The 114,298-nt window shown below is 62.3% G+C and carries 102 protein-coding genes and 3 tRNA genes (1 of these 105 cut by a window edge); 62 read left to right on the top strand and 43 right to left on the bottom strand.

From position 1 onward, the window contains the following. The 6 genes from GTP44_RS13520 to GTP44_RS27195 all read left to right on the top strand — a co-directional run. Positions 1-579 carry the final stretch of an adenylosuccinate synthase gene (locus tag GTP44_RS13520; RefSeq protein ID WP_161019852.1) on the top strand. Its footprint begins 732 nt before the window's first position, so 579 of the gene's 1,311 nt are visible here — the last part of the coding sequence; its start codon lies off the left edge, out of view; the stop codon is at positions 577-579. Positions 580-591: 12 nt separating this feature from the next. After that, positions 592-1,137: a phosphoribosyltransferase gene (locus GTP44_RS13515; RefSeq protein ID WP_160992675.1), complete on the top strand. Its 546-nt coding sequence runs from the start codon at positions 592-594 to the stop codon at positions 1,135-1,137. 55 nt (positions 1,138-1,192) lie between these two features. Beyond that, a complete protein-coding gene (locus GTP44_RS13510) occupies positions 1,193-1,789 on the top strand; it encodes a MarC family protein (RefSeq protein ID WP_161019851.1) in 597 nt (198 codons plus the stop codon). A gap of 79 nt (positions 1,790-1,868) precedes the next feature. Then, entirely contained in the window at positions 1,869-2,156 is a 288-nt protein-coding gene (locus tag GTP44_RS13505) for an autorepressor SdpR family transcription factor (RefSeq protein ID WP_160992677.1), read from the top strand. Further along, positions 2,153-2,788 (top strand): SdpI family protein, encoded by a 636-nt coding sequence (locus GTP44_RS27200; protein ID WP_202424074.1) that lies wholly within the window; start codon positions 2,153-2,155, stop codon positions 2,786-2,788. The genes GTP44_RS13505 and GTP44_RS27200 overlap by 4 nt, the downstream gene beginning before the upstream one ends. 12 nt (positions 2,789-2,800) lie before the next feature. Continuing rightward, a complete protein-coding gene (locus GTP44_RS27195) occupies positions 2,801-3,742 on the top strand; it encodes an alpha/beta hydrolase (protein WP_202424073.1) in 942 nt (313 codons plus the stop codon). Between the two features lie 7 nt (positions 3,743-3,749). On the opposite strand, the gene uvrB is transcribed toward GTP44_RS27195, so the two are convergent. Beyond that, positions 3,750-5,822 carry an excinuclease ABC subunit UvrB gene (uvrB, locus tag GTP44_RS13495; protein ID WP_161019850.1) on the bottom strand — a complete coding sequence of 691 codons (2,073 nt, stop codon included), beginning with the start codon at positions 5,820-5,822 and terminating at the stop codon, positions 3,750-3,752. A gap of 115 nt (positions 5,823-5,937) precedes the next feature. Here uvrB and GTP44_RS13490 point away from each other — a divergent pair, with 115 nt between their 5' ends. Beyond that, the gene (locus GTP44_RS13490; RefSeq protein ID WP_202424072.1) at positions 5,938-7,134 is read left to right on the top strand and encodes an amino acid aminotransferase; all 1,197 of its coding nucleotides are present in this window, start codon (positions 5,938-5,940) and stop codon (positions 7,132-7,134) included. Between the two features lie 116 nt (positions 7,135-7,250). Beyond that, a tRNA-Asn gene (locus GTP44_RS13485) sits at positions 7,251-7,326 on the top strand. Between the two features lie 49 nt (positions 7,327-7,375). Here the strand turns inward: GTP44_RS13485 and GTP44_RS13480 are convergent. From GTP44_RS13480 to GTP44_RS13470, 3 genes are all read right to left on the bottom strand, one after another. Beyond that, positions 7,376-9,145 carry a right-handed parallel beta-helix repeat-containing protein gene (locus GTP44_RS13480; RefSeq protein ID WP_161019849.1) on the bottom strand — a complete coding sequence of 590 codons (1,770 nt, stop codon included), beginning with the start codon at positions 9,143-9,145 and terminating at the stop codon, positions 7,376-7,378. After that, positions 9,142-9,666 (bottom strand): hypothetical protein, encoded by a 525-nt coding sequence (locus GTP44_RS13475; protein ID WP_161019848.1) that lies wholly within the window; start codon positions 9,664-9,666, stop codon positions 9,142-9,144. Before GTP44_RS13475 ends, GTP44_RS13480 begins: the two co-directional genes overlap by 4 nt. 157 nt (positions 9,667-9,823) lie before the next feature. Then, the gene (locus GTP44_RS13470; RefSeq protein ID WP_161019847.1) at positions 9,824-11,776 is read right to left on the bottom strand and encodes a bifunctional diguanylate cyclase/phosphodiesterase; all 1,953 of its coding nucleotides are present in this window, start codon (positions 11,774-11,776) and stop codon (positions 9,824-9,826) included. 374 nt (positions 11,777-12,150) lie between these two features. Here GTP44_RS13470 and GTP44_RS13465 point away from each other — a divergent pair, with 374 nt between their 5' ends. From GTP44_RS13465 to GTP44_RS13455, 3 genes are all read left to right on the top strand, one after another. Next, the gene (locus GTP44_RS13465) at positions 12,151-12,645 is read left to right on the top strand and encodes a hypothetical protein (RefSeq protein WP_161019846.1); all 495 of its coding nucleotides are present in this window, start codon (positions 12,151-12,153) and stop codon (positions 12,643-12,645) included. A gap of 101 nt (positions 12,646-12,746) precedes the next feature. Beyond that, complete coding sequence (locus tag GTP44_RS13460) at positions 12,747-14,252, top strand: O-antigen ligase family protein (protein WP_161019845.1); 1,506 nt, start codon at positions 12,747-12,749, stop codon at positions 14,250-14,252. Between the two features lies 1 nt (position 14,253). Further along, a complete protein-coding gene (locus tag GTP44_RS13455; protein WP_161019844.1) occupies positions 14,254-14,955 on the top strand; it encodes a transglutaminase-like cysteine peptidase in 702 nt (233 codons plus the stop codon). 10 nt (positions 14,956-14,965) lie between these two features. On the opposite strand, the gene GTP44_RS13450 is transcribed toward GTP44_RS13455, so the two are convergent. Next, complete coding sequence (locus GTP44_RS13450) at positions 14,966-16,111, bottom strand: glycosyltransferase family 4 protein (RefSeq protein ID WP_161019843.1); 1,146 nt, start codon at positions 16,109-16,111, stop codon at positions 14,966-14,968. Positions 16,112-16,247: 136 nt separating this feature from the next. Between GTP44_RS13450 and GTP44_RS13445 the strand changes: the two genes are divergently transcribed. Genes GTP44_RS13445 through GTP44_RS13430 form a run of 4 tightly spaced genes read left to right on the top strand, consistent with a single transcriptional unit; the run spans position 16,248 to position 20,542 of the window. Beyond that, positions 16,248-17,429 (top strand): DegT/DnrJ/EryC1/StrS family aminotransferase, encoded by a 1,182-nt coding sequence (locus GTP44_RS13445; protein WP_161019842.1) that lies wholly within the window; start codon positions 16,248-16,250, stop codon positions 17,427-17,429. Then, positions 17,429-18,724, top strand: a complete 1,296-nt coding sequence (locus GTP44_RS13440; RefSeq protein ID WP_161019841.1) for a protoporphyrinogen/coproporphyrinogen oxidase — start codon at positions 17,429-17,431, stop codon at positions 18,722-18,724. Before GTP44_RS13445 ends, GTP44_RS13440 begins: the two co-directional genes overlap by 1 nt. Beyond that, complete coding sequence (locus tag GTP44_RS13435) at positions 18,717-19,640, top strand: NAD-dependent epimerase/dehydratase family protein (protein WP_161019840.1); 924 nt, start codon at positions 18,717-18,719, stop codon at positions 19,638-19,640. The genes GTP44_RS13440 and GTP44_RS13435 overlap by 8 nt, the downstream gene beginning before the upstream one ends. Continuing rightward, positions 19,637-20,542, top strand: a complete 906-nt coding sequence (locus GTP44_RS13430) for a glycosyltransferase family 4 protein (RefSeq protein WP_161019839.1) — start codon at positions 19,637-19,639, stop codon at positions 20,540-20,542. The genes GTP44_RS13435 and GTP44_RS13430 overlap by 4 nt, the downstream gene beginning before the upstream one ends. 29 nt (positions 20,543-20,571) lie before the next feature. Here GTP44_RS13430 and GTP44_RS13425 read toward each other — a convergent pair whose 3' ends face one another. From GTP44_RS13425 to GTP44_RS13355, 15 genes are all read right to left on the bottom strand, one after another. Beyond that, positions 20,572-21,996 carry a hypothetical protein gene (locus tag GTP44_RS13425; RefSeq protein ID WP_161019838.1) on the bottom strand — a complete coding sequence of 475 codons (1,425 nt, stop codon included), beginning with the start codon at positions 21,994-21,996 and terminating at the stop codon, positions 20,572-20,574. A gap of 12 nt (positions 21,997-22,008) precedes the next feature. Beyond that, entirely contained in the window at positions 22,009-22,614 is a 606-nt protein-coding gene (locus GTP44_RS13420) for a phosphatase PAP2 family protein (protein WP_161019837.1), read from the bottom strand. Between the two features lie 16 nt (positions 22,615-22,630). Continuing rightward, a complete protein-coding gene (locus tag GTP44_RS13415) occupies positions 22,631-23,809 on the bottom strand; it encodes a DegT/DnrJ/EryC1/StrS family aminotransferase (protein ID WP_161019836.1) in 1,179 nt (392 codons plus the stop codon). Positions 23,810-23,822: 13 nt separating this feature from the next. Then, positions 23,823-24,476 carry an acetyltransferase gene (locus GTP44_RS13410; protein WP_202424071.1) on the bottom strand — a complete coding sequence of 218 codons (654 nt, stop codon included), beginning with the start codon at positions 24,474-24,476 and terminating at the stop codon, positions 23,823-23,825. Further along, positions 24,473-25,063 (bottom strand): sugar transferase, encoded by a 591-nt coding sequence (locus GTP44_RS13405; protein ID WP_161019835.1) that lies wholly within the window; start codon positions 25,061-25,063, stop codon positions 24,473-24,475. The genes GTP44_RS13410 and GTP44_RS13405 overlap by 4 nt, the downstream gene beginning before the upstream one ends. Continuing rightward, entirely contained in the window at positions 25,060-26,190 is a 1,131-nt protein-coding gene (locus GTP44_RS13400; RefSeq protein ID WP_161019834.1) for a glycosyltransferase family 4 protein, read from the bottom strand. Before GTP44_RS13400 ends, GTP44_RS13405 begins: the two co-directional genes overlap by 4 nt. Before the next feature lie 25 nt (positions 26,191-26,215). Further along, on the bottom strand, positions 26,216-28,189 hold the full coding sequence (gene asnB, locus GTP44_RS13395; protein ID WP_161019833.1) for an asparagine synthase (glutamine-hydrolyzing): 1,974 nt from the start codon (positions 28,187-28,189) through the stop codon (positions 26,216-26,218). A 101-nt stretch (positions 28,190-28,290) separates the two neighbouring features. Continuing rightward, positions 28,291-30,258: an asparagine synthase (glutamine-hydrolyzing) gene (asnB, locus tag GTP44_RS13390; protein WP_161019832.1), complete on the bottom strand. Its 1,968-nt coding sequence runs from the start codon at positions 30,256-30,258 to the stop codon at positions 28,291-28,293. 71 nt (positions 30,259-30,329) lie between these two features. Next, complete coding sequence (locus GTP44_RS13385; RefSeq protein ID WP_229256908.1) at positions 30,330-31,499, bottom strand: glycosyltransferase family 4 protein; 1,170 nt, start codon at positions 31,497-31,499, stop codon at positions 30,330-30,332. A 50-nt stretch (positions 31,500-31,549) separates the two neighbouring features. Beyond that, complete coding sequence (locus GTP44_RS13380) at positions 31,550-32,665, bottom strand: glycosyltransferase family 4 protein (RefSeq protein ID WP_161019831.1); 1,116 nt, start codon at positions 32,663-32,665, stop codon at positions 31,550-31,552. 50 nt (positions 32,666-32,715) lie between these two features. After that, on the bottom strand, positions 32,716-33,687 hold the full coding sequence (locus GTP44_RS13375) for a hypothetical protein (RefSeq protein WP_161019830.1): 972 nt from the start codon (positions 33,685-33,687) through the stop codon (positions 32,716-32,718). Between the two features lie 63 nt (positions 33,688-33,750). After that, a complete protein-coding gene (locus tag GTP44_RS13370; protein ID WP_161019829.1) occupies positions 33,751-35,274 on the bottom strand; it encodes a lipopolysaccharide biosynthesis protein in 1,524 nt (507 codons plus the stop codon). 22 nt (positions 35,275-35,296) lie between these two features. Beyond that, positions 35,297-36,331: an NAD-dependent epimerase/dehydratase family protein gene (locus tag GTP44_RS13365; protein ID WP_161019828.1), complete on the bottom strand. Its 1,035-nt coding sequence runs from the start codon at positions 36,329-36,331 to the stop codon at positions 35,297-35,299. Positions 36,332-36,339: 8 nt separating this feature from the next. Next, positions 36,340-37,620, bottom strand: coding sequence for a Vi polysaccharide biosynthesis UDP-N-acetylglucosamine C-6 dehydrogenase TviB (gene tviB / locus GTP44_RS13360; RefSeq protein ID WP_161019827.1), 1,281 nt, complete (start codon positions 37,618-37,620; stop codon positions 36,340-36,342). 79 nt (positions 37,621-37,699) lie between these two features. Further along, positions 37,700-39,517, bottom strand: a complete 1,818-nt coding sequence (locus tag GTP44_RS13355) for a polysaccharide biosynthesis protein (RefSeq protein WP_229256907.1) — start codon at positions 39,515-39,517, stop codon at positions 37,700-37,702. A 499-nt stretch (positions 39,518-40,016) separates the two neighbouring features. Here GTP44_RS13355 and GTP44_RS13350 point away from each other — a divergent pair, with 499 nt between their 5' ends. The 7 genes from GTP44_RS13350 (at position 40,017) to GTP44_RS13320 (ending at position 46,935) form a co-directional block, all read left to right on the top strand. Further along, a complete protein-coding gene (locus GTP44_RS13350; protein WP_161019826.1) occupies positions 40,017-41,363 on the top strand; it encodes an outer membrane beta-barrel protein in 1,347 nt (448 codons plus the stop codon). A 103-nt stretch (positions 41,364-41,466) separates the two neighbouring features. Then, positions 41,467-42,039 carry a polysaccharide biosynthesis/export family protein gene (locus tag GTP44_RS13345; protein ID WP_202424070.1) on the top strand — a complete coding sequence of 191 codons (573 nt, stop codon included), beginning with the start codon at positions 41,467-41,469 and terminating at the stop codon, positions 42,037-42,039. Between the two features lie 60 nt (positions 42,040-42,099). Then, positions 42,100-44,370 carry a GumC family protein gene (locus GTP44_RS13340; RefSeq protein ID WP_161019824.1) on the top strand — a complete coding sequence of 757 codons (2,271 nt, stop codon included), beginning with the start codon at positions 42,100-42,102 and terminating at the stop codon, positions 44,368-44,370. A 47-nt stretch (positions 44,371-44,417) separates the two neighbouring features. Further along, positions 44,418-45,155 carry a tyrosine-protein phosphatase gene (locus GTP44_RS13335; RefSeq protein ID WP_161019823.1) on the top strand — a complete coding sequence of 246 codons (738 nt, stop codon included), beginning with the start codon at positions 44,418-44,420 and terminating at the stop codon, positions 45,153-45,155. Continuing rightward, positions 45,152-45,799: a hypothetical protein gene (locus tag GTP44_RS13330; protein ID WP_161019822.1), complete on the top strand. Its 648-nt coding sequence runs from the start codon at positions 45,152-45,154 to the stop codon at positions 45,797-45,799. The genes GTP44_RS13335 and GTP44_RS13330 overlap by 4 nt, the downstream gene beginning before the upstream one ends. Before the next feature lie 81 nt (positions 45,800-45,880). Beyond that, positions 45,881-45,956: transfer RNA gene (locus tag GTP44_RS13325), tRNA-Asn, on the top strand. Between the two features lie 178 nt (positions 45,957-46,134). Further along, positions 46,135-46,935, top strand: coding sequence for a bestrophin-like domain (locus GTP44_RS13320; protein ID WP_161019821.1), 801 nt, complete (start codon positions 46,135-46,137; stop codon positions 46,933-46,935). Between the two features lie 32 nt (positions 46,936-46,967). Here the strand turns inward: GTP44_RS13320 and GTP44_RS13315 are convergent, their stop codons facing one another. Beyond that, a complete protein-coding gene (locus GTP44_RS13315) occupies positions 46,968-47,522 on the bottom strand; it encodes a flavodoxin family protein (RefSeq protein ID WP_160991525.1) in 555 nt (184 codons plus the stop codon). Positions 47,523-47,823: 301 nt separating this feature from the next. On the opposite strand from GTP44_RS13315, the gene GTP44_RS13310 reads away from it, so the two are divergent. From GTP44_RS13310 to GTP44_RS13300, 3 genes are all read left to right on the top strand, one after another. Beyond that, positions 47,824-48,522 (top strand): DUF3334 family protein, encoded by a 699-nt coding sequence (locus GTP44_RS13310; RefSeq protein WP_161019820.1) that lies wholly within the window; start codon positions 47,824-47,826, stop codon positions 48,520-48,522. A 411-nt stretch (positions 48,523-48,933) separates the two neighbouring features. Next, positions 48,934-51,132, top strand: coding sequence for a TonB-dependent receptor (locus tag GTP44_RS13305; RefSeq protein ID WP_161019819.1), 2,199 nt, complete (start codon positions 48,934-48,936; stop codon positions 51,130-51,132). Positions 51,133-51,191: 59 nt separating this feature from the next. After that, positions 51,192-51,267: transfer RNA gene (locus tag GTP44_RS13300), tRNA-Asn, on the top strand. Between the two features lie 74 nt (positions 51,268-51,341). Here GTP44_RS13300 and GTP44_RS13295 read toward each other — a convergent pair. After that, positions 51,342-51,671, bottom strand: coding sequence for a DUF2322 family protein (locus GTP44_RS13295; RefSeq protein WP_161019818.1), 330 nt, complete (start codon positions 51,669-51,671; stop codon positions 51,342-51,344). 195 nt (positions 51,672-51,866) lie between these two features. Here GTP44_RS13295 and GTP44_RS13290 point away from each other — a divergent pair, with 195 nt between their 5' ends. Continuing rightward, positions 51,867-53,267, top strand: a complete 1,401-nt coding sequence (locus tag GTP44_RS13290) for a hypothetical protein (protein WP_161019817.1) — start codon at positions 51,867-51,869, stop codon at positions 53,265-53,267. Between the two features lie 52 nt (positions 53,268-53,319). On the opposite strand, the gene GTP44_RS13285 is transcribed toward GTP44_RS13290, so the two are convergent. From GTP44_RS13285 to GTP44_RS13275, 3 genes are all read right to left on the bottom strand, one after another. Next, complete coding sequence (locus GTP44_RS13285; protein ID WP_160991520.1) at positions 53,320-54,516, bottom strand: cysteine dioxygenase; 1,197 nt, start codon at positions 54,514-54,516, stop codon at positions 53,320-53,322. Positions 54,517-54,675: 159 nt separating this feature from the next. Next, positions 54,676-55,689 carry a glycoside hydrolase family 43 protein gene (locus tag GTP44_RS13280; RefSeq protein ID WP_161019816.1) on the bottom strand — a complete coding sequence of 338 codons (1,014 nt, stop codon included), beginning with the start codon at positions 55,687-55,689 and terminating at the stop codon, positions 54,676-54,678. Positions 55,690-55,706: 17 nt separating this feature from the next. After that, positions 55,707-57,191 (bottom strand): MFS transporter, encoded by a 1,485-nt coding sequence (locus GTP44_RS13275; RefSeq protein ID WP_160991518.1) that lies wholly within the window; start codon positions 57,189-57,191, stop codon positions 55,707-55,709. Between the two features lie 205 nt (positions 57,192-57,396). Here GTP44_RS13275 and GTP44_RS13270 point away from each other — a divergent pair, with 205 nt between their 5' ends. Next, complete coding sequence (locus GTP44_RS13270) at positions 57,397-58,101, top strand: glutathione S-transferase N-terminal domain-containing protein (RefSeq protein ID WP_161019815.1); 705 nt, start codon at positions 57,397-57,399, stop codon at positions 58,099-58,101. A 3-nt stretch (positions 58,102-58,104) separates the two neighbouring features. On the opposite strand, the gene GTP44_RS13265 is transcribed toward GTP44_RS13270, so the two are convergent. Next, complete coding sequence (locus tag GTP44_RS13265; protein WP_161019814.1) at positions 58,105-58,839, bottom strand: hypothetical protein; 735 nt, start codon at positions 58,837-58,839, stop codon at positions 58,105-58,107. Positions 58,840-58,941: 102 nt separating this feature from the next. Between GTP44_RS13265 and GTP44_RS13260 the strand changes: the two genes are divergently transcribed. From GTP44_RS13260 to GTP44_RS13245, 4 genes are all read left to right on the top strand, one after another. Next, the gene (locus GTP44_RS13260; RefSeq protein WP_161019813.1) at positions 58,942-59,781 is read left to right on the top strand and encodes a M15 family metallopeptidase; all 840 of its coding nucleotides are present in this window, start codon (positions 58,942-58,944) and stop codon (positions 59,779-59,781) included. A 99-nt stretch (positions 59,782-59,880) separates the two neighbouring features. Continuing rightward, on the top strand, positions 59,881-63,582 hold the full coding sequence (gene tssM, locus GTP44_RS13255; protein ID WP_229256906.1) for a type VI secretion system membrane subunit TssM: 3,702 nt from the start codon (positions 59,881-59,883) through the stop codon (positions 63,580-63,582). Beyond that, positions 63,579-64,538, top strand: a complete 960-nt coding sequence (gene tagF / locus GTP44_RS13250; RefSeq protein ID WP_161019812.1) for a type VI secretion system-associated protein TagF — start codon at positions 63,579-63,581, stop codon at positions 64,536-64,538. Before tssM ends, tagF begins: the two co-directional genes overlap by 4 nt. 13 nt (positions 64,539-64,551) lie before the next feature. After that, positions 64,552-65,307, top strand: a complete 756-nt coding sequence (locus GTP44_RS13245) for an OmpA family protein (RefSeq protein WP_161019811.1) — start codon at positions 64,552-64,554, stop codon at positions 65,305-65,307. Here the strand turns inward: GTP44_RS13245 and icmH are convergent, their stop codons facing one another. Both icmH and tssK read right to left on the bottom strand, forming a co-directional pair. Further along, positions 65,308-66,090, bottom strand: coding sequence for a type IVB secretion system protein IcmH/DotU (icmH, locus tag GTP44_RS13240; protein WP_161019810.1), 783 nt, complete (start codon positions 66,088-66,090; stop codon positions 65,308-65,310). It lies immediately after the preceding gene. Beyond that, a complete protein-coding gene (gene tssK, locus GTP44_RS13235) occupies positions 66,087-67,433 on the bottom strand; it encodes a type VI secretion system baseplate subunit TssK (RefSeq protein WP_161019809.1) in 1,347 nt (448 codons plus the stop codon). The genes icmH and tssK overlap by 4 nt, the downstream gene beginning before the upstream one ends. A 189-nt stretch (positions 67,434-67,622) precedes the next feature. Between tssK and tssC the strand changes: the two genes are divergently transcribed. From tssC to GTP44_RS13200, 7 genes are all read left to right on the top strand, one after another. Beyond that, positions 67,623-69,098, top strand: coding sequence for a type VI secretion system contractile sheath large subunit (gene tssC, locus GTP44_RS13230; RefSeq protein WP_229256905.1), 1,476 nt, complete (start codon positions 67,623-67,625; stop codon positions 69,096-69,098). A 28-nt stretch (positions 69,099-69,126) separates the two neighbouring features. Then, positions 69,127-69,618 carry an Hcp family type VI secretion system effector gene (locus GTP44_RS13225; protein WP_161019808.1) on the top strand — a complete coding sequence of 164 codons (492 nt, stop codon included), beginning with the start codon at positions 69,127-69,129 and terminating at the stop codon, positions 69,616-69,618. 92 nt (positions 69,619-69,710) lie between these two features. Then, a complete protein-coding gene (gene tssE, locus GTP44_RS13220) occupies positions 69,711-70,172 on the top strand; it encodes a type VI secretion system baseplate subunit TssE (protein ID WP_161019807.1) in 462 nt (153 codons plus the stop codon). Further along, on the top strand, positions 70,169-72,745 hold the full coding sequence (gene tssH, locus GTP44_RS13215; RefSeq protein ID WP_161019806.1) for a type VI secretion system ATPase TssH: 2,577 nt from the start codon (positions 70,169-70,171) through the stop codon (positions 72,743-72,745). Before tssE ends, tssH begins: the two co-directional genes overlap by 4 nt. A gap of 8 nt (positions 72,746-72,753) precedes the next feature. Continuing rightward, entirely contained in the window at positions 72,754-73,614 is an 861-nt protein-coding gene (gene tssA, locus GTP44_RS13210; protein ID WP_161019805.1) for a type VI secretion system protein TssA, read from the top strand. A 102-nt stretch (positions 73,615-73,716) separates the two neighbouring features. Next, the gene (locus tag GTP44_RS13205) at positions 73,717-75,447 is read left to right on the top strand and encodes a methyl-accepting chemotaxis protein (RefSeq protein ID WP_161019804.1); all 1,731 of its coding nucleotides are present in this window, start codon (positions 73,717-73,719) and stop codon (positions 75,445-75,447) included. A 21-nt stretch (positions 75,448-75,468) separates the two neighbouring features. Beyond that, positions 75,469-76,098, top strand: coding sequence for a tRNA-uridine aminocarboxypropyltransferase (locus GTP44_RS13200; RefSeq protein WP_161019803.1), 630 nt, complete (start codon positions 75,469-75,471; stop codon positions 76,096-76,098). Here the strand turns inward: GTP44_RS13200 and GTP44_RS13195 are convergent. The 3 genes from GTP44_RS13195 to GTP44_RS13185 are packed head-to-tail and all read right to left on the bottom strand — an operon-like array spanning position 76,082 to position 81,365. Beyond that, positions 76,082-78,937, bottom strand: coding sequence for an Hsp70 family protein (locus tag GTP44_RS13195; RefSeq protein WP_161019802.1), 2,856 nt, complete (start codon positions 78,935-78,937; stop codon positions 76,082-76,084). The two genes, GTP44_RS13200 and GTP44_RS13195, sit on opposite strands and share 17 nt — an antisense overlap. 2 nt (positions 78,938-78,939) lie before the next feature. Beyond that, entirely contained in the window at positions 78,940-80,787 is a 1,848-nt protein-coding gene (locus GTP44_RS13190) for an Hsp70 family protein (protein WP_161019801.1), read from the bottom strand. After that, positions 80,784-81,365, bottom strand: coding sequence for a DUF2760 domain-containing protein (locus GTP44_RS13185; RefSeq protein WP_161019800.1), 582 nt, complete (start codon positions 81,363-81,365; stop codon positions 80,784-80,786). The genes GTP44_RS13190 and GTP44_RS13185 overlap by 4 nt, the downstream gene beginning before the upstream one ends. 173 nt (positions 81,366-81,538) lie before the next feature. Here GTP44_RS13185 and GTP44_RS13180 point away from each other — a divergent pair, with 173 nt between their 5' ends. Continuing rightward, a complete protein-coding gene (locus GTP44_RS13180; protein ID WP_161019799.1) occupies positions 81,539-82,696 on the top strand; it encodes a PA0069 family radical SAM protein in 1,158 nt (385 codons plus the stop codon). On the opposite strand, the gene GTP44_RS13175 is transcribed toward GTP44_RS13180, so the two are convergent. Then, positions 82,688-83,257, bottom strand: a complete 570-nt coding sequence (locus GTP44_RS13175; protein ID WP_161019798.1) for a gamma-glutamylcyclotransferase — start codon at positions 83,255-83,257, stop codon at positions 82,688-82,690. The genes GTP44_RS13180 and GTP44_RS13175 overlap by 9 nt on opposite strands. A gap of 46 nt (positions 83,258-83,303) precedes the next feature. Further along, the gene (locus tag GTP44_RS13170) at positions 83,304-84,218 is read right to left on the bottom strand and encodes a LysR family transcriptional regulator (RefSeq protein WP_161019797.1); all 915 of its coding nucleotides are present in this window, start codon (positions 84,216-84,218) and stop codon (positions 83,304-83,306) included. 87 nt (positions 84,219-84,305) lie between these two features. Between GTP44_RS13170 and GTP44_RS13165 the strand changes: the two genes are divergently transcribed. From GTP44_RS13165 to maiA, 3 genes are read left to right on the top strand one after another with little or no spacing between them, the layout of a single operon-like run. Further along, the gene (locus tag GTP44_RS13165) at positions 84,306-84,836 is read left to right on the top strand and encodes a VOC family protein (protein ID WP_161019796.1); all 531 of its coding nucleotides are present in this window, start codon (positions 84,306-84,308) and stop codon (positions 84,834-84,836) included. Further along, entirely contained in the window at positions 84,833-85,855 is a 1,023-nt protein-coding gene (locus GTP44_RS13160; protein WP_161019795.1) for a fumarylacetoacetate hydrolase family protein, read from the top strand. Before GTP44_RS13165 ends, GTP44_RS13160 begins: the two co-directional genes overlap by 4 nt. Continuing rightward, positions 85,855-86,499, top strand: coding sequence for a maleylacetoacetate isomerase (maiA, locus tag GTP44_RS13155; RefSeq protein WP_161019794.1), 645 nt, complete (start codon positions 85,855-85,857; stop codon positions 86,497-86,499). The genes GTP44_RS13160 and maiA overlap by 1 nt, the downstream gene beginning before the upstream one ends. On the opposite strand, the gene GTP44_RS13150 is transcribed toward maiA, so the two are convergent. From GTP44_RS13150 to GTP44_RS13130, 5 genes are all read right to left on the bottom strand, one after another. Further along, positions 86,500-87,549 carry a S41 family peptidase gene (locus GTP44_RS13150; RefSeq protein ID WP_161019793.1) on the bottom strand — a complete coding sequence of 350 codons (1,050 nt, stop codon included), beginning with the start codon at positions 87,547-87,549 and terminating at the stop codon, positions 86,500-86,502. It abuts the gene before it with no gap. Between the two features lie 205 nt (positions 87,550-87,754). After that, positions 87,755-89,812 carry a TonB-dependent receptor gene (locus tag GTP44_RS13145; protein ID WP_161019792.1) on the bottom strand — a complete coding sequence of 686 codons (2,058 nt, stop codon included), beginning with the start codon at positions 89,810-89,812 and terminating at the stop codon, positions 87,755-87,757. Positions 89,813-89,831: 19 nt separating this feature from the next. Continuing rightward, entirely contained in the window at positions 89,832-91,670 is a 1,839-nt protein-coding gene (locus GTP44_RS13140; protein WP_161019791.1) for an IucA/IucC family protein, read from the bottom strand. Continuing rightward, on the bottom strand, positions 91,667-92,896 hold the full coding sequence (locus GTP44_RS13135; RefSeq protein WP_161019790.1) for an MFS transporter: 1,230 nt from the start codon (positions 92,894-92,896) through the stop codon (positions 91,667-91,669). The genes GTP44_RS13140 and GTP44_RS13135 overlap by 4 nt, the downstream gene beginning before the upstream one ends. After that, the gene (locus GTP44_RS13130; RefSeq protein ID WP_161019789.1) at positions 92,893-94,677 is read right to left on the bottom strand and encodes an IucA/IucC family protein; all 1,785 of its coding nucleotides are present in this window, start codon (positions 94,675-94,677) and stop codon (positions 92,893-92,895) included. Before GTP44_RS13130 ends, GTP44_RS13135 begins: the two co-directional genes overlap by 4 nt. A gap of 192 nt (positions 94,678-94,869) precedes the next feature. Between GTP44_RS13130 and GTP44_RS13125 the strand changes: the two genes are divergently transcribed. From GTP44_RS13125 to GTP44_RS13070, 12 genes are all read left to right on the top strand, one after another. Continuing rightward, positions 94,870-95,646 (top strand): uracil-DNA glycosylase family protein, encoded by a 777-nt coding sequence (locus GTP44_RS13125; RefSeq protein WP_161019788.1) that lies wholly within the window; start codon positions 94,870-94,872, stop codon positions 95,644-95,646. A 139-nt stretch (positions 95,647-95,785) separates the two neighbouring features. Further along, positions 95,786-96,265 (top strand): Fe-S cluster assembly transcriptional regulator IscR, encoded by a 480-nt coding sequence (gene iscR / locus GTP44_RS13120; RefSeq protein WP_160991490.1) that lies wholly within the window; start codon positions 95,786-95,788, stop codon positions 96,263-96,265. Between the two features lie 19 nt (positions 96,266-96,284). Beyond that, a complete protein-coding gene (locus GTP44_RS13115; protein ID WP_161019787.1) occupies positions 96,285-97,541 on the top strand; it encodes an IscS subfamily cysteine desulfurase in 1,257 nt (418 codons plus the stop codon). A gap of 24 nt (positions 97,542-97,565) precedes the next feature. Beyond that, on the top strand, positions 97,566-97,958 hold the full coding sequence (iscU, locus tag GTP44_RS13110) for a Fe-S cluster assembly scaffold IscU (protein WP_072780731.1): 393 nt from the start codon (positions 97,566-97,568) through the stop codon (positions 97,956-97,958). A gap of 45 nt (positions 97,959-98,003) precedes the next feature. Further along, complete coding sequence (gene iscA / locus GTP44_RS13105) at positions 98,004-98,327, top strand: iron-sulfur cluster assembly protein IscA (RefSeq protein WP_090176915.1); 324 nt, start codon at positions 98,004-98,006, stop codon at positions 98,325-98,327. 5 nt (positions 98,328-98,332) lie between these two features. Further along, the gene (hscB, locus tag GTP44_RS13100) at positions 98,333-98,848 is read left to right on the top strand and encodes a Fe-S protein assembly co-chaperone HscB (protein ID WP_160991488.1); all 516 of its coding nucleotides are present in this window, start codon (positions 98,333-98,335) and stop codon (positions 98,846-98,848) included. 60 nt (positions 98,849-98,908) lie between these two features. Further along, entirely contained in the window at positions 98,909-100,789 is a 1,881-nt protein-coding gene (gene hscA, locus GTP44_RS13095) for a Fe-S protein assembly chaperone HscA (protein ID WP_161019786.1), read from the top strand. Between the two features lie 21 nt (positions 100,790-100,810). After that, positions 100,811-101,152: an ISC system 2Fe-2S type ferredoxin gene (gene fdx, locus GTP44_RS13090; RefSeq protein WP_160991486.1), complete on the top strand. Its 342-nt coding sequence runs from the start codon at positions 100,811-100,813 to the stop codon at positions 101,150-101,152. Between the two features lies 1 nt (position 101,153). Continuing rightward, complete coding sequence (gene iscX / locus GTP44_RS13085) at positions 101,154-101,348, top strand: Fe-S cluster assembly protein IscX (protein ID WP_160991485.1); 195 nt, start codon at positions 101,154-101,156, stop codon at positions 101,346-101,348. Beyond that, positions 101,335-102,225, top strand: coding sequence for a methyltransferase (locus tag GTP44_RS13080; RefSeq protein ID WP_161019785.1), 891 nt, complete (start codon positions 101,335-101,337; stop codon positions 102,223-102,225). Before iscX ends, GTP44_RS13080 begins: the two co-directional genes overlap by 14 nt. Beyond that, positions 102,225-103,235 carry a low-specificity L-threonine aldolase gene (gene ltaE / locus GTP44_RS13075; RefSeq protein WP_161019784.1) on the top strand — a complete coding sequence of 337 codons (1,011 nt, stop codon included), beginning with the start codon at positions 102,225-102,227 and terminating at the stop codon, positions 103,233-103,235. The genes GTP44_RS13080 and ltaE overlap by 1 nt, the downstream gene beginning before the upstream one ends. Further along, positions 103,228-103,899, top strand: coding sequence for an RNA pseudouridine synthase (locus GTP44_RS13070; RefSeq protein ID WP_160991482.1), 672 nt, complete (start codon positions 103,228-103,230; stop codon positions 103,897-103,899). The genes ltaE and GTP44_RS13070 overlap by 8 nt, the downstream gene beginning before the upstream one ends. Here the strand turns inward: GTP44_RS13070 and GTP44_RS13065 are convergent. The 4 genes from GTP44_RS13065 to GTP44_RS13050 are packed head-to-tail and all read right to left on the bottom strand — an operon-like array spanning position 103,896 to position 106,080. After that, positions 103,896-104,420, bottom strand: a complete 525-nt coding sequence (locus GTP44_RS13065; RefSeq protein ID WP_160991481.1) for an RDD family protein — start codon at positions 104,418-104,420, stop codon at positions 103,896-103,898. The two genes, GTP44_RS13070 and GTP44_RS13065, sit on opposite strands and share 4 nt — an antisense overlap. Continuing rightward, a complete protein-coding gene (locus GTP44_RS13060; protein ID WP_161019783.1) occupies positions 104,410-105,105 on the bottom strand; it encodes a DUF3106 domain-containing protein in 696 nt (231 codons plus the stop codon). The genes GTP44_RS13065 and GTP44_RS13060 overlap by 11 nt, the downstream gene beginning before the upstream one ends. A 4-nt stretch (positions 105,106-105,109) precedes the next feature. Further along, on the bottom strand, positions 105,110-105,514 hold the full coding sequence (locus GTP44_RS13055) for a DUF3619 family protein (RefSeq protein ID WP_161019782.1): 405 nt from the start codon (positions 105,512-105,514) through the stop codon (positions 105,110-105,112). Next, positions 105,511-106,080, bottom strand: coding sequence for an RNA polymerase sigma factor (locus tag GTP44_RS13050; RefSeq protein ID WP_160991478.1), 570 nt, complete (start codon positions 106,078-106,080; stop codon positions 105,511-105,513). Before GTP44_RS13050 ends, GTP44_RS13055 begins: the two co-directional genes overlap by 4 nt. A 457-nt stretch (positions 106,081-106,537) precedes the next feature. On the opposite strand from GTP44_RS13050, the gene GTP44_RS13045 reads away from it, so the two are divergent. The 8 genes from GTP44_RS13045 to GTP44_RS13010 all read left to right on the top strand — a co-directional run bounded on the left by GTP44_RS13045 (position 106,538) and on the right by GTP44_RS13010 (position 113,007). Beyond that, entirely contained in the window at positions 106,538-108,280 is a 1,743-nt protein-coding gene (locus GTP44_RS13045) for an acetolactate synthase 3 catalytic subunit (protein ID WP_160991477.1), read from the top strand. A 1-nt stretch (position 108,281) separates the two neighbouring features. Continuing rightward, positions 108,282-108,773, top strand: a complete 492-nt coding sequence (ilvN, locus tag GTP44_RS13040) for an acetolactate synthase small subunit (protein WP_090176958.1) — start codon at positions 108,282-108,284, stop codon at positions 108,771-108,773. Between the two features lie 42 nt (positions 108,774-108,815). Next, entirely contained in the window at positions 108,816-109,832 is a 1,017-nt protein-coding gene (gene ilvC, locus GTP44_RS13035; protein ID WP_160991476.1) for a ketol-acid reductoisomerase, read from the top strand. A 281-nt stretch (positions 109,833-110,113) separates the two neighbouring features. After that, positions 110,114-110,470, top strand: a complete 357-nt coding sequence (locus GTP44_RS13030; protein ID WP_161019781.1) for a transposase domain-containing protein — start codon at positions 110,114-110,116, stop codon at positions 110,468-110,470. 527 nt (positions 110,471-110,997) lie between these two features. Continuing rightward, complete coding sequence (locus tag GTP44_RS13025; protein ID WP_161019780.1) at positions 110,998-111,852, top strand: GNAT family protein; 855 nt, start codon at positions 110,998-111,000, stop codon at positions 111,850-111,852. A 116-nt stretch (positions 111,853-111,968) separates the two neighbouring features. Continuing rightward, complete coding sequence (locus tag GTP44_RS13020; RefSeq protein WP_161019779.1) at positions 111,969-112,262, top strand: DUF6388 family protein; 294 nt, start codon at positions 111,969-111,971, stop codon at positions 112,260-112,262. A gap of 92 nt (positions 112,263-112,354) precedes the next feature. Continuing rightward, on the top strand, positions 112,355-112,672 hold the full coding sequence (locus GTP44_RS13015) for a hypothetical protein (RefSeq protein ID WP_161019778.1): 318 nt from the start codon (positions 112,355-112,357) through the stop codon (positions 112,670-112,672). Positions 112,673-112,704: 32 nt separating this feature from the next. Continuing rightward, positions 112,705-113,007: a hypothetical protein gene (locus tag GTP44_RS13010; protein ID WP_229256904.1), complete on the top strand. Its 303-nt coding sequence runs from the start codon at positions 112,705-112,707 to the stop codon at positions 113,005-113,007. Between the two features lie 251 nt (positions 113,008-113,258). Here the strand turns inward: GTP44_RS13010 and GTP44_RS13005 are convergent. After that, the coding region (locus tag GTP44_RS13005) for an IS256 family transposase (protein WP_161019777.1) at positions 113,259-114,298 on the bottom strand (1,040 nt) is incomplete at its 5' end.

The following is a 114,298-nucleotide window of genomic DNA, read 5'->3' as shown; positions in this document are numbered from 1 at the left end:
TCGTCGAACTGCGTGGCCGGCAATGCCGCCGCCGGCGCCGGCGTTGGTCCGAGCATGCTGCACTACGTCATGGGTATCACCAAGGCCTACACCACCCGTGTCGGTTCGGGCCCGTTCCCTTCGGAACTGCCAACCGACGCCGGCGTGGGTCACCACCTGGCGCAAGTGGGCCACGAGTTCGGCACCGTGACCGGCCGTGCCCGTCGCTGCGGCTGGTTCGACGCCGCGCTGCTGCGCCGCTCGGTGCAGATCAACGGCGTGACCGGCATGTGCATCACCAAGCTGGACGTGCTGGACGGCCTGGAAACGCTGAAGCTGTGCACCGGCTACACCATCGACGGCGAAGCCGTGGACATCTTCCCGTCGGGCGCCGAGGAAGCCGCGCGTTGCGTGCCGGTGTACGAGGAAATGCCGGGTTGGACCGACACCACCGTCGGCGCCAAGTCGATGGACGCGCTGCCGGTCGCGGCCCGCAACTACATCAAGCGTATCGAAGAGTTGGTCGGCGTGCCGGTTGACATGGTATCGACCGGTCCGGATCGTGAAGAGACGATCGTGCTGCGTCACCCGTTCGCGTAATCGAGGAATATTATGACTACCCCACAATCGAACGACAAACACCTCTGGGTCTCCTGGGACGAGTATCATCGCCTGATCGAGCGCCTGGCGCTCAAGGTGCATGAATCGGGCTGGAAGTTTGACATGGTGCTGTGCCTGGCGCGCGGCGGCGTGCGTCCTGGCGACGTGTTCTCGCGCATCTTCGACGTGCCGCTGGCGATCCTGTCGACCAGCTCCTACCGCGCCGAGAAGGGCACCGTGCAGGGTGACCTGGATATCGCCAAATACATGACGATGACCAAGGGCCCGCTGAGCGGCAAGATTCTGCTGCTGGACGACCTGGCCGATTCCGGCGTGACGCTGATGAAGGTGGTGGACCACCTGAAACAGAACTTCGCCGGCGTGACCGAAGTGAAGACTGCGGTCATCTGGACCAAGGGCAGCTCGGCCTTCAAGCCGGACTACCAGATGGAAGAACTGCCGCACAACCCATGGATACACCAGCCGTTTGAAGACTACGACGCGCTGCGTCCGCATCAACTGGCGGCATGGATCAAGAAAGGCGAAACGGCTGCGTAAGCCGTTCGGGCAAGGGAGCTTCGGCTCCCTTTTGCGTTAACCCGGATCGATACTCATGACCCAAGACTTTTTTCAGACTTTTATTCTGCTGGTGCTGGTGACCGACCCGTTCGGCAACGTGCCGCTGTTCGCCAGCGTCCTCAATCCGGTGCCGGTGGCGCGCCGGCCGCGCATCGTAATCCGCGAATGCGGCATCGCCTTCGTGCTGCTGCTGATCTTCATGTTCTTCGGTCGCCACTTCCTCAGCGCGCTGCACCTGTCGGAAGTGGCGCTGCGCATCGGCGGCGCCGTGATTCTGCTGCTGATTTCGATCCGCATGATCTTCCCGCATCCGGACGGCGTGCTCGGTCGCACCGACGGCGCCGAGCCGTTCATCGTGCCGCTGGCGATACCGGCGCTGGCGGGACCGTCGGCGCTGGCCACGGTGCTGCTGTTCTCCAGCGACAGCACCGGCGAGGTGCTGGTGCACGTGGCGGCGTTGGCGGCGGTGGCGGCGGTGTGGCTGGCGGTGTTTCTCAGCGCCGAGAGGTTGCAGAAGGTGCTCGGCCCGCAGGTGATGACCGCCTTCGAGCGCCTGATGGGCCTGATCCTGACGGCAATGTCGATTGAGATGCTGTTGGGCGGTATCCGCGAGTTCGTCAAGTCGCTGTAACCCTGGCCAAAGGCAGGCGCTTGACGCCTGCTTTTTTTGCGCCTATATTTAGATAATTATCTAATTAGATGGTTTCCTAATGAGTGCGACCAACAGCGCTTTCAAAGCCATCGCCGATCCGGCGCGGCGCGAGATCCTGCGCCTGCTGCGCGGAGGCGAGATGACAGCCGGCGAATTGGCGGAGCGCTTCGATATGAGCAAGCCGACCATGTCGCATCACTTCTCGGTGCTGGCGGAAGCGGACCTGATCACGCGCCGGCGCGAAGGGCAGACCATCTGGTATGGGCTCAACACCACCGTGTTGCAAGACGTGCTGGCGTGGATGATGGACCTGGCCGGCCCGGATACTCAAGCGAGGAAAAAATGAAGAAGCCGCACATCGTCTTTTGTCTGCTGATGATCGCCGCCGTCTGCGCGGCCACCGCCTACTACTGGCCATTGCTGCCGGACGTGGTGCCGGTACACTGGAACGCCGCCGGCAAGGCCAATGGCTACGGTCCGCGCGCCAGCTATTGGGCGCTCGGTCCGGGCATGATGTTGCTGATCATGGTGGCCTGCTGGATGTCGCCCTACCTGTCGCCGCGCCGTTACGAGGTGGATTCGTTTGCCCGCACCTATTCCTACGTCGGCACCGTGGTTGTGGCCACCATGGGCTACATCTATGCGCTGGTGCTGACGGAAGCGGTGCATGGCGGCGTGCCGATTGACCGCGCGCTGCCGGCCGGCATAGCGGTGCTGCTGATCCTGATCGGCAACCCAATGGGCAAGGTGCGGCGCAACTTCTTCCTTGGCATCCGCACGCCGTGGACGCTGGCCAGCGAAGCGGTCTGGTACGGCACCCATCGCATGGCGGCCAAGCTGATGGTCGCCAGCGGCCTGCTGATGCTGCTGGCAATCTGGCTGCATGCCTCGCACTGGGTGGTGCTGTCGCTGATGCTGGCCTGGGCGCCGCTGGCCACCGGCTACTCGCTGTTGCTGTACAAACGTCTTCCTCACTGACTGGAGAAAAGTATGCGCTTCAAATTCATGTTGTCGCTGTTGATGGTGTCCTTGTCTGCCGCAGCGGCGCAACGCCCGGTATCGCTGGAGGTCGGTGGCGGCACTCTTTACGGCACCGAACTGACGCCCGACGGTGTGCAGGGCAAAGTGCCGGTGGTGCTGCTGCATGCTGGCTCCGGCCCCACCGACCGCGATGGCAACAACACCATGCTGCCCGGTCCTAACGACTCCCTCAAGCTGCTGGCCGAAGGTCTGGCCAAGCACGGCATCGCCTCGATCCGCTACGACAAGCGCGCCATCGGCGCCAGCGCGTTGCCGGTGTGGAAGGAAGAGAATCTGCGTCTCGACGACTACATTGGCGACGCCGCCGCATGGCTGAAAAAACTGCGCACCGATGCGCGCTTCTCGCGCGTCGTCATGGCCGGCCACAGTGAAGGCGCGCTGATCGCCTCCGAAGCCTGCGCGCAGGGCAGGGCGGATGCCTGCGTGCTGATTTCCGGCAGCGGCCGGCCACTGGACGAACTGCTGCGCGAACAACTGGCCGGCAAACTGCCGCCGCCACTGATGGCCGAAAGCGACCGCATACTGGAAGACCTCAAGCAAGGCAAGACCAGCGACAAAGTCCCGCCGCCATTGATGTCGCTGTATCGTCCGGACGTACAGCCCTATCTGATCTCGACGCTGCTGCACGATCCGCGCAAAGCCATCGCCGCGCTGAAGATGCCGGTGCTGATCGTGCAAGGCACGAAAGACATCCAGGTGCCGGAGGCGGACGCTAGGGCGCTGTCGGCCGCCGCGCCGAAGGCCAGGCTGGTGATGGTCGAGGGCATGAACCACGTGCTGAAAATCGTCGGCGACGATCAGGCCTTGCAGCAGAAATCCTACTTCACACCCGATCTGCCGGTGGCGCCGCAACTGATCGATGCCGTGAGCGGTTTCGTCAAGGCGCCGTAAGCCTGAATCAGGCGATGTTGTCGGCGCCCGGCGCGCCGAACAACTGCTGCTTGAGATGATGCAGCTGGTCGCGCACTTGCGCGGCCTTCTCGAACTCCAGATTCTTGGCGTGATCCAGCATGGCTTTTTCGAGGCGCTTGATCTCCTTGCTGATCTGCTTCTCGCTCATCGACTCGTACTTGGCCGTCTCCTGCGCCACCGCCAGCTCTTCCTTCGCGCCCTTCTCGCTGTAGACGCCGTCGATCATGTCCTTGATGATCTTCTTCACGCCGCGCGGCACGATGCCGTTGGCTTCATTGAAGGCGATCTGCTTGGCGCGGCGTCGCTCGGTTTCGCCGATGGCGCGCTCCATCGAATCGGTCATGCGGTCGGCGTACAGCAGCGCCACGCCGTTGAGGTTACGCGCGGCGCGGCCGATGGTCTGAATCAGCGAACGCTCGGAACGCAGGAAGCCTTCCTTGTCGGCGTCGAGAATCGCCACCAGCGATACCTCCGGCAAGTCCAGCCCCTCGCGCAGCAGGTTAATCCCCACCAGCACATCGAAGGTGCCGATGCGCAGATCGCGCAGCAGCTCCACGCGTTCCACGGTTTCGATATCGCTGTGCAGATAGCGCACCTTGATGCCGTGATCGGCCAGGTACTCGGTCAACTGCTCGGACATGCGCTTGGTCAGCGTGGTCACCAGCACGCGCTCGTTCTTGGCGACGCGGTTGGTGATCTCGGACATCAGGTCGTCCACCTGCGACAGGGCGGGGCGCACGATCACCAGCGGGTCCACCAGGCCGGTCGGACGCACCACCTGTTCCACCACCTGATCCGCATGCGTTTTCTCGTATTCGGCCGGGGTGGCGGAGACGAAGATCGTCTGCCGCATTTTTCGCTCGAATTCCTCGAACTTCAGCGGGCGGTTGTCCAGCGCCGACGGCAGGCGGAAACCGTAATCCACCAGATTGGTCTTGCGCGAACGGTCGCCGTTGTACATGGCGCTCAACTGGCCGACCAGAACGTGCGACTCGTCGAGGAACATCAGCGCGTCCTTCGGCAGATAGTCGACCAGTGTTGGCGGCGGTTCGCCCGGCTTGGCGCCGCTGAGGTGACGCGAGTAGTTTTCGATGCCTTTGGTGAAGCCGATTTCCGCCATCATCTCCAGATCGAAACGGGTGCGCTGTTCCAGCCGCTGCTCTTCAATCAGCTTGTTCTCCTTGCGGAAGAACTCCAGTCGCTCGCGCAGCTCGGCCTTGATGGTCTCGACCGCGCGTAGCACGGTGGAGCGCGGCGTTACATAGTGCGAACCCGGATAGACGGTGAAGCGCGGGATCTTTTGCTTGACGCGGCCGGTCAGCGGATCGAACAGCTGGATCGATTCCAGCTCGTCGTCCCACAGTTCCAGGCGCACCGCCAGGTCCGCATTCTCGGCCGGGAAAATGTCCAGCGTATCGCCGCGCACGCGGAAGGTGCCGCGGCCGAAGTCCACTTCGTTGCGCGTGTACTGCATCTGGATCAAGCGCGCGATGATGTCGCGCTGCGCCACGCGGTCCTTCTGGCGCAAGGTCAGAATCATCTGGTGGTACTCGTTCGGATTACCGATACCGTAGATGGCCGACACCGTCGCCACGATCACCACATCGCGCCGCTCCATCAGCGACTTGGTGCACGACAGGCGCATCTGCTCGATGTGCTCATTGATGGACGAATCCTTTTCAATGAACAGGTCGCGCTGCGGCACGTAGGCTTCCGGCTGGTAGTAATCGTAGTAGGAGACGAAGTACTCGACCGCGTTCTCCGGGAAGAATTCACGGAACTCCGAATACAGCTGCGCCGCCAGCGTTTTGTTCGGCGCGAACACAATCGCTGGGCGGCCCTTGCGCGCGATGACGTTGGCCATCGTGTAGGTTTTGCCGGAGCCGGTCACACCCAACAGCGTCTGGTAAAACAGGCCGTCGTCGATGCCTTCGCACAGCTGGTCGATCGCGGCCGGCTGGTCGCCGGCGGGCGGGAAGGGCTGGTGCAATTTAAACGGCGAATCGGCGAACGTCACCACCGTTGCCTTGGGATTCTCTGCTACAGGTAAATCAGCCATCTTGCTCAGACCTTTGTTAGAATAATGGCCTGCCAGCGGCCTGAAGTCGTTATTTTAAAGGGCGCTGTCTATACATCTCTGCTGCGAACCGCTTCCAATCGAATCCAATCTTATCATGACGAATCCTAGCTTGTTCAGCGCCATCGACATGGCACCACGCGACCCTATCCTGGGTATTACCGAAGCCTTCAACGCCGACCAGAACCCACAGAAAATCAATCTGGGTGTCGGCGTTTATTATGACGACAACGGTAAAGTGCCGCTGCTATCGTGCGTACAGAAAGCGGAAGAAATCCTGATCGCGGCGCCGGCGCCACGCACCTACCTGCCGATCGAAGGCCTGGCGGCCTACGACAAGGCGGTGCAGGAGCTGGTATTTGGCGCCGACAGCGCGGTAATTCAAGAGAAGCGCGCGGTCACCGTGCAAGCCATCGGCGGCACCGGCGCACTGAAAATCGGCGCCGACTTCCTGAAGCGTTTCGCGCCGGACGCCGAGGTCTACATCAGCGACCCTAGCTGGGAAAACCACCGCGCGCTGTTTGAGAGCGCCGGCTTCAAAGTCAACAACTACGCCTATTTCGATTCGGCCACCCATGGTGTCAACTTCGCCGGCATGATCGCCGACATCAAGGCCATGCCGCGCGGCTCCATCGTGCTGCTGCACGCCTGCTGCCATAACCCGACCGGCGCCGACCTGACCTCGGCGCAATGGACCGAAGTAATCGCCGCCATCACCGCCGGCGGCCTGGTGCCGTTCCTGGACATGGCTTACCAGGGCTTTGGCGCCGGCATCGCCGAAGACGGCGCCGTGGTGCGCCGCTTCGCCGAAGCCGGCGGCCCGCTGCTGGTGTCGAACTCGTTCTCCAAATCGTTCTCGCTGTATGGCGAGCGCGTGGGCGCCTTGAGCGTCGTTGCCGCCTCGGGCGAAGAAGCGGCGCGCCTGATGTCGCAACTGAAGCGCGTGGTGCGCACCAACTACTCCAACCCACCGGTGCACGGCGGCAAAGTGGTGGCGACCGTGCTGACCACGCCAGAGCTGCGTCAGCTGTGGGAAGAGGAGCTGGCCGGCATGCGCGTGCGCATTAAGGAAATGCGTGAGGCGTTCGTGGTCAAGCTGGCCGTCAAAGGCCATGACTTCGCGTTTGTGCGCGACCAGATCGGCATGTTCTCGTACTCGGGCCTGAACAAGGCGCAAGTGGAGCAGCTGCGTTCGCAGTCGATCTACGCGGTGGACACCGGCCGCATCTGCGTTGCCGCGCTGAACTCGCGCAATATCGATATCGTTATTGACGCCATCGCCAAAGTGCTCTAAAATCTTGTTTCTTCGCGCTGCGCTGCAAGTGCAAAACGAAGGACTGGCAACATGAAATACCGCAGTAAATCGCATCTTGCTGATGCGAAAGAAACAGTATAAAATGTTGCCTCTAATCCCTGATAGCTCAGTCGGTAGAGCGACGGACTGTTAATCCGCAGGTCCCTGGTTCGAGTCCAGGTCGGGGAGCCAGAATATAGAAAAAGCCACGTTGAAAAACGTGGCTTTTTTGTTTGCTTTATCAAGCGGCGCTAGTGGTGTATTCCCCGCTGCACTCAATCTCAAACGCGCCCGCCGGGATCGTGATTTGATTGAACTGGCCGGTGCCGCTGGCATAGATGCGCAATGTTCCCTGTACGCCGTTAAGCGATGCCGCTGGTGTCAACCGCGCGGTAACTCCACCTGATGTTACGAGTCCGTTCACGCCTGCTGGGCAAAGGGTCATTGATCCGGCGGGGCCAACCGATGCGGCGGGAAGCGGCAGGCTGACTTGAATAAGGCCTGTGCCGGTGTGGCCTGCGGCAACGGCAAGACGGATCTTGAAAAACACCCGTTTCCCCAGTCGGTAAAATAAACCGGTCTGCTGGTTGTAAGTGCCTGCGCCAACGGTGGATGCGCCGCCAACCACAGGGGCGTAAGTGGTAACGATGGAATCTGACTCTTCCGCCTGAAACCAGTTTCCCAGCCCATTTAAACGGTTGCGATAGAAGGAGTTGGTGGCAGGGGTGAAAGTATGTGCTGCTTCCTTGACGATGCCGACCAGCGTTTTTCCGGTGGGGGTTTCGATTATGGTGTCTTCGATATCGACGAAAGAAGATGCTCCTGCATCAAAGTCGATGGCGTAAGAGCCGGCATTGCCTGTACCGCAATCGCTAAACAGGCACTTGCTGATCTTTACATAACTAGCGTTGCAAATTGTTAGGCCGATAGCATTGACCGTTCCAACCCTTATAAATTCAGTGTTCAGAAACTTGATGTCCCGTACTACGTTTGTAGTGCCGCCGTAGCCGACGAGTGCCAAGGATTTCATGTTGACAAAGGTGTTGCCGTCGAAGGTTATCCGTTTGCCGTCCGCCATGATAAATGGGCAGTTTCCATCCCTTACGTTGTTGCGGATGAAGCGATAATCATTTTCAACACTGCTTGCTGTCGGTACGCGGTTGGTATTAAAACTGGCAAAACTGCCGGTCCCCGCATAGCCTGAAGAAACGCAATCTACCACTGTAATATTTTGTGGCGGAGCAGTGACAGTGGCTGGAATTTGAACTGAGACTTCCCCGACGCCGCCGCCATTGTTTATAAACGAACATTTCTGAATTTGTACGTTCTTGATAATGGCAAAGGGGCTGGAGGGGTTGGGCTCCATGTCAATTGGTCCCGGCATGTTGGGTGCAGTGCAGTTGGTAAAGACGCACCCGTCAACCAGTCCGCCGTTGATGTCGATGAAGCTGATGCCGTTTCGGTTCTGGCGGTTGATGCCATCGAAGCGACAGCGGACGAAGGAGACGTTTTCGTTGTGACGTTCTACGCCGGCGGAATCTCCCGATCCGATGTAGGCACCATCCCCGCGGAATCCCTTGAACAGAACGTCCTCGAACAGCACGTTGGAGACACCGCTCAGGGCGACCAGATGTTGGTGTTCCGAGAAACCGTCAACATCACAGGTCGCCAGCAACTGCACCCGGCTCATTTTGAGATTGGCGATATTGTTGGCCACCGATGCCGAGCCGCTGTCGCAGGATATCAGAAGCGACGCAGCGGTCGGCATCTTGAGGATGGTGGCGTCGCCGTCGCCGAAAATCTCGGTATTGCTGGGCCAGTTGACGTTGTTCAGCACATAGGTGCCGGCGGGGACATAAATGCGCCGGCTTGCGGCGATCGCGCGGGCGAACATAGCGCTGGCGTCGGGTTCGCCGTTGCCAGCGTATTGCAGAATGTTGGCGTAACTGGACGAGCGCGCAAACACCAAGCCCGCCTTGGTCGCTTCCGCGACGAATGCTCCGTATCTCATGCTGGGCTCCAGTCGCTCTCCGAAACCAGCAGGCCGTTGGTGTCATAACCGTAGGTCTTGGTACGGGCGGTACCAAACAGTGTCCATGTGTCGGTTGTCAGGCGGCCGCTGGTGTAGCCGTAAGTGTGCGATCCCGCGCCGACGATGGTGGCGGTCAGCAACGACAAGCGGGACAGCAGGCTGCCCGGTGCGCTATACCAGGCGGCGCTGGCGTCGGCTTGCTCACCGACGGCCACCGAGCGCGTCAGTTCACTGGCCGCAGTCGCCACCAGAACGGCGCTCACGCTGCCCGCGCTCGCGGCGACAGTATTGATCAGGCGGAAATTCGAGTAGCCGGCGGGATTCCATTTCCAACTGCCAGCCGCCGTCACGCTGGTGGCGGGGGCGCTGGTGGCGCCGGGACCGTCCGCCAACAACGCGACCGCGTCCCAGGTGCTACCGCCATCGCGCGACGCCTGCGCCAGCAGGGTGAACGTGGCGCCGGCGCTTGACGGCGTTACTTTGATGCCGACGGTGGGCAAGGGCCCGACCGCCAGATCGAGAGTTGCATTGAGCGTGCCTAGCAGATTGGATGATGCTGTTACGTTGGGATCACTGACTTCCAGACTTATGCTGCCTCCATTCATAATCCATGCGGGTTATTCATTTGACGCCGGGTCTGGACTTCTCCCTCCGGTATCAGGGTAGCGGCGTGGGCGCGCCGAAGTAGTAGCCTTGGCCGTAGGTCACATGATCGACCTGCAGCATGTTGACCACCGCCTCGCTCTCAATGTTCTGCGCCGTGACCGGTACGTCCAGCGAAGCGGCCAAGCGGATGATGGAGCGCAGGTGCTCGCGGCTGCTGGCGCTGTCGGCCGCCTCGCGCACCAGATTGCCGTTGAGCTTGATGAAGTCGGGCGTCAGCACGCGCACCGCTTTCAGTGCTTCCGGATCGAGGCCGAAATGGTCGACCCCGAACTTGGCGCCGTACTTCCTGACTAGCGCCGCGCAACTGGTACAGGCATCCAGGTCGCGCGAATAACCGAACTCGCTGACTTCGAACGACAGGCGGCGCGCCTCGGCGCCGATGGAGCGCAGCAGCGTTTCCAGCCAACTGCGGAATTCGCCGCTGGCCATCGACTGCGCCGTCACGTTCAGGCTGACGCTGACGTCGGCGGCGATGCTGCCCACGCGCATCGCGGCCAGCGCTTGCGAGATGACCGCCTGGTCGATATTCGGCATCAGCTGGTGGCGCAAGGCCATCGGCATGAACATGGCCGCCGTGATCGGGCTGCTTTGCGCGTCGATCAGGCGGCTGGTGACTTCCTGTTGCACCACCACGCCGTCGCGCAACGTCACGACCGGCTGCAGCAACAGGCCAACCCGGTTATGTGCCAGCGCCTCCTCGATGATGGTGCGCCACGAGTGCGAACCGGCCGAGGTGATTTCCTGTTCGTCGGTCTTGACGAAGGCCAGACCATTGCGGCGCGCCTGGCGTGCCCTTTCCACCGCCAGGTCGGCGCGTGCCAGCACGTGGTGGCCGGTCTCGCCGGCGCGGAACAGCGTGCAGCCGACGTTGAAGCTGACCGTCTCCGCGCCCTTGCTGTCGGCAATGCTCTGGATGACCCGCGTCTGCAGCGCACCGGTGACGGCGATCTGCAAGTCCTCGTCGGCGTCCAGGAACAGGAAGGTGAACGACGTGCCGCCGCTGCGGCTGAGGATGGCAGCATAGTCGCCCATGACTTCCTGCGCGCTGCGTGCCACGCTACTCAGCAGCTGGTTGCCCTGGCCGTAGCCGAACTCGTTGTTGAACGCCTTGATTTGGTCCAGTTCCAGTGTGATCAGCAGGCCGTGCTGGAACTCGGTGGCGTCGTCCAGCAATTGATTGAAGCGCAGGTCGAAGCTGCGCCTGTTGTCCAGTCCGGTGACGCTGTCGACATAGGCTTCGCGACGATAGGTTTCGGCGCGCGCCGCCTCGGCGTTCATGGCTTCGGAGATGCGGCGTGACATGAAGTTCATCGCGCGCACCACGCGATTCAACTCGCGCGCCTTGGGTTGGACACCGATCTGCACGAAGCGCTTGCTGCTGATTTCCAGTGTGGCGTCCTCAATGTGCTTCAGCGGCTTCAAAATCATCCGCAGCAACGCCTCGGTCAACACCAGCGCCACTAGAAACGCCAACAGCATCCAGCCGCAAATAGCCAGTACTGAATGCCACAGGTGGGTATATGCAATGCTCGGCTGGCTGAGCACCAGCGCCTTGCCCAGCTGGCGCCAGCCGCTGGTGATGAACGCTTCGCCCGGCTGAACCGAGATCGGCAGCAGATCGACGAACCATTGCGGCGCGCCGGCGAATTGCTGGGGCATTTCCTTGCTGACGATCACCTTGCCGTCGGCGGCGCGGACCTCGATCTTCTGGTAGTAGCCGCGGTCGAACATTGACGCCACCTGGACCTCGGCCAGCACCTTGTCGTTCTGCGCCAGCGCGGAGGCTAGTGGATAGGATAGGCTGGTCGCCGCATCCTGTGCGTGCGACGCCAGCTGCTGCTGCAAATAATCCCTGGTCGAGGAGATGGACAGCAGCAGCAGGCCGGCCAGGATAACGAAGAAAATACTGCAAATTACAACGAACAACTGGCGGCGCAGCGTCATGGGGACCTCGTGATGGATGTCGTCAGTGCATGCTGCGGTTTTTTTCTGTCGTGCGGCATGTAATTGCTTGGCATATCGGTTACACTGTGTGTGAAAAAGGAAATAACCCGGGCGGTCGATTGGTGTTCCACTTTGTAGCTGGCGGGGCGCTGAATCAACGGGAATATGCCTACGATAAGTTTGATATATTAGCATGCACAGAGGAATTTTCTTTCCTCTTTTTGATGTCATCATGCTAGCAAACTGTGTTTTGTTGACAACAGTGGTGGCGCCGTTTTGGCGGTGTCACGTAAATTATCGTGCCGAACGCAATTATTGCTTGTCCGCAGGCGGTTAGTCGGTTAGTATTAAATTTACAAATATAGGAGCTTCACATGAACAAATTCTTCAAATGCGCGGCCTTGACGGCGGCTCTTCTGACAAGTGTTGCAGTTACGCAAGCATTTGCTCAAACGGCTCCTGCCGCCCCGGTTGCAAGCAAAGCCACTACCGATATCTACAACGCGCTGGCTAGCAGCAGCGATCCAGCGGCGACCATTGCCGCCCTGGTCGCCGCCGGCGCAGACGCTGACACCGTGATCGCCATTGCTGTGGTCGCTGGGGTTCCTGTCGCCACTATTCAGGCCGCGTTGCCGAATGTGCCAGCCGCGCGCGTGCAAGCCGCTGTGGCTGCGGCTGTTGCCAACCCAGCCGCCTTCGCACCGGCAACGGCTGCTGGCCCTGCCGCTCCTGCCGCCGCTGCGGCTAATCCTGCTGCTCCTGCGGCTGGCCCGGCAGCTGCCGGTCCTAGCACCTCTGGCGGTTTCAGTGGTGGCGGCTTCAGTGGTGGCGGCGGTGGCGGCGGTGCTGGCGCTGTCAGCGGCAGCTAAGTTCGCCGAAGTGGTATCAGAGGCAGCCGCGAGCTGCCTTTTTTTATGCCTGGTGTGGCACAGTACAGTGAGGGGCGCGGCGCGCTCCGGTCGATAAAAACATGGTCGAGACCTTCTCCAAGCACAAGCTATCTGAACATAATCGGTTGGACCGCTGGGCCTTCAACGGCCTGCTGTGTCTGGTAGTATGGCTGCCGCTGCCGCTGGCCAGCAACCGTAGCTGGGCGATCGGCATCCTGCTGGCCATGGTCGCGCTGCTGAGCGTGACCGTGGCGCTGGCCTGGCGCCGCGATTTGCCGGCGCTGCTGGCCAGCCTGCGGCCATACCGTTTGCCGCTGCTGCTGCTGGGGGCGTTTGTGGCCTGCGCCTTTTTGCAAGTCGCGCCGTTGCCGGCCGCATGGGTGGCCTGGCTGTCGCCGGCCAGCTTCCAGGTCCAGCAGGCCGCCGGGCTCGCGGCCGGCGGCGCGCCGCTGCACCTGTCGCTGGATGTCTATCAGAGCCGCATCGTGGCCAGCCTCAGCTGCGCTTACTTCTTCGTTTTTGTGCTGGTGCTGCTGCTGGTGCGCGACAAGCGCCGGCTCGACCGGCTGGCGCAGGTGCTGGTGTGGAGCGGACTGGCGCAGGCCATCATCGGCGTGCTGCTGTTTTCCGCCGGTGCGCACTATCGGTTGTTCTTCTACGAACTGCTGCATGTCAACGTGCTGGGCACCTTCGCCAACCGCAACCATTTCGCCGGCTACATGGAGCTGACGCTGTCGGTCGGCATTGGCTTGATGCTAGCGCGCCTGGGCAACAGCGGCCCTTCATATAGCGGCTGGCGGCATCGGGTGGTGTCGGGCATGCAGTTCCTGCTTAGCCCCAAGATGCGCTTGCGCCTCATGCTGGTAATCATGGTCATCGCGCTGGTGCTGACCCGCTCGCGCATGGGCAACACTGCCTTTTTCGCTGCCATGCTGATCGTCGGCCTGATCTCGTTGCCGCTGTCGTGGCGCGCCGCGCCGGCCACTATCACCCTGATCACCAGCCTGGTGATTGTCGACGTGGTGCTGGTGGGCACCTGGGTTGGTCTCGACAAGGTGGTCAGCCGCATCGACGAGACCACCCTGGCCGCCAGCGGCCAGGGTAACGCCGGCAAGATGGTCAACGGCAAATACGTCGAAGACTCGGTCGAGGAACGGCTGCTGCCGGCGCGCCATGCGGTGCAGCTGATTGCCGACTTCCCGGTGTTTGGCACCGGCGGCGGCAGTTTCTACACCACCTTTACGCGTTATCGGCCGCCAGAGATTGCTGGGTACTACGACCACGCGCACAACGACTATGCCGAGATCGCCAGCGATCACGGCCTGCTGGGCGGTGGCCTGTTGGCGGCGCTGGTGCTGGCCACCTTCGGTATATCGCTCAAGATCATGCTCAAGCGTCGCTCCAGCCTGCCGCGCGGCATGGCCTTTGCCGCGATGATGAGCACGGTCGCGCTGGCGATCCACAGCAGCGTCGATTTCAACCTGCAGATCCCGGCCAACGCGCTGACCTTCCTGATCATCCTGGCGCTGGCCTGGGTGGCGGCCAGACTGCCATCGCAGCAGGGCGGCGGCCAGCGCCGCGCATGACATGCGATCATTGCGGACCCTGCGGCTGATCGCGTGTTGCCTGGCGCTGGCCGCGACGCCGGTGGGCGCCTGGACCGGCCTGGTGGATTTCTCCACCGGTCTGCTCGATTACGCCGCCCGGCGCTTCGGTTTCCAGGCGCCGGGGCGGTTGCAGACCATGCAGACGGTGGTACGCAACATCAAGACCAATTTCGCGGTCGACTTCAAACAGGCGGTCGAGGCGCCGAACGAGGCGCGCGCCGAGATGCCGCTGCTGCGCAAGGTCAACGACTTCTACAATCAGGTACCGTACCTGTCCGACCAGGAGCACTGGAATGTCGAGGACTACTGGGCCACGCCGGTTGAGTTTGTCGGGTCGTTCGGTGGTGACTGCGAGGACTACGCCATTGCCAAATACATGACGCTGAAGTTCGCCGGCGTGCCGATCGAGCGGCTGCGCATCACCTACGTCAGGGCGATACGGCTGGGTGTGACGCACATGGTGCTGGCATATTACCCAACGCCGGATGCCGAGCCGTGGATTCTCGATAACCTCATCGGCGAGATCAAGAAAGCCTCAGCGCGCACCGACTTGGTGCCGGTGTACAGCTTCAATGACGACGACCTGTGGATGGCGTCAGGCGCCGTCAACAAGGGCTCGGCCACCAATGTGCGTCTGTGGAAGGATTTGCTGGAAAAGATGGTGCGCGAGCAGAGGCTTTAGGGCGCTTGGATTAAACTTGTTTGGGGTGAGCCGTCGGCATACCCATTTCACGCAGCATTATTGTATTAACGTTGTGGACATCGTATTTTTCCTCCGCGATCTGGCGAGAAGCCGGTCCCATGACTTTTGCGAGAGCTGGATTTTCAATGAACATCGCCATGGCTCGCTCTAGCTCGGTGACCGATCTCACTGCGATCAAGAAGCCATTCCTGCCCTCAATAACCGTCTCGCGACATCCCGGAGCATCAGTGGTGATAATGGAACGTCCCATCGACATCGCTTCGAGCACGGTGCGAGGCGTTCCTTCTCCATAACTCGGCAGCACAAATACACTGGCGTTCAAAATCGCAGGGCGGACGTCGACCAAGCGCCCCAAAAACTCGATGTCGCCTTGCGCAATCCAGTCATTCAGTTCGCTTTGTGCTATTGCGGCTGGGTTTTCGTCTATCCAGCCGACGAGAGAAAAGCTGATCTTAGGATGCTTGCGGCGTAGGTTGCGCGCTGCCTGGACGTACTCGTGTATGCCTTTATCTAGAAGAAAACGTCCGATCATCAAAAAGTGCGGCTCACCGTCAGGCACCGGCGCCGACGCGTAATAGTCTAGATCGACTCCAGATCCATTCACCACCACGTTAGGCAAGTCGCGCGGCAACAGTCCCAGCGAGATAAGTAGGGCGCGGTCGTCAGGGTTTTGGAAGAACACCTTGTGCGCATTTGATAGCGCCAAACCATACAGGCGTAGTACCAGCGCTTTGAGTGCGCCGCTAACGCCAGTGGTCTTCAGGGTGAAAGCGTACCCTAGGCCCGTGACGAGCGCGAAGCGGCGTGGCACGCGCGCCAGCCGGCCGGCCAGCATACCGTAGACAATCGGTTTAATCGTGTAAGCGATGATCAAGTCCGGCTGCCAGCGCCGCATTAATCGCCATAAGGCCAGCATCAAAAACGCATCTTGCAGGGGATTGGTGCTGATACGCCGTAACGGAATGTCGCTGACTTGTCCGCCCATGGCCACTATTGTTTGAGCAACCGGATTATCCAACCGTAAGCCAGGAGCGGCGACCATCACAGTGTGACCATTCTGCAGCATCATTTTTATCAGCGGTCCACGCGAATTAAGTAATGTGTCGATGACATTAACAATTAATAAGCACTTCATCTTCTACCTATCGTGACAGCTTCGGCGAGGAAGCCAAATTATTTTCTCTGTTTAACTTTTGCATGCCTATTTTGCATGATATATTGACACTAAAGTATAAATATAGCAATTCCATCCAAAATAGGGTATTCCATCCATGTCAACCGCAACGGATTGTCCTCTGCCGCCCAAGTTGCCCAGCGATTCTTCACCTGCGGCGATTCAAGTACCATTCAGTCGGCCCTCCATCGAAGATGACGACATTCGTGCCGTTGAAGAGGTGCTACGCAGTGGCTGGATCGCTTACGGGCCTCATGTCGAGCGCCTGGAGCAGGCGCTAGCATCCTATGTGGGGGTACCGTATGGCGTAACCCTTAATTCCTGTACCAGTGCGCTCGAAGCGGTGCTTCAAGTGTCCGGTATACGCGGTGAGGTAGTGGTTCCAAGTTTTACTTGGGTGGCCGTGGCCAATGCGGTCGTCAATGCCGGTGCCGTTCCGGTATTCGCCGACATTGATGAAGCTACGTTCAACCTTACTGCGGACAGCCTCCGGACGCTTATCGGACCGGGCACGGAGGCGGTGATTGTTCCACATTATGGCGGACAGCCTGCGGATATCGCTGGCATCAAACAGCTGTGTGACCAGCACGGACTGCTCCTGATCGAGGATTGCGCGGAAACCCTCGGCGGTACGCGCGACGGCATCGTCGCTGGATCGAGCGGCATTGGGTGCTTCTCTTTCTACCCCACCAAGGCCATTACTACCGCCATGGGGGGCGCTGTGCTGAGCCGAGACGCCGCGCTCGTGGCAAAAATACGCAGCTACGCAACGCATGGGTTGCGCACGTCCACGCCGGTGAATGGTAGTGTGCATCGGCCATGGGAGCGGGCGGCGGAGATGCCTGGACGCAACTTGCGCATGCCAAATCTGCTTGCCGCACTTGGGCTAACGCAACTAGCCCGATTGGATACCCTTAACGAGCTGCGCCGGAGCGCTGCGCGCCTTTATGACGAGCTGCTTGCTGATGTGCCTGGCATCGTGGTGCCCTCGGTCGCGCCGGGAGTGCGGCATGTCTACCAAATGTACTCTCTGCGCGTCCTTGATGGCCAGCGCGAGCGCATGCTGCGGTGTCTGTGGGCAAGCGGCATCAACGCCAACATCCATTTCGATCCCCCGATCCATCGGCAACCGTGGTACGCCGAACGCGATTTTCGTTCGATAGAGTTGCCCGTGACAGAGCGTTTGTCTGGTGAAATATTAACGCTGCCTATCTTCCCGTCGATGACAAGGGATGATATCCACACGGTGGCGGCCGTAGTCCGCAAGGTCTTGATCTGATGACGCGCACGTTGATTATTGGCGCTGGCCCCGCCGGGTTGGGTGCTGCGCGCACGCTTGCCGCTGCGGGCGCGGATTTCGAGATCATCGAGTGCGAAGCCGTCGCCGGTGGACTGGCATGCACCGACGAAAAGGCAGGGTTTGCGTTTGACCGCACCGGCCATTTCTTGCATATGCGCACCGCGCAGTTTCAGGCGGCCGTGCACGCCAGCGGCATCCGTCTTGATCTGATTGAGCGCAAGAGCGCGGTGGCGATGAATGGTCGTCTGGTGCCGTATCCGTTGCAGTACAACTTATGGGCGCTCCCCGAGGCCGACCGTGCCGCAATTTTGCGCGAGATCTCCATGGAGATGCCTGCTGCCGCTGAAGATGCGTCGTTGATGGACGCGCTCTTGTCGGCTTGGGGGCCCACTCTGGTCGAGCGGTTTTTTCGTCCGTACAACGAAAAACTGTTGACCGTCCCGCTGGCGGATGTGCCTGCGGACTGTCTTGGCCGTTTCGTCCCCAGCATAGACCGGGATTTGTTGCTGCGCGGTTGTGCCGGCCCTGTCGATGGCATCGGCTACAACGCGACATTTTCCTATCCCGCCTCGGGCAAGATAGGCGAGCTCTTTGCTGCGATCGCCCAGCCATTTGATGACCGTATCAACTTTGGCGAGACTGTTCGGAGCATCGATCCACACCATGGCGTGCTGCTCACCGACCGTCGTCAGGTGCGTTTCGACAAGGTAATTTCGTCGCAGGCTTTGCCCGTTTTGTTGGACTGTTGCGGCTTGGCCGCCCCGCAGGCGGTGCCGCTGCGCGGCGCCGCGGTCTGGAATATCCGGGTGGCGTTCCGTGGACGCATGCTGCGCGATGAACATTGGCTCTACATTCCCGACCCGGCGCTCGTCTGCTACCGGATAGGATTTCCGGCGAACGTTAATCCCCTGACTTGTCCACCCGGCACGGCCAGCCTGTCAGTCGAATGCGCGTTGCCAGTCGGCACAGCGCCACGCCGCACCGCCGCCGACATCGCCGCCGAGGCCGTGTGCTACGCCGAGTCGTTGGGAATGATCGCTTGTGAGAAGGTTCTTTTTGAGGATGAGCTGATGATTTCACCAGCCTACGTTCTCGACCGTAGTCCGGGACGGCCGGCATTCGCTGCGCTGTTCACCCAGCTTGAGGCGCTCGGCGTCTATAGCACCGGGCGTTATGGCCGCTGGGATTATCTGTCGATGGAGGATGCTTTTATCGACGGCATCCGCGCGGCGCAGCGCATATTAGAGACGCAAGAAAGGGGCCAACGTGGCTGACATCACTTTGATAGGGGGCAGTGGGCTGATTGGTACTGCACTCAGCGAATCGCTGTTGGCGGAGGGGCATCGGGTCCGCGTTCTGGACCTGGTGGCGCCGCAGCAGCATCTGGCCGCCGCAGTAGAGTGGATATACTGCGACGTGCGTGATCGCGCGCAACTAGAGGCGCTTGCGCCTTGCGATACCGTCTACCTACTGGCCGCGCTACTTGGAAAGGGTTGCGCGGAAAACCCTGAAAACGGCTGGAAGACCAATGTGCTCGGCCAGGTCAACGCGATTGACGCCATCCGCCAGTTGTCGTCGCCACCGGCGGTCTGCTTCCTCAGCAGCGCCAGCGTCTATCGTGCCGCCGATAAAAGCGGCCCGATCTCCGAATCGGCTCCTTTGCAGCCGCGCAGCCTGTATGCGGCCAGCAAAATGATGGGGGAAGACCTGCTGCGCGCGGCCGGCAGCGCCTTTGGCTTGCGCTCTTATGTGCTGCGGCCGTTCACCGTGTATGGTCCTGGACCGGGGAGCGCCCGCAAAGGGCATTTTGTTTCGACGTGGATGGAACGTGCGTTAGCGGGAGAGCCGTTGGTGGTGCATGGTGAAGGCCGGCAGACAGTCGACCTCGCCCATGTGTCGGATCTGGCCGTGCTCTGCCGACTGGCCGCGCAGGCGGCGATCGCTTCGACGGATGTGCCGGTATTGAATGTCGGCGGCGGTATGGCGACATCGTTGTTGGACGTGCTCGCGTGGATACGGGAATACGTCCCCGAGGTGCGCTGCCGGTTTGACGCGTCGGTGAAGCCGGTCGAGCATCGCCACTGGGCTGACATCGGCGCCGCGCAACGCATGATCGGTTATGTGCCTAAAGTCCATCCAAGGGATGGCGTCGCCGCACTGATCAAGAATCAATTGGCGCGCCGGTCATGAATCTGGTAGCGTTAACGCTGCTGTTCTTGACCGCAGCGGCGGTGGCGGCGGCCGTCAGCAACCTGGCCATTTACGCGGCGCCCAAGCTGGGGTTCACCGCAAAACCGGACCCGACCGTGCCGAACCATGTGACGAGTATTCCGCTGCTCGGCGGCGTGGCGATTATGCTTGGCACGATGGTCGGCGCCCCCATGTTGCCGGTCGACCTGTTCAACGGATGCCTGCTGGCCGGTGGGGCACTCGCGGTCTGCGCCCTGGGTGCCTACAAGGACCGTATAGGAACCCCTGTTTCCTCGCTATCCCAAATGGTGGTTCAGGCGGTGGCCGTGACCGCCGCCGTGGCGGCCGTGGGTGCGCCGCCGATCACAGGCGTGGCTTGGCTGGACACGTTGCTGGCGATCGTTACGTCCGTGTGGTTGGTCAACAGCATTAATTTTCTGGATGTGATGGATGGTTTGGCTGGCGGCATCTGTCTTATCGCCTGCGCGGGTGCCGTGACCGTCCTAGCTGTCAACGGGGCAATGGCATGGATACCGCTGCCACTGGCCTTGGCGGGGGGCTTGTTTGGCTTTCTTATTTTCAATCTGCATCCGGCGCGGATCTTCATGGGCGACATCGGCTCATTCGGTACCGGCTTCGTGCTCGTCATCATCTGGCTGCAGGTCGAGCACTATTGCGGTTCGGTTGTGGCGGCCTTACTTGTGGCGGTGCCGCTACTGGAGGTGCCGACATCCGCGCTCCTGCGCTTGCGCAACGGTACCTCGCCACTGAACGGGGATGGTACGCACATCAGTCTGCTCATGTTGCGGCATGGGGGGCGTGTGCGGTTAATTACCGCGTATTTTTGGATCGCTGAAGCGGTCAGCGTAACGGTCGCATGCGGCTTGACGAGTCTGGAGTAAACCACGGTCGTGGTCGCCAGCATGCGCCGTTATCTGCCTTCCGCTTCGCCGTCGCTAGGCGTGCCCGGCAGGCGGATACGCGCATAACGGATTGTTGGCGCATTGCTCGGCTCGGTGCCGATCACATCCAACGTGTCGGACGGGGCCGAGCCAGCCCGCTCCGTCGCCGTCATGTAGTTATTCAGTGGATGTTTCAATGGCACATGGAGCATGGGGCCGGCGGTGCCGTCGGGCAGAATTTCGATCAACCGGTTTTCCCTCAGCCCCTTGCCGGAGGGATCAGTGCCGTTGACGTAAAAGAAGACAAACAGACGGCCCTGCTGCGTGTGCTGAAAACGCGGCAGATGGGGGACCGGTCCTTGTTTTCCCTCGTCGGTGGCAAGCAGGGTGGTCTTCGACACGAGCTTGCCGTCGCGCACGACGGCGTAATTTAACTCGTAGCGCTGTTTTTCATCCGGGAAAAATTTATCCCGCAAACGCATATCGATGGCGGTTTCCTCCCAAGCGATATGCGCGCTGCCGTCAGGCGCCAGCCATAGATCTCCCGGGATTACCCTGCCGGCGGTCCGGTCTCGGTTCGCCAGCTCCAGCCAGGCAGAGAAGGGCTGTTGCGTAATATCGGACGTCCACGCGTAGTATAGCCGGCGCGTCACGTAATCCCATGTGTTGCCGGTCAGATCACGCTTGGCCAAGCGCCAACCGGGATTGGGCTCGACCACGTCATCGGTGCCCACGAAATGCACACTACGCTTGTCGAGCGCGACATTGGGGTAGCACAGCCGGATCGGCGGGTTGCCGCTCCGTTCCGCATCCAGTGGCCAGGACAGGCGTCCTTGCGCGTTCCAATGGCCCTGCTTGTCACGGAAAGCCCACTCCGCGTGGTCGTACTCAATGTTCTGAAACAGAATCATCTCGTTGTTCATGCCATCGCCTGCGAAACTGCGATACGAGATTGCGCTGAAGACCGGCGCGGGATCGCGCGCCTGCCACCTCGGCTGAATGGCGGTCGGGTTACGCATCTTGCCTCGCGCCGTGTATTGCCGAATCACCGGATTGGTTGCTCCGGCGGGCGCGCCGGGGGTATCGTCACGCACAGGGTTGGCTGAAAGCATGATTTGCCGGCGATCGGGGAAAGCGACTAAAGGACAGGGCTCGCGCGTGCGGCCGGAGGGGTCCGGTGGGTCGGCACGCCAGCCGAGGGAGCTGCGTCGCCACAACCGGCATTGGGTGTTGTTCGGTGGCGCCATGCCGGGAAGCGTGTCGAGGCCACTGGCAAAGACCTGCTCGCCGATCCGTACCAGATTGCTTGAGCCGGAATCCCACATCGGTGTTGCGCCGTTGTTGGCTGGCACGTAGGCATAAATCTCTTCCTCCACTTCGACCACCGGCTCCTGTGCCGTCGCGGCGGTGGGTAGCTGCAGCAGTGTCAATAGCAGTAACGATGTGGACTTCATGAAAAATTCGTCTCAGTATAAGGTGGCGGGGGGGAGCAGTCTCGTGTAACGAAACATGTGCGGCGCGAAATCGTTCATGAGCCGCTCAAGTTGGGCTGGTTTGGCGTAGCCTACCATGACCACGACCAGAAATACCGCTGATATTTGCCAAGTATGGATGGCCGGCATGGTATGGCGCCGCATCCGCCACAGGAATCCTATGCTGACCGTTGCGCCCAGCGCCAGTCCGTGCAGCGCTTCTTGTAGTGTGTGAAATTTCAACGCGACCAGGCAGGCTGTCATGCAGCAGCATAACAAGGCGCTGACGGCCAGTCCCGCTTGCCGTACACGGCTGCGACATGAATGTAGCAGCAGCGCGATGGCGACCGGGGTAACAGCGCTGGTCAACATGGCATGGCCACTGGCGCCCTTGTAGTCGGATGCCTGGCCAACGGCCATCGCGCCGATATATAGCATCTTGGTGGCGATGACGATGCCCAGTCCGGTGCCGAACAGCACGCACCACCAGAGCGCTAAACGCCATTGCCTCGCCAGCAGCAACCACGCGGTGATCGATGCCGTGACGGGCAGCATGATAGACGTGTTGCCGAGTTGGACGGCGGCGTTCCAGGACATCATCCGCGTCTGCCGGCACTCAAGGCTTGCTTGCCATCGTAAGTACCTTGTCGATCGCCGTCTGGGTTTGCTCTATGTCGGCTGCGCCGAGGGTCGGATGCACCAGGAACATCAGGCTGGTCTCGCCCAACTCCCGCGCCACGGGTAGCCGCTCGGTAGGACGATAGCCGGTGTGGTCGAACGCCTTTTCCAGATAGACCTCGGAGCAGCTGCCCTGGAAGCAGGGCACGCTCAGCGCGGTAATCTCGTGCACGATACGGTCGCGGCTCCAGCCGTCGGCCAGATGTTGCGGCTCGACAAAGGCATAGAAGCGGTAATAGGCGTGCACGGTGTCGGCCGGCACCGCCGGTACGCGCAGTGCCGCATGGCGACGGCATGTCGCCGCGATGGCTTCAGCGTGGGCGGTGCGCTGAGCGGTCCACTCGGTCATCCGGCGCAGCTGGATGCGGCCAATCACAGCCTGCATTTCCAGCATGCGCCAGTTGGTGCCGAAGGATTCGTGCAGCCAGCGGAAACCCGAAGCGTGCTGGCGCTCGTACACCGCTTCCCACGATTTGCCGTGGTCTTTGTACGACCACATGGTCGACCACAGGTCGCGGCGATTGGTGGTGACCATGCCGCCTTCACCACCGGTGGTCATGATCTTGTCTTGGCAAAACGACCAGGCACCGATGTCGCCGATGGTCCCGACCATGCGACCCTTATAGCGGGCGCCGTGCGCCTGGGCGCAGTCTTCGATGACGTAGAGGCCGTGCTGCTTGGCCAGCGCCATGATCGGGTCCATATCGCACGGCAGGCCAGCCAAGTGCACGCAGATGATGGCTTTGGTGTTGGGCGTCAGCGCCTTGGCGATGGTGGCGGCGCTGAGGTTCTGGCTGTCACGGTCGATGTCGGCGAATACCGGCGTCGCGCCGCAGGTTACCACACAGCTGATCGAGGCGATGAAAGTGCGCGGCGTGACGATTACGTCGTCGCCGGGGCCGATGCCCAGCGCCTTCAGTGCCACGTCCAGCGCCAGCGTGCCGTTGGACAGCGCGATGGCATGTTCCGCACCGGTCCAGGCGGCGAATTCCTTCTCGAATTCGCGGCATTCGGTGCCGGTCCAATAGTTGACCTTGTTGGACAGGATGACGTTTTTGACGGCGTCGGCTTCTTCTTCGGTGAAGCTGGGCCAGGGGGCGAATTTGGTGTTGAGCATGGTGATATTCAGTTCAAAGAGGAGGCAACTGGCGCAGCATGCGCGCCGGGTTTCCGATCAGTAAGGTGTTTGCTTCGGCGTCCTTGGTCAACACGCCACCCATGCCGAGCATGGAGCCCGGTCCCATCGTGACGCCCTGGCGGACGCAGGCGCTGGTGCCGACTTCGACCAGGTCGGCTAGCCGCACACAGCCTGAAATTGCCGCCAGTGGCGCGATCGTGACAAAGTCGCCCAACGTCGCCTCGTGGCCGATGGTTGCATTGAGATTGACGATGCAGTGTTGCCCCAGGGTGATCTGGGTGGTGAACATCGCGCCGGCGCAAATGATCGAGCCTTGACCTAACGCCACCAGGCGCTGATCGAGCAGCGCCGCCGGATCGATCAAGGTTGCGAACGCCGGTGTCCCCAGCGCGCCCATTTGCGCGACCACTTTGCGGCGGATGCGGGGATTGCCGATGGCGACCACGAATTCGCACTCGGGATGAGCGGTCCAAGATTCAATCTTGCCCAGCACCGGCGCCCCCAGTACGGTGGCGCCCGCCAGATTGGCGTTATCATCCAGAAATCCTTTGACGCGCCTGCCGAGGCGTTCGGCGAGGAAGTGCACTTCCAGTCCGAAGCCGCTGGCGCCGATGATGATGAGGGCGGGGGAGGTTGTTGTCATCATTTGCTTCCTTTAAATTTGTGCATCGTGGCCTGTCCGTCGGCGGCGATGCCGTCTCGTATAAGTACTTTTTTCACCGTGCGCAGCAGGATGCGCAGGTCCAACCAGAACGACTGATGATCGACATACCAGACATCGAGGCGGAACTTGTCTTCCCAGGCCAAGGCGTTGCGGCCATTGACCTGGGCCCAGCCGGTGATACCGGGACGGACCTCGTGGCGGCGTTGCTGTTCGGCGTTGTACAGCGGCAGGTATTCCATCAGCAGCGGCCGCGGGCCGACCAGACTCATGTCACCGATGAAGACATTCCACAGGCCGGGCAGCTCGTCCAGGCTGGTCGAGCGTAACAGCTTGCCGAACGGCGGCAGGCGGTCTTCATCCGGCAGCGGCTGGCCGTCGGCGTCGACGGCGTCACGCATGCTGCGGAACTTGACCATCTGGAATGGCCGACCGTGCAGGCCGGGTCGCATCTGGCGGAACAACACCGGACCACCGAGCTTATAACGGATCAGCAGCGCGGTGACTATGATAACGGGCGACAGCAGCAACAGTGCCAGGCCCGAGGCGAGCATATCGAACAGGCGTTTCATCGGGTTACTCCCATGTGGTGCAGCATGTGTGCATTGACTTTGTGCACATCGTATTTGTCGGCGGCGATATCGCGCCCGCGTTGGCCCATGGCCGCAATCAGCGCCGGCTGGTCGAGGAAGCGCAGCATTGCCGCCGCCAGCGCGTCGGCGTCGGCCACCGGCACCAGATAACCGTTGTCGCCGTCGGTGACGGTCTCGCGGCAGCCGGGGGCGTTGGTGGTGATGACGGCGCGGCCGGTGGCCATGGCTTCCAGCACGGTGCGGGGCGTGCCTTCGCGGTAGGACGGCAGCACGTACACGTGGCAGGCGGTCAGCGGCGGTCGCACATTGCTGAGTTTGCCGTGGAACTGGATCAGCCCCTCGGCGATCCAACTATCCAGATCACTTTGCTTGATGGCGGCCGGGTTGGAGTCGATCCAGCCGACCAGGTGAAACACCGCGCGGTCTGGGTGGCGCTGCTTGACCAGGCGCGCGGCGGCGATGTATTCGTGGATGCCCTTGTCGCCGAGCAGTCGGGCGATCAACAGGAAGTGGCACGGGCCCTGCGGCGGCAGCGGCTGCTGCGGGAAGTCTTCCAGCGGAATGCCGGAGCCGTTGACCACCACGGTCTTCTCCGGCGCGACCAGGTCGAGCTGGATGAACAGCGCGCGATCATCGGGATTCTGAAAGATCACCCGTGTGGCGCGCGCCAGCGCGAAACGGTACATCAGCCGCAGCAGTCGTTGGAGCAAACCGCGCAGGCCGCGCGCCTCGGCGTTGAATGCATAGCCGAGGCCCGTGATCAGCGCGGTGCGCTGCGGCACGCCGGCCAGCCACGCCGCGACGATGCCGTAGATCACCGGCTTGATGGTGTAGGCCAGGAAGTGGGTAGGGCGGACCTGGCGCAAACGACGGTACAAGGCCAGCACGGTGGCGCCGTCGCGCCACGGGTTGAGGCCGGTACGCGCCAGTGGTATGTCGTGACAGCGCACACCGATGCGCGCCATGGCCGCGCTGGCGGTGGCGTCGGCCGACAGCGCCGGCGCGGCTGCGTGCACCTCGGCGCCGCTCTGCGTCAGCGCCAGCAACAGCTTGCCGCGAAAATTCGCCAGCGATTCGGCCAGGCTGGCCAAGACCAGCACCTTCATGGTCTCGCCCATGCAGTAGTTAGGGTCATAAAATAATCATCTCTTTAAAGTGTTCAATCCAACTGGTGAGCATCAAGACGTTCCACAGCAAAAAGGCATTATTGGCGTGCCCCCGCATATGCTCCGCCACCAGATCTTGCACGGCGCACGGACGCAACACCCCATGTTTTGTTAGGCGCGCCATCGTCAGCGACTCTTCGACCCAGGAGCGCAAGGGACCGCGCAACAGCTGATCGATTGGGATGCCGAAACCCGCCTTGGGCCGGTCGACGATCTCGCGCGGCACATGCCGGTGCAGGAGCTGCTTCAGTATCCATTTGCCGTCGCCGTTGCGGATCTTGGTCTCCATCGGCAAACGCCAGGCCCATGCGTACAGGTTGGCGTCGAGGAAGGGCACGCGCGCCTCCAGGCTGACCGCCATGCTGGCGCGGTCAACCTTGGCGAGGATGTCGTTCGGCATATAGTTTTGCGTGTCGCACAGCATGATCCATTGTGCCATGGACATCCCTGCCTGCGGCGGGAACAGCGTGCTGTTGGGGGTGCCGGTGGCGCCGCTTTGCAGATAGTGTGCCGGCTGGCGGGTGGCTGAGACCAGATCGGCGTATAGCGTCTGTGGATCGGCCGCGCCCATGATGCCGGCCAGCTTGTGCAGCTTGTCGCCGGGGATGCGGATGTGCCAGCGCTGCGGCAAAAAACGCTGGGCGCCGGCGAAGACGGTGTCGATCTGCGCGCTGGTGCGGCTGCGCAGCAGCTTGGCCACCTTCTCGCGCAGAGCGTGCGGACAACGGTGCGTCATGTCCCACACGCGCGGCGCCCAGGTGTGGCGGTTGTAGCCGCCAAACAGCTCGTCCCCGCCGTCGCCCGACAGCGCCACCGTCACGTGTCGGCGCGCCATCTTCGACACCAGATAGGTCGGGATCTGCGAGGAGTCGGCGAACGGCTCATCGTACATGGCGGGCAGCAAGGGCACCACGTCGAGCGCCTCCCGGTCGTTGACGTACAGTTCGGTGTGCTCGGTGCCGAGGTGGCGCGCGATGGCGGCCGCGCTGGGCGCCTCGTTGTACTGGTGGTCGTAGAAGCCGATCGAGAAGGTTTGAATCGGGCGCGCCGATTGCGAGCGCATCATCGCCACCACCAGCGACGAGTCGATGCCGCCGGAGAGGAAGGCGCCGAGCGGCACGTCGGCCATCATGCGGGCGCCGACGGCGGCCTGTAATTGCCGCTCGGTTTCATTGATCAAGTCGGCCTCGGAGCCCCGGGCCGGGGTGGCCAGCCCGGCTTGCGCTACCGCCGCCGCCGACCAATAGCAGGCGGGCGCTGGCCAGCTGCCGGCCGTCACCTCGGCCCTGCTCAGCCGCAGCAGACTGCCGGGCATGAGCTTGCGGACATTGCGGAAGATGCTGCGTGGCGCGGGGATGTAGCACAAGCGCAGGAAGTCGCTGACGGCATCATCGTCGAGCTCGCCTTGCCAGTCCGGGTGGGCATACAAGGCCTTAAGTTCTGAACCGAACACGAAGGTGTCGCCGGCGTAACCGTAGTACAGCGGCTTTTCACCGAAGCGATCGCGCGCCAGGTACAGCGCCTGTTCGCCGGCGTCCCAAATGGCCAGCGCAAACATGCCGTTCAGCCGCGACAGGGTGGGCACCACCCCCCAGCGCGCGATCGCCTGCAACAAGACTTCGGTGTCCGAATGGCCGCGCCAGTCGATGCGCTGATCGCCCGCCAGTTCATCGCGCAACTGTTGGTAGTTGTAGATCTCGCCATTGTAGACGATGGTGTAACGGCCCTCGTGCGAGCACATGGGCTGGTGGCCTGCGGCGCTCAGGTCCATGATGGCGAGGCGGCGGTGCGCCAGACACAGGCCTGCCGGGCTGATCCAGCTGCCTTGGTCGTCGGGCCCGCGGTGCCGTATCGCATTGGCCATCGCGTCGGCGATGGCCAATGCGGCGTCATCCGGATGCTTCTGTATTGCAGGCCAGTAGCCGGTTAAACCACACATAGTACTCATTCTCTCCAGGATACAGCCAGACCGCGTGGCTGCGTCAATTCAGCCCCGTCCTTCGGGGCCGTTGGTTGTTGCGGCGGCGTCGCGCTTGGCGGTCAGCGCCGGTTTTCCTCAAGCCAGGCCTGGAACATCAGAATGTCCCACAGGTGCCCCTGCCAGTTGCGTCGACCGGACAGGTGCTCAGCCCAGCGCTGCCGAATGGGCGCCACATGGAAATAGCCTTCCCGCCGCAATCGCGACTCGTCCAGCAAGGCTTCGGCCCAGTCCCGCAGCGGCCCGCGCAGCCAAACATCGATCGGGACGCCAAAGCCCATTTTGGGACGTTCGATCAGGCTGCGAGGCACATGGCGGTACAGGACCTGACGCAGCAGCCACTTCGATTGCCCGTCGCGCAGCTTCATCGATTGCGGGATGGTCCAGGCGAACTCCACCACGCGATGGTCGAGGAACGGGACCCGGCTTTCCAGCGAAACGCCCATGCTGGCGCGGTCGACCTTGGTCAGGATATCATCGGGCAGATAGCTCAGGGTATCGAGCGCCATCATCCGTTGTTTGTTGTCCAGTCCGGTGAGCGAGGGCCGCGCGCCAAGCAACACGGAAGGGTGTTCGGCGCCGCCGATCACCACGCTTGCCGGATCGTGCCAATGCGATACCATGTTGCGATACAGATCGTCGGCGCTGCGCGAGGCGAGGATCGCTGCGCCTTTGTGCAGCTTGTCGCCGGCGTTGACGCCGCGCAGGCGTGGCGCCAGGCGCTGCAATGGCGCCAGCACGCGGTTCCAGGCCGGCGCAGGCAAGGCGACAATGCTGCGGGCGGCGGCCTGGCGCAGCGGCAGCGGCAGCGCCGACATCTTTTTCCAGAATTGATCGACCATGGCGTACCGGTGATAGCCACAGAACAGCTCGTCGCCAGCGTCGCCCGACAGGGCCACGGTCACTTGTTGCCGGGCGATCGCCGAGACCAGATAGGTCGGGATCTGCGATGAGTCAGCGAAGGGTTCTGAGTACAGTCGCGGCAGTTTGGGAATCACGTCCAGCGCCTGCTGCGCCGTCACATACAGTTCGGTGTGATCGGTGCCGAGATGCTGCGCCACCGCCTTGGCATGCACCGCCTCATTGTAGCCCTGCTCATTGAAACCGATCGTGAAGGTCTTGACCGGTCGACTGGCCTGCGCCTGCATCAGCGCCACGACGGTGGACGAGTCGATGCCGCCGGACAGGAACGCACCCAGTGGCACGTCGGCCATCATCTGCTGGCCGATCGCGTCCATCAGCAGCGCCTCCAGCGCATCAGTCGCCTGTTCCGCACTGCCGGCGAAGGGCTGGGCGTTGCCAGCGGTCGCGGCCAGCGCCGCCGACCAGTACGATGTCACCTGGGCTTGCCGTTGCTCCAGCGAGATCGACAGCAAGGTGCCCGGCGCCAGCTTGTGAATATTCTGATAGATGGAGTGGGGCGCGCCGATGTAATTGTGGCGCAACAAGCCGCACAGGGCGCCGCGGTCGACTTCCGCGGAAAAATCCGCGTGCGCCCTCAATGCGCTCAGGTCGGAGCCGAATAGAAACACCTCGCCGTCGCCCCGGCCTTGCCAGCCATAGTACAGCGGTTTTTCGCCCAGACGGTCGCGTCCCAGGGTCAGGGCGCGCGACTGGCGGTCCCACAGGGCGAAGGCGAACATGCCGATGCAGCGTTCGACCATGCGCTGCACGCCCCAGGCGTCGAAGCCGGCCAGCAGCGTTTCGGTGTCGGAGTGGCCGCGCCACGTGGGCGCCGCACCGCTGCGTTCGAGCTCGGCGCGCAACGCCAGGTGGTTGTATATTTCGCCGTTGAACGCGAGGCAAAAGCGGCCGTCCGCCGATCGCATCGGCTGGGCGCCGGCGGCCGACAGTTCGACCACCGCCAGGCGCCGATGACCGAGGGCGATGCCCGCTTCGGGATCCACCCAGTAGCCGTCCGAATCCGGACCGCGATGCGCGATCGCGTTGTTCATCCGCAGCAACTGTGCCTTGGCGCCCTCGACGCCCGACGAGAAACGTCCACCCAAATAGCCTGAAAATCCGCACATTAAAAAATTTTCCTCATCGCTGGTTGCTTCATAAAGTTGTTGTCAAACTGGCGCGCTGTCGCCGCGCCGGATCAGGCCATACGCGGCGATAACCTGGCATACAGGCCCGCGAAGCGCTCGCGGGTGCGTTCGATCGTAAAGTGGGCGGCGATCCTTTCATGGGCCCGCTGTCCCAGTTGCGCGCGTTCCGCCGCGCTCAAGCTCAGCAACTGACCCAGGCCGGCGGCCAGCGCCGCCGCATTTTCCTTCGGCACCACCACCCCCTGTCCCCCGACCAAATAGGCGGCGTCACCGACATCGGTGACCACGCACGGGCGGCGCATCGCCATGGCCTCGCCGACCACGTTGGGAAAGCCCTCGCTGCGCGAGCTCAGACAGAATATGTCCATGGCGGCGAGGCAGCGTGGAATATCGTCGCGCTGGCCCAGCAAGACGAAGCGTCCACGCGCGCCGGCTTGCTCCAGCCACGCCATCAACTGGGCGTTGCCGGTGTCGCAGTCGCGTCCAACCAGCAGGAAGCGTGCCGAGGGAAACCGCTGCAGCAACAGGCCTGCCGCGTGGACAAAATTCTCATGGTCTTTGACCGGATGGAAACGGCCGACGCACCCGACCACCGGCTGCTCGGGTGGCAAGCCCAATTCTTGCCGCAGGCTGACGTCGCTCTCCGGGCCTGGCTGTAGTCGTTGCAGGTCGAAACCGTTGGGGATGACCTCCATTCTGGCGGCGCAGTAGCCCAGCGCGACATGCAGTTGCCGTGACGCCTCGGCCGCGCAAACGATCACGCTGGGGACGATACCGGACAGGCGCGCGCACAGCCAGCGCACGGCGACAGTGCGGCGATTGCCCTGGCCGGCGCCGATATCGGTGGTGCGCACGCCCCAGATCACGCGTTTGACGCCCGCCAGCCGCGCCGCCACTCCGCCCAACAGGTCGGCATGGTACATCCAAGTCTGGACGATGGCCGGCCGGTTGCGCCGGATGAGGGCGATCAGCCGCGCGGCGACCAGCGGCACTTGGCGCGCCGACGACAAGCCCAGCGTATGTACCGCGACGCCGCGCTCGCGCAACATGGCGCCTACCACACCCAGCTCGGTCAAGGACACCACCACGGTTTCCGCGATCGTGTTGGGATTGGCGGTCACCAGCCGCAGCAGCATCATTTCTGCGCCGCCGACGTTCAGTCCGACAATGATATGCAGGACCTTGACGCGGGCCTCGCGGTGTACAAATTTAGTCATCATGGTGACTGGTCCTCGATGATATCCGGTGGGCACGTGTGGGTGGGGTGGGGCTAGCGCAGCGCTCCGACCTCTCTGAACAGCGCCTCCCATTGTGACAAAACAGCCTCCACCGAGAAGCGGCGCATGACTGAGCTGCGCGCCTGGGGCCCGAGGCGTTCGCGCAATTGCGCGTCGCCCATCAGGGTGCGCAGGGCTTGTTCCATGCCGGCCGTGTCATTACTCGGCACCAGCAGCGCCACTTGACCGGCTTCGGTCATTTCGCGTGGCCCGCTGGGGCAATCAAAGGTCACGCAGGGCAGGCCGGTGGCCATCGCCTCCAGCAGCGCGTTCGGAAAGCCCTCGTAGCGCGACGCCAATACGAAGCCGTCGGCCTGCTGTAGTGTGGCGTGGATGTCCGACGACGGCCCGCGCAACTCAATCCGCTGCGCCAGACCATGGGCGTCGATGCGCCGCTGCAGCTGGGCTTCGAGCGGCCCCTTGCCGACGATGTGAAAGTGCCAATCGGGATGGGCGGATGCGAGGCGGGCAAAAATATCGATCAGCAAGCCAAACTGTTTTTCATCCGCGAGGCGGCCGACACCGACCAGGTGGCGCCGTGTGCTTTCCCGCCTGCGCGCCGGCGCCAGCTCAAACTGCGGCGGAATCGGATTCGGAATCACCGCCAAGCGCTTCAGACGGGTTTTGGCTTGGCGGTATTTTTGCTCGACCGCAGCGGTCTGCACCATCAGGCAACTGGCAAAGCGGTAGGTCAGTGCGCCATACAGTTTGCCGATCCGCGTCGTTGGCTGGGCGAACGGGTCACTGCGTTCGCAGACGATGGTCGGAATGCGCAAGCCGGCTGAGGCGATCACGGCCGCCGCGTTGACATTGGTGATGAAGGAAATAATCACGTCGGGTCGGGTCGCGCGGAAAAACCGGCGCAACGCCAATAGCCGGACCAGCATGGTTTTCCAGTTTTTCTTGCCGGCGCCGTTGGCGCCCGCCACGTCCGCCAAATAGCGCAGCTCGACCTGGTCCGCCAGCGGATAGAAGCAGTCGCCGCGACCGGAAAAAGTCGGCATGATGGTGACCTGATGGCCACGCGCTGACCATGCGTTGGCCAGCGTGGCGGCCACCCGCTCGGCGCCGCCGGCGCCCATCGACGAGGTTAAAAGCACAATTTTCATGGTGTGTTGTCTGCAGGGGCCGGGCATCAGAACCCAGTGGTTGTCCGTTATTAGGAATAGCTAAACCAGTAGTAATATTGAACCAGCTGATAGCTGAACAATGCGCCGAGCAGGATGTTGCGGATCCGCTCCGTGCGGTTGCCGAGCGCGTGCAAGATCAGTGGGAAACCGAGGGCGACGAAACGGATGCCGTTGGCGCCGAGCGCCATCATCAGAAAAGGCAGTGTTAACACAACGATCGCGTAATGGTCGCTCCAGGTTTTTTGCGCCTCCTGGTCGCGTTTCGTCAGCATCAGCGCGATACCCAGGGCGAACCAGAAGATTAGATAGGCTACCGAGTTGGTGTCGGTCCCATACTCGATACGCCGGTCTCCCGACCCTTCCAGGATCGCCGCGCGGCCGATGCTCAGCGCCATCGCGATCAAGGTCGCGTAGGCCAGCGTGGCCAGCGCGGCCAGGCGGTAACCGAATTTCTTTTCAAGGCGCACCGCGAAATGGCAAAACACATAGGTGGTCACCAGCACGAAGCCGATGGTATGGATCAGCACCGCCGTCCCGACCAGCGCGATGACCAGCACGCGCCGCTTGGTATTGAAGGCGATCAACAAAATCGAGACGCTGAGCGCGCTACGCACCTGCGACATGATCAGGTCGACCACCAGCGGGTTAAGCAGAAAGAAGGTGCCCAGGGCAATATTGAAGCGACTGAAGGTCAGCGTTGAAAACACGGCGATGCAGCAAAACGAGACAATTAACAGGCCGGTCATCGGTTGGTCGAAGGTGGAGCCGATCAAGAGTAGCATTTTGCCCCAGAGCGGTTCGCTGGAGACCCATTGCGCGAATGTGTAGGACAGATAGGCCTCGTCGCCGCGCAGCAGGCCGTCGATGCGCACGAGATAGAACGGAATATCGAAAAAGGAGACGTTGAACACCTCTTCCCATGGGAATAAGACGAAAAATAACGCCAGGAACAGGGTTGACAGATAGCTTGCCTGCTCCCGGTTGTTTAACTTATACATCACGCTGCTATATCCTTGATTGACAAACGAGTTGGAGTCCCGTTTCGCGGGAAGAGCGCCATTGCACTAGCGCAACGGCGGCTGGTAGCGCCGCAGATACATCAGGCGCAGTTTATCCGTCAGTATACTGCGGGCGCTGGGGGTGACCACCACGCCTGCCGCGACTGCCAGCGCGCCGACCAAGCCGATCGCGCCCGCGGTCAGCAGACGCTGGTCGGGCAGCGCCAGCAAATACCGCGTCCCGACGACCACCAGCGTTACCACGATATAAATAGGCAGGATATCTGACAGCAGCCAGGGCTTGTTCAGGCCCGGGGCAAATTTCAGGTGGACCAGCGGGATCCAGACGGCGAAATACAAGGCATTGCGCGCCATCCAGGCGTACCCCGCGCCAAGTGCGCCATATTTGTCGACGAGGAATAAAATCAGCGGCACCAACCCGACGGCAAACACCAGATTGCCCACCAGATGCAGTTTTAAATTTCCCTTGGCGAATTGAAGGTAGTAGGGGAACACCGCGATCGCCAGTAGCCCGTTGGCCACCGCGTAAAATTGCAAGATCGGCGCCGCGTGGGCGGCAATCACGGTGTCCCCGGTCCATGCCGTCAGCACTTGCTGGGCGAAGACCGCCAGCGTGACCGATGCTGCCGCCGCCATGATGGTGGCGAACTGGGTGCCCTTGCGATACAGAGCGATGAGCCCGCTGTGATTACCTTCCGCTTCCAATTTCGACAGGCGCGGCAGAATCGCCGAACCAATTGGCGCGGTAACGATACCGACGCCGCTGGCCACCACCACCGCCATCGTGAAATGGGCATACGACGACAACGGTAATAATTTCGACAGCAGCAATTTATCGAGTTGGGTCACAAAGGCCCAAGCCAGCGCATTCAACGCGATCATGCCCGAGAAGCGCAGCGCCCCCCGCAGCGGTGTCCACGACCACGGCGCGTCGGCTTGCGCGCGAGGCAGCAGACGATACAGTTTGGTCGACAACAGCGTCAGTTCCAGTAGCGCCACCAGCACCTGATAGGCAAAGAAGTGGCTGATGCTCGGCCCCCATATTTCGAATACCCCGACCACCACGACGAAGCGCAGCGTCGAGCTGGCGAAGTTTTGCGTGCTGAGCCAGACCTGTTTCTCGAAACCGTTTATCGCCCCAATGTACAAGCCTGACATCCAGCGCAGCGCCACCACCACGATCATATAGGCCAGGCAGCGCTCGACCTCCGCCTGCGGGATGGACTCGATCTTCAGCCAGGAGGTCGCAATGTTGCCGGAGAAGTAATACAGCGTGCCACAGGCGATGATGGCGATCAGGAAAAACAGACCCTCGAGCGCATGCAACAGCTGCCGTAGCTCGGTTATATTGACCGCGCCAGCCCGAAAGCGCGCCACTTGGCGCGAGAACGTCGGCGACAGCCCCACGTCCAGCAATAAAAACCATGCTTGGATGACGGAGAAGAAACCGATCAAACCATAGGCTTCGACCCCGACATAGCGGATGTAGATGGGAACCATGACGATGCTGACCAAGGTCGCATACAACTGACTCGCATAATTCGCAACAATGTTCTGCTTTATCGCCATAACTGCCAGCTACGTCCGTGGTTCAAGATAGCGCCGCGCGCACCGAGGCCACATATGACGGCGTCGCCGCGTCGATGCCCTGGACGATGCGGAACTGCGGCGCATACCCCAGCAAGCGCTTGGCCTTGCCGATATTGGCCTGCGAATGGCGCACGTCGCCGGCGCGGAAGTCGCGGTACACCGGCGCTTTGTCGTAGGCCACGCCATTGTCGGCCAGCGCCCGCTTCAGGTGCCCGAACAGCTGGTTGAGCGTGGTGATGTCGCTGACGGCCACGTTGTACACCTGGTCCTTGCTCTCGTCGGGCGCGGTGGCGGCCAGCAGATTGGCCTGCACGGCGTTCTGGATGTAGCAGAAGTCGCGGCTGGTCTCGCCATCGCCGTTGATGAAGATCTCTTCGCCGCGGATCATGGCGGCGATCCACTTCGGCATCACGGCGGCGTAGGCGCCATCCGGCGCCTGGCGTTTGCCGAACACGTTGAAGTAGCGCAGGCCGATGGTCTTGAAGCCATAGCAGCGGGCGAACACTTCGGCGTACAGCTCGTTGACGTATTTGGTCACCGCATACGGCGACAGCGGCCGGCCGATGGTGTCCTCGACCTTGGGCAGGCCGGGGTGGTCGCCGTAGGTCGAGCTGGAGGCGGCATACACAAACGAACTGACCTCGGCGTCGCGCGCGGCGGTCAGCACGTTGAGGAAACCGCTGATGTTGACGTCGTTGGTGGTGATCGGGTCGTTCAGCGAGCGCGGCACCGAGCCCAGCGCGGCCTGGTGCAGCACATAGTCGACGCCGGCGGTCGCTGCGCGGCAGGCGTCAGCGTCGCGGATGTCGCCCTCGATGAAGCGGAAGCGCTGCCATTGCTCGACGCTGACCGCGCCGCGCACCTCGTCCAGGTTGCGCTGGAAGCCGGTGGCGAAGTTGTCCAGGCCCACCACGCGCTGGTCAAGCTTGAGCAGCGTCTCCAGCAGGTTAGAGCCGATGAAGCCGGCGCAGCCGGTGATTAGCCAGGTTTTCGGATGTTGCGGCAGCGTTTGCAGCAGGTGGTCGTAACGGGTCATGGCATGCATCACAGGCGAATATCGGAGTCGGCTTGATCGAGTACGTATTTCAGGTCATACAGCACATGCTCGGGCTTGCCCAGCGCGCGCAGGCCGGCGGCGCCGATCTCGCGGAATTCGTTGTGCGCCACCGCCAGCACGACCGCGTCGTAGTGGCCGTTCTGCGGTTTGTTGATCGGCAGAATACCATATTCGTGGCGGGCGGCCTCGGCGCTGACCCACGGGTCATAGACGTCGATCTTGACGTTGTACTCCTTCAGTTCGTCGATGATGCTGATCACCTTGGTATTGCGCAGGTCCGGGCAGTTTTCCTTGAACGTCAGGCCCAGCACCAGGATGTTGGCGCCGTCGATCTGAATGCGGCGCTTGAGCATCTCCTTGACCAACTGGCCGGCGACGTAGCCACCCATGCTGTCGTTGATGCGGCGGCCGGCCAGGATCACCTGCGGGTGGTAGCCGATCGACTCGGCCTTATGGGTCAGGTAGTAGGGGTCGACGCCGATGCAGTGGCCGCCCACCAGGCCCGGACGGAAGGGCAGGAAGTTCCATTTGGTGCCGGCCGCTTTGAGCACGTCCTCGGTGTCGATGCCGAGCTTGTTGAAGATGATGGTCAGTTCGTTCATCAGCGCGATGTTCAGGTCGCGCTGGGTGTTTTCGATGACCTTGGCGGCCTCGGCCACGCGGATCGAGGCCGCCTTGTGCGTGCCGGCCTCGATTATACTGCCGTACAGCGCGTCGACGAAGTCGGCCGCTTCCGGCGTCGAGCCGGAGGTGACCTTGGTGATGGTGGTCAGGCGGTGCGCCTTGTCGCCCGGGTTGATGCGCTCCGGGCTGTAGCCGATGTAGAAGTCGCGGTTGTACTGCAGGCCGGACACCTGTTCGATGATCGGCACGCAGTATTCCTCGGTGGCGCCGGGGTAGACGGTCGATTCGAACACGGCGATGTCGCCCTGCTTGATGACCTTGCCCAGCAGCTCGGAGGCGCGCTGCAGCGGCGTCAGGTCCGGCTGTTTGTGGTCGTCGATCGGGGTCGGCACGGTGACGATGTAGACGCTGGCCGCGCGCAGGTCCTCGGCGTCGGTGCTGAAGCTGAGGTGCGTCGCGCTGGCCAGCTCGTCGGCGTCGGTTTCCAGCGTATGGTCGACACCGTCGCGCAGTTCTGCGATGCGTTGGGTGTTGATATCGAAGCCCAAGGTAGGGTACAGCTTGCCGAATTCCACAGCCAGTGGTAGGCCAACGTAGCCGAGGCCGATAATCGCGATAGAGGTGTTGTTTGTCAGAAGTTGCATGTTTGCTCGATAGGTTGGTCAACGCGCTGGCGTTGATGCGGGTGGAAACAGACTACGAAAATAACGATGGCGCGTGTCCCTAGGCGACCATGGGGACGGCTGCCGGCTGGGGCGCGACGGCGGCGCCGAGCGGTGCCGCATCGCGCGGTGGCGACGCGTATTCCGGCACGATGTCGCGCACCACATCCTTGACCCGCTGCTCGTCGAGCGTGGCGCAGGCCTGGCGCAGTGTGTCCAGCATGCGCGCCAGCACCGCCGGCTCCAGCGCGTACTCGGTGGTGACCATGATGCGCGGATGTTCGCTCGGCTGGCTTTCGCCGCCGATCAGCAATTCCTCGTACAGCTTTTCGCCGGGGCGCAGGCCGACATACTTGATCTCGATCTCGTTGTCCGGGAACTCGGCGGTCTTCTCGGTCAGGCCAACCAGGCCGATCATGGTGCGCGCCAGGTCGATGATGCGGATCGGTTCGCCCATGTCCAGCACGAACACCTCGCCGCCGCGCGCCATCGAGCCGGCCTGCATGACCAGCTGCGCCGCCTCGGGAATGAGCATGAAGTAACGGGTGATGTCGGGGTGGGTGATGGTGATCGGGCCGCCGTTGGCGATTTGCGCCTGAAAGAACGGTACCACCGAGCCGGACGAGCCCAGCACATTGCCGAAGCGCACCATGCAGAACGTCGTCGCGGTGTTTTGCAGGGCCGCCGCCTGGAAGATCAGCTCGGCGATGCGCTTGCTGGCACCCATGATGTTGGTCGGGCGCACCGCCTTGTCGCTGGATATCAGCACGCATGTCGCCACCTGATACTTGTGAGCGGCGGCGGCGATCACCTGGGCGCCGATGACGTTGTTGCGGATGCCCTCGATGACGTTCGATTCAACCAGCGGCACATGCTTGTAGGCCGCCGCGTGGTAGATCGTGCCGATCTGGTTCTCGCGCAGGATGCGCTCGACCAGCGGGGCGTCGCACACCGAACCCAAGTAGGGCGTCAGCGCCAGATCGGGAAAGCGCACGCGCAACTCCTGTTCGATCATGAACAGCGAAAACTCGGAATGGTCCAGCAGGCACAGGCGGGTGGGGTGCAGCGCGGCGATCTGGCGGCACAGCTCGCTGCCGATGGAGCCGCCCGCGCCGGTGACCAGCACTTCGCGCCCGTTCACGCACTGGGCGAACAGGTCTTCGCGCGGCGGCACCATGTCGCGCCCCAGCAAGTCCTCGATTTTGACCTCGCGGATGGCCTGCGCGCTGACCTTGTCGTCCGACAGCTCGACCAGGCTGCTGAGCATCTTGACCTGGCAGCCGGTTTCGCTCAGCATGGACATCACTTGGCGGCGACGCTGGCGGCTCGCGTGCGGAATCGCCAGCACGATCAACTGGATGCTTTTTTCCTCGATGATTTCGGCCACCCGCGCGCTGGAGTAGACTTTCAGGCCAGCCACCGTGTGGTGTTTAAAGATGTGCTTGTCGTCAAAAAAACACAGCGGTTGGTATTTTTCGCTGGCGCGCATCGACAGCGCCAGCTGCGCACCGTGCTCGCCGGCGCCGAAGATGGCGATGTTGCGCTTGTTGCGACGCAAGAGGCCGGTGTGGGTGCGCAGGAAATCGCGCACCAGCATGCGCGAGGAGACCACGTAGGAGAAGGTGATGAACCAGTAGATCATCAACGCCGTGCGCGGCAGGCGCTGATCGTTAAACATCGCCGCAGCTAGGTAAGTGGCCAGCGTGACTGCGGCGAGCGCGATGCCGGATTTAATCAGCAGGTGCTTGTCGATGAAGCGGATCACCGCCCGATATAGCCCGGAGACGTGAAACACGGCGATGGTGATGACAGTGATCAGCAGGTAGGGCAAGTAGCCGTAGCTGCTGACTTGTGCCGGGCCGCCCAAGCGCAGCACCATGGAAATCAGCAAGCAGAGTGGGATGGACAGTGCGTCGCCACAAACCATGAGCAGCACCTTCCAGCGCCGCGGCAGTCGCACCAAGGCTGCGGACAGTGTCGCAAGAAAAGCTTGATTCATCTTCAAGAACTCGTTCGTCAGTTGTTTTGGACAGCGGGTGCAGCGCGAAAGGATCGGAAGCCGGGCATGCCCTGCCTGGCGCAATCGTGCACCGTCAGTTCATTCATAAAAGTAGACTGACTTAATATGGTGTAAGATAGCATAGTATTATGCTTTTCCAAAGTAACTTTCCCTTTTTTTAATGACATCGTGCTACTATTTGCTCAGCGCGTGTCTTAAAATAGCTGCAGTGCAACAAAAAACCATGCGCAAAATTTCCTAATGGAAAAAATGATTGCGAGCCCCCTTTTATCGTGCAATGCAGCGCAGGTTGCCAAACTTTCACACTCTTTTCTGTTACTTATCTATGAACGATAAAATTCTGTTTGTGCGTCACATCATGACGCTGGCTGTGGCTGCGGCCTGTACGCAGGTTGCTTGGGCGCAGACTGCGCCTGCGGGTGAACTTGGCGCGCAGGAAAGCAAGTCGTCCGAGTCGGCGCCGGCCCCGGTCACCCCGATCAGCAGCACCGCGCAGAGCACCGACAGCATCTTCGGCGCCACCATCAATCCCAATCAGGTTGCGTTCACGCCTAGCTACGAAAGCAACAGCCGAGCCAGCTTGCCGGGTATCATGACTGCGCCCGCCTTTGGTGCGCCGGTGCGTTTCGGTGGCCTGTATGTTTATCCGGACGTGGTGCTGTCCCACGGTCATAACGATAATTTGTTGGGTTCATCCAACAATGAGTTGGGCACCCAGTTCACTAGCCTTAACACCTATTTGGTGGCCGAACTGAAAAATGATGGCGACCGCTATACCGCTAGTTACACCGGCAACTTTACCCGTTTCGACAAGAGCTCGGCGGATAATTTTGATCACCACACGCTGGCGATCGCCGGCGACAATACTTTCACTAGCCGGGCGCGCCTGGGCTGGACTGCCGGCTACCAAGCTAGCACCGACCCGCGCGGCTCGACCGACCGCACTTTGTCGGCCACGCCGGACAAATGGCACGCCTCGTCGGCGGCCGCCTTGTTTGCCTATGGCGCGCAGGGCGCGATCGGGCGTTTCGAGGTGGAATCGTTCGTGCAGGAGAAGCGCTACGACAACAACCTGACCGTCACCGCCGGCGGCGACCTGAATCTGATCAATGTCGCCGGTCGCTTCCTGTACCGCGTGGCGCCGAAGACCTCGCTGCTGTTTGAATTGCGCAACATCAAGACCGATTACCAGCTGAGTACTTCGACCAACACCAACACCGATCGCCGCGCGCTGGTCGGCGTCACGTGGGAGGCGACCGCCGCCACCACCGGTGTGATCAAGATCGGTCAGCTGAAGAAGGATTTCGACAGCAATGCCCGTAGTGACTACTCCGGCGTGAGCTGGGAGGGTTCGGTGCGCTGGACGCCGTTGACTTATTCGACCCTCGACTTCAATACTTCGCGCGCACCGGCTGATTCTACCGGTGTCGGCGATTACATCCTGAACCGCAACGAGAGCGTACGCTGGAGCCATCAGTGGAACTCGTTCACGACGACGAAAGTTAACCTCGGCCAGGTCGATTCAGCTTATCATGGTATTAATTTGCAACAAAATACCAAGAATTATGGCGTAGGGATCAGTTACGCGGTGCGCCGCTGGCTGAACCTGAGCGCCGAGCTGGCGTCGACCCGCCGGACATCGAATGTGTCGGCTCAGGAATACAAGCGCAACGTGTTCTCTTTGTCGCTTGAAGGCACGTTGTAAGCGCGTGCTTGCGTTCTAATGACGCCGGGTGGGTGGGACTCCCCCCGGCGCTATTGGTTTTGGATCATTGTTTTTGTACTCAGAGTTCTCCATGAAGTTTACATTGTTACTGATAGTCCTGAGCGCGCTGTGCCGCTCCGCTGTAGCACAGGAAGCCCCTCAAGCTGACGCCGACGCCTGGAAGGCCCAGGCGGTGTCGGCCAGCACAGCATACTCGTCCTACCGCTTGGGAGCTGGCGATGTGCTCAACATCGTGGTCTTCGGTGAAGATGACCTCAGCAAGGAAAAAATCAAGCTGACCGATGCCGGCACCCTGTCCTATCCGGTGCTGGGCGAATTGCGGGTGCTGGGCTTGACGGTGGGGGATCTTGAGCGCGTTATCACCGAGGGTTTGCGCGGACGTTATCTGGTCAATCCGCGCGTGTCGGTACAGGTGGCGGAATACCGGCCGTTCTACATCAACGGCATGGTCGAGAAGCCGGGCGGTTATCCGTACCAGCCCGGACTGACGGTGCGCAAGGCGGGCTCGATCGCCGGCGGCTTCCGCGAGCGGGCCTCCTCGTCGAAGATGTATGTGATCCGCGAAAACGACCCGAACAACAAAGCGGAGAAGGTCAACATGAATACCCTGATCAATCCGGGCGACATCGTGACCATTGAAGAAAGCTTCTTCTGATATCCGTGCTGGCCATCGCCGCCCGCCTTACCAAGTTATCCGCATTTATTCTACTTATTCATGAAACCATCTGATTCGCTCACTCCTGTCCCTCCGTCGGCGCAGCCGGCGCATTTGCACGAACTGGAGATCACGCTCGACTTCGTCGAGTATTGGCGCAGTATTACCAAGCGTAAATGGTCGATCCTGGCGTTCGGCGTTATGGTCGCCGTCTTGGCCGCCGTGGCGGTGTTCGCCATGACGCCGATCTATCGTTCGACCGTGACGCTGCTGATCGACGCCAATAAATCCAAGGTGGTGTCGATCGATTCCGTTTATGGCGGCTTTAGCGACAACCGCGACTACTACATGACACAGGTGGAGATCTTGAAGGCGCCCGACGTGGCGCTCAAGACCATTACCAGGATGAAGTTGTGGGAAAATCCCGAATTCGATCCACGCGAGGCTGACGGCGGTCTGGTCAACGATGCGCTGGTAGCTATCGGTTTCGCCGACCAGCGGCCCAAGGTCTGGAACGAGGAGTCGTTGGCGCGCGCCGTGCTGAGCAAGTTCAACAAGCGCCTGACGGTCGAGCCGATACGCCTGAGCTTGCTGGTCAAGGTCAGCTTCGATGCCGCCGACAGGCAACTGGCCGCCGATGTCGCCAATGCCATGGCGGCGACGTTCATCGAGGCCGATCTGGACGTGCATTTCCAGATGACCCAGAAAGCCAGTGCCTGGCTGCAGGACCGCACCGCCGGCATCCGCAAGAAGCTGGACGAGTCCGAGCGCCAGTTGCAGGCGTACCGCGACCAGGCCGGCATCGTGGATGTCAAGAGCGCCTCACAAAGCGGCCAAGGCAAGCAGGTGGAAGAGCTGACCCAGCGCATGGTCGAGTCGCGCCTGCGTCTGGCCGAGGCGGAGAATGCCTACAACCAGATCAAGTCGGCGCCGCCGGGCGCCGATCTGGCGTCGCTGCCGGCTGTGGTACGCAACACCGTGGTCGGCGAGGCGCTGCGTCAGCAGGCCGAAGCCGAGCGTAAATTATCCGAGATTGCCCAGCGCTACGGCCACGACCACCCTAAATACGTGCAGGCCGACGGCGAGGTCAAGGCCGCCCGCGATAATGTCAAGCGCCAGACCGACAACGTGGTGGCCAGCGTGACCCGCGAGTATGAAGTGGCGCGCGGCACCCTGCGCACGCTGGAGGGGGCATTGGGGCAGGCGCGCGGCGCGATCCAGAACACCAATCGCAAGGAATTCCAGCTCAACGTGCTGGAGCGCGAGGTGGAGTCCAACCGCCAGATCTACGACATGTTCGTGAAACGCGCCAAGGAAACCAGTGTTGCCGGCGATCTGGAGAATGCGGTCGCCCGCGTGGTCGATCAGGCCAAGACCTCTGGTGCCCCGGTCAAGCCGAAGAAGGGCCAGATCATCCTGATCGCCCTGGCGCTCGGTCTGCTGGGCGGCGTCATGGCGTCCTTGCTGATGGACCTGCTGGACAACACGCTGAAGAGCACGGCGGACGTCGAGACCAAGCTTAAGCAGCCATTGCTGACTTCGCTGCCGTTGCTGTCCAAAAAGTCGGCAGACCGCACCACCACCGCGCACATCTTCATGGATGAGCCGCAATCGCTGTATGCGGAGTCGATCCGCACCGCACTGACCAGCGTGATGATGTCCACCATCGATCTTGACCGCCGCGTGCTGCTGGTCACCTCCAGCGTGCCGGGCGAGGGCAAGACCACGTTCTCGATCAATCTGGCAATGGCGCATGCGCTGACCAAGCGCACGCTGCTGATCGACGCCGACATGCGCCGTCCGGCTATCGGTAAGGGACTGGAAATCAGTGGCAATGCGGCTGGCCTGTCGGCCCTGGTGGCGGGCACGGCACCGCTGGAGCAGTGCCTGCGCACAGTGGAGGGGACGTCGCTGTCGGTGATCACCGCCGGCATGTCGCCGCTCAATCCGCTGGAAATGCTGATGTCGCAACGCTTCCAGGACACGCTGGCCAAGTTGTCCCAAGAGTTCGAGGTCATCGTCATCGACTCGCCGCCGGTCGGTCTGGTCAGCGACGCGCTGGTGCTGTCGAAATACGCGACCGGCGTCATCTACGTGGCCAAGGCGGTCGATACGCCTTACCAGCTGGCGCGCCGCGGCCTGCTGCGCCTTAAGCGCGCGGACGGCAACATCCTCGGCGTGGTGTTGAACTGCTTCGACTTCAAAAAAGCCGAACGCTACTACGGCGAGTATTCGGCCTACGGCAGCGGCGACTACGGCAAGGACGGCTATGGCGGCTATGGCGTTGGCTATGGCACCGGCGACACCAAGACGAGCAAAAACGCCGCCTAAGCGATGGCCCGGCCGATGCCGGGCCTCGCTCTTGATTACTGACTGTTATGATAGATCTGCACTGCCATTTTCTTCCCGGTGTCGACGATGGTCCGGAACAGCTGGATGAAGCCGTTCAGCTGGCTGAGGCGGCGGTCGCCAACGGCATCCGTGCCGCTGCGCTGACGCCGCATGTTCATCCGCGCCGCTATCCCAACACCCGCGCCAGTCTGCAGCAGGTGTTCTGGGATTTTCAACAGACGCTTATCCAGCGCAATATCCCGCTGCAACTGTTTTTGGGCGGCGAAGTGCGCTTCTCGCCCGAGTCGCTGGAGCTGATCCTGGCCGACAACGTGCCGTTTTACGGCGAGGTGGACGGTTACAAAATCATGTTGCTGGAGTTTCCTCATGAGATGATTCCGGCTGGTAGCCTGCAGTTCGTGCAGAAGCTGCTGAGCATGAATATTCGACCGCTGATCGCCCATCCCGAACGCAACAAGACCGTCATGAACGTCGTCGACAGCATACGTCCGTTCACCGATGCCGGTTGCTGGCTACAGGTGACGGCCGGCTCGCTGACCGGGCGCTTCGGCCGTACCGCGCAAAAGGTGGCGCTGCAATTGCTCGAAGAGGAGCTGATCTGGGCGTTGGCCACCGATGCCCACACGCTGACCACCCGCCCACCCGATCTGGCCTCGGGCCGCGACGCGGTGGCCGAGATCATGGGGCCGCGCCTGGCCAAGCGCATGGTGCTCGACCGTCCCGCCCGCATTCTGGGGCTGGACGCGGCCACGCTGGCGGCATGAGCGGCGTGCGGGGAGAGGGGCGTTACGCCTGGTACGGCCTGGGCTTGCTGGCCGGCGCCGCGTTGCTGTTGGCGCTGTTCTATGCCGGTCGCGCAGCCTTGGTCGACATCGCCACCATGCGCGCCCGCGCCGCCGTGATGCAGCTAAAGCGCGAGGGACGCATGCCGACGCCGTTGGAGTCGCGTGATTACTTGACGGCGCTGGAGACGGCGCTGTCCACCGCGCCCGACAGTGCTCAGCTGCACGAGGACATCGGCTTTCTGTACGCGGTGCGTGGCACCGCCGCGCTGCGCTTCCCGGAAATCTCGCGCGGCCTGCTGACGAAGGCGCTGTTCCACTATGAACTGGCGGCGCGCTACCGGCCGATGGATTCGCACGCCTGGTCCAGCATTGCGCTATGCAAGCACTTCCTCGACCAGAGCGACCCGGCGTTGTGGGCTGCTTACGACAAGGCCATGGCCTACGGCGCCAATGAGCCGGAGACCCAATACGCGCTGTTTACGGTCGGTTTGTCCCGCTGGGCGGAGCTGGGCACGGCACGGCAACAGGCGCTGCAGGCGGCGTACCAGCGCGCCCGGCCGCATTTGCGGGATCGGCTCACGCCGTTGGTTGCGCGCAGCCAGCGCCCCGGTTTCGCGGCCTGAGCGGCGCGCGGATGCTGGGCTAGAAAGCCTTAAAAAAAATTAGCCAAAATTGATTTTGCCCTATATAATTCTGGCCTCAATTCCCTGATAGCTCAGTCGGTAGAGCGACGGACTGTTAATCCGCAGGTCCCTGGTTCGAGTCCAGGTCGGGGAGCCAGTATTCCGAAAGGGCCCGTGAGAAATCACGGGCCCTTTTTCGTTGGGCTGGCTTTCATGAAGTGTTGTATTGTCGCGCTGAGTCCGCAATAGGCAGAGCGGGGTGTTTTGTCTGGGGTAGACTGTTTAGTTAATATGAATTAACAGACAACTCTCTCCGCTCACCTTAAGGACTGATCATGCTTGATTTGTTGTACAACTACCCCGGCTGGCAAGTCGGCACCGTCATTGTGATCGTCCCAATGATTCTGGTGTGCCTGATGCTCAAACTGTTCGACAAACTTATTCCACACGAGTCGCGCCTGGCGCACAACGAGTTTACCGCCAACATCATTTCCGTGATTGGCATTAACTATGCGGTGCTGATCGCTTTTGTGGCGGTGGCGGTATGGGGCTCTTTTGACAAGGCGTCGGCTGTCGCCAATACCGAGGCCGATGTCATCGGCAATATGTACCATGATGCGCCCGGCCTGGGGCATGCCGCCGGAGTTGAACTGCGCATGCACCTGAAGGATTATGTGGATACCGTGGTCACGCAGGAGTGGCCGGAGATGGCGCAAGGGCATTCGCCCAACGCCGGCTGGCGACCGCTGGACGATATTCAGGACATGCTGGCGCGCTATCACGCCCAGTCCAACACCGAGTCGGTGTATCTGACGGAAATATTGAAAAATCTGAACCAGGTGTACGATGCGCGCCGCGGACGGCTGTCGGCCTCGGAAGCGGGCGTGGAGCCGGTGGTCTGGGCCATCGTGTTGCTGGGAACGTGTTTGACGATCGGATTCACCTTCCTGTTCGGCATGCCCAGCCTGCGCATGCACATGGTCATGACCGGCGGCTTCACCGCCGCCGCCATGCTGGTGCTGGTGCTGATCATTGCGCTGGACTGGCCGTTCCGGGGCGAGGTGCAGGTGCAGCCTTCGATGTTTATGCGCACGCAAGCGACCATGCATCGACTCGACCTGCGCCCCATGCCCTGAGCCGGCGGCGTCGCGCCGGCCGTGCTGTGCGCTTACTTCGCCAGGCGGGCGGCCACCTCGGCGATGCGCTTGCCGTAGGCTTTGGCGGTGTCCAGATCGCCTTGCGGGATTTCGTCGACGCTGGCGTCGGAGGGCGACTGCACCAGCGCGCCGACCGAGCCGCCGAGATTGTTCAGATCGGTGCGCTGCGCGGCCTTGGTGTTGGCCGGCGCCAGACCCAGGCTGACCCAGATGCCGCCGTGTTGCGAGGCCAGCGTTTGCAGGGCGATCAGCGAGACCTGCTTGTCGCCGTTGAAGCTGGCGCTGTTGGTGAAGCCGCCGAACACCTTGTCTTGCCAGCCGCGCGTGAACCATACCTTGGAGCTGGCGTCGGCAAACTTCTTGAACTGCCAGCTCGGGCTGCCCATATAGGTCGGCGTGCCGAACACGATGGCGTCGGCCGCCGCCAGTTTGTCCCAGCCGCCTTCCGGCAGATTGCCGTCCGCGTCAATGGCCAGCAGTTCGCCGCCGGCGCCCGCGCCGACATACTCGGCGACGCGCTGGGTGTGGCCGTAGCCGGAATGGTAGACAACAATAATCTTGCTCATAAAATCTCCTGGTGGATGGCGAAAGTGCAGTGTAGCGGATCGATGACGGACTGATAAGTACGCACGCCAAGGTTAGTGTCCCGGGCGCTTGCACCGCAATCGGCCGAAAGTCCCATTCGCCAGGCCCTGCCGCAGCAGCAGGGTGGTGGGTTTTTGCATATTGATACGTAAAATTCACAGAAATATACGAATCCGGTGGACGAGAATCTTGCACGTGGGTATTCTGAATCCTGTTTCCGCTCTGTGGGCGGAAGGCGAAGGTTTCATTTTTAGAATAAAGAATAAGTAAGAGGTAGAAGATATGAGCGGCGAAAACGAAGCGATTGTCTACGGCACGGACGACCTGTTGGTGAGTCTGTGCAACTCGGTGACCCGGGTGCTCAACGTGGCAACGCAAAGCAAGGTGCATTATTCCGGCATGGTGCAACGGATTACCAAGGTCGGCCTGAAGCCGGACATCGGCTGCTTCGTGCTGTTTGATGGCGGCTTCACCGGCCTGGTGGTGCTGAATTTCTCGGCCGAGACCGCGATGGAGATCTACGAGCGCTACATGCTGCACATGGGCATGCCGAAGTCCGAGCTGGCCAGCTCCCACACCTCGGACGAGGTGTCCAACATCATGGGCGAGCTGATGAACCAGATCGTCGGCGACTTCACCGGCAAGATCCGCCGCGAGCTGCAAACCAACATCACGCAGAATCAGCCGAAGATGCTGGTGCTGAACAAGCAGATCGTGCTCAGCGTCGATACCCCGCTGGACCGCCCCGAAATGCGCCGCGTCAGCTTCTACACTGAGAAGAGCAACATCTTCTACCTGGAGCTGGCGATCGACCGCACCGAGTTCATCCAGGTGAAAGACTTTCAGGCCGACGAGATCATCGATGCCGATGCGCTGCTGGACCAGGAGCGTGACGCGCACCACGGCGGCGGCGCGGCGCCGGCCGCCGCCGCTGCCGCTGACAGCGACGCCGACGAGTTGCTCAAGTCGCTCGGCATGTAATTCCCTCCGCCACGGCCAGCCGCGCGCTGGCCGTGGCGCCGGGTGTGGCATTTTTTCTACAGCCACCCCGTCGTATTTCCCCCACATGCCGTTGCGGCAATCTTCCTCCTCGCACCCGCTTGTCGGATCGCCGACACAGCTAAGCCACTGAATATTCAGTTATCGCCTATGCTTAACCGAATTTCTAACAGTTAAATCCGTTTCAGATATATTCGTCTTGCAATACACGGTATCAATCCCTGAAAATATCGGCTTTCAAAAAAGTCAGTGCACTATTGATAGCTGCCGCGACGGCGTACCCGCCCTTGCGCTACCACGATCACGTTAGATGACCGGGTGGTGACCGACAAAAGAGAAAGCAGGAGACACTGGTTTCTAACTCTTTGCACTACATTTAAATCGGGAAATTTGATGATCAAACTGTCGAAGATGCACCAGCGCGTACTCGCGCTGAGCGCCATTCTGCCTATCGGTTCGGCCCTGGCCCAGACCGACGCGGCCACCCCCCAGCCGCAGCTGGAAACCGTGACCGTGACCGCCCAGCGTCGCGTGGAAAACATCAAGGATGTGCCGGTCTCCGTGACCATGCTGAGCAACGAAAAACTGGACGTGCTGCTGTCCGGCGGCCAGGACATCCGTTTCCTGGCGGGCAAAGTGCCTTCGCTGAACGTGGAGTCGTCGAACGGCCGTACCTTCCCGCGCTTCTACATCCGCGGCTACGGCAACACCGACTTCTCGAACTTCGCTTCGCAGCCGGTGTCGCTGATCTATGACGACGTGGTGCAAGAGAACGGCATCCTGAAAGGCTACCCGGTGTTCGACGTGGCCGGCGTGGAAGTGCTGCGCGGCCCACAGGGCACGCTGTTCGGCCGCAACACCCCGGCCGGCGTGGTCAAGTTTGAATCGGCCAAGCCTAACCTGGACAAGGTCGAAGGCTACTACAGCCTGTCGTGGGCCACCCACAACACCACCAGCCTGGAAGCGGCCGCCAACATTCCGCTGTCGAGCGAATGGGCGATGCGCGTGTCCACGCTGCGCCAGCACCGCGACAACTTCGTTGACAACACCTATACCAACGAAAAAGACGCGCTGGAAGGCTACAACGAACACGCCGAGCGCGTGCAGTTCCTGTACAAGCCGAGCACCACTTTCAACGCGCTGTTCAACGTGCACTCGCGCACCACCGACGGCAGCGCGCGCCTGTTCCGCGCCAACGTCATCAAGAAGGGCACCAACGACCTGGCGGACGGCTACGACTTCACCAAGATCGCCACCAACGGCCTGAACTTCCAGAACCTGAAGACCAACGGCGCCAACGCCCGTCTGAGCTGGGATCTCGGTTCGGTCAAGCTGTTCTCGGTCACCGGCTACGAAGGCGTGGACAGCTACCTGACCCACGGCGACATCGACGGCGGCACGCCGAACGCCGGCCCGGGCTTCATTCCCTTCCAGGTGGAAACCGCCGGCGGCATCAACCAGCTGAAGCAGTACAGCCAGGAATTCCGCGTCGAATCGAAGAACGCGGGTCCGCTGAACTGGCAGGCCGGCGTCTACTACTTCAAGGAAAGTGTTGAAGCCTTCAACGACACTTTCAACACCACCAGCCACGCGCTGTCCTCGCGCCTGATCAGCCACCAGAACAACACCGCCTACGCGGCCTTCGGTTCGGTGACCTATGACGTGTCGAACGACTTCACGCTGCGTGGCGGCCTGCGCTACACCCACGACCAGAAGGACTTCCGCACCGTGTCGGCCTGGAACGTGATCCAGGTGGGCGCCACCGCCGTGGACGAGAGCAAGAACAAGGCGAACTGGGACCTGAGCGGCACCTACAAGCTCAACAAGGACGTCAGCACCTACGCCCGCGTCGCCACCGGCTTCCGCGCGCCATCGATCGCCGCCGCCTCGTCGTCGGTGCCGATCACCGTGGCCGATGCCGAAACCATCACCTCGATCGAAGCCGGCATCAAGGCTGACCTGTTCAACCGCCGCGCCCGCGCGTCGCTGAGTGTGTTCAACTACGAAGTCAAGAACCAGCAGCTGACCGTGGTCGGCGGCAACTCCAACGTGACCAAGCTGATCAATGCCGCCAAGACCGCCGGCCGCGGTATCGAAGGCGAGATCGAAGGCTTCGTGACGCCGGACTTCAAGGTCAGCCTGAGCGGTTCGTACAACCACACCGAGATCAAGGACCCGAGCCTGTACGTGCAGAAGTGCGCGCAGTGCACCATCACCGATCCGATCGGTGCCAACGGTCTGGTGTCGATCAACGGCAACCCGCTGCCGCAGGCCGCCAAGTACATCGTGAACGCCACGGCACGCTACAACTGGCCACTGGCGAACGGCAACCTGTTCGTGCTGACCGACTGGTCGTACCGTAGCAAGATCAACTACTTCCTGTACGAATCGGTTGAATTCACCGGCAAGCCGCTCACCGAAGGTGGCGTGCGCGTGGGTTACAACTGGGCGGACGGCAAGTACGAGCTGGCTGGCTACGTGCGTAACGTGACCAACACCGCGCGCGTCATCGGCGGCATCGACTTCAACAACCTGACCGGCTTCGTCAACGAGCCACGTCAGTTTGGTGTGCAGTTCCGCGGCGGTTTCTGATTTTAGTTTCCGCTCAGCCTAGACAGCTGAAAAATGGCCGTATATAATGCGGCCTCAATTCCCTGATAGCTCAGTCGGTAGAGCGACGGACTGTTAATCCGCAGGTCCCTGGTTCGAGTCCAGGTCGGGGAGCCAGAATAAAAAAGCCCAGCCTTTACCGGCTGGGCTTTTTGCATTTCACCGCGCATTCGCGGCGGGAAGGGACGCGCTTACAGGCTGTTCACCCGCAGGGTTTGCGCTGGCGTTTTAATGTTGAACAGACGATCAATGTTGGGATGTTTGCCTGGATTGTCGCGTGCATCTTGCGTGTGTTCGGCATAAATCTTCAAGCCAAGTTCCGCCGCTTCAGGCGTGATCGCGCCGAGCGTTTCCGCCAGCCAGCCATAGACCCGCAGCGATCCCGCCTGGCCCGGTTTGTTTTCGATCCTGGCCACCGTAGTGCCGGACGGGTCGACAAGTGCGATTGCCGCAACCGTCTCCATCAAGGGAAGCAGGGCCAGATTGTCTGAAAATTTATCGCTGAAGTTTGGGAGGTGCATGTGCGCTCTTTAAAATGTTCATGGGGTAAAAACGGTATTTTGTCATATCGCGTGTTTTGTTGGCGAGGGACAGACGGTGAATTCGCAGGTTGCTGTCCATGTTACATAGTGCGCATTTTCGCTCCTGTCGGGCATGCTAACGTTCTTTAAAACACAGAACGACTTTAGTAGTCCAACTCACCTGGGAGCACTCTTATGAAGCGAAAGTATCTCTTACGAACCGGTGTGCGCGCTGTAATCGGCATGTGTCTGTGCATGGCCGTGCCCGTGACTGTCTGGGCGCAGGCGGCCCCGTCAAATGCCCAAGCATGCTCCAGTGAGTTGGGCAAGCCACTGTTGGCCGTTGCGCCTAGGCCGGCTAATCCGCCGGACAGCAACGGCGGCTTTATCAATCGGATTGCATCGTGCAATATGTGGCAAAACTTCTTTTACCTGAACTGGCCCGCCCTGGCGGGCCAGGCAGGCGTGCCGAATATGCATGCGAAGTTTGGCGCGCCGGGTGCGACAGTGTGGCAGACGCTTGCCTCGCCCGACCAGGTGTTCTTGCCCAATGGGCAAAAACCAGCGCCCTGGGGGCGGTGGACGGTGGACGCCGCCATCCCGCCCGCCGTCGCCGAACAAGTCCGGGCCGGCAAGCTGCGCGTCTTGCGCCAGGTCGTCAAATTCGTGGGCGATGCCGGCAGGCTACACAGTATTGATCAGGTCGATGGCCTGGTGCTGTATGACCAGCAAACTAAGCCGGTTTATTACGAAGTGATGCTGAACAAGACGTTGTACGATTACATTGTCGCCAACGGTCTCTACGAGGCCAAGGCACAGGCGGCCTATGCGGCCAAAAAAGCGATTGCCCCGCCGGTCGGCTCCTTCGAGCTCAAGGCGGCCTGGAAAGTTTTGTCGGCGTCAGAAGTGACCGGCAAACGCTTCTTTACAACGCGCGCTTACGTCATTTCGCCCGGCGGGGAGGGCAGCGTGCAGACCGTAGGCCTTGCTGGGCTGCATATCTTTGCGGGCGGTGGTTCTGATACGCAGGGCAATTCGGCCGGCTTGTGGGCCACGTTCGCACAGGTCGACAATGCTCCGCTGTCAGGTCAGGTACAAGCGTCTACCAAGTACAACTTCTTCGATCCGGCATCCAATGCGGTACCTAATCTGCCCTCCAAGGTCAATGGCAAGCAGGTGCCTGCTCCCACACAGGTCACCCAGGTCTGGGAGGACGACGTTGATGCGGCCGCAGTGACGCGCTATGCGCAAAGCCTGATCACCGGCGTGAATCAGGACGCCCCTTGGCAGTACTACAAGCTCATCAATACGCAATGGACGAGGGGGGGCTACTCCGCGACGCCGCCGCTTCCACAGAATGCGCCCTTGCCGCTGAAGGGCTCGGCGGGCGAGCCGAATACGACGCAGTTGCTCAATCCCGTGCTTGAAACCTATATGCAGGTCACGCAGGTGAAGGACGCGACCCAGCGCAGCTGTATGGCTTGCCATGCCTATGCCCAGGTCGCTGATCAAAAGCAGAAGTTTGCGACCGGCTTCAGTTTCCTGTTCAGTCGCGCGCAGGCGGCTCCCGTAGGCGACGCCGATTCGTCCCGTTAAGCAAGGCGCAAGGGAAAGGAAAGCCCCGCGAGCAGCGGGGCTTTTTTATCGTTTAGCGCTGCATGGCCTTTTGCCATTCGTCCTGGATGGCTTGTTTGAACTCCAGATAGCCCCAGTCCGAATCGGGCAGGAAGTGTTTGATCGCGCCGTCTTCGATGTAATCGAAATACTCATAGTGCTGCAGGTCGTCGTTCGGATAGCGGTAGCACTGGATCGTCGCGCAGAAGCTGCCACCCTGCTTAGGCGACGGGTTTTGCAACTGGTGGATCTGGTAGTAGTCCGGCGTCAGGAAGGTGACCTCGCCCGCATGGGCAATCGTGCTGCCCCAGGGCTGCTCGATCGACGGGCTGAGGGCGCTGAACCAGGATACCTTGATTTGCCCATGCAGCACCTTGATCACGGCGCAGGCTTGGCCATGGTCGTGAATCGGCGAGCCGTTACCGGCCGGCCAGATTTCCAGCACATAGGGCTGGCCCGGTGAGTCGCCCATATTGCTGTCGAGGGTGACGCGCAGGTAGCCGAAGATGGGGTCTTTTTCCGCCAGCTTGTTGTAGCACAGCGCGCCCGGGGTGGTGATGGAATACTGGATCGCCTGGGCAAACTCCGGAAAGTCGGTCGGTGTCAGGTTGATGCCGGGACCGGACACGTTGGCATACAGCCGCTGGCATACTTCGGGCAGATCGTTGACCACGGAGGCGCTGTTGGCGGCGATGACTTCCATCGTGATGGCCGCGGCTGGAATGATGTGTGGGGATGGGTCGAGCGTGACGGGAATGTCCAGCACCTTGAGGTGCGCGGCTGTCGCACCCCGGATGGCGATGTTGCTGATGTCCTTGCTGTAACCGCTCAGGGGGCAAGCGCTCTGGTCCTCCCAGTTGAACTCGTACAGCATCAGGTCGCGCAACATCTCGCCTTTGCCGTAGCGGATGCGCTGGTTGTTCGTATCCAGGCTGACCCAATAGGGCAGGCTGACGCCGGGCCGGTTGAGCAGCAGCGCCGCTTCCTCTGATTGCGCCAGCACGGTGGTAACGCCACCGGCCTGGCTGCTGATACTGAATCGTTCCGCGCTGACAGCGACTTCCACCAAGCTGCCGTCAGCGCTGGCGAGGACGATGCGCAAGGTATTGTCGACCACGGTCGGATTGACCGATACCGTACCTTGTCCTTTGACCGGGAATACCGCCTCCTGTGGTGTGGCGACCGCGTAGTGCAGCCTGACGCGCGGGTTTCTGGTTTGCAGAGTGGCCATGTGTTGCGTCCTTTGCTTGGAAGTTGAGGAAGTGTGCAGCTAGCTCAACTATATAAGCTCGAACGGGGGAGAAAATGCGCGCATTGTCACCTGGCCGCAAAGGTCGCGCCCATAGCAAAACGCCCGAGCATGCGATCGGGCGTTTTGGCTTGGGGCAGCTTACTGGCCGCCGTAAGGCGAGATAGGCTTGATGTTGCCGTGCTCGTCGTAGAACAGCTCGGTCACCTTCACCGAGCGCAGGTGCGTGATGCCTTGGGACAGGCTGCTGTCGTGGTAGTACAGGAACCAGCGGCCTTCGAACTCGACGATCGAGTGGTGCGTGGTCCAGCCGATCACCGGCGTCAGGATCTGGCCCTGGTAGGTGAACGGGCCGTAGGGGCTGTCGCCGGTGGCGTAGCACAGCAAGTGGGTGTCGCCGGTCGAGTAGGAGAAATAGTACTTGCCGTTGTACTTGTGCATCCACGGGCCTTCGAAGTAGCGGCGGTCATGGTCCCCGGCCAGCAGCGGTTGGCCGTGCTCGTCCAGAATCTCCACCGCGCGCGGCGCCTCGGCCAGCGATGTCATGTCCTTTGACAGACGCGCCACGCGCGCGGTCAGCGCCGGCTGGTCGTCCGCCGGCTCCTCGTTGCCGTCGGCGTAGACGTTGTCGCGGTACTTCTGCAACTGGCCGCCCCAGATGCCGCCGAAGTACAGGTAGAACTCGCCCTGGTCCTCAAACACCGCCGGGTCGATCGAGTAGCTGCCTTCGATCGGCGTGGCCGCCGGCGTGAACGGGCCGGCCGGATGGTCGCCCACCGCCACGCCGATCTGGAAAATGCCGTCGGTCTTCTTGGCCGGGAAGTACAGATAGTATTTGCCGTCCTTGCGGGCCGCATCCGGCGCCCACATCTGGCGCTCGGCCCATGGCACGTCCTTCACATGCAGGGCGACGCCGTGGTCGGTGACCGGGCCGTCCGGCGTGGCCTGCGACAACACGTGGTAGTCCTCCATGCCGAAGTGGTCGCCGTTGTCGTTGAACGGAATGCCGGCTTCGATGTCGTGCGAAGGATAGATGTACAGCTTGCCGTCGAACACGTGGGCCGACGGATCGGCGGTGTAGATGTGCGTGACCAGCGGCTGCGAAATGGCGTGTTGCAGGGCCTGCTCTTCGGCGGGTGTCAGTGGTTCGGACATGGTGTGCCTTTATCGGTTCAGTTGGCGGCGGCGCGGCGGGCGAACAGTTCTTGTTCGATGGTGCGCTCGGTGGCCTTGTTGATGTGGTAGAAGTAGAGGATGGCCGCGCCCAGCAGGAACGGAATCGAGGCGTAGATGCTGATCGACACGCGAATGCCGTCCGCCACCACCGGCGATTGCTGGGTCAGTGTGCCGTCATAGCCGTAGCTCGACAGCAGCGCCGCGACCAGCGCACCACCGATGCTGAGGCCGGCCTTGAGGCCGAAGATCATCGCCGAGAACAGCAGGGCGGTGGCGCGGCGGTTGTTTTTCCATTCCGAGTAGTCGGCCACGTCGGCGATCATCGCCCACAGCAGCGGGATGGTGATGCCGTAGAAGAAGCCGTGCAGGATCTGCGCACCAAAGATCAGGCCGATCGAGGTCGGCGCGAAGCCGTAGAACACCAGCATGAACACGGTGGAGATAAACAGCGTCAGCGCATACACGTCGCGCTTGCCGAAGCGGTCGGCCAGCGATTTGGAGAAGCCGATGCCGACGATCATGCAGACGATGCCGGCGCCGTTGAACAGACTGAAGGCGGAGGTCGCCGGATCTTCCGGCCACTGGAACCTGGTCAGCCCGATGCTGTTGAGTGCCGCGTTCAGGTGCGCGATGAAGCCGTTGAAGCCGATGTCGTGGAGGAACTGCGCCAGCGCGGCCTGCTGCAGGTAGTCCTTGAAATAGTAGATGTACAGGCCGCCTTTCAGGGCCAGCGTAATGAAAACCAGAATGGTCAGCAGCAGCATCACCACCCACGGCTTGTTGCCAAGCAGGTCGGCGATGTCCTGGCGCACGCTGGAGCGCTGCGCGGCGGTCGGCACAATGCGCTCACGCGTGGTGAAGAAGGTGATCAGGAAGCAGATGGTGCCGGCCACGGCAAAGATGATCATGGTGTTCTGGAAGCCAGCCACCTTGTCGCCGCCGCCGAGGATCAGCACCAGCGGCAGCAGCAATACCTGGATGATCAGCTGGGCGATCATCACGGCGACGAAGCGGTAGGCCGACAGGCTGTTGCGCTCCTGCATGCTGCCGGTCAGCACGCCGCTCAGCGCCGAGTACGGCAGGTTGTTGGCCGAGTACACCAGCATCAGCATCAGGTAGGTCAGCGTGGCGTAGATGATCTTGCCGCGCTCGCCCAGGTCCGGCGTGCTGAAGGCGAGAATGGCGATCAGGCCGAACGGGACCGAGGTCCACAGCAGCCATGGGCGGAACTTGCCCCAGCGCGTGTTGGTACGGTCGGCCAGCAGCCCCATCAAGGGATTGAAACAGGCGCCCGCCAGACCGCCGAGGAAGATGATGGTGGCGGCGGCGTTGGCCGGAATCTTGTAGACGTCCGTGTAGAAAAACGCGATGAAGGTGAGCAGGGTCTGGAAGATCAGGTTGGCGGCCAGGTCGCCCAGGCTGTAGCCGATCTTTTCCGTGACCGAGAGTTTGCCCGTTGGGCTCGAAGTGGCGTTGGTCATGATGTCCGATATTGTTGTGTATGGCCGGGTCTCCACGGCGTTTTCATGGTATTACCATGCTGCGTTGCATCAAATGAATAGCGCAACCATTTCATTGTGACTTTTCTGACTATCAACGTCAAGCAGATTCATTTTCTGTCCGGGAGCATGTTTTGCGCGCTTGGTGGATAATCGCCGCATCGTTCATTCTGAAGGGTTTCGCATCATGACAGATTTGTCCGCATTTCCTATCGCCGGCAAGTGGCCGGCCCGGCATCCCGACCGTATCCAGCTGTACTCGCTGCCGACGCCGAATGGCGTCAAGGTATCGATAGTTCTGGAGGAAATGGGGCTGCCTTACGAGCCGCATCTGGTCAGCTTTGAGACCCAGGACCAGATGTCGCCGGAATTCCTGTCGCTGAATCCGAATAACAAGATTCCGGCCATCATCGATCCAAACGGGCCAGACGGCAAGCCGTTGCCGCTGTTCGAGTCGGGCGCGATTTTGCTGTACCTCGCCGAGAAGACCGGAAAATTGCTGCCCAAGGATGCCGCCGGCCGCTACGAGACCATCCAGTGGCTGATGTTCCAGGTGGGCGGGGTTGGTCCGATGTTTGGCCAGTTGGGCTTCTTCCACAAGTTCGCCGGCAAGGAGTATGAGGACAAGCGCCCGCGCGACCGCTATGTCCATGAATCGCGGCGCCTGCTGGGCGTGCTGGAGCAGCGCATGGCTGGCCGCCAGTGGCTGATGGGCGACGAGTACACCATTGCCGACATCGCCGTCTGGCCGTGGGTGCGCAACCTGGTGGGCCACTACGGCGCCGGCGAGCTGGTGGAATTCGGCAAGTTCCCGAATCTGCGGCGCGTGCTGGATGCCTTCGTTGCGCGTCCGGCGGTGGCGAAAGGCCTGGAGATTCCGCAGCGCGGCTGATCTTCAATGCGCGGGGACGCGGCAGGCGGCGTCGGTTTCCCAACGTCCTGAGCAGATGCGGGAGCGGCAGAGCATGCCTTCGATCATGCCGAGCTGCTTGCAGCGGGCCAGCAGTTGTGCGGTGGTGTCGCCGTCCTGACGTTCGACGATGTCCCGGCTGCGTTCGGGTGACACCAAGGCGGGTTTGCCTGCATGGGCGACCAGCGCCGTCAGCAGCGTGACGTCGGTGTCGACGCCGGTTGGCGTTGGCGATTTGGCGACCGGTGGGCGTGCCGTTGGCCCCGCTGGCTTGTGGGGCGCTGCGCGTGAAGGGGCCGGCGCGGCGGCGGTGGCTATCGCGGCGGTTGGAACGGTGTCGGGCCCGCTGCTGATTGTGGCGCTGGTGGCAACATGATCCGCCGTGGCCGGCTCATTGATGATGGCCGCCGCTACGCCTGTCGCCGCTTCCTCGTGTGTCGCCGGGATGGTTCTGGCCGGTAGCGCTGTGCTGGGCGCCGCTGTGGATGCCGCGGAACGAAACGTCTGCGGCGTAATCCGGTTGTCATGCATCAGCCATGCCACGCTGCACATTACCAGTAGCAGCGCACACAATCCTATCGTCCAGCCATCGATGGTCCAGCCCGCCGCACGCACCGCGATGGCCGGCGTGCGCGGACCATGCTCCAGTTGCGCCAGAATGCGCTTGTCCACCGCCGCGCGTGGCGAGGCGGTCAGCAAATCAGGTTTCGACGTTTCCACAATTTCCCCCTCGCATTTGATCTGGCCGGTATCACCTTGCTGCGAACGGCCTACGATGAAGTGTCCTGTCTGTGGCGTTGGCCCGTTTTGATGGAGCGCACCATGTTTCTCTTTTCTATGTTGTTGTTCTTTGTATTGACGTGTTTTTGCGCCTGGCTGTTGCTGTTTCCCGCCGGGCGCGAGGGGGTAATGCAGTCGGTCGGCGCGGCGGGGCGCCGCGTGGGCCGGCATTTACGCGGCGGCGCACGTCAGGGGGCTCAGCAGGCCGTGGTGCTGGGACGGGACGCCGGCGGCACGGTGCGTCAAGCGCTGCAATTTCTCGGGCGTCGCTGGCCGCTGCTGCTGGCCGTCTCGATATTGCTGGTGGTGCCGCCGCTGCTGGCGCTGATGCTCAGCGGCCGCGGCATGCTGTCCGGTTACGACAGCGACACCCACGCCATCAACGATCAGATCGCCGGTCTGCTGCAAGGGGAGCAGCTGACCGCGCCGGCGCCACCGCCGCCACTGGCGTTCGCCACCGCCGAAGTCACGCTGGTGCGGCCGATGCTGGACAGTGCCAACCGCAACTGGCAACTGCTGGACCCGGCATTCGCGCAGCGGCTGCTGCTGGTCTTCAAGATCATGAAAGAGCGCCATGGCTATGACATGGCCATCCTCGAAGGCTATCGCAGCCCAGAGCGGCAGAATACGCTGGCCGCCGCCGGTCCCAGCGTCACCAACGCCAAGGCCTTCCAGAGCTACCATCAGTTCGGCCTGGCGGCGGACTGCGCCTTCCTGCGCGACGGCAAACTGCTGATTTCCGAGAAAGATCCATGGGCGATGCGCGGCTACCAGCTGTACGGCGTGGTCGCCGAGGCCGCCGGCCTGACCTGGGGCGGCCGCTGGACCATGATGGACTTCGGTCATGCCGAGCTGCGCGTGGCTGGGACCGTAAAGAAATAAGCGCCATTGTTTTTGCGCAAGAGTTACCGGTTTTATTGGTGGCAACATGCATCGGTCCGCCCGTCGCCTGGGCGCCGCCGTGTTCGCCGGACACCATCTATGCTGCGCAGACTCTGGAGCTTCCTGACCGACAGCCGCAACCTCACCATCATGGGTTTGATGGCGATGGCGGCCTTCTTCTATCTCGGCGCGCAAGTGCTGGAGCTGGCGCTGATCTGGGCGCTGGGGGCGACCGCCGTCATGCTGGCGCTGGCGGGCGCGGTGTGGGGCTGGCGCCGTTGGCGGGCGCGGCGCGAATCGGAGCAACTGGGCGAGGCCATTGGCCGGCCGGAGCCCGCCGCCGATCCCTCCGCCGCCGAGGTCAAGGCGATCCGGGATGCGATGCTGAAAGCGATCGACACCATCAAGGGTTCCAAGCTGGGCATCGTCGCCGGCACGCGCGCCTTGTACGAACTGCCCTGGTACATGATCATCGGGAATCCGGCGGCCGGCAAAAGCACGGCGATCACCAACTCCGGCCTGCAGTTCCCCTTCGCCGACGGCAAGGTGCTGCAGGGTGTGGGCGGCACGCGCAACTGCGACTGGTTCTTTACCACTGAAGGCATTCTGCTCGATACCGCTGGCCGCTACTCGGTGCAGGACGAACACCGGGCGGAGTGGCACGGCTTTCTGGATCTGTTGAAGAAGTACCGGCGCCGGGCACCGGTCAACGGCATCATCATCGCCGTCAGCATCGCGGAGCTGCGCGGTGACGATCCGGAGGCCGGCATCAAGCTGGCGCGTAGCCTGCGCAAGCGCGTGCAGGACCTGATCGAGCGGCTGGAGGTGTTTGCGCCGGTGTACGTGGTGTTTACCAAGGCGGACCTGATCGCGGGCTTCGGCGAATTCTTCGCCCAATCGGAACGCGCGGAACGTGAACGGGTGTGGGGCGCCACCATGCCGTATCAACGCAAGACCGGCAGCCAGCAGGTGTTGGCCTTCTTCGATAACGCTTTCGATGAGCTGTGCGATGGCCTGAAGGCGCTGAGCATCGCCACCATGGGCCAGCAACGGCGCGAGCGCATGGAGCCTGGCGTGTTCACCTTCCCGCTGGAGTTCTCGACGATCCGCGCGCCGCTGCGTGCTTTTCTGGTGACGCTGTTCGAAGAAAATCCGTTTCAGTTCAAGCCCGTATTCCGCGGCTTCTACTTCACCAGCGCCTTGCAGGAAGGGATGCCGATGAGCGAGCAGTCGCAGCGTGTCGCCAAGCGCTTCGCGCTGGCCGCGCCGGATGCGGCGGCGGTGGCCGGCGCGGGCCATTCCGGCTTCTTCCTGCTGAACCTTTTTCGCAAGGTGATCTTCGCTGACAGGGACCTGGTGTCGCAATACGCCAGCAAGAACAAGCTGCGGCTGAAGTATGCGGCCTTCTTTGGTGCCGTGCTGCTGCTGGGCGCCTCGCTGGGCGGCTGGAGCTGGTCCTACATGGGCAACCGTCAACTGGTCAGCAATGTGCAGGCGGACCTCGACAAGGTGATCAAGCTGCAGGCCAAGCGTCTGGACCTGCAATCACGGCTGGAGGCGCTGGAAATTATCCAGGACCGCATCGGACAACTGGAAAAATATCGTGAATCGCGACCATGGTCGCTGCGCATGGGACTCTACCAGGGCGAGACGCTGGAACGCAAGCTGCGCGAGGAATACTTCGCCGGCGTGAAGAGTGTGATGCTGACGCCGGTGGTGGAAAACCTGGAGGCGCTGCTGACCGAAATGAATGCGCACCCCGGTGAGCTGCAACCTTCCGGCGCACCGCGTCCGCCGGAAGGCGGGCAGTTCCAGCAAGCCTCACCGACCAATGTGGATGACGTCTACAACGCGCTGAAAAGTTATCTGATGCTGGCCGATAAATCCCACGCCGAGGCGAGCCACCTGAATGACCAGTTGCCGCGTCACTGGCGCGCGTGGCTGGAGCAGAATCGCGGCGCCATGCCGCGCGAGCAGATGATCCAGAGCGCCGAGCGCCTGATGACATTCTATCTGGCGCAGCTTCCCGATCCGGCATGGCCGCGCATCGACCTGAAGCTGGCGCTGATGGATCAGTCGCGCGAGAATCTGCGTCGGGTGGTGCGCGGCATGCCTGCGCGTGAGCGCGTGTACGCCGATATCCGCGCCCGCGCCAACACGCGCTTCGCCGCGATGACGGTGGCGCGCATGGTGGGCGAGGCGGATCAGACTCTGGTCACCGGCAGCCACGCGGTGCCGGGGGCGTACACCCGCGAAGCCTGGGAGAACTTCGTGCAGGATGCTTTCCGCAATGCGGCCAACCGCGAACTGCAAAGCACGGACTGGGTGCTCAAGAGCGCCGCGCGCGACGATCTGACGCTGGAGGGCAGTCCGGAGCAAATCCAGAAAGGGCTGAGCGACTTGTACAAGGCCGATTACGCGCGCGAGTGGCAGAAGTTTGTGCAGGGTGTGAGCATCGCCAACCTGAATGGCTTTGATGCCGCCGTGACGGCGATGAACCGGTTGGGCGATCCGCAGTCCTCGCCGTTGTCCAAGCTGCTGGCGGCTATTTATCAGCAGACTTCCTGGGATAACCCGACGGTGACCAGCACGCAGGTAAAGGAGGCGCAGACGGGCTTCATCAGCTGGATCAAGTACAGTGTGTTGCGCCGCTCGCCGGCGCAGATCAATATCAATCTGTCGGCGGACCGGCCGGCCGCCGGCCTGGGGCCAGTGGGACGCGAGTTCGCCGGCATCGGCAAGCTGGTGGCGGCCAAGGATAAGGATGCGTCGTTGATGCGGGCCTACATGGACGTGCTGTCCAAGTTGCGAGGCCGTCTGAATCAGCTGAAGAACCAGGGCGATCCCGGCCCCGGCGCGCGCCAGTTCATGCAGCAAACCCTGGAGGGGAGTGGATCGGAATTGGCTGACGCGCTGCGCTATGTGGACGAGCAGATGTTGACCGGGATGACGGAGGCGCAGAAGCTGGCGATTCGCCCGTTGCTGGTGCGGCCGCTGATGCAAACCTTCGCGGTGCTGGTGGTGCCGGCGGAGGCGGAGATCAACAAGACCTGGCTGGCGCAGGTCTACGAGCCGTTCCAGCAAATGCTGGCCAACAAGTATCCGTTCTCGCCGACCGCGCGCATCGAGGCGGCCAGCACGGAGATTGCGCAGTTTTTCGGACCGGATGGACTGGTGGCGAAGTTCGCCACCACCACGCTGGGCCCATTGGTGCTGCGGCGCGGCGACGTGCTGGCGCCGCGCACCTGGGCTGATATGGGCATCACGCTGTCGTCGCAGACGATACAGCGATTTCCCGGCTGGGTGGCGCCGATAGGCGCGGGTGGCTTGGCTCCGGCGTCGGTGGCGCAGACGGTGTTTCAGATCCAGCCTATGCCGGCGCCGGGAACGCTGGAATATACGGTGGAGATAGATGGCCAGCAGCTGCGCTACCGGAATACCCCGGTACAGTGGGCGAACATGGTGCATCCGAGTCCGCAGGGTGCACCGGGGGCGCGGATTTCGGCGGTGGCGCTGGATGGTCGTAGCGTCGATGTGTTCAACGAACCGGGGCAGTTTGGCCTGAAGCGCATGATCGATGTGGCGGCAAAGCAGAAGCGCGATGGCGGGGTGTTTGAACTGCGCTGGACCAGCGGCGCGATCACGGTGTCCATGGGGCTGAAGATTATCAGCAGTCCGGAAAGCGGCGCCAGCGCGCCGCAGGACCAAGGCTTCCACGGCATGCGTCTGCCTGAAACCATTGTTGGCGCGCCGCCGGAACCATCGGTAGCGGCGACGGCGCAAGTGGGAGCGGCGCAATGAAGCGCGGTGCGCAGGCGGTGCGCATCGGCTACTTCGGCAAGCTGCCGACGCGGGCGGATTTCATCAAGAGTGCGGATAACGTCGCCCTGGCTGGTCTGCTGGACGACTGGCTGGCCGAAGTCATGAATGTGTTGAGCGCGGACCCGCGCTGGAAGTTGAAATACGACGCCATGCAGCCGCTGAGTTTTGCCTTCGTCGGCACCCGCAGCCGGCGCGCCATCGCCGGAAGTCTGGCCGCCAGCAGCGACAGCTCCCAGCGCCGCTATCCGTTTCTGACCATGACCGCCATCGAGGTGGCAACGCCCGCCACCTTCCTCCCCCGCAGCCCGTTGATCCTCGCACCGCTGTGGGATGAACTGAATCTGCGCGGTGCGGAGGTGTTCTCCGCCGCCGATCCCGACGCCGCCTTGCAGGCCTTGTCCACTGCCCGCATCGACATCGATGAGCAGCACGATGAGGCCTTTCTCGACTTCCTTGATTGCCACAACATCGGCGCACTGGAGGCCTTGCTGTCCAGCGCCTCTGTGCGCCGGACGATCCTGGCTATCGGCCTGTTGCTACAGCCGGTGCGTCGCAGCGGCGCCGAACGGCTGGACAAAAGCCTGGTGCTGCCGCTGCCGCAGGCAGGCCGCCAGCGCTATCTGGTGGCCGCCTTCTGGCTGGACCTGATTGCGCCATTTCTGCAGCCATCCGATTTTGAACTCAGCCTGTTCGTCGCCGAGCTGGCCGGCCGTCCGTCACTGATCATCGGTTTCGGCGGCGCCGCTTCGGAAACGCTGGCCGCCATCATCGATCCGCAAAGCGCAGCCGATCACCAGATCAGCTTCGACTACGCCGGCTGGGTTGACGAACTGATTGCCGGCGACCCGGATGTGCAAAAACTCTCGGCCTATCTCGAACAAGGCCAGCTCTCGCTGCGCTCGGCACAAGCGCTGTTCCATGAAACCTTCGTCTGAAAGGAGCCCCGCCATGCGCAGGCAAATGATCGTGATCGCACTGCTGTCGGCCAGCACTTGGGCGGTAGCACAAATGCCAGGCCAGATTCTGGTCACCGGCGCCGTACCGGACGAGGGTAGCAAGGCGGCCTTGCTGGCCAGCGTGCGCGCGCTGTACGGCGCCGAGCGCGTGGTCGACCAGGTGACCATCGCCCAGGTGTCGCTGCCGCCAAACTGGAACGGCTACGTGCAAAAGCTGATCGCGCCGAATCTGAAGCTGATCAGCAAAGGCGAACTGAAAATCGACGGCACCAACGTCACCGTGCGCGGCGAGGTGGCCAATGAAGCGCAGCGGCAGCAGATCGCCAGCGACATCGCCACCAGCCTCAATCCCAATTACACTGTCAACAACGGCCTGCGTGTAAGCGCCGCCGAGCAGAATTTGCTGGACGACACACTGGCCAGGCGCATTATCGAATTCGACAGCGGCAAGGCGACGCTGACACCATCCGGCCAGGCCATCCTCGACGACATGGCCGGCGCGCTGCAAAAGGTCAAGGGCAAGAAAGTGGAGGTGATCGGCCACACCGACAACGTTGGCCTTCGCGACACCAATCTGGCGCTCAGCCAGGCGCGCGCCGAGGCGGTGCGCACTTACCTGGCCGTAAAGGGCATCAGCCAGGACATGGTGCTGGTATCCGGTCAGGGGCCAGACCGCCCCGTGGCCGACAACACCAAGGCGGATGGCCGGGCGCGGAATCGCCGCATCGAGTTCCGCGTGGCGCAATAGTCAGGGCAGGGTGATGGTCACGTAGGCGGGGCGCGGCGCCAGCTTGACCAAGCCCGAATAAGTCGCCAGCGTCTCCTCGGTGGAGTGCGACAGGGCCGCTTCCAGCCCGATGTACGCCCCCAGGGCAAGCACGCCAAACACCGCCGACACCGCCCAAAGCGGCGTATTGGAACGCAGCTTGTGCACAATCTGGTCGGGTCGTTCCGCCTGCGGCGCAAAGCCCTTGCTCTTGCCCTGCATGTGCGCGATCTCGTCGCCCAAACGTGCGGTGAGATAGGCCAGTTTGTCGCTGGCGTCCAGCGCATACTTGCCGCGAAAGCCGATCAACAGGCACATATGAAACACCTGCAGCGCCGGCAGCCTGGAGCCGCCGGCGCTGCGCAGCGCTTCGAGCCGGTCGAAGAAGTGCTCGCCCGCCAGTTGGTCGCCAAAGATTACCAGTTGCAGCGGACGGCGCTCCCATGCCAGCCGCATCGGAAACTGCGACGACAGGATGATTTCATCCAGCGCGGCGCAAAACGCATACTTGGCGGCGTCGATATCTTCGCCCTGTGCGCGCAGCTTGAGTGCCTCCCGGTCGAACTCCGCCAGGTAGGCGGTAATGGTGTCGAGGAAGGGGGCCTCGCCGGGCGGCACGCTGCCGTTCTTCAGCATGAACAGCAGGTAGAAGCCCTCCTGCAGCAGGTCGAGCAGCGTTTGTACGTGGTCGTATCCTGGCTGGATCTGTTTGCGCTGGCCGCCCATCAGCGTTGGAATGGCGCGGCGTTCGACTTGGGACGTCATGCTGTCACCGCGATCAGGTTGAGGCGCAGGTCGCGTATGCCGGCCGGCACGTAGATCGAGATCGACTGCGCTTTGAGCATCTGTTCATATAACATGCCTTTACCCTCCAGTGCGAAGTAATAGGTATCCGGTTGAACCGGGATCGCCGCCGGTACTTGCGGCGCATGCGCCAGCTTCACGCCCGGCATCGCTGACAGCACGCATTTCTCCACATCGTCGGGCGCGCCGACCTTGACGCGCAACGGCACCACCTCCACCAGTTCCAGCGCCGGCAACGCGGCGCTGACGGCAAGGTACAGCGTGGTCCGCTGATCGATCTTGCCGGAATCGAGCTTGCCCAGGTGGTAGCTGGGTTTCTCTTCGGTGAGCGCGATGGAGAAGTATTTGGTCGAGATGACCGTGTCCAGCAGGTCGCGGATGATGCCGTCCAGCGGCGCGAAGCACTGCGCCGGATCTTCGTGCAGGTAGCCCGGCAGGTCGATCAGCGCGTACTGTTTTGAGTAGGTCATCATCGCGCCCGCCAGCGCGAGCAGCGCCTCGAACAATCGCTCCGGATGCAGCTCGGGATTGCGCGTGTAATGCATCAGCGCCGCCGCCGATGTGCTGACGGTGTGCAGCAGCCAGAATGACGACACATCGCCGGAGCGGAATTCGATCACATTACGGCTAGGTTCACGCATGTGGCCTTGCAGCGATTGCACCTTGGCTTGCAGTGCGTCCAGCAGCCGGTCCAGCATGGCCTTGAGCGCTGGCGTACCGGCGATCGACAGACCTGGCGGGATGAACGAAGGATCGGGCTCGAAGCCACCGGTGACTGTGCGCCGCAGTCGTATCACCGGCACGCACTCGAATGCGCCCAGCGGCTCAAGGTCCGACAGCAGCCGCACCGAGCTTTTCAGAAAAGTGACCTCGGCGCCGACGGCTTGTGTGTAAAGGTCCGCCATGTCGCGGCTGTCCTGGCCGTAGCGCGCGCCGCTATGCGGCTCGCCGATGGACGCGGCATTGCCGCCGCCGGGCGCCAGCGAGGGCAGGGCGGCATGCCAGGTCACTTCCAGCACGCTGTCGGGGATGCGTGACAGGTCCACCGTTGGCGGTAGCGGCGTGCTGAATGGCGCGTCGATGATCTCGCCGTCACGGAAAATCAACGACAGCGATTCAAGCCGCAGCTTCCCCGCCTTCAGCGCATCCCAATCCCAGGTCATTTCGCGCACCCCCCAAAGGTAGGGATGCAGCGCCTGCAAGGTGTGATGCAAGCGGGCTTCGTGATACTGGTCCTGCTGTTGGAAATGCTGCGGGCGCAGGAACAAGCCTTCGCCCCACAGTACCTTGGATGGAATGCTCATGCTTTCTCCTTTGTTGATTCGCTGGTACCGATCCCTATCCATCCATTAGAGCGAAAGCCGCGATGCTTATGTTTGAGTAGGCGCAAGCAAAGGGAAAAGAAGACCCTGCTTGAGTAAGCGCAATTGATGATGCCTGCATTTCATGAATACTGGCCATCTTCTCACCTGGTTAGCAAAAGGAGAAAACCGATGGGCATTTCCACATCAACGCTGCCTTGCATCGCGAGCCTGCTGCTGTTGACAGCATGCGCGACGGATGGCGTCAGCGTGCGTACTGAGAAACCGCAAGCCGCAACACTGGAGAACGCACTCGCGGACGCCGACACCGCGCTGGCTTCGGGACAGACCGACAAGGCGCAAGGCATCCTGAAAAGTGCCGCCGCCAACTATCCCGCCGACAAAACGCCCTGGCTGCAGATCGCACAGATCAAGTTTGACCGCGCCAGCTACGGCGAGGCGATCCTGAATGCGCAGGAGGCATTGCAGCGCGATCCGGCCGACAAGCTGGGGAACAGCATCATCGCCGTTAGTGGCCTTCGCCTGTCGACCAAGGCGCTGTCAGACCTGAGCAAGCAAAACAACCTGAGTGGTTCGCTGCGCTCCGAAGCGCAGGATCTGGCCAAGCTGCTGCGCACCAGTCTTGGCGAGGATGTACTGGTGGGCGACTTTGAAATTTCGCGGCAGCCGGAAGACATGTATTTCATCGAGCAGATGTCGCACGTGGCGGCGGCCTCGCACGCGCCCTTCATCACGGCCGCCTCGCCCGAGCTGTTTGGCCTGGAAAGTTATGGCGACTTGTCCAAGCCGCGCGACCTGTCGAAAGTATTCGACACAGTGGAGTACGCGAAGTGGAAGGCATTCCGTGAATCCGAAGATTCGCGCTACGTCGGCCTGACGCTGCCGCGTTTCCTCGGCCGCCTGCCATTCAATCCGGTCGACGGCACCACGGTGGAAGGGTTTAATTTTGTCGAAGAGGTGGACGGCAGCGATCACCAGAAATACCTGTGGTGTAACGCCACGTACGCCTTTGGCGCCAAACTGACCATGGCCTTCGACGATTTCGGCTGGTGCGCGGCGATTCGCGGCGTGGAAGGTGGTGGCCTGGTGGACGACTTGCCGACACACACCTTCAAGACCGGCGAGGGCGAGGTGGCGCTCAAGTGCCCGACCGAAGTCGCCATCACCGACCGCCGCGAGAAGGAGTTGAGCGACCTTGGCTTCATCTCGCTGGTCCACTGCAAAAACACGGCTTATGCCGCCTTCTTCGGCGCACAGTCGGCGCAGAAGGCGAAGAAGTACAACAGCGAGGCGGCCAACGCCAACGCTGTCCTGTCCTCGCAACTGCAGTACATCTTCGCCGTTTCGCGGATTGCTCACTACATGAAAGCCATGATGCGCGATAAGGTGGGCAGCTTCGCGTCCGCCTCCAACGTCGAGGACTTCCTCAACCGCTGGCTGATGAAGTACGTCCTGCTGGACGATAACGCCAGCCAGGAACAGAAGGCGCAGTTCCCGCTGCGCGAGGCCTCGGTGCAGGTGCAGGAGGTGGCCGGCCGCCCCGGCGTGTACCGCGCGGTGTCGTTCCTGCGTCCGCATTTTCAGCTCGACGAGTTGTCCGTTTCACTCCGTCTGGTCGCGGAGCTGCCGCAATCGACCAATCACTAATCTCTCAACAAACCTAGAGGAGCATGCAATGGCAATCGACGTATATCTGTACATTGACGGCATCAAGGGCGAATCCAATGACGACCGCCACAAGGACTGGATCGAGTGCAAATCGGTCAGCTTCGGCGTGGAGCAGCCCAGGTCCGCCACCGCTTCCACCGGTGGCGGCCACACGGCGGAGCGTTGCGAGCATCGCGATATCGTCATCTCCAAGCTGGCCGACCTGGCATCGCCCATCCTGCTGCAAACCTGCTCGGCAGGTCGCACCATCCCCAAGGCCAGGTTCGAGTTCATGCGGGCCGATGCCCAGGGCGAGCGCGTGAAGTACTACGAGATCGAAATCGAGAATGTGCTGATCGGCGCGGTCTCGCCGTCGGTGGAGGAAGGCGACATCCTGACCGAGGACGTGGCATTCAAATTCTCCAAAATCAAGTGGAAGTACACGCAGCAGAAAATCAGCGGCGGCTCCGGCGGCAACACCTCCGGTGGTTGGGACCTGTCGGCCAACCGCGTCGTCTGATTTTTTCGTGCCCGCGACGGCATCATGGTGAACCTTCGCGGCGCGTGTTTCAGCCAGGCCGTCCGGCCTGGCTTTTTTTTCGAAAGCATGCAATGAATGGCTTTGCTCCCAGCCTGATGGATCGCCTGACCGGCGGGCATGGACGCCCCATGTCACTGGAGCAGTACAAGGACAGCGTGGCGCGTGATCTGGAAGATTTGCTCAACACCCGCTGCGCGTCGCCGGAGGAGTTGCTGAGCGCTTACCCCGAGTGCACCCGTTCCATCGCCCACTACGGACTGATGGACTTTGCCGGCATGTGCCTGAGCAGCGCCGACGATCGTGCCCGCATTTGCGCCGCATTGAAAGCGGCAATCGAACGTCACGAACCGCGCCTGCGCAATGTGCAGGCGCGCCTGGAGCGCCAGGCCGGCGACATTAACCGCGTCAGCTTTGCCATCTGCGGCACGTTGTGCGGCCTTTCTTGCAACGAAACTGTCAGCTTTGACGCGGTGCTGCAACCGTCATCGCTGCATTACTCGATCAACCGCAGCGCGCGTGGAGGCCGCAAATGAATCTGAAATCGCTGATCGGAAAACTGAACGACACCACCCGCCTGGCAGCCACGCGCGCCGCCAGCATTTGCGTGGGACTGGGGCAGCACGAAGTAGAGGTCGAGCATCTGGTGCTGGCCTTGCTGGAGCAGCAGCGCTGCGATGTGTCGCTGATCGTCCGCGCCTGCGGCGTCGATGTGGCGGTGCTGGAGACGGACCTGCATCACGAAATCAGCCAGTTCAAGACAGGCAGCACGCGCACGCCGGTGTTCTCGCGCCATTTGCCACTGCTGTTGGAGCATGCTTGGCTGATCGCGTCGCTGGCGACGCCGCCGGGGCAGATCCGCAGCGCGCATCTGCTGGTCGCGCTGCTCACCGAGCCGGAGCTGGAGCAGCTGGCACTGCGCGCCTCGTCGCAGTTCGCCCGCATTCCCATCGATGAAGTCAAACACCAGCTGGAAAAGTACACACATGGCTCGCAGGAGGAGACTGTCGCCGCAGAACCGCTGGTGGACATTCCGCAAGCCGCCAGTGCGCGCACGCCGGCCTTGGACCAGTACACGATCAGCCTGACGCGCCAGGCGCGCGAGGGCAAGCTTGATCCGGTGATCGGCCGTGAAACGGAGATTCGCCAGGTAATCGACATCCTGCTGCGCCGTCGCCAGAACAATCCCATTCTGACCGGCGAGGCAGGCGTCGGCAAGACGGCCGTGGTGGAGGGGCTGGCGCTGCGTGTGGCTGCGGGCGACGTGCCATCGGCCTTGAAAGAGGTGGACATCCGCACGCTGGATATGGGTTTGTTGCAGGCCGGCGCCAGTGTCAAGGGCGAATTTGAGAACCGTCTGAAAAACGTCATGGACGAAGTGAAGCAAAGTCCGCAAGCCATCATTCTGTTCATCGACGAGGCGCACACCATCATCGGCGCCGGTGGGGCGGCGGGCCAGAACGACGCCGCCAACCTGCTCAAGCCCGCGCTGGCACGCGGCGAGTTGCGCACCATCGCCGCGACCACCTGGAGCGAGTACAAGAAATACTTCGAGAAGGATGCGGCGCTGGCCCGGCGCTTCCAGGTGGTGAAGGTGGAAGAGCCCAGCGAGGAGATCGCCGGCGCCATGCTGCGCGCGATGGCACCCTTGATGGAGCAGCATTTTGGCGTGCGCATACGCGACGAGGCGGTGACTGAAGCGGTGCGCCTGTCGCACCGCTACATCAGCGGCCGTCAATTGCCGGATAAGGCGGTCGGCGTGCTGGATACCGCCTGCGCGCGCGTGGCGCTGGCGCAAAGCGGCACGCCGGCATTGCTGGAGGACGCGGCGCGGCAGATGGAGCGCATCGCCGCCGAAATCGCCGCCCTGCGGCGCGAGGATGGCGGCTCGCTGGTGCATCAGCGCCTTCAGCATCTGCAAGCCAGTCATGGCGCGCTGGCGGACGAGCATGCGCTCCACACCGTGCGCTGGCAGCGGGAACAATCCATCGTTGCCGCCATCGTGCGTCAGCGGGAAGAGGGCAACGGCGCTGCGAAAATCCGGGCGCTGAAGGAGGAACTGGCGGCGCTGCAAGGCGAAACGCCGATGGTGCCGTTGGAGGTGGACGGCGCCATCATCGCCGCCATCGTCTCCGGCTGGACCGGCATCCCGCTGGGGAAAATGATCAAGGACGAGATCCGCACCGTGCTCGTGTTGCAGGAATCGCTGCAAGCGCGCATCCTCGGTCAGCCGCACGCGATCGCCGCCGTGGCGCAACGTGTGCGGACGGCGCGCGCCAATCTCGATGATCCCAACAAGCCGAAAGGTGTGTTCCTGTTTGTCGGCCCGTCCGGTGTGGGCAAGACCGAAACCGCGCTGGCGCTGGCGGATGTGCTGTACGGCGGCGAGCGTAAGCTCATCACCATCAACATGAGCGAGTATCAGGAGGCGCACAGCGTCTCCGGCCTCAAAGGCTCGCCGCCCGGTTATGTCGGTTACGGCCAGGGGGGCGTGCTGACCGAAGCCGTGCGCCGCCAGCCCTACAGCGTGGTGCTGCTGGACGAAATCGAAAAGGCGCATCCGGATGTGCTGGAGCTGTTTTACCAGGTGTTCGATAAAGGCGTGATGGACGATGCCGAGGGCCGCGAGATCGACTTCCGTAACACCATCATCATCGCCACCGCCAATGCCGGTTCGGCGACCATTATGCAGGCTTGTCTGAACCAGGACACGCCGCCGCAGCCGGAGGAACTGGAAGCGCTGCTGCGCCCCCAACTGGTCAAGCACTTCAAGCCGGCCTTCCTCGGCCGCGTGAAAGTGGCGCCGTACTACCCGATCGCGGACGCGGTGCTGAAAGAGATCATCGCCCTCAAGCTGGCGCGCATCGGTCAGCGCATCCGCGAGCAGCATCACGCGGAGTTCAGCTACGAACCGACGCTGCTGGATGCGGTGCTGGCGCGCTGCACCGAAGTTGATTCCGGCGCGCGCAATGTGGACCACATCCTCAACGGCACGCTGCTGCCGGAAATCGCCCAGGCGGTGCTGGAGCGGATGGCGCAGGAGCAGGCCGTCGCGCGGATCGGCGTGAGCGTGACCGCCAAGGGGCAGTTCAAGTACAACGTCAAATAGGAGGCGCCATGTTCAACGTAGCGCAATTGCTGCAACCGGTCAGCGCCGAGCGGCGCTGCGGCGACGACATCGCCTTCAGCAGCGAAGTGGACGCCATCGCCAAGGCGCGCCAGCACGACGATCCCACGCTGGAGCAGGGCGAGTGGACCACCGCCTTGAAGGAGGCCGACTGGCAGTTCGTCGCCAGCCGTTGCGCCGAGATGATCGCCACCCGCAGCAAGGATCTGCGCCTGGCCGCCTGGCTGGCCGAGGCCTCGGCGCGGACGCGCGGCCTGCGTGGCCTTGGCGATGGCTATGCCGTGCTGGCCGGCCTGTGTGAACAGTATTGGACTGACTTGTATCCTCTGGTCGATGACGGCGACTACGATCAGCGCATCGGCAACCTGTTCTGGCTCCTGGCGCGCACGCCTCCACTGGTGCAGGAATGCGCCGCGCAGGCGCCTTCGCTGGAGGACGCCGAATACTGCCTGGCCATGCTGACGGCGCTGGAGCGCGTGGTGGATACGCAACTGGGCGCCGACGGTCCCGGCTTCAGTGTCGCGCGCGAGGCGCTGCAGGCGGTGGTGCGCGAACTGGCGCCGTATGGCGTTTCCGCCACGCTTGTCGACAGTCCCGCCGCTACTGTTGGTAACGTTGCCATGGCGCCCGGCGGCGGCGTGCAAAACCGCGCGCAAGCGCTGCAACAGCTGCGGCTGGTGGCGGAGTTCTTCCGCCGCACCGAGCCGCACAGTCCGGTGGCTTATCTGGCCGAGCGCGCGGCCAGCTGGGGCGAGATGCCGCTGCATGTCTGGCTACGCGCGGTGATCAAGGACCCGGCCATCATCGCCGGTGTCGAGGAGCTGCTGGGCGCCGCGCCGACAGCGGAGTAATTCCGCAGTGCAATATCGAATGTTTCTTTTATGCTACAGCCTCTGAAAGGTTTAGTGCTAGGATGAATTGAACAGTCCAGACTTTTAGCTAGGGGGGCAAGCATGAATAATCTCAGAATCGGTACCCGTCTCGGTTTAGGTTTCTCACTGATCCTGGTCTTACTTGTTGCGATGACCGCCATCGGCATCCTCCGTCTGAGCAGCGCCAGTGACAAAACCGACGAGATGATCAACGTGAAGGTGCGCGATGAGCGCCTCACCGCCGAATGGGGCAAAATTATCGAGGTGAATGCTGCGCGCACCACCGGCGCTTTCATGGTGCGCGATCCGGCAGACCAGAAAAAACTGGAGGCGCTGATGGCCGAATCTTCCGGCCGCGCCACGCAGATCCAGGACCAGATCAACGCCAATCTGGATCACGAAGAACTCAAGCCGCTGTTCAAGAAGGTGATGGACACGCGCAAGGCCTACACCGATTTCCGCAAGTCCGTGTTCGCCGCCAAGACCGCCGGTGACCTGGACGCCGCAAGCAAAATCTACGAAGGCGAAATGACCCAGAGCCGCATCGCCTACCTGGCCGCGCTGAAGGCTTTCGCCGATCGCCAGGCCGCGCTGCTGGACGCCGCCGCCGCCGAGATTCAGCAGCAGTACCAGAGCGGGCGCGCGCTGCTGATCATGCTTGGGCTGGCGGCGATTGTGCTGGGCGTGGTCGCCGCGTGGTGGATCACCCGCACCATCACGCAGCCGATCAATCAGGCGGTGAAGGTCGCCGAGACGGTATCGTCGGGTGACCTGACCAGCGACATCCAGGTCAACAGCAACGACGAAACCGGCCAGTTGATGCATGCGCTGAAGACCATGAACAACAATCTGGTGAATATCGTCGGCCAGGTGCGCAACGGCACCGAGCTGATGGCCACCGCCTCGACGCAGATCGCCGCCGGCAACCAGGACCTGTCGTCGCGCACCGAGGAGCAAGCCAGCTCGCTGGAGGAAACCGCATCGTCGATGGAAGAACTGACGTCGACCGTTCGCTTCAACGCGGAGAATGCGCGCCAGGCCAATGAACTGGCGATCAGCGCGTCGGAAATCGCCAAGCGTGGCGGATCGGTGGTGGGCGAGGTGGTCAGCACCATGGGGTCGATCAACGACTCGTCGCGCAAGATCGTCGACATCATTTCGGTCATCGACGGCATCGCCTTCCAGACCAACATCCTGGCGCTGAATGCGGCGGTGGAAGCCGCCCGCGCCGGCGAGCAGGGACGTGGGTTCGCGGTGGTGGCGTCCGAGGTGCGCAATCTGGCGCAGCGTTCCGCATCGGCCGCCAAGGACATCAAGGGATTGATCGACGACTCGGTACAGAAGGTGCAGATCGGTTCCGAACTGGTGGACAAGGCTGGGCAAACGATGGAAGAAATCGTTCAGAGCATCGGCCGCGTGACGCAGATCATGACGCAGATTAGCAATGCCAGCGAAGAGCAAAGCATCGGCATCGCACAGGTCAACGACGCCATCACGCAGATGGATCAGGTGACGCAGCAGAATGCGGCGCTGGTGGAGGAGGCCGCAGCGGCGGCGGAATCGATGCAGGAACAGTCGACCAAGCTGGCGGATGTGGTCAGTGTGTTCAAGCTGGATGCGGCGAACACCACGCCGGCGCTGCCGCGCGCGCCGGCCAAGGCGCCGTCGTTGCCGCGCCGGACCGCCGCGGTGGTGGCGCGCAAACCGGCTTCACCAGCGTCGGCGTCGGCGCCCGCGCCCGCTCCCATCGCCACGCCGGCCGAAAAGCGCAAACCGGTCGCCGCCAGTGACGGCGACTGGGAAGAGTTTTAAGGCGCTGTAAAATGGCGGTCTATGAACACCGCCAGCACCATCGAGAAGAAAACGCGGCGCGCCCTGTGCGCCGCCTGCCTGCGCCCACAGCAGACCTGCATCTGCCGCTGGGTTACAGCGCTGCCGAATCAGACCGAAGTCCTGATCCTTCAACACCCCATGGAAGTCAGCAACGCGAAGGGCAGCGCGCGCCTGCTGCATCTGAGCCTGACCAACAGCCGGCTGTTAGTGGGGGAGAGCTTCGATCCCGTGCGTTTGCAGGCGATGCTGACGCCCGAACGGCGCAGCGTGCTGCTTTACCCGGACACCGAGGACGCATCGCTTGGCCTGGCCAGGCCACAGCCGTTCGATGCGGCATGGCTGGGCGAGCCGTTGCGGCTGGTCGTGCTGGATGGCACCTGGCGCAAGAGCCGCAAGATGCTGTATCTGAATCCGCTGCTGCAAACCTTGCCGCGCCTGCCGCTGCGCGATACGCCGCCGTCGCACTACCTGATACGCAAGGCGCATCTGCCGGACCAGTTGTCGACGCTGGAGGCCACCGTCTACGCGCTGGCGCAACTGGAAAACGATATAAACCATTATGCGCCGCTGATCGACGCCTTCGACGGCTTCGTCGCCCAGCAGGCCGGCTATGTCACGAAAGCAGTTTGAGACCCGGCGGCAGCGCGTCGCCCAGCATGCGTTTTTCGTCGGCCTGATCGAGCTGCACCACCTCGCGCACCATGGCGCTCCAGTTGGCCGGAGCGCCAACGCCGCTCAGGCGCCGCAGCACCTCCGCGCGCAGCGTGTCGCTGATGTCGCGCGAGCGGTCGCCGGTCATGCGCGCCAGGTGTGACGCGGCAAACCCCGCCGGCTCCACCTTCTTCCAGTCCAGCTTCAGCACCTCGTCCAGCCAGTTTTCGACGACGCCGATGTCGACCACATCATGCGCGCTGCCGTGGAAAGGTTGGCGCGCGCCGACCCGGCTCAGGCCCCACAGCAGGCGGCCTTGCGCCGCTTCGGCCTTGGCCAGATCGGCCGCGCCGCCACGGCTTTTGTTCGCGGCGGCTTTCGCTGCGGACTTGCCGGCTTTGCGCAGCTGCTCCAGCATCCAGGCGCCGATTTCGGCTTTGTAGTTGCCGGGAATGCGCTCCAGTGACGCGCCCAGACGCAGCATATCTTCCTCGCTGCCGTTGACCAGCGTGACGGGACGGCGGCCACGTTCCGCCGCATCGGCCTGCACATTGAAGGCGAAATCGTCCAGTACCCGCAGCTGCGCCTCGACGCTCAAGCCGCCGGACACGCGGCGCCACAGCGTCCACCATTCGGCGCAGACCTGGCTGTCCTGGTGATGCTGCACGCCGGTTTCGTACATGCCCCACAGTTGTTCGATACGCCATCCGTCCAGCGGGTGGCCGAAGCCGGGGCGCAGGCAATAGCCGCTCAGGTTAAGCCACGCGCGTTCGTGACCGGGCGAGCGCCGGCGGCCTTTGGCGCGTTCCAGCAAAGCGTCGAACAGGCGGCGCAGCAGCGGCGTGGGCCAGCTTTCGCGGCTGCCCAGCAGGTGTTCAAGTTGTGCGCGTAGCTGTTTGACTTCCTTGATGTCGACTTGCTGCGCGCGCGCGCCAAAGATACGGTCGATTTTTTCGATGGCGGCGGTGAGGCCGGCAGGCATCGGCGTTTCGTCCGGCGCGTCGGCTTCCGCCGCTGCCTCGCCGCGCAGCTGGAATTCCAGTAGCCAGCGTTGCGCGTCTTCCTTGGCCACACAGTGCACTTCCAGCGTGCCGACTTCACTCAGCATGGCCGTCAGTTGCACCGGGATTTCCTTGCGGGCGTCGGCGGCGCTGCTGTCGCGTAGCACGGTGGCGATTGGCGGCAGCTGGATGTAGTCATCGGGCCGCAGCTCGACCACGTCGCCCGCGTGCGGGGTTTCAGCGGTGGAGGAAGCCAGGTGGAAGCGCACCGGCCGGCCGAGACGCAAGGCGAAGGTGCGATCGGCCAGCAGTAGCTCGCGGTTCTCGGCCGCGCCGCGCGGCAGGATGCAGATGGCGCGGAGCGGTTTGTCGGCTTCGCCAGCATCGTCCAGCAGCAGGAAATAGCTGCGCGCGGAGCCGCCGCCGATCACCGGCGCCTGGCCGGCCTGGCCCAGCGCGTAGGCGACGCCGCCACGGGCGACGGCGACGTCCGGGTTATCGTTATGCAGAACGCGCAGCGGTTGCTGGCGCCAGCCTGCCAGCGTGGCTTCCAGCCGGCGCGCCAGCGTATCGGCACGGAACACGCCGCCGTTGAGCAGCAGCGTGTCCGGGATGGGAATGGCGGTGCTGTCGGCGGGCAGGCCGAGGGCCGCGCGCGTGGCGGCGGCGTGCTGGCGCAGGAAGTCCGCAAGGTGGCGGGTGATGGCCGCATCGGCCGCGTAAGGCAGGCCGAATTCGACGATGGCGCCGCGTCCGCGCTTGGCCGGTGCTTGTGTTTCGTTCAGGGGGAAGAAGCCGTCCACCACCAAGGCCGCCACTTCATCGCGTGTCAGCTCGGCGGAGCGGGAACCGCCGATCAGCTTCGCGCCGGTGCCCAGCAGCGTGACGGTGGTGCGCTCCGGCGCATCCGCCGCCAGCAGCAGCTCCTTGGCCGCGCGGCAGCGCTCCGCCAGTTGCGACAGGCGGCTGGCCGATAGCCGCACTGGCGCATCGCCGCCGGCCAGGCGTGTCTCGACCAGATGGGCGAGGGCGAGGTCCATATTGTCGCCGCCCAGTATCAGGTGGTTGCCGACGCCGATGCGGCTGATGGCGGGTTGCCCGTCGCCGCTGGTTTCCACCTTCATCAGACTGAAGTCCGTGGTGCCGCCGCCAACGTCGCAGACCAGCACCAGGCGCGTTTCCGCCAGCTCCGTGGCCAGCGCTGCGCGCTGGCGGAACAGCCAGTCGTAAAACGCCGCCTGCGGTTCTTCCAGCAATCGCAACGACGGCAGGCCCGCCATGCGCGCAGCCTCCAGCGTCAACGCGCGGGCGCCTTCATCGAACGATGCGGGAATGGTCAGCACCAGCTGCTGCTGTTCCAGCGGATGCGCCGCGAAGCGCGCATTCCATGCATGCCGCAAATGCGCCAGATACGAGGCGCTGGCCGCCACCGGCGACACCTTGGGCACGTCCGCCTCCGCGCCCCACGGCAGGATGGCCGCCGTGCGGTCCACTTGTGGATGTGACAGCCAGCTCTTGGCGCTGGCCACCAGCCGTCCGGGCACCTGCGCACCGAGCTTGCGCGCCAGGCGGCCGATGACCACCTGCGACAGCCCGGCCACGTCGTCGGCGCGCCAGGGCAATTGCAGTTCGCCGTCCGCCATTTCGCCGGTGGCCGGGTGGTAGCGTAACGACGGCAGCAACGCCGCCGCGCCAACCTCGCCGGGCGCCGTCAGCTGATCGATATCGAACAACCGGATCTGCGCGCTGCCGGTTTCCGCGTAGGCCATCACCGTGTTGGTGGTGCCCAGGTCGATGCTGACGACGTACTTACTCATGCTCAGGAAGCCGAACGAACGTCAAACTCCACTTTCCAGCGCTGACCGGCGCTGGCCACAGCGGCCAGTTCCAGCGTGCCGGATTCGGTCGCCATCGCATGCAGGCGCACCTGCACCACGTCGCCCGCCTGACGGCCTTCCGGCGACAGGTTGGCCTGGATCTCGTTCATCTCGATCAGTTCATCCGGACCCCAGAAGTCCAGCAGATCGCCAATCTGATCCTGGCGGCGCACCGACGAACCAAAGAAGCGGAACTGCACCGGCTCACCGACCACCAGGCCGAATTCCTGATTCGGCAGTTCAATCTCGCCGCCTTCCTCCATGCCGAACGGCGCCACGCACAGCGCCTGAATCGGCGGCTCCATGCCGGGAATCGCCGGCATCGCCGATTCGATCGCCACGTAGTACGAACGCGCCGTGCCGCCGCGAATGCGCACGCCGCTGCCGCGCCGCACGTAGCTGTAATAGGCCGCGCCGCGCGCCACCGCCAGATCCAGGTCGGCGCCGCCCAGCATGCGCGCCGGCTCGGCGCCTTCCATGTACAGCCAGTCGTTGAGGGTGACCATGATGCGCTGCGCCAGCAGGTCCGATTTGAACACGCCGCCGTTGAACAGCACCGCGGTCGGATGCAGGAACGTCGCGCCGGCGTTTGGCTTGCCGGCATAGCCTTCCAGCTCCGCCGTCGCGCCCACCTGGCGCGCCAGGAAGGCCGCCAGATGGCGTGTGATGCCGGCGTCCTGCGCATACGGCAGGCCAAGCTGCGTCAGGCCCGCGCGGGTGCGCACCGCCGGCCGCGCCGACGCTTCCACTTTCGGGAGGAAGCCGTCGAGGATGAAGGTGCTGACTTCATCGCGCGTCAACTCGGTGCGGATCGAGCCGCCGATCAGCTTCGAGCCACGGCTTGGTACGACGATCGGCCAGGTGGCCACGGTTGCATCGGCCAGCAGTTTTTCCTTGGCGGTGCGGCAGCCGTAGGTCAGCGCACGCATCTGCCACGCGTCCAGTTGCGTGCCGTTGGCGGCCAGTTTGCGCGCCACCAGGTGCGCCAGCGCCAGGTCCATATTGTCGCCGCCAAGCAGAATATGATCGCCCACGGCGATGCGGTGCGGCTCCAGCACGCCGTCGCGTTCCAGCACGGCGATCAGCGAAAAGTCGCTGGTGCCGCCGCCCACGTCCACCACCAGAATGATGTCGCCCGGCTTGACCTCCTTGCGCCAGCGGCCTTCGCTCCCCTGGATCCAGCTGTACAAGGCCGCCTGCGGTTCTTCCAGCAGCGTGAGGTTGGTGTAGCCGGCGGCGCGCGCCGCGTCGGCGGTCAGTTCGCGCGCGCCCGGATCGAAGGATGCCGGTATCGTCACCGTCACCGCCTGTTCGCCGAACGGCGCGTCTGGGTGCGCCTGTTCCCACGCTTTGCGCAGATGGCTCAGATAGCGGGTGGATGCCGCCAGCGGCGACACGCGCGTGACTTCTTCCGGCGCGTCGTTCGGCAGCAGCGCCGAGCGGCGGTCAACGCCGGGATGGCTCAACCAGCTTTTCGCGCTCGACACCAGACGGATCGGCGTGGTGGCGCCACGGCTGCGCGCCATCTCGCCGGCCACGCCGGTCAGTTCGTCGGCGCTCTGCTGCCATGGCAGGTTGTTCTCGCCCTGCGCCAGTTCGTCGGCGTGCGGCAGGTAGAGGAAGGACGGCAGCAGCGGCAGTTCTTCGACGGTGCCCGGCGCGGTCAGTTGGGGAATCGCCAGCACGCCGTGCTGGGTCTTCTCGCCATCGCTGGCTTGCAGATTCACATACGACAGCGCGCTGTGCGTGGTGCCCAGGTCGATGCCGATGGCGTAACGTGGCTCGCTCATAGTTCCACCTCCGCCGGCGCCAGGATTGACGCGTCATGGGCTTCGGTCAGCTTCGGCAGGCGCACCTCGGCCGAGCGCCAGCCGCGGTGGCTCAGCGTGCCGTGGAACGGCGCCTTGCCGACCACGTTGCCGGTCAGGCGCACGGCGGCGGCGTCGAAGCCCTCCGGCAGTTCGACGCGGCTGCCTTCCGCTTCGCTGCGGATCGGCTGGATGGCGAAGTGCTCCTTCAGCACCTTGGCGCAGCCTTCGTGCACCACGCGCGCGGCGGCGCCGATGTCGGCGTCGCTGTAGGCGCTCAGGTTTTCCTGGGTAAAGTCGATCAGGCGCGCTTCGCGCTGGAACAGCGACAGCAGTTGCAGGGCGGCGTCCGGCGTGGCCACGCGCAGCGTGACTGGCGTCGGAGTCGGGGCTGGCGCGGGTGCTGGCGGCGCGACTGGGGCGGCCGCCGGTTGCGGCGCATCGTCGATGCGCGTCAGGCGGGCGGCGTATTCAGCATCGGACAGGGCGCGGAAGAAGGCGCCGATGGCGATCGAAATCCGGCTGAAGAAAGACGGCAGAGGTTGGCTCGAATTGTTCATGTTATGGCTCACTGTGAGGTTGCCGAGCGCTGCGCTGGACGCGCGCTGGGGCGAAGCCCGGCATGATACCAGCTTGCCCCCGCGCTTCCCAACAGCGCACGCGGATTTCGCTTGAAATGGCGGCGCACAGCGCCTAGAATACTGTATATAAATACAGTATTTAAATCCATGCCATGTCCCACGACGAAAACAAGCAGGAACAAGTGATGTTGCCGCCGCCTTCGCTGACGGCGCGCAAGGGGCGTGGCGCCGTGTCGAACATGCAGGGCCGCTACGAACTTAACGCGCGCGAAGCCTACGATGACGGCTGGGAGCGCGAGGAAGCGGAGCAGAAGCCATGGAAAACCCAGGTCACCGAGGAAATCTGCAAGTCCATTCTCAGCCGCAATGCCTCGCCGGATTTGCCGTTCAGCGTGTCGCTGAATCCCTACCGCGGTTGCGAGCACGGCTGCATTTACTGTTTTGCGCGGCCTACGCACAGCTATCTGGGCTTGTCGCCGGGCATGGACTTCGAGAGCAAGATCTTCGCCAAGGTCAACGCGCCCGAGATGCTGCGGCGCGAGCTGGCCAAGCCGGGCTACCAGCCGGAATCGATCGCCCTCGGCGTCAACACGGACGCCTACCAGCCGTGCGAGCGCGAGTACCAGCTGACGCGTCGCGTACTGGAGGTGCTGCAGGAATGCCAGCATCCGGTGGGGCTGATCACCAAGAACTCGCTGATCGAACGCGACATCGACATTCTGGCACCGATGGCGGCCAAGCAGCAGGCCGGCGTCGCCATCACCCTGACCACGCTGGACCCGGCTATCGCCCGCACGCTGGAGCCGCGCGCGGCGGCCCCCGCGCGCCGCCTGCGCACCATCCGCACGCTGACCGACGCCGGTATTCCGGTGGCGGTCAGCATCGCGCCCATCATTCCCTTTATCACCGAGCCGGACATCGAACGGATACTGGAGGCGGTCAAGGAGGCTGGCGCGGTCAGCGCGCACTACACGGTGCTGCGGTTGCCGTGGGAGGTGGCGCCGTTGTTCAAGGAGTGGCTGCAGGCGCATTTCCCCGAGCGGGCGCAGCGTGTGATGAACCGCGTGCGCGAAATGCGCGGCGGCAAGGACTACGACAGCAACTTCGCCACCCGCATGAAAGGCGAGGGCGTGTGGGCCGAGCTGATACGCCAGCGCGTCAAGATCGCCTCGGAGCGCCTGGGCCTGAGCGGGCAGGGCAGCCGTTTCCACCGCATGGACGCCTCGCAGTTCACGCGGCCGCTGCTGGTGCCGCCGCTCGGCGCGCGCGCCAGGGTGGCGGCCGACGCCGGGCAGATGGATTTATTTTGATTGCAGCGCCGCCAGGTGGCGCTCGATCTCGAACACGTGCCGGTCGTGGCGGCCCAGCTCGCGCAGGGCGTGCGCCAGGTGGTTGAGGTAGTCGCTGTTGGGGCCACTCGGACCGGTGGCGCGGGCGATGTGGGCGGCGATCTCCTGTTCGGAGGCGGCACCGAGGAAGGCGGTGTTGTCCGGCGTGGCGATGTAGGCCTGGCCGTCGACGCTGTCGCCGTCGTCAAACGTCATTGGGATCGCCAGCCGCAGGTAGCCGTTCTTTTCGCGGTGGTCGAGGTGGGCGAACACGTCCGGCGTGATCAGGTAGGCCATGCCATGGCAGATGGCGCCGGCTTCTTCGATCAGCGTCACCACGCGGCCGGGTGCTTCCGGCGTGCCGCGATGGTCGTGGGAGCCTTGCCAGAAGCGCCGCGTCCAGCCGTCGATGCTGGCCGCACGGCGTTGCAGGTAGGGGAAGTCGGCTTTGTAGATCAAGGAGCCGTAGCCAAACAGCCAAACGCTGTGGTGGCCGTCAAACTTGTCCATCTGTTGGTTGATGGCGATGGTGTTGGCAGTCATGCCGCCATTATAAAACAGCGGCGCTGAGGTTGGTGGCGCCAGCGGGCTATGCGGCCGGCACATTCCACTCGTGCGTCGCGACGAACTCATGCAGAAAGGCGACCAAACTCTCGGCGGCCGGCGACAGCGCACGAGCCCCGCGCGTATAGACAAAGAAGCGCCGCGTCAGCGCCGGCGCCTCCAGCGGCCGCATTCTCAGGCCATACAGCTGCACCATTTTCTCCGCATAGGGCAGACAGACGGTGATGCCCAGGCGCGCGTGGACCATGGCCAGCGCGGTGGTCATGAAGGTTACCTCGTTATGCGGACTGAGCGACAACTCGCGGAAGGAAACATGCACATCGCGCAACAACCGCTCGGTGAACTGGCCTTGCAGCGAAATGAAGGGATAGCGGTTGACGTCACTCCAGGTGAGGCGCTTGCGCTGATCCAGTTCGTGACCTGGCGGATAGACCACGACAAACGGCATCTCGAACAGCGGCTGGGCGTCGATTTCGGCGGTGGCGTCGCGCTCGGGGCCGATGCCGAAGTCGACTTCGCCGCTGAACACGCGCGCCGACACCTGTTCCAGCGGACAGTCGGTCAGCCGCACCTGCACCTCGGGATGGCGGGCGCGGTAGGCGGCGATGACTTCGGGCACCATGGTGCAGGACAGCATCTGCGGCGCGGCGAGCCGGACCGAGCCCTGCTTGAGCGCCTTGCGGTTGGCGATGTCGGCCATGGCCCGGTCGAGATCGTGCAGCATCTTGTCGAACAGCGGGTACAGCTCGCGCCCCAGTTCCGACAGCTGGGTTTTGCGCGTGGTACGCTCGACCACGCGCAGGCCCAGCAACTGTTCCAGCTCCTTGATCTGGCCGCTCAACGCCGATTGCGTCACGTTCAGGTGGCCGGCGGCCAGTGTGAAGCTGCCGGTCTTGGCCAGCGCCACCAGGGCGCGCATTTGCCGCAGGCTGGGATTCATTGGAAAATCTGATAAATGATGAGATAAATACGATTTGTATGATATCTGAATCTGGCATCTAATGCCCGAATCAAGAGGGAGACCGTCATGAAAATCAAGCAAATACACCACGTCGCCTACCGCTGCAAAGACGCCAAAGAAACCGTCGAGTGGTATGGCAAACACCTGAACATGAATTTTGTGCTGGCGATTGCCGAGAACGAAGTGCCGTCGACCAAGGCGCCTGACCCTTACATGCACGTGTTTCTGGACGCCGGCCACGGCAACGTGCTGGCGTTCTTTGAATTGCCCACGCAGCCGGAAATGGGCCGCGACCAGAACACGCCCGCCTGGGTGCAGCATCTGGCGATGGAGGTCGAGAGCATGGACGAATTGCTGGCCGCCAAGGAGCGCCTCGTCGCTGGCGGCATCGACGTGATCGGCCCGGTCAACCACACCATTTTTAAATCGATCTACTTCTTCGATCCCAACGGCCACCGTCTGGAACTGGCCTGCAACATCGGCACGCCGGAGATGCTGCACAAGCTGGACGAGGTGAAATGGGCCATGCTCGACGAGTGGTCGCAGACCAAAAAAGCGCCGAAGCACGCCGCCTGGATGCACGGAGGTGACGCATGAAGCTCGCCACCCTGAAGGACGGTAGCCGCGACGGTCGCCTGGTCGTCGTCAGCCGCGATCTGACGCGTTACCAGCTGGTGCCGGCGATCGCCGCCACGCTGCAGCAGGCGTTGGACCACTGGGAGCATGTGGCGCCCCGGCTGCAGCAAGTCTACGTCGCACTGAATGCCGGCGAATCAGTGGACGCCCAGCCGTTTGACCAGCAGCATTGTCACTCGCCATTGCCACGCGCCTATCAATGGGCCGACGGTTCGGCCTACATCAATCACGTCGAGCTGGTGCGCAAGGCGCGCAATGCCGAAGTGCCGGCCTCGTTCTACACCGATCCGCTGATGTATCAGGGCGGCTCGGACAGCTTCGTCGCCCCGCGTGATCCGATCTACGCGCTGTCCGAAGCGTGGGGCATCGATCTGGAGGCGGAGGTGGCCGTCATCACCGGTGATGTGCGCATGGGTGCCGCGCCGGAAGAGGCCGCCAAGGCGATTCGGCTGGTGATGCTGGTCAACGATGTCTCGCTGCGCAACCTGATTCCGAACGAGCTGGCCAAGGGCTTTGGCTTCTTCCAGTCCAAGCCGGCCAGCGCCTTCTCGCCGGTGGCGGTAACGCCGGATGAGTTCGGCGCCAACTGGGCCGACAGCAAACTGCGCCTGCCGCTGCTGGTCGAACTGAACCGGCAACCGTTCGGCAAGCCGAACGCCGGCGAAGACATGACCTTCAACTTCGCCCAGCTGGTGGCGCACGCGGCCGCCACGCGCGAGCTGGCGGCCGGCACCATCATCGGCTCCGGCACCGTCTCCAACAAGCAGGGCGGCCTGCACGGTTCGAGCATCGTCAATGGTGGCGTCGGCTACTGCTGCCTGGCGGAAGTGCGCATGTACGAAACCATCGAGACCGGCGCGCCGCAAACGCCGTTCCTCAAATTCGGCGACAGCGTGCGCATCGAGATGAACGATGAAAACGGCGCCAGCATCTTCGGCGTCATCGAGCAGACCGTCACGCACTACAGGGAACGGCGCTGATGAAACTTTACACCTACTTTCGCAGTTCGGCCGCGTACCGCGTGCGCATCGCGCTCGCCCTGAAGGGCATCGCCTACGACGCCGCGCCGGTGCATTTGTTGCGCAACGGTGGCGAGCAGCTGGGCGACGCCTACCGCGCCATCAACCCGGCTGGTCTGGTGCCGGCGCTGGAAGTTGACGGCAACGTGATCGGCCAATCGCTGGCCATCATCGAATATCTGGAAGAGACGTACCCGCAACCGCCGTTGCTGCCGGCCACGCCGATGCAGCGTGCCCGCGTCCGCGCGCTGGCGCTGACCGTTGCCGCCGACACGCATCCACTGGGCAATCTGCGCGTGCTGAAACATCTGACGGGGCCACTGGGTGTGACGGAAGAGGTCAAGCTCGGCTGGCAGCAGCACTGGCTGCGCACCGGCTTGTCGGCGCTGGAGAGCTTGCTGGCCGATGATTCGCGCACCGGCTGCTACAGCCACGGCGACACGCCCACGCTGGCCGATTGCTGCCTGGTGCCACAAGTCTTCGGCGCCCAGCGGTTTGGTATCGACATGGCGCCATACCCGGCCATCATGCGCATCCACGCCGCCTGCGCCGAACTGCCCGCCTTCCAGCAAGCCCATCCATCCCAGCAGCCGGACGCCGAGTAATCAGCGCAGCTCGGACCGCGAGGTCTGAGGCGGCGAACCCGCGCTCCGGATCGCCGCCCGCGCCATCGCCAGCGCCGTGTCCCGCGCGCTGGCTGGCGGCACCATGCGGTCAGGCTGCACGCCGCCGCCCTCCCAGTTGTCGCGGGTGATCACGTTGCTGGCGCGTGTGATCGCCACCGAGGTCTGCAACTGGCGCGAGATGCGCTGCTTGGCGCCAACGCGCGCATCGCCCATCGTCGGCGCGCCGACCACCACGGCGCGTTTCACGTACTGTTGTAAATCGTAGGCGAAGGCTTCGGCTGCACCGCCGGTGCGCTCGTTGACCAGCAGGTACAGCGGCTTGTCGCCGCCGAAACGTTTGCCGGGCACGGTGCCCCAGGTCCAGTATTCCTTCACCACGCGGCCGGAACGGTCGATCTGGTCGTGCAGATGGATTTGATTGTCGCGGAAGAACCAGCTACGCTGGTCCACCAGCAGATAGCTCGCCAGCAGCGCCGCCATGTCCTGGCTGTCGCCGCCGGCGTCGCGCAGGTCGATGATCAGCGCCGGGCTGTCGGCGGCCTGGTCCATGAAGCGGGCGGCCATGTCCAGCGCGCCGCGATCCAGCGGCGCGAAGCGGGTGATTCTGAGATAGCCGATATTGTCGTCCAGCAGCTCGAACTTGCGGAAGCCGTAATTGTCGGTCGCCGCGGCGGGGGCTGGCGGGCGCTGGCGCTCGTCGGCCAGATCGTAAGGCACGAATTCCAGATAGGTGTGACGGTCCGCCGTGATCGCCGCCACATCGCGGGTGACGCGGGCCGCCATCGCACGCGCCGTCAACTGGTCTTCGTACTCGCCGCGTGCCAGACGCTGGCGCAGGTCGTCGGCCGCCGCCTTGGCGCGCGGACCGTCCACATGCAATTCCGTCAGCCGGCGCGCAAACTCATTGATGATGTGGGCGCGGGTGGGCGCGTCCAGCGCCTCGTCCAGCACCGGCGGCGCGGGTGTTTGCGCGGCGGCGCCCAGCGACAGCATCAGCACGGCGGCGGCAATCCAGCAGATACGGCCCATTTATTCCCCGGAATCAGACATATACTGGGAAATTATCTTAACACTTTCCGATCGGAAAATGCCACAACTGGCGCAGGATCAGTGTTTGCCGACCGAGTAGCGGATGTTCGCGGCGTTCGCGCCGCCGCTCGATCAGGTGAAGTATGTACTGGTCGGCGTTGCAGCTGGCGCGTCCCTACGCCAGCCGGATGCCGAATAGCCGGCTTCAGAAGCGCGTGCTGACCGTTACGCTGGCGCTGCGCGGCGCCCCTGGCTGGATCTGGACGTTGTTGATGGCCGATTCGTAGAAACGGGCATCGCCGATGTTGTTCACCTTGAAGCGCACATCGAACCGCTTGTGGCGGTAGGTCAGCGCGGCGTCGACGCGGCCATAGCCCGGCAGGCGCACGGTGTTGTCGGACAGCGCGAACTGGTTGCTGTTGAGCAGTACGCCCAGCCCGGCGCTCCACGACTGATCGATCACCTGGTCGATCCAGAGACTGGCGCGGTGGCGGGCGGTCATTTCGGCGCGGTTGCCGTTCGGGACATCGTTCGAGGCGACGACGCGCGCGTCGTTGTAGGTATAGGCGGCGTTGATGCGGCCACCCCGCCACAAGGTGCCTTGCAGTTCAAGCTCCACGCCCTGGTTGCGCTGTTTGCCCACCTGTAGCTGGCGCAGGCCGGCCGGATCGGTGGGGTCCAGCGTCAGCTGGTTGCGCTGCTCGATGCGGAACAGCGAGGCGGTGGTGAAGAAGCGCCCGCCCATCCAGTCCTGCTTGTAACCGACCTCCTGCAAATCGGTTTGCAAGGGCTTAACCTGCGATAGCGCGGTGTTGCCGGTGTAGAGCAGGTCGCCACCGCCGGGCGAGAAGGAGCGACCCACATTCACATACCAGGACTGGCCGTCGACTGGCTGGTATACCAGACCCGCGCGCGGCGAGACTTGGTTGTCGGTGCGCTCGCTGAACACGTTGGTCAGATGGTTGGTCTGCTCCTGTTGGAAACGGTCGAAACGCAGGCCCGCCAGCGCCTTCCACCGCGGCGCCAGGTCGATCTGGTCCTGCACATACAGCGCCGCGGTCTTGGCGACAAAGCTGTTGTTCAGCGAGACTGGCAGGGCGCTCAGTTGCGGCATCGGCAGCACATGCTGTGGCGCGAACAGGTCGACCGGGAAGGCGATGCCGGTTTGCGCGGTGACCATGTCACGCTTTTGTTCCGATAACTCGAGGCCGACCAGCACCGCGTGGCCGTTGCCGGTATAGGTCAATTCGGTCTGGTTGATCAGGTTGCGCTGCTTTTGCGGGAAGAAGGTGACCTGGCGCGACACCGTGCCGTTGGCGTTGACACGGCGATTCCGGGTGTTGACGCCTTCGAGGTCGGTGCGGCTGTATTGCAGCGTGTTGGCGAGCTTGAGCCGATCGTTGAAGCGGTGCTCCAGTTTGGCCTTGCCCATGTCGCTGTCGGTGCTGGTGTAGTCGTATTTCTCGCCGTAGAAGGTGGACGGGTCGACATCGACCGGACGTCCGTTCAGCGACGGCACGCCGCGGTCCGGGGTGCGGTCTTCGCGCTGCACCTCGGCCTGCAGCAGCAGCGAGGTGTCCGGCGTCAGCGCCCATTTCACCGACGGCGCCAGCAGCTTGCGGGTGTGTTCGACCACGTCGCGGTAGCTGTCGCCTTTGTCGTAGACCGCGATCAGGCGCGCGTTCAGTTGTTCATTCACGGCGCCACCGGCGTCCACGCTGACGCGCCGTTCATGGTCCGCGCCGAGCGTCGCGGTGATTTCGGTTTCCTGCCTGGCGCGTGGCTGTTTGCTGACCCGGTTGATGATGCCGCCGGCAGAGCCGCGTCCGTACAGCGCCGCCGCCGCGCCCTTGATTACTTCGATCTGCTCCACCGTGGCCAGATCGCGCGAGTACAAGGTGTCGTCGCGCACGCCATCGAGGGTGGTGTCACGCAGCGAGTAGAAGCCGCGGATGTAAAACTCGTCGCGTCGGCCTTCACCCTGGCCGGCCACCACGCTGCTGACGTAGTCCAGCGCATCCTTGCTGGTCAGGGCCGAGCGGTTGCGCAGGCTCTCCTGGGTCACCACGCTGACCGATTGTGGCGCATCGAGCACGCCGCCCTGGGTCTTGGTGCCGCTGGCGCTGACGGCGGCGCCGTCGGCGCTGCCGGTCACCGTCACCTGCTGCAGGGTTTGCGTCTCTTGTGCATGGCCGGCCTGCAGGAAAAACAGACCTGTCAGCAGCAGTGGCAGGGGTTTGAGTCTTGGATAGATAGTGATCATATGGAGGATATCGTTGGTTTTATAAGGAAGCCGCGGCGCTATTGACCACGCCCAGCGGGTGATACAGGGGCAGATAGCTGGCCTGGCGATCGGCCTGGCGCAGGAAGCGCGTCAGCAGATTGCCTTTGGCCGGCAAGGGTTCGCCCGCCAGCAGCCCTTGAATGCGGCGGCTGGCGGACGGATGGGGAAATTGTGCGAGGTAGTCCTGCAGCGTATCGCGCAGCACCCCCCACAGACCGAGATACAAGCTGTGGTTGCCGTTGGCGATGGTGGTGATCACCTCGCACAGATTGTTCACAAACAGGCAGTAGCCGATGCGGACCCAGGCCCGCTCGTCGCTGCAGCACAGCGCCGCCAGCGTGGCCGGCTCCAGCGTCATGGCCTGCGCCAGATGGTGGGCGCGCGGAGCCAGGCGCGTCAACTCCAGATCGCGCACGATAAAGCTGGTCGGCGCGCCCTGGGCGTCCAGTCCGACCAGGGTGTTTTGCATATGGGGCTCGAACGCCACGCCGTGTTCAAACAGCAGGTACAGCGTCGGATGAACGGCCGCCAGGGCATAGCGCGCAAACCAGGCGCGCGCGGCCTGCTCGAGTCCCAGGCCGTTATGCAGCGCATAGCGCTCGATCAGCGCGAACACGCGCTGCCGGCCGTGGGCACCGTTGCCGAACAAGGCGGCACAGACCACCGGTTGTACCTGCTGGCTCAGGATTCCGGCCACTCCCTCGCGCAGCAGCACGCCGAATCCGTCGTCTATTTCGGCGTCGGCGCCGGGCATGTTGACGGTGACATAGGCGCGTTCTTCCAGAACGTGGAAGCCGGGGAAGCGCGTGCGCATATCGTCGCGCAGGCGGCGGTACAGCCGGGTGCCGGTCAGCGCGCTTTGCAGTTCGTGGCGGGCGTTGTTGCGGATACAGTTGGTGATCCGCATATTAAGCGACAGTTTGATGAACGAGGCGGCGTCCTCCGCCAGCAGGGTGCGCACCGAGGCGGTGCTGTGGAAGGGACGACCGAGAACGCCGAGGTCGCGCATCGCGCCGCTGCGCAACGCCGCCGCAATGCGCGGTTGGCGCCGCATCCAGCCAGCCTGCCAGGGGTGCAGCGGCACGATCACGGTGCCGGCATCGGGTCGCAGACCGGCCCCCTGCAGGCCTTGCAGGCCGTCGTCACCGACGCCGTTGCTAACGCTATCGCTGTGCAGCCACTGCTGCGGAACCTGCAGGTAGTGCAGGCGCATGCTGGCCTTGTGTTCGGGCGAGTAGACGCGCTGCTCGGCCGGCGACCAGTCGGCGCGGCTTTTCGGCGCCGGATGGAAGGGGTGGCCGGTGAGCAGTCCCTGTTCACTGTCGATGTAGGTTTGCAAAGGCGTCAGGGACCGTTGGCCGGGCGTCCGTGGCGTGGCCGGATGACGTTCCAGTACATCGCTCATGGTGGCGATGCTGTCGCCGATCTGCTGCATCAATTCGTTGTTGAACGGGGTGTCGGCCCGGCGTGACAGGTCTTCGATGATCAGCCGCGCCACATCCTGCCAGCCGGCCTGGCGCCAGGCCTGGTCGCCGCTGCGCAAATAGACGTCGGTGGTGTAGTCGAAATTGGCGGTGGACGACACATGCAGCACGCCGACGCACAGGCGGCTGTCGACGCGCGGCAGCGCGATCTCCAGCACCTGGCCGCGATGGTTGGGCGGCATGGCGGGATGGCCGACGCCGCGCGGCGCCGGCAGCACCGCCAGCGTGTGCTCCTGCATCGCCACTTCGCGCGCATAGCAATTGATCAGGAGGCGGCTGTGTTGTTGTTCAGCGAAGCGCGGCGCTTGCGCCGGGTCGGGCCGCAGATGGCTGGCGGACAGCGGGAGGTTCATAGCAGTTTCCATTTCAACGATATAAACACGGCCGCCACCAGCGCGGCGCTGAGCCAGAGTGGCGCGGCGTAGCCGAGCGTCGGCGCCAGCACGCTGGCCAGCAGGCCGGCGCAGACGGCGCCCCATTTGTTGGCGCCTTCGAGCCGGCCGAAGTGGCTGCCAGCGCGTGCGGCGTGGGAGCTTGCCGCCGCCAGGGTATTGATGGCCAGGTAGGCGCCTGTCATGCCGAGGCCCATGACGATGCGGCCGGCGACCATGGCCGCCAGCGAAGCGGCCAGCGCCTGCAGCAGCAGGCCGGCGCAGGTGAGGGCGGCGTAGCGGCCAAGGCTGACCCGGGCGCCCGATGCCCGCAGGCGCCGTCCCAGCGGCCACGCCAGCAGCAGGAACAGCGCGTGCGGTAGGCCGAACAGCAGGCCGGCGGTGGCCGCGCCGATCTCCAGTCGCCGCGCCAGGTCGGTAACGAAGTAGGGGTAGGACAGCACCGTGCCGACCGCAAACAGGGCCTGCAGCCGATACAGGCTGGCCGCGCGCATGCCACAGGCGGCGATGGCGTCGGCGTCGGCCTCGGCCGCTGACGGCGCGGCCGGCCGGTGGTTGAGGTCGATGGTTGCGGCGTGCGCCGCGCCACGCGCGGGCAGCAGACGGTCGGGCAAAAAATACAGCGCGACGCAAGCCAGTCCGGGGCACAGCGCCAGGTAGAGGAATATGTTCAACAGGTCGGTGTGGCCGCTGAGGATGCCGATCAGCGCCGGGCCGGCAAACAGCGCGGTGCGCGCCGAGGCCTGCATGACGCCCAGCAGGGCTGCCAGGCGCGGTGCCGGCAGGCGCTCGGCCAGGAAGGCGTTGGAGGCGGCAAAGGTGCCGCCCAACACGCCTTGCAGCGTCAGTCCGACGGCGAATTCGAGCGGGGTGCGCGCCAGCCCGGTGATGAGGAAGCTCAGACACAGACCGGCATGGGCACGGATTAGCGAGGCGCGCTTGCCGATGCGGTCGGCCAGGCGCCCCCAGGCCGGGTTGGCGATGGCGGCGGCGAGTGTGGGCAGCGTGAAGTACCAGCCCGCCAGCGCCGCCGATGGCGCCGGGCCGCTGAAACTCGATTGCAGAATCTGCGCGTAGAACGGCGGCATGCACAGTGCCGCGAAGGCGGCGCCGAAGTGACCCGCCACCGTGATGGCCACGGCGCGCGCTGGCAACTCGGCGCGGCCGATGGCGGGCGCTATACTCATCGTTGCTCTTCCCTGGCGCCATAGCCGTCGGCGCTGTCCTGCGGCGCGCCATGCAGCGGGTTGCGGACGGTGCGCAATTGTTGGTTGCTCCAGCGGAGCAGGCGGCGTGCCGCCAGGCATTCGATTTGTAGCTGCGGGCCGAGCAGATCGAACTCCGCGTGACGTGCCGCCATTGACGGCATGCTTGCCTGGTAATCGGCGATGGTGCGCGCGGCCTGGCGCCAGAACAGCGTCTCGGGATGGCCGCAGTGGTGCTGCAAACGCCAGGCCAATTCGCCCAGGTTGATGAAGAACAGCACTTCGATCAGATAATCGCGCGCCTCGGTCGTTGAGGCGAACATGAAGCCGGCACTGGCATTGATGGCATTGCGGTACGAAGGTGCGGCGCGCAGGCCCGCCAACTGCTCCTCGCCGGTGGCACCGCGCAGGTAGTGCAGGCCTCCGGGCAGGTCGCGCATGGCGATGCGATGCGGCAGGCCGTCGCGCAGGATCAGCAGCGTGTTTTGCGCGTGACATTCGAGCAGCACGCCGTGCGCCATCATCAGGTGTAGCAGCGGCGGCGCGCAGGACGCCAGCAGCGCCGCCACCCAACGCTCGACGCCATGCTGATTGAGCCATGGCTGGATGGTCAGGGCGCCGTCGGCGCTCAGCGTGGTCAATGCCGTCATCGGAAAAATCCGCTCGCCCATTTGCAGCACCGATTGTGGCGAGCGGCGCCAGATAGCGCCCAGCATGCCGTAGGCGGTGTCGCGCTGGCGTGACGCCGCCACCGTGATGCCGGCCGGCTCGGGCAGGATTGCCAGTCGCCGGCCGCCGGCCAGGAATGGATCGGCGTCGCACACCCGTTCGAGCCAGCGCGAGATGAGGGGCGCGTTGTGCACGTGGTGGTCCGACAGAATACGGTCGGCCGAGCTGTTGGCGATGGCCAGTGGCAGCTTGAGATTGTGTTGCTGCTCGCCGGCGAGGCTGCTCAACGAGCGGATCGATTGCTGCGCCAGCCAGCGGTCGCCGCCGGCGCCGAGATGCAGCAGCGTGCCGTCGGCCAGCCAGTCGGAAAAATGCAGGACGATGGCGTGTTCCCAATGCCAGGGATGGACCGGCAGCAGCCGGTAGGCGTCCGGCCGCCGGCCTTGGGCGGCGATCTGTCCGCGCAGCCGCTGGTATTCATCCGGACCCAGTTGCGAGGCCAGCAAGCCTTCATACGCGATGCCGTCGCCGGTGTGGGTCTCGCTGGCGTCAACGGCAATTGCCAGCCACATCAGCTCGAACGCCTGGGCGAATTCGGGGCTGTAACGCAGGTTGTCTTGCACGCTGAAGCCGATGCGCGAGCGGAAACAAGGGTGGTAGGGATGGCCGTCACCCAGTTGCGCCTCCTGCCAAGGGTAGGGCGAGCTCAGGGTGGCGTCGCGCTTGGCGGTCATCGACCAGGCATGGTTGAGGGCGGTGTGCTGCAGTTCGTCGATGAACTGGCGCAGCGCCGCCGGCGCCGGCTGCAAATGCCGCACCAGCGCCGGCACCACGCTGGCCAAGTCGGTGGCGGTGCCGGGACAGCGCAGCGCTCCGCTCAGCCGCAAGCGGTCAAAGCCGCTCCGATGGGCGATGTCGATCAGGTAGTGGCGCGACTGTCCCTGCGCATCGAGCCCGTCGAGCCGCAATTGTCGGCCGTCCGGCTCGACCGCGCCCCGCAGACAACCCTCATTCCAGAAAGACTCGACGAACTGGCGCACCGTGCGTGCGTGGGCGGCGGGGGAATGGCTTAAGAACGATAGGGACGGGTGCATGGCCGTAGATTGAAATAGAAAGCTTGCTGGATTGCTATGTAGGCACAATAGCCACGAATAATCCAAATGTCAATGAAAATGATAATGATTCGCATTAAATTATTTGCTTGGCATCCAGTTGTCTGGCTGCCATCTTCGATAATCCGGCCGACGCTTGCGTTACAATCCCGGTTTTCTTGGTAGCTCATTCGTATGACGATTCCCAGCCCTATCCTTGACGCGCTGTCGCGCGCCGATGCCTCCTGGCAGCCGCTGCTGACCGCCGGTTTGAACGCCATGAGCGCGGCCGACGCCACCTACCTGGCGCAATTGGCGGACGATGTATATCTGCCCACCGAACAGCGGCTGTTTGCGGCATTTGCCTTGCCGCTGGACCAAGTGCGTTATGTGCTGGTGGGCGAAGGGCCGTATCCGCGAGCAGAGAGCGCCACCGGCGTCTGTTTCATGGATGGGGCGGTTGGCAGCCTGTGGTCGTCGGAAGAGGGCGGCGGCCTGTCGAAGCCGGTCAACAAGGCGACCTCGCTGCGCAACTTCATGAAAATGCTGCTGGTGGCCGATGGTCAACTGCAACTGGACAACACCGCCGGCGCGGCGATGGCGGCCGTCTCGGCGCGGGCGCGCAGCGGTGCCGGCAGCCACATCCAGACCCTGGCCGACATGCAGCGCAAGCTGACCGGGCAGGGCTTCCTGCTGCTGAACGCCTCGCTGGTGTTCCGCAGCCACGTTGCCCCGGCCAAGGACGCCAAGGCCTGGCTGCCATTCTTCGAGGCGGTGATGGCCGGCCTGGCCGCGCAGGCCGAGACGGTGCCGACGATGGTGTTGTGGGGGAAAATCGCTGAATTGCTGAGCAAATTGCCGGTAATGAAGGATTTTCCGCAGATCGCGGCGGAGCACCCGTACAACCTGAGTTTTATTGGCAATCAACAAATGCACCAGCTGTTCCGGCCGATGCAACTGCTCAAGGGCTGAAACCGAGGGGCGGCCAGCAAGCTTTGTTAAAGTTTGGTATACTTGACTAAATCGATCAACTACTCAGGATTTGTGAATAGTTAATGAGGTCGATATGAGGTCGATATGAGGTCGATATTTTAACCCAACCGAGGTAGTGATGCGTCTGACCACCAAAGGCCGTTTTGCTGTGACCGCGATGATTGACTTGGCGCTGCGCCAGGGCAAGGGACCAGTCACGCTGTCGGGCATCAGCCAGCGTCAGGCAATTTCGCTGTCCTACCTGGAGCAGCTGTTCGGCAAGCTGCGCCGCCACGAGATCGTCGAATCGATCCGCGGTCCGGGCGGCGGCTACAGTCTGGCGCGCCGCGCTGACAAGGTCACCGTGGCCGACATCATCATCGCCGTCGACGAGCCGCTGGATGCGACGCAGTGCGGCGGCAAAGAGAACTGCCATGGCGCCGACGCCGCCAGCGGCGTGCGCTGCATGACCCACGAACTGTGGGCCACGCTGAATGAGAAAATGGTTGATTATCTGGATTCCGTTTCGCTGCAGGATCTGGTCGATCAACAAAAGCAGAAGAACGCTGAGCAAAACGTGGTTGTGTTGCACCGCACCGACAACCACGCCGCGCTGTAAGCCCTAACGGAGTAACCAGATGAACGCCCCAGAAAAAAACATCGCTGACGTGAAGTTCCAGACCGCGCCGCATTTCCCGATTTACATGGACTATTCGGCCACCACGCCGATCGATCCGCGCGTCGCCGATGCGATGATTCCTTACCTGCGCGAGCAGTTCGGCAATCCGGCCTCGCGCAGCCACATGTACGGCTGGACCGCCGAAAAAGCGGTGGAAGAGGCGCGCGCCAATGTCGCCGCGCTGGTCAACGCCGACCCGCGCGAAATCATCTGGACCTCGGGCGCGACCGAATCGAACAACCTGGCCATCAAGGGCGCGGCGCAGTTCTACAAAACCAAGGGCAAGCACATCATCACCGTGAAAACCGAGCACAAAGCCGTGCTGGACACCGTGCGTGAGTTGGAGCGCCAGGGCTTTGAGGCGACCTACCTGGAACCGCAGGACAACGGCCTGATCACCATCGAGCAACTGACCGCCGCCATCCGTCCGGACACCATGCTGATTTCGGTCATGCTGGTGAACAACGAAATCGGCGTGATTCAGCCGATCGACGAAATCGGTGAACTGTGCCGCTCGAAAGGCATCATCTTCCACTGCGACGCCGCGCAAGCGACCGGCAAAGTGGTCATCGATCTGCAAAAAACCAAGGTCGACCTGATGACCTTCACCGCGCACAAAACCTACGGCCCGAAAGGCGTGGGCGCGTTGTACGTGTGCCGCAAGCCGCGCGTGCGAATCGAAGCGCAGATGCACGGCGGTGGTCATGAGCGCGGCCTGCGTTCGGGCACGTTGCCGACCCACCAGATCGTCGGCATGGGCGAAGCCTTCCGCCTGGCGAAAGTGGAAATGGACACCGAGATCGCCCGCATCAAGGCGCTGCGCGACCGTCTGGCCAAAGGCCTGCAAGAGATCGAAGAAACCTACATCAACGGCGACATGGAACACCGTGTGCCGCACAACCTGAATGTCAGCTTCAACTACGTTGAGGGCGAGTCGCTGATCATGGCGGTCAAAGACCTGGCCGTGTCGTCGGGCTCCGCTTGCACTTCGGCCTCGCTGGAACCATCTTATGTCTTGCGCGCGCTTGGTCGTAGCGACGAACTGGCGCACAGCTCGATCCGTTTCACCATCGGCCGTTTCACCACCGAAGCCGATATCGACTTCGCGGTCGAGCTGATGAAGTCCAAGGTACACAAACTGCGTGAACTGTCGCCGCTGTGGGATATGTTCAAGGATGGCATCGACATCAGCTCGATCCAATGGGCAGCCCACTAATTTCACAGATACAGGAGCATCAAAATGGCTTACTCGGAACAAGTACTGGACCACTACGAAAATCCACGCAACGTCGGCGCCTTTGAAAAGGGCGACGACAGCGTCGGCACCGGCATGGTTGGCGCGCCCGCCTGCGGCGACGTCATGAAGCTGCAGATCAAAGTGGGCGCCGATGGCGTGATCGAAGACGCCAAGTTCAAAACCTATGGCTGCGGTTCGGCCATCGCATCGAGCTCGCTGGTGACCGAGTGGGTCAAGGGCAAGACGCTGGATCAGGCGCTGGCCATCAAGAACACCCAGATCGCCGAAGAACTGGCGCTGCCGCCAGTGAAAATCCACTGCTCGATCCTGGCGGAAGACGCCATCAAGGCCGCGGTGCTGGACTACCAGAACAAGCACGCCACCGTAGCAGCGTAAATTACGACACGTCGCCCCAGTGACCCTGGGGCGCGGGAGAATCAAATGGCAATCACCCTGACCGAAAAAGCAGCGAAACACATCAACCGCTACATCGAGCGCCGCGGCAAGGGCCTCGGTTTGCGTTTTGGCGTGCGCACCACCGGCTGCTCGGGCATGGCCTACAAGCTGGAATACGTGGACGAAGTGACCGACGAGGACAGCGTGTTCGAATCGCACGGCGTCAAAGTATTCGTCGATCCGAAAAGCCTGCCGTACATCGACGGCACGGAGCTGGACTTCGCGCGCGAAGGCCTGAACGAAGGCTTCAAGTTCAACAACCCGAATGAGAAAGACGCTTGCGGTTGCGGTGAAAGCTTCCGCGTCTGAGCCGTATGCAGAATCACTTTGAGCTATTCAATCTGCCGCCGCGGTTTGCCGTAGACGCCGGGGCGCTCGACAGCGCCTACCGCGACGTGCAAAGCCGCGTCCACCCCGACAAGTTCGTCAACGCCACCGACGCCGAGAAGCGCGTCGCCATGCAGTGGGCCACCCGCGCCAACGAGGCCTACCAGACCCTGAAGAATCCGCAGAAGCGCGCGCAGTACATGTGCGAGCTGCACGGCGTCGATCTGCAGACCGAGTCGAATACGGCGATGCCGATGGCTTTCCTGATGCAGCAGATGGAGTGGCGCGAAGAACTGGGCGAGGCCCGCGCCGGCAAGGACAGCGACGCGCTCGAATCGCTCGACCAGCAACTGCGCACCGCCCGCAAGGAGCAACTGGCGCGGATCGAACAGCAGATCAACGCCGGCGACTACGCCGCCGCCGCCCAAGGCGTGCGCGCGCTGATGTTCCTCGAAAAATTCGGCGAAGAAGTCCGCTTCGCCTTTGAAGCAATCGAAGCTTGATGCCCGGCGCCGCTGCCCGGCGCCGCCTCAGCTGACCACATAAGAATACAGGTCTCACCCATGGCACTTCTGCAAATTTCCGAACCAGGCATGTCCACCGCACCGCACCAGCACCGGCTGGCGGTGGGGATCGATTTGGGCACCACCAATTCGCTGGTGGCGACTGTGCGCAACAGCATTCCAGAAGTGCTGAGCGATGAAGACGGCCGCACGCTGCTGCCTTCCGTGGTGCGCTATCTGCCGAACGGTCACGCCAACATCGGCTACAAGGCGCAGGCCGCGCAGACCACCGATCCGAAGAACACCATCGTGTCGGTCAAGCGCTTCATGGGCCGTGGCCTGGCGGATATCGCTTATGCCGAGAACCTGCCTTACGATTTTCAGGATACGCCCGGCATGGTGCAGCTGAAGACGGTCGCCGGCGTCAAGAGCCCGGTGGAAGTCTCGGCGCAGATTCTGGCCACGCTGCGCCAGCGCGCCGAGGATTCGCTGGGCGATGACCTGGTTGGCGCGGTGATCACCGTGCCGGCGTACTTCGATGACGCGCAGCGCCAGGCCACCAAGGACGCGGCCCAACTGGCCGGCCTGAACGTCCTGCGCCTGCTGAGCGAGCCGACGGCCGCCGCCATCGCCTATGGCCTGGATAACGCTTCCGAAGGCATCTACGCGGTCTACGATCTGGGTGGCGGCACCTTCGATATCTCGATTCTGAAGTTGAGCAAGGGCGTGTTTGAAGTGCTGGCCACCGGCGGCGATTCGGCGCTGGGCGGCGATGACTTCGATCACCGGCTGTTCTGCTACATCCATCAGGAAGAAAAACTGGCGCCGCTGTCGGATGAAGACACCGCCGTGCTGATGGTGAAGGCGCGCGAGGCCAAGGAACTGCTGTCGACCAAAGCGGAAGTCATCGTCGACGCCACGCTGAAGTCGGGCGAGCAGGTGCACATGACCATCACCGCCGAGAAGTTCCAGGAGATCACCCGGCACCTGATCGACAAGACCATGAAGGCCATCAAGAAAGCGCTGCGCGACGCCAATGTTGACGCGGACGATGTCGATGGCGTGGTCATGGTCGGCGGCGCCACCCGCATGCCGCATGTGCACCGCGCGGTGAGTGAGTATTTCCACACCACGCCGCACGCGAATATCGATCCGGACAAGGTGGTGGCGCTGGGCGCCGCCGTGCAGGCCAATCTGCTGGCCGGTAACCGCGCGCCGGGCGATGACTGGCTGCTGCTGGATGTGATTCCGCTGTCGCTGGGCATCGAGACCATGGGCGGTCTGGTGGAGAAGATCATTCCCCGCAACTCGACCATTCCTTGCGCCCGCGCGCAGGAGTTCACCACCTTCAAGGATGGTCAGACCGCGCTCGCGGTGCATGTGCTGCAAGGCGAGCGCGAGCTGGTGGCCGATTGCCGTTCGCTGGCGCGCTTCGAGCTGCGCGGCATTCCGCCGATGGCGGCTGGGGCGGCGCGTATCCGCATCACATATCAGGTGGATGCGGATGGCTTGCTGTCGGTGTCGGCGCGCGAGCTGCGTTCGGGTGTCGAGGCGTCGATCAGCGTCAAGCCGTCGTATGGCTTGGGTGATGATGATGTGGCACGCATGCTGATGGATTCGCACGCCTCTGCCGATGTCGACATGAAGGCGCGCGCGTTGCGTGAAGAGCAGGTGGAGGCGGAACGCATTCTGCTGGCAACGCAAGCGGCGCTGGATGAAGACGCGGCGCTGCTGTCGGACGAAGAACGCGTGGCGGTCGATGCGCTGATGGCGAAAACGCGCGAGATCGTCGCGCAGTCGCAGACCGGCGCGGTGGATCACCAGGCCGTGAAGGCGGCGGTTGAAGCGCTGGCCCACGGCACCGAGGAATTTGCGTCGCGCCGCATGGACCGCAGTGTGCGCAGCGCGCTGGCCGGCAAGTCGCTCGACCAAGTCGTTTAAAAATATATAAAGAGTTTAACCATGCCACAAATCGTATTCCTGCCCCACGCAAAACTGTGCCCGGATGGCGCCGTCGTTGAAGCCGAAGCCGGCAAAACGCTGTGCGACGTCATGCTGGAGAATGACATCCATATCGAGCACGCGTGCGAAAAATCCTGCGCCTGCACCACCTGCCACGTGCTGGTGCGCGAAGGCTTCAATTCACTCAGCGAAGCCAGCGAAACCGAAGAAGACCTGCTGGACAAAGCCTGGGGCCTGGAAGCGGTGTCGCGCCTGTCGTGCCAGGCCGTGGTCGCCGACGAAGACCTGGTCGTTGAAATTCCGAAGTACACCATCAATCACGCAAGCGAAGGCGGGCACTGATATGAAGTGGACTGACATCACCGCGATTGCGGAAGCGCTGTACGACAAGTATCCGGATCTCGATCCGGCCACCATCCGCTTCACCGATCTGCACAACAAAATCATCGAGCTCGAAGAGTTCGACGATGACACGTCGCGCGGTGGTGAAAAAGTTCTCGAAGCAGTTCAACAGGCGTGGATCGATGAAGCAGCCTAAGAAACCCGTACCGAAGATTGGCGCCACCGTCACCAGCGCCGACAACATGCCGGAAATCCGCGAAGGCCAGACCGTGGCCTTGCTGCAGGAGCTGCACATCCTCACGCGCGATGGCAAAATGAACCAGGACAGCCGCCGCAAGCTGAAACAGGTCTACCACCTGTACCAGTTCATCGAGCCACTGCTGAAGGAAGTATTGACTGAGAAGGACAACGTCTCGCTGGTTGATCACGGCGCCGGCAAGTCCTACCTCGGCTTCATCATCTACGATCTGTTCTTCAAGGCGCTGCAGAACGACTCGCACATCTACGGCATCGAGACGCGCGAAGAGCTGGTGGCGCGCTCGCAGGAGCTGGCCACGCAGTTCAACTTCCCCGGCATGTCCTTCCTGCCGTTGTCGGTGGCCGAGTCCACCGAGTCGAAGCTGCTGCCGGCGCAGATCGATGTCGTCACCGCGCTCCACGCCTGCAACACGGCGACCGATGACGCCATCCAGTTCGCGCTGAAGAAGAAGGCCAGGCACATCGTGCTGGTGCCGTGCTGTCAGGCCGAAGTGGCCTCGGTGCTGAAGAAGAACAAAGGCCAGTCGCTGGGTAAGTCCCCGCTGAGCGAAATGTGGCGTCATCCGATCCATACCCGCGAATTCGGCAGCCAGATCACCAACGTGCTGCGTTGCCTGCAACTGGAAGCGCATGGCTACGGCGTCACCGTCACGGAGCTGGTGGGCTGGGAACACTCGATGAAGAATGAACTGATCATCGCCACCTACAAGAACCTGCCGCGCAAGCGTCCGGCCGAGCGCTTGAAAGAAGTGCTGGACACCGTCGGTCTGCAAGAAATGAATGCCCGTTTCTTCACCGCGGAAGAGGCGGCGTAATGGACAACTGGCTCGATCTGCGCAGTGATACCGTCACGCGCCCCGGCGCCGCCATGCGCGCGGCGATGAACGCCGCCGAAGTCGGCGATGACGTCTACGGCGACGACCCGACCGTCAACCGCCTGCAGGAATACGCCGCCGATTTGTTCGGCTTTGAAGACGCGTTGTTCGCGCCATCCGGCACGCAGACCAATTTACTGGCGCTGCTGGCACATTGCGGCCGTGGTGATGAATACCTGGTCGGCCAGGAAGCGCACACCTACCGTTACGAAGGCGGCGGCGCGGCGGTGCTGGGTAGCATCCAGCCGCAGCCCATCATCAATCAGCCCGACGGCAGCATCGCGCTGGCCGATATCGAGTCCTGCATCAAGCCGGACGACTTTCACTTCGCCCGCACCAAGTTGCTGGCGCTGGAAAACACCATCAACGGCCGCGTGCTGCCGATGGCGTACGTGCAACAGGCGACGACACTGGCGCACGACAAAGGCCTGTCCACGCATCTCGACGGCGCGCGCATCTGCAACGCCGCCGTCAAGCTGGGCATCACGCCGCGTGAAGTGGTGACGGGCTTCGACTCCGTGTCCGTCTGCCTGTCCAAGGGCCTTGGCGCGCCGGTCGGCTCGGTCCTGCTGGGCAGCCGTCCGCTGATCAAGGAAGCCAAACGCTGGCGCAAGATGCTGGGTGGCGGCATGCGTCAAGCCGGCGTGATCGCGGCAGGGGGCTTGTACGCGCTGGAACACAACATCCCGCGCCTGGCCGAAGACCACGACAACGCCGCCTACTTCGCCGCCGAACTGGCGAAGATGAAAAACCTCAAGGTCAGTACGCCGCAGACCAACATCTTTTACGTCGATATTCCGCAGTTCGTGCTGAAAGGCCTGGGCGATGTGCTGGAACTGACCCGCATCCGCATGTCGCTGGGTCCACGCACGCGCATCGTTACCCACATGGACGCGTCACGCGACGATATCGACCGTGCCATTACTGTATTTGGAGATTTCTTTGGATAACACGATACGTCTCTCCAAGCGAGTCGCCGACGAGCGCCAATGCTCGCGCCGCGAAGCCGAACTGTATATCGAAGGCGGCTTTGTCAGCGTCGATGGCGTAGTGGTGGAAGAGGCGGGCGCGCGCGTCGCGCCGGAACAGCAGGTCACGCTGGCGGACGACGCCACGCTGCTGGAGATCACGCCCGTCACCATCCTGCTGCACAAGCCCGCCGGCGCGGCGCAGCCCTTGCATCTGCTGAAGGCCGACACGCTGACGCGCTCCGCGCCGGGACAGCGCTTCCTCAAGCGCCACGTCACCGGCCAGCAGGAGATGGTGCCGCTGGACGTCAAGGCCAGTGGCCTGGTCGTGTTCACCCAAGACTTCCGCGTCAACCGCAAGCTGTCGGAAGAATCGCTGGAGCAGGAGATCATCGTTGAAGTCTCCGGCACGATCATGGAAGGCGGCTTGCAGCAACTGAACCAGATCAACGGCAAGGTAAGCTGGCAAAACGAAACGCGTCTGCGCTGGGCCGTCAAAGGCCTCAAGCTCGGCTCCATCGAAAAGCTGTGCAAGGAAGTCGGCCTGAAGGTCGTCTCCATGAAGCGCATCCGCGTCGGCCGCATCTCCATGGCCAGCCTGCCATCAGGCGAATGGCGCTACCTGCAAAACTACGAGAAGTTCTAAGCCGCCGACGCGGCTTTCTTTTTCTTTTCCAGCGGCGGTAGTTGCACCAGCCGGGTGCCGGCCAGCTTGTCATGCAGGAACTGGCGGTCCTTGTCGAAGAAGGCCGTCAGCGACCAGGCCGCGATGCCGATCAGTATCGCGCCCAGCGCCTGCCAGCGGTGCAGATCGGCCGCCAGCGCGACGATCAGCGCCGGCAAAATCCACATCCAGCTCAACAGATAGCGGACCACGGCAACGCGCGGCGTCACCGGGCCGCCGTTGGTGCTCACCAGCTTCATGCGCCAGGTGCGCATCGCCAAGGTCTGGCCTTCGCGCGTCCATTGATGAATGAAGTAGGCGCCCAGTACCAGGAAAGCCAGCGCCTGCCGCATGTGTTCGACCAGCGGCGTGTGGCTGCCGCCGGTGGCGACTTCGAAAATCAGGAAGGGCAGGAACAGTACGGCGAAGCCGAGCAGCGCCTCGTACACCATGGAGATCAGACGGCGCCGGATGGTTGGCTTGCTTACCGGATTATTTGACATCGGTCGGGGCCGCAGGCGTTGGCGGCGTGGAGGTCGGTGGAACCGGCGTCACGTTGGAGGCGTTCGGCAGCGGGACGTTGGGATCGGCCGGCGGCGTCGCCACCGGCGGCAGGATAGGCGGCACCACCGGCGCGGCCGGATTGACCGGTGCTGGCATCGGCATCTTGGCCTGCGTCGGCGTCGGCAGGTTGACCACCTGTTTTTTGGTGGCGGCCTTGGCGGCCAGTTCCTTCTTCTGCTCGTCCGACAGCGTTTGATATTCCTCCCACGACACCGCTTTCTGCGCCGGGTTCAGCTTTTGCGCGCGGGCGTAGTTCTGGCGGATCTGGCGGCGCTCCTCGGGCGACATGGCGACCCATTCGCGCATGCGGCGCTGCACGCGCGCCTGCTCGTCCGGATTCATCCTAGCGTAGCGCTTGGCGATGCCCAGCCACTTCTGCTTGCGGATCGGCTCGATATCGTTCCACTCGGCGGCCAGCGGCTCCAGCGCCTGTTGCTGCGCCGGCGTCAAATCCTTCCACATGACTTTTTCCGGTGGCGCGGCGGTTTTGTGGCCGGTGACCGCCGCCACCGGCGCCGTCATCAGGTCGGCGGCGTCCGGCTGGGCGACGATCCACGCGCCGCCGGCCGCCACCGCGACCACCGCTGCTCCTGCGCCCCACTTGGCGCGATTGCTCCATGCCATAGGCTTACTCGCTTTGCGTCAGGTAGGCGTTGAAGCCATGGTCGAGGTATGCGTCCAGCGGCAGCTCGTCCGACAGCACGGCGGCGTCGATCTCGGCCAGGTCGGCGATGCGTTCCTGCTGTTCGTACTGGTAAATGCCGACCATGCCGACCACCAGCGCCAGGGCCGGCACCAGCATGCCCCAGCGGCCCAGCCAGTTAAACTGCGACATGAAGCCGCCGCCGGCTGCCGCCAGCTCGGTTCTGACCACGCGCACCGCCAGCGGTACCTCCATATGGGCTTTCTTGCGGGCGAGCGCCATCTTGCGCGCCTGCGCCAGGCGGTCTGTGGTCGAAGCGGGCAGCTCGTCCAGCTTGTCATTGAGCGCGTGGCGCACCTTGTAAGCGAAATTCAGATCGTCGGTGTTCATAATGTTATTCCCTTGGCTGCCAGCGCCTCGGCCAGCGCATGTGTTGCACGAGAGCAATGCGTTTTGACGCTGCCTTCCGAGCAGCCCATGGCCTCGGCCGTTTCGGCGACGTCCATGTCCTGCCAATAACGCATCAGGAAGGCTTCGCGTTGACGTGCCGGAAGCTTTTGTACTTCGGCATCGATGATGTCCAGCATCTGCTGCCGCTCGAACTTATCGGCGCCGGATTCGGCCGCCTCGGTGCCTTCTTCGGCGGCGTAGGATTCGAGCATGTCGAAATCCTCATGCTCGCCGCCGGACGGCCCCATGCCGGAGAACAGGCTGACCCAGGTGTTACGAACCTTTTCCCTGCGGAAATAGTCGAGGATGGTGGTCTGCAAGATGCGTTGAAACAGCGCCGGCAATTCGGCGGCGGGTTTGTCGCCGTATTTTTCGGCGAGCTTGATCATCGCGTCCTGCACGATGTCGAGCGCGGATTCGTCCTTGCGTACCGCGTAAACGGCTTGCTTGAAGGCCCGGCGTTCGACGTTTTCGAGGAAGTCGGATAATTCTTTGTCTGTGGCCATGCGTCGGGGAGGGGGCTGCCGGGTGTTTTGAACTGAGGCGCATGCTAGCAAAAAATGTCGCGTTTTGCATGCTTTTGCGTCAAAACGGATCAATTTCCGAATTATCCCTTGCTCAAAGTGGTGCGCCGGTGTACCGTATGGGACGCTTTGAACAACCCCGAAGCTCTATGGTCTGGTCGCCGCAGGCACACAACGCCGCACACGACACGACGCGCTTTCATATGTAGGCAGTTTGCTCTCGCCCGTGCCACAAGCACGAGAGGTATGCATAACCACTACGGAAACCCCGGCCAAACGAGAGTTTGCGTTAGCGCCGCTTTGCACGTCACTACGGTTGACGGAAGAGGCAGTGCGACCGCATAAGTAAAGGGAGGCAGGGCAGAGCTGTAGCGGTAGGTGTACTTCGTCAGGACAGAGCATCCGATCAATCTCCAATGGACCTTGAAAGGAATGTTTCATGAATACCGAAGCATCTTCATCGCAATCGAGTAATCAATTTACTGGCGCGGAAATACTGGTGCGCTGCCTGGCCGAAGAGGGCGTCGAGCACGTCTTTGGTTACCCGGGTGGAGCCGTCCTGTACATCTACGACGCCATCTTCAAGCAAGACAAATTCCAACACGTTCTGGTACGCCACGAGCAGGCTGCGGTCCACGCCGCCGATGCGTACTCGCGTTCGTCGAACAAGGTCGGCGTCGCGCTGGTGACGTCCGGCCCGGGCGTCACCAATGCCGTGACCGGCCTGTCCACCGCGTACATGGATTCCATCCCCATGGTGGTGATCTCGGGCCAGGTGCCGAGCCACGCCATCGGCCAGGATGCGTTCCAGGAATGCGACACGGTCGGCATTACCCGTCCGGTCGTCAAGCACAATTTCCTCGTCAAGGACGTCAAGGACTTGGCCGAGACCGTCAAGAAAGCCTTCTTCATCGCCCGCACCGGCCGTCCAGGCCCTGTGCTGGTCGATATTCCGAAGGATATCTCGATGCACAAGACGACCTTCTCGTACCCGAAAGAGGTCGAGATGCGTTCGTACAAACCGGTCGACAAAGGTCACTCCGGCCAGATCCGCAAGGCGGTCCAACTGCTGCTGCAAGCCGAACGTCCGATGATCTACACCGGCGGCGGCGTGATCCTGGCCAATGCCTCGCCGGAACTGAATAAACTGGTCGACAAGCTGGGCTTCCCGGTCACCAACACGCTGATGGGCCTGGGCGCGTACAAGGCGTCGAGCGAAAACTTCGTCGGCATGCCCGGCATGCACGGCACCTACGAAGCCAATATGGCGATGCAGCACTGTGACGTGCTGATCGCCATCGGCGCCCGCTTCGACGACCGCGTGATCGGCAATCCGAAGCACTTCGCCTCGAATCCGCGCAAGATCATTCACGTCGACATCGACCCGTCGTCGATTTCCAAGCGCGTCAAAGTGGACATCCCGATCGTCGGCAACGTCAAGGACGTGCTGATCGAGTTCCTGGCGCAGCTGGACGCGTCGGACGCCAAGCCGAATCAGCCGGCGCTGAAATCCTGGTGGAAGCAGATCCAGGAATGGCGCGGCCGCGACTGCCTGAAATTCGCCCCGTCCGACCTGGTCATCAAGCCGCAATCGGTGGTGCAAAAGCTGTGGGAAGTGACCAAGGGCGACGCCTTCATCACCTCCGACGTCGGCCAGCACCAGATGTGGGCCGCGCAGTACTACCCGTTCGATCAGCCCAAGCGCTGGGTCAACTCGGGCGGTCTGGGCACCATGGGTGTCGGCCTGCCTTACGCCATGGGCGTGCAGATGGCCAATCCGGACGCCACCGTCGCCTGCATCACCGGCGAAGGCTCGATCCAGATGTGCATCCAGGAGCTGGCGACCTGCAAGCAGTATCACCTGACGCCGAAGATCATCATGCTGAACAACCGCTTCCTGGGCATGGTGCGCCAGTGGCAGCAGATCGACTACGGTTCGCGCTACTCCGAGTCCTACATGGATTCGCTGCCGAACTTCGAGAAGCTGGCCGAGGCCTATGGCCACGTCGGCATGCGCATCGAGAAACCGGGCGACGTCGACGGCGCCCTGCGCGACGCCTTCGCGATGAAGGACAAGCTGGTGTTCATGAACTTCATCACCGATCAATCGGAAAACGTCTGGCCGATGGTTAAAGCCGGCAAGGGTCTGTCCGAAATGCTGCTGGGTTCGGAGGATCTCTAACATGCGACATATTATTTCTGTATTGCTGGAAAACGAAGCCGGCGCCTTGTCCCGCGTGGTGGGCCTGTTCTCGGCACGCGGCTACAACATCGAGACGCTGACCGTGGCGCCGACCGAGGACGCGACGCTGTCGCGGATGACCATCGTCACCACCGGTTCGGACGACATCATCGAGCAGATCACCAAGCACCTGAACCGCCTGATCGAAGTGGTGAAGGTGGTGGACCTGACCGAAGGCCATCACATCGAACGCGAACTGATGCTGATCAAGGTGCGCGCGGTGGGCAAGGAGCGTGAAGAGATGAAGCGCACGGCGGATATTTTCCGCGGCCGCATCATCGACGTCACCGAAAAGAGCTACACGATTGAACTGACCGGCGCCAAGAGCAAGCTCGACGCGTTCATCGACTCGATCGACCGTGCCTCCATTCTGGAGACGGTACGTACCGGCGGTTCCGGCATCGGACGCGGCGAACGCATCCTCAAAGTTTAAGCAGCACGCAACTCATACATAACGAATTTACTAGGATTAAAAATGAAAGTTTTCTACGATAAAGACGCTGACCTCTCCCTGATCAAAGGCAAAAACGTGGCCATCATCGGCTATGGCTCGCAGGGCCACGCCCACGCGCAAAACCTGAGCGAATCGGGCGTCAACGTGACCGTTGGCCTGCGCAAGGGCGGCGCCTCGTGGGCCAAGGTGGAGAACGCCGGCCTGAAGGTCGCCGAAGTGAACGAGGCCGTCAAAGCCGCCGACGTCATCATGATCCTGCTGCCGGACGAGAACATCGCCCAGGTCTACAACGAAAACGTCGCGCCGCACGCCAAGCAAGGCGCGGTACTGGCCTTCGCCCACGGCTTCAACGTGCACTACGGTCAAGTCGTGCCACGCGCCGACCTGGACGTGATCATGGTGGCGCCGAAAGCACCAGGCCACACCGTGCGCGCCACCTACACCCAGGGCGGCGGCGTGCCACACCTGATCGCCGTGTACCAGGATAAATCCGGCGTCGCCCGTGACATCGCCCTGTCGTACGCATCGGCCAACGGCGGCGGCAAGGCCGGCATCATCGAAACCAACTTCCGTGAAGAAACCGAGACCGACCTGTTCGGCGAACAAGCGGTGCTGTGCGGTGGCGCGGTTGAACTGATCAAGGCCGGCTTCGAAACCCTGACCGAAGCTGGTTATGCGCCGGAAATGGCGTACTTCGAGTGCCTGCACGAACTGAAACTGATCGTCGACCTGATCTACGAAGGCGGCATCGCCAACATGAACTACTCGATCTCGAACAACGCCGAATACGGCGAGTACGTGACCGGCCCACGGGTTGTGACCGAAGACACCAAGAACGCCATGCGTCAGTGCCTGAAGGACATCCAGACCGGTGAATACGCCAAATCGTTCATCCTGGAAAACAAAGCAGGCGCACCGACCCTGATCTCGCGTCGCCGCCTGACCGCCGAGCACCCGATCGAAGAAGTCGGCGCCAAGCTGCGCGCCATGATGCCTTGGATCGCCAAGAACAAGATGGTTGACCAGTCGAAGAACTAATCAGTTCCTCACACCACGAAAAGCCGGCTTCTGCCGGCTTTTTTCATATGACGCGCCATGATGTAGCTGGCGCCCCTCCCCCCTGTTCCACTCTGCTAGGGCGGAACATCCGTCAGGATAGATGTGTCGAGCTGGACGATGACATAGCGGTGGTCGTCCAGCTTGCACAAAAAAATTCCGCATGGCAACATCTCCTTGCTGGATAGATTCAATTCACGTCAATTCAGATCCGCTGATGACGATGTTGGCGATTTATTGTCCAGAAGATAGCGAGGTTTGCCTTGGAAAGTCAGGTAATAAGCGGTCATTTAGAGTACAAAAAATTCCGAAGGGGAATAATAAATGGCGCACTTTCCGAGGAGCGCAGCAGCAGCTATGGCTATCGGAGCATTCAAGACGAGTCCCGGCAGGTACGTCCCGTCGCCACTGGTAGGAAGAACTGGCTTTTCGCGGACACCGTGGATGGTATGCGTGCTAATGCGTTGATGTACAGCCTTGTGCAGACGGCGAAGGCCAATGATTTGAATCCGCACGACTATTTGCGGCATGTGTTCATGACATTGCCCTATCTGAAGACGGCCGCTGAGGTCGAGTCTTTGCTGCCGTGGAATCTGCCGCAGTTGCGCCGCGCCCACTAGAAAAAATTTTGTGTGCGGGGATGCTCCTAAGTGTGTATATCAAATTCGTTTCTTAACCCTTTGACTGGATTGACATGGCTTTCTTAGATTGGTTTTACCTTCCGACGGCGATTGTTAGTTTGGCGCTTGGCTATATCAGTGCTCGCGCTGAACTGTTTAGAATTTATTCTAAGCGCCGCCTCCCTATGGTGCAACGGGACTTGGAATTTTACGTCAGGATGAATGGATCGACGCAACTCCAGATCGTCTACCTCGCTGAATCGATTTTGACCGGCGTATCATGAGGCGGAGCTGGTGTCCTTCTTTGGGGGATACACTTGATGCCATCCACAGAAAGTCCTCCGAATCTACCATCGGCAATCTGTTGGATAACTGGGCTGTCCATCTACCTTTACTCTGCATTTAGGCTTGGCCGCTTTGTTCGAGCGACGAGCATGTTTGATGAAACCAAAGCTAGGCTCCTGCGCGAGCTGGAACGTTTGCAGAGCTCGGATGCCGCCAATAGTGAGAATACCTAAGCGAAATAAATGGCCATCACCAGAGCTGCTATACCGACAATAAAGATCAACGAAACGAAGCATGGCGTAGCAGCGAAACCTGCTACTTATGTGGTTGAAGTGCGAAGGAAATCAGAGCCTGAAGGTGATCCTATTGCGTACCTGTTGATCCAGCGCGAGGAGCAACAGCGTCTCGATGAACGAGATGGAAGCGTCTTTGAGGCCAACATTGAAATCACATATACAGAGATCGTTTCAAAGGACTATTCATGGGACGTATCGAAGAAGGGGTGGTTTACTGCGTGTTACTCAAATCTTGGAAATGAGCCGAAGATATCGCTGTCGGCGGCTAGACCTTATAACATGGGCTATGTGATTGTCGAAATGGAGCGCTTGCGAGGACAACGATTCGGAACCTACCTCATGAACGAAGTCGTGTCGTGGGCTAAGCGTTGGCCAGATGCCACCATTTTGCCAATCCACCTCCTTGCGGGGCAAGCATACGAGGGAAACAAGGAGCGTCGAAATCGGTACTACGAGCAGTTCGGACTTGAATTCGAATATGCTGATGGAAGCAAGGCATCAGGTATGTCAAAGCCAATGCGAGCAGCGCAATTGGTAGATATCGATTCTTGGAAAGAGAATATCCGTGAACTGGACCTGCATGGCTACATGACGTTCTTGCTTACTGAGCGTCAGAAGAACGATCGTGAGATTACCGAGCTGCAGAGACAACTTGATAGCAATCGGAGTTATATGGCGAAGGTCCGGGCAGCACCATTCCGATGGGCATTTGAGCAGCGCTTCCCTAATTTCATCGAAACGATAGTAAGGCTCATACTGTTTGGCCTGCTTGCCTATAGCGTAGTCTCTGCATTTCGCTAATGCCCCATGTTTTAATCGCTGCTACTATATATGCCATATCAGTTGCTGATCTGAAGGGCCGTTTCATTTAAAGGCGAAACAACGGTCTTCAATCTCCCTTAATTATTGGAAATGACATGACTAGACTTACCGATGAAAAGCTTGAAAAGGGACGTATGCGATTCCTCGCTGGTTTTCCCAATGTCAAGGCTCGTATTGACGCATTAGATCAGGCAGAGGCCGACGCTTTAGGCATCACTTTGGAGCACTTGCGCGAGAGTGAAACTATGCGTGAGCTGTGTGAAGTGGCGCGCCTGAAGAACGTCGACTCCACGGAACTTTTCTGGAGCTGTATCGCCGATACTTCGGCAGAGTTAGAAGAAATGTTGGAACGCCGCGATGCTGCCGAGAAGCGAGCTATAGGACTTTAAGAAGAACGGACGCTCCCCCCTTTTCCGTTATGGGCTTCATTCAGTTCCGGCAGGCCTCTTAAGAATTTTCGTAATAAGCTCAGGGATTTTGTATGTTAAAGTTGATACGTAAGTCTGATCGTACACTGCCGATTATTTGTTGTGATGTGTGCGGTACATGGATTGATGATGCAGCACTCGGCGCTGCTGTTTTTGCTAGCCTTAGTTCAGAGGGCGACACAAATGAAGCACGGCTAACTCATAAAGGCGCTTGTCACGACAAGGCGGAGGCAGAGCTCCGAGGCAAAGGACATAACGTCGGATGGCTGGAATTGAAAGACTTCCTTTCCAATATGCTTCACAATTCAGGCGTATCTCTGGACGTGCTGAAGCAGATGCACGCCGATCATGAGAAATTTGGACGACTGTAAATCCCGCTCCGCGTACAACGCCATTCAGCATCATGAATCCACGTGACCGCGAGGCAATTATGTTAGACAGATGTGTGCTGGCAGCGCGATCTGTCGATGTGCCTATTGATGCCGAAAATGGTAGAGAGGCCAATATCTTTCGTGTCGCCGCGATGGTGATGCAGTCGAGCTTTCCCTTCGAGTGCAAAACCTTGATGGCGTGTGCCGACCGATACTTCGCTGCCAACCCCGATGAGCTGGCTCCTGTAGTGAATGTCATACATCAAGGGGATATCATCAGCCTGCCAAGGTTGCGGAACTCACTCACACGAAAGCTTAATGCAGCAGCACGGTAGTTCACTTTATGGACACGCGTCATGTGCCGCCTGAAAGACGAACCGCCATAACATTTTGGCGATCCAGCTGACCAAGGTAATTCCGATTCCTAGGATGAGCAGTACACCCCATACAACGGTCCCGCGCAGACCAACATAAAAAGCGCACACAGCGCCGGTGACCTGAGAGAGTGGCATCAGCCAGTCGGGACCAAAACTTAGCCCTGCACGCCGCGGACGTGTAAGAAATTCTGTGTGTGCGGGGCCGGTTTTTAGTTAATCGCGTTCGTGAAGCGTTCGCCAAACATGATGGCAAATTGATTGGCCGCCAGCTTCCAAGTCCGCTGTGGCATCTTCCAATCTTTTTCGATATTACGCAAGGCCAGGAACAGCAGCTTGGTCGCCGCCTCGTCGCTGGGGAAGTGACCACGGTTCTTGACGATCTTCCTGAGGCGCATATGCAGGCTCTCGATGGCGTTCGTAGTGTAGATGATGGTGCGTACCTCCGGCGGGTAGGCGAAGAATGGAATCACCTGCTGCCATTGGCGCCGCCACATGGCCGCCACGGTCGGGAATTTCTTGCCCCACGGCCCGGCCTCAAATTCGTCCAGCGCCGCTGCTGCCAGATCGGCATTGGCGGCCTGATAGACGGGCTTCAGAGCCGCAGCGAGCTCCTTACGGTCCTTCCAGGCTGCCAGCGTGGTCGAATTGCGAATCAGATGCACGATGCAGGTCTGGATCTGCGCCTGCGGATATACCGCTTCAATGGCTTCTGGGAAGCCGCGCAGGCCGTCAACGACGGCGATCAGGATATCGTCCAGCCCACGGTTCTTGAGCTCGTTAAATACCTTCAGCCAGAACTTGGCGCCCTCGGTCTGCTCGATCCACAGCCCCAGCACTTCCTTGCGTCCGTCGGCGCGGATACCCAGCGCCAAGTAGACGGCCTTGTTCTTGACAGTGCCCTCGTCTCGGATTTTCAGGCGCAAGGCGTCGAAGTAGACAATCGGGTACATCGTTTCCAGCGGACGCTGCTGCCATTGGGTGACTTCCTCGATCACCTCGTCCGTGATGGTCGAAATCAGCATCGGCGACACCTCGGTGCCGTACAGCTCCAGCAGGTGCCCCTGGATCTCGCGCACGCTCATGCCGCGTGCGTACATGCTGATCACGTGGTCGTCAAAGCCAGGCATGCGCCGCTGGCCTTTCGCCACCAGCTGCGGCTCAAAACTGGACAGGCGGTCGCGTGGAATGTCGAGGTGCAGTTCACCGCCCGGTGCAAGAACCTTCTTGGGCGTGGTGCCGTTTCTATGGT

The sequence above is a fragment of the Duganella lactea genome, from assembly GCF_009857505.1.
GTDB classification, from domain to species: Bacteria; Pseudomonadota; Gammaproteobacteria; order Burkholderiales; family Burkholderiaceae_D; genus Rugamonas; species Rugamonas lactea.
Note: the sequence above shows the minus strand (reverse complement) of the source record. Positions and strands in the feature narration are given on the sequence as shown.

Coding starts and splice junctions, on each gene's coding strand:
- GTP44_RS13165 (WP_161019796.1), top strand. CDS start 84,306: ATGAAAATCAAGCAAATACACCACGTCGCCTACCGCTGCAAAGACGCC.
- GTP44_RS13115 (WP_161019787.1), top strand. CDS start 96,285: ATGAACGCCCCAGAAAAAAACATCGCTGACGTGAAGTTCCAGACCGCG.
- GTP44_RS13430 (WP_161019839.1), top strand. CDS start 19,637: ATGAATCTGGTAGCGTTAACGCTGCTGTTCTTGACCGCAGCGGCGGTG.
- GTP44_RS13260 (WP_161019813.1), top strand. CDS start 58,942: ATGTTTCTCTTTTCTATGTTGTTGTTCTTTGTATTGACGTGTTTTTGC.
- GTP44_RS13350 (WP_161019826.1), top strand. CDS start 40,017: ATGACGCTGGCTGTGGCTGCGGCCTGTACGCAGGTTGCTTGGGCGCAG.
- asnB (WP_161019832.1), bottom strand. CDS start 30,258: ATGTGCGGATTTTCAGGCTATTTGGGTGGACGTTTCTCGTCGGGCGTC.
- GTP44_RS13295 (WP_161019818.1), bottom strand. CDS start 51,671: ATGCACCTCCCAAACTTCAGCGATAAATTTTCAGACAATCTGGCCCTG.
- GTP44_RS13380 (WP_161019831.1), bottom strand. CDS start 32,665: ATGAAAATTGTGCTTTTAACCTCGTCGATGGGCGCCGGCGGCGCCGAG.
- iscA (WP_090176915.1), top strand. CDS start 98,004: ATGGCAATCACCCTGACCGAAAAAGCAGCGAAACACATCAACCGCTAC.
- GTP44_RS13460 (WP_161019845.1), top strand. CDS start 12,747: ATGGTCGAGACCTTCTCCAAGCACAAGCTATCTGAACATAATCGGTTG.
- iscU (WP_072780731.1), top strand. CDS start 97,566: ATGGCTTACTCGGAACAAGTACTGGACCACTACGAAAATCCACGCAAC.
- GTP44_RS13185 (WP_161019800.1), bottom strand. CDS start 81,365: ATGAACAATTCGAGCCAACCTCTGCCGTCTTTCTTCAGCCGGATTTCG.
- GTP44_RS13150 (WP_161019793.1), bottom strand. CDS start 87,549: ATGGGCCGTATCTGCTGGATTGCCGCCGCCGTGCTGATGCTGTCGCTG.
- GTP44_RS13180 (WP_161019799.1), top strand. CDS start 81,539: ATGTCCCACGACGAAAACAAGCAGGAACAAGTGATGTTGCCGCCGCCT.
- GTP44_RS13025 (WP_161019780.1), top strand. CDS start 110,998: ATGGCCATCACCAGAGCTGCTATACCGACAATAAAGATCAACGAAACG.
- GTP44_RS27195 (WP_202424073.1), top strand. CDS start 2,801: ATGCGCTTCAAATTCATGTTGTCGCTGTTGATGGTGTCCTTGTCTGCC.
- GTP44_RS13370 (WP_161019829.1), bottom strand. CDS start 35,274: ATGGCGATAAAGCAGAACATTGTTGCGAATTATGCGAGTCAGTTGTAT.
- fdx (WP_160991486.1), top strand. CDS start 100,811: ATGCCACAAATCGTATTCCTGCCCCACGCAAAACTGTGCCCGGATGGC.
- hscB (WP_160991488.1), top strand. CDS start 98,333: ATGCAGAATCACTTTGAGCTATTCAATCTGCCGCCGCGGTTTGCCGTA.
- GTP44_RS13275 (WP_160991518.1), bottom strand. CDS start 57,191: ATGACCAACGCCACTTCGAGCCCAACGGGCAAACTCTCGGTCACGGAA.
- maiA (WP_161019794.1), top strand. CDS start 85,855: ATGAAACTTTACACCTACTTTCGCAGTTCGGCCGCGTACCGCGTGCGC.
- GTP44_RS13065 (WP_160991481.1), bottom strand. CDS start 104,420: ATGTCAAATAATCCGGTAAGCAAGCCAACCATCCGGCGCCGTCTGATC.
- GTP44_RS13060 (WP_161019783.1), bottom strand. CDS start 105,105: ATGGCATGGAGCAATCGCGCCAAGTGGGGCGCAGGAGCAGCGGTGGTC.
- ilvN (WP_090176958.1), top strand. CDS start 108,282: ATGCGACATATTATTTCTGTATTGCTGGAAAACGAAGCCGGCGCCTTG.
- GTP44_RS13020 (WP_161019779.1), top strand. CDS start 111,969: ATGACTAGACTTACCGATGAAAAGCTTGAAAAGGGACGTATGCGATTC.
- hscA (WP_161019786.1), top strand. CDS start 98,909: ATGGCACTTCTGCAAATTTCCGAACCAGGCATGTCCACCGCACCGCAC.
- GTP44_RS13515 (WP_160992675.1), top strand. CDS start 592: ATGACTACCCCACAATCGAACGACAAACACCTCTGGGTCTCCTGGGAC.
- GTP44_RS13140 (WP_161019791.1), bottom strand. CDS start 91,670: ATGAACCTCCCGCTGTCCGCCAGCCATCTGCGGCCCGACCCGGCGCAA.
- GTP44_RS27200 (WP_202424074.1), top strand. CDS start 2,153: ATGAAGAAGCCGCACATCGTCTTTTGTCTGCTGATGATCGCCGCCGTC.
- tviB (WP_161019827.1), bottom strand. CDS start 37,620: ATGCAACTTCTGACAAACAACACCTCTATCGCGATTATCGGCCTCGGC.
- GTP44_RS13190 (WP_161019801.1), bottom strand. CDS start 80,787: ATGAGCGAGCCACGTTACGCCATCGGCATCGACCTGGGCACCACGCAC.
- GTP44_RS13330 (WP_161019822.1), top strand. CDS start 45,152: ATGAGCGGCGTGCGGGGAGAGGGGCGTTACGCCTGGTACGGCCTGGGC.
- GTP44_RS13270 (WP_161019815.1), top strand. CDS start 57,397: ATGACAGATTTGTCCGCATTTCCTATCGCCGGCAAGTGGCCGGCCCGG.
- GTP44_RS13510 (WP_161019851.1), top strand. CDS start 1,193: ATGACCCAAGACTTTTTTCAGACTTTTATTCTGCTGGTGCTGGTGACC.
- GTP44_RS13045 (WP_160991477.1), top strand. CDS start 106,538: ATGAATACCGAAGCATCTTCATCGCAATCGAGTAATCAATTTACTGGC.
- GTP44_RS13355 (WP_229256907.1), bottom strand. CDS start 39,517: ATGGTGCTGCGCTTGGGCGGCCCGGCACAAGTCAGCAGCTACGGCTAC.
- GTP44_RS13170 (WP_161019797.1), bottom strand. CDS start 84,218: ATGAATCCCAGCCTGCGGCAAATGCGCGCCCTGGTGGCGCTGGCCAAG.
- GTP44_RS13315 (WP_160991525.1), bottom strand. CDS start 47,522: ATGAGCAAGATTATTGTTGTCTACCATTCCGGCTACGGCCACACCCAG.
- GTP44_RS13010 (WP_229256904.1), top strand. CDS start 112,705: ATGAATCCACGTGACCGCGAGGCAATTATGTTAGACAGATGTGTGCTG.
- GTP44_RS13290 (WP_161019817.1), top strand. CDS start 51,867: ATGAAGCGAAAGTATCTCTTACGAACCGGTGTGCGCGCTGTAATCGGC.
- ltaE (WP_161019784.1), top strand. CDS start 102,225: ATGGACAACTGGCTCGATCTGCGCAGTGATACCGTCACGCGCCCCGGC.
- GTP44_RS13425 (WP_161019838.1), bottom strand. CDS start 21,996: ATGAAGTCCACATCGTTACTGCTATTGACACTGCTGCAGCTACCCACC.
- GTP44_RS13450 (WP_161019843.1), bottom strand. CDS start 16,111: ATGAAGTGCTTATTAATTGTTAATGTCATCGACACATTACTTAATTCG.
- GTP44_RS13340 (WP_161019824.1), top strand. CDS start 42,100: ATGAAACCATCTGATTCGCTCACTCCTGTCCCTCCGTCGGCGCAGCCG.
- GTP44_RS13410 (WP_202424071.1), bottom strand. CDS start 24,476: ATGATGACAACAACCTCCCCCGCCCTCATCATCATCGGCGCCAGCGGC.
- GTP44_RS13050 (WP_160991478.1), bottom strand. CDS start 106,080: ATGGCCACAGACAAAGAATTATCCGACTTCCTCGAAAACGTCGAACGC.
- GTP44_RS13310 (WP_161019820.1), top strand. CDS start 47,824: ATGAGCGGCGAAAACGAAGCGATTGTCTACGGCACGGACGACCTGTTG.
- GTP44_RS13225 (WP_161019808.1), top strand. CDS start 69,127: ATGGCAATCGACGTATATCTGTACATTGACGGCATCAAGGGCGAATCC.
- GTP44_RS13160 (WP_161019795.1), top strand. CDS start 84,833: ATGAAGCTCGCCACCCTGAAGGACGGTAGCCGCGACGGTCGCCTGGTC.
- GTP44_RS13440 (WP_161019841.1), top strand. CDS start 17,429: ATGACGCGCACGTTGATTATTGGCGCTGGCCCCGCCGGGTTGGGTGCT.
- GTP44_RS13015 (WP_161019778.1), top strand. CDS start 112,355: ATGTTAAAGTTGATACGTAAGTCTGATCGTACACTGCCGATTATTTGT.
- GTP44_RS13245 (WP_161019811.1), top strand. CDS start 64,552: ATGCGCAGGCAAATGATCGTGATCGCACTGCTGTCGGCCAGCACTTGG.
- tssK (WP_161019809.1), bottom strand. CDS start 67,433: ATGAGCATTCCATCCAAGGTACTGTGGGGCGAAGGCTTGTTCCTGCGC.
- GTP44_RS13480 (WP_161019849.1), bottom strand. CDS start 9,145: ATGAGATACGGAGCATTCGTCGCGGAAGCGACCAAGGCGGGCTTGGTG.
- GTP44_RS13400 (WP_161019834.1), bottom strand. CDS start 26,190: ATGAAGGTGCTGGTCTTGGCCAGCCTGGCCGAATCGCTGGCGAATTTT.
- GTP44_RS13145 (WP_161019792.1), bottom strand. CDS start 89,812: ATGATCACTATCTATCCAAGACTCAAACCCCTGCCACTGCTGCTGACA.
- GTP44_RS13080 (WP_161019785.1), top strand. CDS start 101,335: ATGAAGCAGCCTAAGAAACCCGTACCGAAGATTGGCGCCACCGTCACC.
- GTP44_RS13415 (WP_161019836.1), bottom strand. CDS start 23,809: ATGCTCAACACCAAATTCGCCCCCTGGCCCAGCTTCACCGAAGAAGAA.
- GTP44_RS13175 (WP_161019798.1), bottom strand. CDS start 83,257: ATGACTGCCAACACCATCGCCATCAACCAACAGATGGACAAGTTTGAC.
- tssH (WP_161019806.1), top strand. CDS start 70,169: ATGAATCTGAAATCGCTGATCGGAAAACTGAACGACACCACCCGCCTG.
- asnB (WP_161019833.1), bottom strand. CDS start 28,189: ATGTGTGGTTTAACCGGCTACTGGCCTGCAATACAGAAGCATCCGGAT.
- GTP44_RS13195 (WP_161019802.1), bottom strand. CDS start 78,937: ATGAGTAAGTACGTCGTCAGCATCGACCTGGGCACCACCAACACGGTG.
- GTP44_RS13365 (WP_161019828.1), bottom strand. CDS start 36,331: ATGACCCGTTACGACCACCTGCTGCAAACGCTGCCGCAACATCCGAAA.
- tssC (WP_229256905.1), top strand. CDS start 67,623: ATGGGCATTTCCACATCAACGCTGCCTTGCATCGCGAGCCTGCTGCTG.
- GTP44_RS13135 (WP_161019790.1), bottom strand. CDS start 92,896: ATGAGTATAGCGCCCGCCATCGGCCGCGCCGAGTTGCCAGCGCGCGCC.
- icmH (WP_161019810.1), bottom strand. CDS start 66,090: ATGACGTCCCAAGTCGAACGCCGCGCCATTCCAACGCTGATGGGCGGC.
- iscX (WP_160991485.1), top strand. CDS start 101,154: ATGAAGTGGACTGACATCACCGCGATTGCGGAAGCGCTGTACGACAAG.
- GTP44_RS13320 (WP_161019821.1), top strand. CDS start 46,135: ATGCTTGATTTGTTGTACAACTACCCCGGCTGGCAAGTCGGCACCGTC.
- GTP44_RS13130 (WP_161019789.1), bottom strand. CDS start 94,677: ATGCACCCGTCCCTATCGTTCTTAAGCCATTCCCCCGCCGCCCACGCA.
- GTP44_RS13465 (WP_161019846.1), top strand. CDS start 12,151: ATGAACAAATTCTTCAAATGCGCGGCCTTGACGGCGGCTCTTCTGACA.
- GTP44_RS13420 (WP_161019837.1), bottom strand. CDS start 22,614: ATGATGTCCTGGAACGCCGCCGTCCAACTCGGCAACACGTCTATCATG.
- GTP44_RS13405 (WP_161019835.1), bottom strand. CDS start 25,063: ATGAAACGCCTGTTCGATATGCTCGCCTCGGGCCTGGCACTGTTGCTG.
- GTP44_RS13335 (WP_161019823.1), top strand. CDS start 44,418: ATGATAGATCTGCACTGCCATTTTCTTCCCGGTGTCGACGATGGTCCG.
- tssM (WP_229256906.1), top strand. CDS start 59,881: ATGCTGCGCAGACTCTGGAGCTTCCTGACCGACAGCCGCAACCTCACC.
- GTP44_RS13200 (WP_161019803.1), top strand. CDS start 75,469: ATGAACACCGCCAGCACCATCGAGAAGAAAACGCGGCGCGCCCTGTGC.
- GTP44_RS13445 (WP_161019842.1), top strand. CDS start 16,248: ATGTCAACCGCAACGGATTGTCCTCTGCCGCCCAAGTTGCCCAGCGAT.
- tssE (WP_161019807.1), top strand. CDS start 69,711: ATGAATGGCTTTGCTCCCAGCCTGATGGATCGCCTGACCGGCGGGCAT.
- ilvC (WP_160991476.1), top strand. CDS start 108,816: ATGAAAGTTTTCTACGATAAAGACGCTGACCTCTCCCTGATCAAAGGC.
- GTP44_RS13385 (WP_229256908.1), bottom strand. CDS start 31,499: ATGATGACTAAATTTGTACACCGCGAGGCCCGCGTCAAGGTCCTGCAT.
- uvrB (WP_161019850.1), bottom strand. CDS start 5,822: ATGGCTGATTTACCTGTAGCAGAGAATCCCAAGGCAACGGTGGTGACG.
- GTP44_RS13490 (WP_202424072.1), top strand. CDS start 5,938: ATGACGAATCCTAGCTTGTTCAGCGCCATCGACATGGCACCACGCGAC.
- GTP44_RS13305 (WP_161019819.1), top strand. CDS start 48,934: ATGATCAAACTGTCGAAGATGCACCAGCGCGTACTCGCGCTGAGCGCC.
- GTP44_RS13455 (WP_161019844.1), top strand. CDS start 14,254: ATGCGATCATTGCGGACCCTGCGGCTGATCGCGTGTTGCCTGGCGCTG.
- GTP44_RS13125 (WP_161019788.1), top strand. CDS start 94,870: ATGACGATTCCCAGCCCTATCCTTGACGCGCTGTCGCGCGCCGATGCC.
- GTP44_RS13285 (WP_160991520.1), bottom strand. CDS start 54,516: ATGGCCACTCTGCAAACCAGAAACCCGCGCGTCAGGCTGCACTACGCG.
- GTP44_RS13205 (WP_161019804.1), top strand. CDS start 73,717: ATGAATAATCTCAGAATCGGTACCCGTCTCGGTTTAGGTTTCTCACTG.
- GTP44_RS13055 (WP_161019782.1), bottom strand. CDS start 105,514: ATGAACACCGACGATCTGAATTTCGCTTACAAGGTGCGCCACGCGCTC.
- iscR (WP_160991490.1), top strand. CDS start 95,786: ATGCGTCTGACCACCAAAGGCCGTTTTGCTGTGACCGCGATGATTGAC.
- GTP44_RS13470 (WP_161019847.1), bottom strand. CDS start 11,776: ATGACGCTGCGCCGCCAGTTGTTCGTTGTAATTTGCAGTATTTTCTTC.
- GTP44_RS13505 (WP_160992677.1), top strand. CDS start 1,869: ATGAGTGCGACCAACAGCGCTTTCAAAGCCATCGCCGATCCGGCGCGG.
- tagF (WP_161019812.1), top strand. CDS start 63,579: ATGAAGCGCGGTGCGCAGGCGGTGCGCATCGGCTACTTCGGCAAGCTG.
- GTP44_RS13280 (WP_161019816.1), bottom strand. CDS start 55,689: ATGTCCGAACCACTGACACCCGCCGAAGAGCAGGCCCTGCAACACGCC.
- tssA (WP_161019805.1), top strand. CDS start 72,754: ATGTTCAACGTAGCGCAATTGCTGCAACCGGTCAGCGCCGAGCGGCGC.